This is a genomic window from Lutibacter sp. Hel_I_33_5 (assembly GCF_007827455.1).
Lineage (GTDB): Bacteria > Bacteroidota > Bacteroidia > Flavobacteriales > Flavobacteriaceae > Polaribacter.
On record NZ_VISM01000001.1, the window covers coordinates 1,138,186 to 1,253,528 of the forward strand.

108 protein-coding genes, 3 tRNA genes and 1 pseudogene (2 of these 112 only partly in view) are annotated in these 115,343 nt (G+C 30.0%); 63 read left to right on the forward strand and 49 right to left on the reverse strand.

The features are described 5' to 3' along the window. The 3 genes from OD91_RS04920 to OD91_RS04925 all read left to right on the forward strand — a co-directional run. Positions 1 to 363: the 3' portion of a flavodoxin family protein gene (locus OD91_RS04920; protein WP_144895275.1), read on the forward strand. It extends 138 nt beyond the left edge of the window; 363 of the gene's 501 nt are visible here — the last part of the coding sequence; the start codon falls outside the window, past its left edge; its stop codon occupies positions 361 to 363. A gap of 70 nt (positions 364 to 433) precedes the next feature. Continuing rightward, positions 434 to 592: a hypothetical protein gene (locus tag OD91_RS13475; RefSeq protein WP_186434407.1), complete on the forward strand. Its 159-nt coding sequence runs from the start codon at positions 434 to 436 to the stop codon at positions 590 to 592. Beyond that, entirely contained in the window at positions 592 to 1,056 is a 465-nt protein-coding gene (locus OD91_RS04925) for a DUF6428 family protein (protein ID WP_144895276.1), read from the forward strand. The genes OD91_RS13475 and OD91_RS04925 overlap by 1 nt, the downstream gene beginning before the upstream one ends. A gap of 3 nt (positions 1,057 to 1,059) precedes the next feature. Here OD91_RS04925 and OD91_RS04930 read toward each other — a convergent pair. The 3 genes and pseudogenes from OD91_RS04930 to OD91_RS04940 form a co-directional block, all read right to left on the reverse strand. Then, a pseudogene (locus OD91_RS04930) lies at positions 1,060 to 2,224 on the reverse strand (sigma-54-dependent transcriptional regulator). A gap of 79 nt (positions 2,225 to 2,303) precedes the next feature. Then, on the reverse strand, positions 2,304 to 3,626 hold the full coding sequence (locus OD91_RS04935) for an ABC transporter permease (protein ID WP_144895277.1): 1,323 nt from the start codon (positions 3,624 to 3,626) through the stop codon (positions 2,304 to 2,306). Positions 3,627 to 3,629: 3 nt separating this feature from the next. Further along, positions 3,630 to 4,559: an ABC transporter ATP-binding protein gene (locus OD91_RS04940; protein WP_144895278.1), complete on the reverse strand. Its 930-nt coding sequence runs from the start codon at positions 4,557 to 4,559 to the stop codon at positions 3,630 to 3,632. A 184-nt stretch (positions 4,560 to 4,743) separates the two neighbouring features. Here OD91_RS04940 and OD91_RS04945 point away from each other — a divergent pair, with 184 nt between their 5' ends. From OD91_RS04945 to OD91_RS04970, 6 genes are all read left to right on the forward strand, one after another. Beyond that, on the forward strand, positions 4,744 to 5,199 hold the full coding sequence (locus OD91_RS04945; protein WP_144895279.1) for a MarR family winged helix-turn-helix transcriptional regulator: 456 nt from the start codon (positions 4,744 to 4,746) through the stop codon (positions 5,197 to 5,199). Positions 5,200 to 5,213: 14 nt separating this feature from the next. Continuing rightward, complete coding sequence (locus tag OD91_RS04950) at positions 5,214 to 7,619, forward strand: 3-hydroxyacyl-CoA dehydrogenase/enoyl-CoA hydratase family protein (RefSeq protein WP_144895280.1); 2,406 nt, start codon at positions 5,214 to 5,216, stop codon at positions 7,617 to 7,619. A 92-nt stretch (positions 7,620 to 7,711) separates the two neighbouring features. Continuing rightward, positions 7,712 to 8,902, forward strand: a complete 1,191-nt coding sequence (locus tag OD91_RS04955) for an acetyl-CoA C-acyltransferase (protein WP_144895281.1) — start codon at positions 7,712 to 7,714, stop codon at positions 8,900 to 8,902. 25 nt (positions 8,903 to 8,927) lie between these two features. After that, a complete protein-coding gene (locus tag OD91_RS04960; RefSeq protein ID WP_144895282.1) occupies positions 8,928 to 10,724 on the forward strand; it encodes an acyl-CoA dehydrogenase family protein in 1,797 nt (598 codons plus the stop codon). A 173-nt stretch (positions 10,725 to 10,897) separates the two neighbouring features. Beyond that, on the forward strand, positions 10,898 to 11,344 hold the full coding sequence (locus OD91_RS04965) for a KTSC domain-containing protein (protein WP_144895283.1): 447 nt from the start codon (positions 10,898 to 10,900) through the stop codon (positions 11,342 to 11,344). A 150-nt stretch (positions 11,345 to 11,494) separates the two neighbouring features. Beyond that, positions 11,495 to 12,355 (forward strand): hypothetical protein, encoded by an 861-nt coding sequence (locus OD91_RS04970; RefSeq protein ID WP_144895284.1) that lies wholly within the window; start codon positions 11,495 to 11,497, stop codon positions 12,353 to 12,355. A 57-nt stretch (positions 12,356 to 12,412) separates the two neighbouring features. Here OD91_RS04970 and trxB read toward each other — a convergent pair whose 3' ends face one another. Continuing rightward, positions 12,413 to 13,360 (reverse strand): thioredoxin-disulfide reductase, encoded by a 948-nt coding sequence (gene trxB, locus OD91_RS04975; protein WP_144895285.1) that lies wholly within the window; start codon positions 13,358 to 13,360, stop codon positions 12,413 to 12,415. Positions 13,361 to 13,534: 174 nt separating this feature from the next. Here trxB and OD91_RS04980 point away from each other — a divergent pair. From OD91_RS04980 to scpA, 7 genes are all read left to right on the forward strand, one after another. Next, a tRNA-Pro gene (locus tag OD91_RS04980) sits at positions 13,535 to 13,609 on the forward strand. 122 nt (positions 13,610 to 13,731) lie between these two features. After that, a complete protein-coding gene (locus tag OD91_RS04985) occupies positions 13,732 to 13,956 on the forward strand; it encodes a hypothetical protein (protein ID WP_144895286.1) in 225 nt (74 codons plus the stop codon). A gap of 129 nt (positions 13,957 to 14,085) precedes the next feature. After that, positions 14,086 to 14,160: transfer RNA gene (locus tag OD91_RS04990), tRNA-Pro, on the forward strand. Positions 14,161 to 14,261: 101 nt separating this feature from the next. After that, the gene (udk, locus tag OD91_RS04995; protein WP_144895287.1) at positions 14,262 to 14,867 is read left to right on the forward strand and encodes a uridine kinase; all 606 of its coding nucleotides are present in this window, start codon (positions 14,262 to 14,264) and stop codon (positions 14,865 to 14,867) included. Positions 14,868 to 14,870: 3 nt separating this feature from the next. Further along, entirely contained in the window at positions 14,871 to 15,188 is a 318-nt protein-coding gene (locus OD91_RS05000) for a septum formation initiator family protein (RefSeq protein WP_144895288.1), read from the forward strand. Next, positions 15,188 to 16,555, forward strand: coding sequence for a methylmalonyl-CoA mutase subunit beta (locus tag OD91_RS05005; protein WP_144895289.1), 1,368 nt, complete (start codon positions 15,188 to 15,190; stop codon positions 16,553 to 16,555). The genes OD91_RS05000 and OD91_RS05005 overlap by 1 nt, the downstream gene beginning before the upstream one ends. A 311-nt stretch (positions 16,556 to 16,866) precedes the next feature. After that, positions 16,867 to 18,921, forward strand: a complete 2,055-nt coding sequence (scpA, locus tag OD91_RS05010) for a methylmalonyl-CoA mutase (RefSeq protein WP_144895290.1) — start codon at positions 16,867 to 16,869, stop codon at positions 18,919 to 18,921. Between the two features lie 108 nt (positions 18,922 to 19,029). Here the strand turns inward: scpA and OD91_RS05015 are convergent, their stop codons facing one another. Then, on the reverse strand, positions 19,030 to 21,798 hold the full coding sequence (locus OD91_RS05015; protein ID WP_144895291.1) for a pitrilysin family protein: 2,769 nt from the start codon (positions 21,796 to 21,798) through the stop codon (positions 19,030 to 19,032). Between the two features lie 123 nt (positions 21,799 to 21,921). On the opposite strand from OD91_RS05015, the gene OD91_RS05020 reads away from it, so the two are divergent. The 14 genes from OD91_RS05020 to OD91_RS05085 all read left to right on the forward strand — a co-directional run bounded on the left by OD91_RS05020 (position 21,922) and on the right by OD91_RS05085 (position 38,265). Continuing rightward, the gene (locus OD91_RS05020) at positions 21,922 to 23,358 is read left to right on the forward strand and encodes an amidohydrolase (protein WP_144895292.1); all 1,437 of its coding nucleotides are present in this window, start codon (positions 21,922 to 21,924) and stop codon (positions 23,356 to 23,358) included. Positions 23,359 to 23,461: 103 nt separating this feature from the next. Then, positions 23,462 to 26,593 carry a cytochrome c biogenesis protein CcsA gene (gene ccsA, locus OD91_RS05025; RefSeq protein WP_144895293.1) on the forward strand — a complete coding sequence of 1,044 codons (3,132 nt, stop codon included), beginning with the start codon at positions 23,462 to 23,464 and terminating at the stop codon, positions 26,591 to 26,593. A 70-nt stretch (positions 26,594 to 26,663) separates the two neighbouring features. After that, the gene (locus tag OD91_RS05030; protein ID WP_144895294.1) at positions 26,664 to 27,179 is read left to right on the forward strand and encodes a DUF2892 domain-containing protein; all 516 of its coding nucleotides are present in this window, start codon (positions 26,664 to 26,666) and stop codon (positions 27,177 to 27,179) included. A 230-nt stretch (positions 27,180 to 27,409) separates the two neighbouring features. Continuing rightward, positions 27,410 to 27,850, forward strand: a complete 441-nt coding sequence (locus tag OD91_RS05035; protein ID WP_144895295.1) for a DUF4870 domain-containing protein — start codon at positions 27,410 to 27,412, stop codon at positions 27,848 to 27,850. Positions 27,851 to 27,859: 9 nt separating this feature from the next. Further along, positions 27,860 to 28,201, forward strand: a complete 342-nt coding sequence (locus tag OD91_RS05040; protein WP_144895296.1) for a PadR family transcriptional regulator — start codon at positions 27,860 to 27,862, stop codon at positions 28,199 to 28,201. After that, a complete protein-coding gene (locus tag OD91_RS05045; protein ID WP_144895297.1) occupies positions 28,198 to 29,889 on the forward strand; it encodes a PspC domain-containing protein in 1,692 nt (563 codons plus the stop codon). The genes OD91_RS05040 and OD91_RS05045 overlap by 4 nt, the downstream gene beginning before the upstream one ends. Before the next feature lie 95 nt (positions 29,890 to 29,984). Further along, positions 29,985 to 30,710 carry a head GIN domain-containing protein gene (locus OD91_RS05050; RefSeq protein WP_144895298.1) on the forward strand — a complete coding sequence of 242 codons (726 nt, stop codon included), beginning with the start codon at positions 29,985 to 29,987 and terminating at the stop codon, positions 30,708 to 30,710. 37 nt (positions 30,711 to 30,747) lie between these two features. After that, complete coding sequence (locus OD91_RS05055) at positions 30,748 to 31,251, forward strand: nuclear transport factor 2 family protein (protein WP_186434408.1); 504 nt, start codon at positions 30,748 to 30,750, stop codon at positions 31,249 to 31,251. A gap of 253 nt (positions 31,252 to 31,504) precedes the next feature. Then, positions 31,505 to 32,170: a M15 family metallopeptidase gene (locus OD91_RS05060; RefSeq protein WP_144895299.1), complete on the forward strand. Its 666-nt coding sequence runs from the start codon at positions 31,505 to 31,507 to the stop codon at positions 32,168 to 32,170. Between the two features lie 68 nt (positions 32,171 to 32,238). Then, positions 32,239 to 32,898, forward strand: a complete 660-nt coding sequence (locus tag OD91_RS05065; RefSeq protein WP_144895300.1) for a hypothetical protein — start codon at positions 32,239 to 32,241, stop codon at positions 32,896 to 32,898. Between the two features lie 131 nt (positions 32,899 to 33,029). Next, positions 33,030 to 34,019, forward strand: coding sequence for a pyruvate dehydrogenase (acetyl-transferring) E1 component subunit alpha (gene pdhA / locus OD91_RS05070; RefSeq protein WP_144895301.1), 990 nt, complete (start codon positions 33,030 to 33,032; stop codon positions 34,017 to 34,019). Positions 34,020 to 34,021: 2 nt separating this feature from the next. Then, the gene (locus tag OD91_RS05075; protein WP_144895302.1) at positions 34,022 to 35,626 is read left to right on the forward strand and encodes a pyruvate dehydrogenase complex dihydrolipoamide acetyltransferase; all 1,605 of its coding nucleotides are present in this window, start codon (positions 34,022 to 34,024) and stop codon (positions 35,624 to 35,626) included. A 65-nt stretch (positions 35,627 to 35,691) separates the two neighbouring features. After that, entirely contained in the window at positions 35,692 to 36,378 is a 687-nt protein-coding gene (locus tag OD91_RS05080; RefSeq protein WP_144895303.1) for a GNAT family N-acetyltransferase, read from the forward strand. Positions 36,379 to 36,576: 198 nt separating this feature from the next. Beyond that, complete coding sequence (locus tag OD91_RS05085; RefSeq protein WP_144895304.1) at positions 36,577 to 38,265, forward strand: T9SS type A sorting domain-containing protein; 1,689 nt, start codon at positions 36,577 to 36,579, stop codon at positions 38,263 to 38,265. A gap of 96 nt (positions 38,266 to 38,361) precedes the next feature. On the opposite strand, the gene OD91_RS05090 is transcribed toward OD91_RS05085, so the two are convergent. The 9 genes from OD91_RS05090 to hemA form a co-directional block, all read right to left on the reverse strand. Next, positions 38,362 to 39,702 carry a dihydrolipoamide acetyltransferase family protein gene (locus tag OD91_RS05090; protein ID WP_144895305.1) on the reverse strand — a complete coding sequence of 447 codons (1,341 nt, stop codon included), beginning with the start codon at positions 39,700 to 39,702 and terminating at the stop codon, positions 38,362 to 38,364. A gap of 241 nt (positions 39,703 to 39,943) precedes the next feature. Beyond that, the gene (locus OD91_RS05095; protein ID WP_144895306.1) at positions 39,944 to 42,142 is read right to left on the reverse strand and encodes a carboxypeptidase-like regulatory domain-containing protein; all 2,199 of its coding nucleotides are present in this window, start codon (positions 42,140 to 42,142) and stop codon (positions 39,944 to 39,946) included. A 41-nt stretch (positions 42,143 to 42,183) separates the two neighbouring features. After that, positions 42,184 to 43,086, reverse strand: coding sequence for an oxygen-dependent coproporphyrinogen oxidase (gene hemF / locus OD91_RS05100; RefSeq protein WP_144895307.1), 903 nt, complete (start codon positions 43,084 to 43,086; stop codon positions 42,184 to 42,186). Then, on the reverse strand, positions 43,067 to 43,822 hold the full coding sequence (locus OD91_RS05105; RefSeq protein WP_144895308.1) for an EI24 domain-containing protein: 756 nt from the start codon (positions 43,820 to 43,822) through the stop codon (positions 43,067 to 43,069). The genes hemF and OD91_RS05105 overlap by 20 nt, the downstream gene beginning before the upstream one ends. A 62-nt stretch (positions 43,823 to 43,884) precedes the next feature. Next, positions 43,885 to 44,916: a uroporphyrinogen decarboxylase gene (hemE, locus tag OD91_RS05110; protein ID WP_144895309.1), complete on the reverse strand. Its 1,032-nt coding sequence runs from the start codon at positions 44,914 to 44,916 to the stop codon at positions 43,885 to 43,887. A gap of 94 nt (positions 44,917 to 45,010) precedes the next feature. Next, the gene (gene hemL, locus OD91_RS05115; RefSeq protein WP_144895310.1) at positions 45,011 to 46,300 is read right to left on the reverse strand and encodes a glutamate-1-semialdehyde 2,1-aminomutase; all 1,290 of its coding nucleotides are present in this window, start codon (positions 46,298 to 46,300) and stop codon (positions 45,011 to 45,013) included. 58 nt (positions 46,301 to 46,358) lie between these two features. Further along, positions 46,359 to 47,324, reverse strand: coding sequence for a porphobilinogen synthase (hemB, locus tag OD91_RS05120; protein WP_144895311.1), 966 nt, complete (start codon positions 47,322 to 47,324; stop codon positions 46,359 to 46,361). 7 nt (positions 47,325 to 47,331) lie between these two features. Beyond that, positions 47,332 to 48,924, reverse strand: a complete 1,593-nt coding sequence (gene hemC / locus OD91_RS05125) for a hydroxymethylbilane synthase (RefSeq protein WP_144895312.1) — start codon at positions 48,922 to 48,924, stop codon at positions 47,332 to 47,334. 10 nt (positions 48,925 to 48,934) lie between these two features. Next, positions 48,935 to 50,170, reverse strand: coding sequence for a glutamyl-tRNA reductase (hemA, locus tag OD91_RS05130; protein ID WP_144895313.1), 1,236 nt, complete (start codon positions 50,168 to 50,170; stop codon positions 48,935 to 48,937). Between the two features lie 192 nt (positions 50,171 to 50,362). Between hemA and OD91_RS05135 the strand changes: the two genes are divergently transcribed. From OD91_RS05135 to OD91_RS05155, 5 genes are all read left to right on the forward strand, one after another. Further along, positions 50,363 to 51,247, forward strand: a complete 885-nt coding sequence (locus tag OD91_RS05135; protein WP_144895314.1) for a helix-turn-helix transcriptional regulator — start codon at positions 50,363 to 50,365, stop codon at positions 51,245 to 51,247. Positions 51,248 to 51,401: 154 nt separating this feature from the next. Further along, positions 51,402 to 51,914, forward strand: coding sequence for a TrmH family RNA methyltransferase (locus OD91_RS05140; protein ID WP_144895315.1), 513 nt, complete (start codon positions 51,402 to 51,404; stop codon positions 51,912 to 51,914). A 67-nt stretch (positions 51,915 to 51,981) separates the two neighbouring features. After that, entirely contained in the window at positions 51,982 to 53,031 is a 1,050-nt protein-coding gene (hemH, locus tag OD91_RS05145) for a ferrochelatase (protein WP_144895316.1), read from the forward strand. A 43-nt stretch (positions 53,032 to 53,074) separates the two neighbouring features. Beyond that, positions 53,075 to 53,665, forward strand: a complete 591-nt coding sequence (locus OD91_RS05150) for a CopD family protein (protein WP_144895317.1) — start codon at positions 53,075 to 53,077, stop codon at positions 53,663 to 53,665. Positions 53,666 to 53,673: 8 nt separating this feature from the next. After that, positions 53,674 to 54,894 (forward strand): TCR/Tet family MFS transporter, encoded by a 1,221-nt coding sequence (locus tag OD91_RS05155; RefSeq protein ID WP_144895318.1) that lies wholly within the window; start codon positions 53,674 to 53,676, stop codon positions 54,892 to 54,894. Between the two features lie 8 nt (positions 54,895 to 54,902). Here OD91_RS05155 and recR read toward each other — a convergent pair whose 3' ends face one another. Then, a complete protein-coding gene (gene recR, locus OD91_RS05160; RefSeq protein ID WP_144895319.1) occupies positions 54,903 to 55,520 on the reverse strand; it encodes a recombination mediator RecR in 618 nt (205 codons plus the stop codon). Positions 55,521 to 55,622: 102 nt separating this feature from the next. Here recR and OD91_RS05165 point away from each other — a divergent pair, with 102 nt between their 5' ends. From OD91_RS05165 to OD91_RS05190, 6 genes are all read left to right on the forward strand, one after another. Further along, positions 55,623 to 57,056: a sodium:solute symporter gene (locus tag OD91_RS05165; protein ID WP_144895320.1), complete on the forward strand. Its 1,434-nt coding sequence runs from the start codon at positions 55,623 to 55,625 to the stop codon at positions 57,054 to 57,056. Positions 57,057 to 57,169: 113 nt separating this feature from the next. Continuing rightward, complete coding sequence (locus OD91_RS05170) at positions 57,170 to 57,832, forward strand: hypothetical protein (protein ID WP_144895321.1); 663 nt, start codon at positions 57,170 to 57,172, stop codon at positions 57,830 to 57,832. Between the two features lie 18 nt (positions 57,833 to 57,850). Next, entirely contained in the window at positions 57,851 to 58,558 is a 708-nt protein-coding gene (locus OD91_RS05175) for a hypothetical protein (protein ID WP_144895322.1), read from the forward strand. Between the two features lie 46 nt (positions 58,559 to 58,604). Further along, positions 58,605 to 59,030 carry a hypothetical protein gene (locus OD91_RS05180; RefSeq protein ID WP_144895323.1) on the forward strand — a complete coding sequence of 142 codons (426 nt, stop codon included), beginning with the start codon at positions 58,605 to 58,607 and terminating at the stop codon, positions 59,028 to 59,030. A 20-nt stretch (positions 59,031 to 59,050) separates the two neighbouring features. Continuing rightward, complete coding sequence (locus OD91_RS05185) at positions 59,051 to 59,587, forward strand: DUF4252 domain-containing protein (protein WP_144895324.1); 537 nt, start codon at positions 59,051 to 59,053, stop codon at positions 59,585 to 59,587. 2 nt (positions 59,588 to 59,589) lie between these two features. After that, positions 59,590 to 60,204, forward strand: a complete 615-nt coding sequence (locus tag OD91_RS05190; RefSeq protein ID WP_144895325.1) for a DUF1684 domain-containing protein — start codon at positions 59,590 to 59,592, stop codon at positions 60,202 to 60,204. Here OD91_RS05190 and OD91_RS05195 read toward each other — a convergent pair. From OD91_RS05195 to OD91_RS05210, 4 genes are all read right to left on the reverse strand, one after another. Further along, the gene (locus OD91_RS05195) at positions 60,191 to 60,895 is read right to left on the reverse strand and encodes a crotonase/enoyl-CoA hydratase family protein (RefSeq protein WP_144895326.1); all 705 of its coding nucleotides are present in this window, start codon (positions 60,893 to 60,895) and stop codon (positions 60,191 to 60,193) included. The two genes, OD91_RS05190 and OD91_RS05195, sit on opposite strands and share 14 nt — an antisense overlap. A gap of 69 nt (positions 60,896 to 60,964) precedes the next feature. Beyond that, a complete protein-coding gene (gene crcB, locus OD91_RS05200; RefSeq protein WP_144895327.1) occupies positions 60,965 to 61,336 on the reverse strand; it encodes a fluoride efflux transporter CrcB in 372 nt (123 codons plus the stop codon). Next, positions 61,336 to 62,298 (reverse strand): BT_3928 family protein, encoded by a 963-nt coding sequence (locus OD91_RS05205; protein WP_144895328.1) that lies wholly within the window; start codon positions 62,296 to 62,298, stop codon positions 61,336 to 61,338. Before OD91_RS05205 ends, crcB begins: the two co-directional genes overlap by 1 nt. 162 nt (positions 62,299 to 62,460) lie before the next feature. Further along, positions 62,461 to 62,994: a DUF1599 domain-containing protein gene (locus OD91_RS05210; protein ID WP_144895329.1), complete on the reverse strand. Its 534-nt coding sequence runs from the start codon at positions 62,992 to 62,994 to the stop codon at positions 62,461 to 62,463. Between the two features lie 84 nt (positions 62,995 to 63,078). Between OD91_RS05210 and OD91_RS05215 the strand changes: the two genes are divergently transcribed. The 3 genes from OD91_RS05215 to cdaA are packed head-to-tail and all read left to right on the forward strand — an operon-like array spanning position 63,079 to position 65,295. After that, positions 63,079 to 63,660: a TIGR00730 family Rossman fold protein gene (locus OD91_RS05215; RefSeq protein WP_144895330.1), complete on the forward strand. Its 582-nt coding sequence runs from the start codon at positions 63,079 to 63,081 to the stop codon at positions 63,658 to 63,660. Then, positions 63,660 to 64,481 (forward strand): dihydropteroate synthase, encoded by an 822-nt coding sequence (gene folP, locus OD91_RS05220; RefSeq protein WP_144895331.1) that lies wholly within the window; start codon positions 63,660 to 63,662, stop codon positions 64,479 to 64,481. The genes OD91_RS05215 and folP overlap by 1 nt, the downstream gene beginning before the upstream one ends. 34 nt (positions 64,482 to 64,515) lie before the next feature. Next, positions 64,516 to 65,295, forward strand: a complete 780-nt coding sequence (gene cdaA / locus OD91_RS05225) for a diadenylate cyclase CdaA (RefSeq protein ID WP_144895332.1) — start codon at positions 64,516 to 64,518, stop codon at positions 65,293 to 65,295. A gap of 49 nt (positions 65,296 to 65,344) precedes the next feature. On the opposite strand, the gene OD91_RS05230 is transcribed toward cdaA, so the two are convergent. The 3 genes from OD91_RS05230 to truA all read right to left on the reverse strand — a co-directional run bounded on the left by OD91_RS05230 (position 65,345) and on the right by truA (position 68,358). Further along, positions 65,345 to 65,779, reverse strand: coding sequence for a hypothetical protein (locus OD91_RS05230; protein ID WP_144895333.1), 435 nt, complete (start codon positions 65,777 to 65,779; stop codon positions 65,345 to 65,347). Between the two features lie 66 nt (positions 65,780 to 65,845). Next, entirely contained in the window at positions 65,846 to 67,615 is a 1,770-nt protein-coding gene (locus tag OD91_RS05235) for an ABC transporter ATP-binding protein (RefSeq protein ID WP_144895334.1), read from the reverse strand. A gap of 2 nt (positions 67,616 to 67,617) precedes the next feature. Next, positions 67,618 to 68,358, reverse strand: coding sequence for a tRNA pseudouridine(38-40) synthase TruA (gene truA / locus OD91_RS05240; protein WP_144895335.1), 741 nt, complete (start codon positions 68,356 to 68,358; stop codon positions 67,618 to 67,620). Positions 68,359 to 68,422: 64 nt separating this feature from the next. Between truA and OD91_RS05245 the strand changes: the two genes are divergently transcribed. Further along, the gene (locus OD91_RS05245) at positions 68,423 to 68,920 is read left to right on the forward strand and encodes a metallophosphoesterase (RefSeq protein ID WP_144895336.1); all 498 of its coding nucleotides are present in this window, start codon (positions 68,423 to 68,425) and stop codon (positions 68,918 to 68,920) included. Here the strand turns inward: OD91_RS05245 and OD91_RS05250 are convergent. The 4 genes from OD91_RS05250 to OD91_RS05265 all read right to left on the reverse strand — a co-directional run bounded on the left by OD91_RS05250 (position 68,907) and on the right by OD91_RS05265 (position 72,995). Further along, positions 68,907 to 70,664 carry an ATP-binding protein gene (locus OD91_RS05250; RefSeq protein WP_144895337.1) on the reverse strand — a complete coding sequence of 586 codons (1,758 nt, stop codon included), beginning with the start codon at positions 70,662 to 70,664 and terminating at the stop codon, positions 68,907 to 68,909. The genes OD91_RS05245 and OD91_RS05250 overlap by 14 nt on opposite strands. Positions 70,665 to 70,760: 96 nt before the next feature. Continuing rightward, the gene (locus tag OD91_RS05255; protein WP_144895338.1) at positions 70,761 to 71,447 is read right to left on the reverse strand and encodes a hypothetical protein; all 687 of its coding nucleotides are present in this window, start codon (positions 71,445 to 71,447) and stop codon (positions 70,761 to 70,763) included. A gap of 175 nt (positions 71,448 to 71,622) precedes the next feature. Next, positions 71,623 to 72,285, reverse strand: a complete 663-nt coding sequence (locus OD91_RS05260; protein WP_144895339.1) for a response regulator transcription factor — start codon at positions 72,283 to 72,285, stop codon at positions 71,623 to 71,625. A gap of 278 nt (positions 72,286 to 72,563) precedes the next feature. Beyond that, positions 72,564 to 72,995: a DUF4293 domain-containing protein gene (locus tag OD91_RS05265; protein ID WP_144895340.1), complete on the reverse strand. Its 432-nt coding sequence runs from the start codon at positions 72,993 to 72,995 to the stop codon at positions 72,564 to 72,566. 204 nt (positions 72,996 to 73,199) lie between these two features. Here OD91_RS05265 and rho point away from each other — a divergent pair, with 204 nt between their 5' ends. Beyond that, the gene (gene rho, locus OD91_RS05270) at positions 73,200 to 74,807 is read left to right on the forward strand and encodes a transcription termination factor Rho (RefSeq protein ID WP_144895341.1); all 1,608 of its coding nucleotides are present in this window, start codon (positions 73,200 to 73,202) and stop codon (positions 74,805 to 74,807) included. A 76-nt stretch (positions 74,808 to 74,883) separates the two neighbouring features. On the opposite strand, the gene OD91_RS05275 is transcribed toward rho, so the two are convergent. The 6 genes from OD91_RS05275 to OD91_RS05305 form a co-directional block, all read right to left on the reverse strand. Beyond that, positions 74,884 to 77,022 carry a peptidylprolyl isomerase gene (locus OD91_RS05275; RefSeq protein ID WP_144895342.1) on the reverse strand — a complete coding sequence of 713 codons (2,139 nt, stop codon included), beginning with the start codon at positions 77,020 to 77,022 and terminating at the stop codon, positions 74,884 to 74,886. 85 nt (positions 77,023 to 77,107) lie between these two features. Beyond that, positions 77,108 to 78,373: a hemolysin family protein gene (locus tag OD91_RS05280; RefSeq protein ID WP_144895343.1), complete on the reverse strand. Its 1,266-nt coding sequence runs from the start codon at positions 78,371 to 78,373 to the stop codon at positions 77,108 to 77,110. A gap of 211 nt (positions 78,374 to 78,584) precedes the next feature. Continuing rightward, complete coding sequence (lptC, locus tag OD91_RS05290) at positions 78,585 to 79,151, reverse strand: LPS export ABC transporter periplasmic protein LptC (protein WP_144895345.1); 567 nt, start codon at positions 79,149 to 79,151, stop codon at positions 78,585 to 78,587. Between the two features lie 2 nt (positions 79,152 to 79,153). Further along, positions 79,154 to 80,509, reverse strand: coding sequence for a hypothetical protein (locus OD91_RS05295; protein WP_255513185.1), 1,356 nt, complete (start codon positions 80,507 to 80,509; stop codon positions 79,154 to 79,156). Between the two features lie 14 nt (positions 80,510 to 80,523). Continuing rightward, entirely contained in the window at positions 80,524 to 81,825 is a 1,302-nt protein-coding gene (locus OD91_RS05300; protein ID WP_144895346.1) for a hypothetical protein, read from the reverse strand. After that, positions 81,822 to 82,550, reverse strand: a complete 729-nt coding sequence (locus tag OD91_RS05305) for a type III pantothenate kinase (protein WP_144895347.1) — start codon at positions 82,548 to 82,550, stop codon at positions 81,822 to 81,824. The genes OD91_RS05300 and OD91_RS05305 overlap by 4 nt, the downstream gene beginning before the upstream one ends. Positions 82,551 to 82,648: 98 nt before the next feature. Between OD91_RS05305 and OD91_RS05310 the strand changes: the two genes are divergently transcribed. Continuing rightward, positions 82,649 to 82,721 (forward strand) — tRNA-Phe (locus OD91_RS05310). Between the two features lie 37 nt (positions 82,722 to 82,758). Here OD91_RS05310 and OD91_RS05315 read toward each other — a convergent pair. Genes OD91_RS05315 through OD91_RS05345 form a run of 7 tightly spaced genes read right to left on the reverse strand, consistent with a single transcriptional unit; the run spans position 82,759 to position 88,940 of the window. Continuing rightward, a complete protein-coding gene (locus tag OD91_RS05315; protein WP_144895348.1) occupies positions 82,759 to 83,589 on the reverse strand; it encodes a pseudouridine synthase in 831 nt (276 codons plus the stop codon). A gap of 47 nt (positions 83,590 to 83,636) precedes the next feature. Next, positions 83,637 to 84,554 (reverse strand): geranylgeranylglycerol-phosphate geranylgeranyltransferase, encoded by a 918-nt coding sequence (locus OD91_RS05320; RefSeq protein WP_144895349.1) that lies wholly within the window; start codon positions 84,552 to 84,554, stop codon positions 83,637 to 83,639. Between the two features lie 10 nt (positions 84,555 to 84,564). After that, positions 84,565 to 85,491: a mevalonate kinase gene (locus OD91_RS05325; RefSeq protein ID WP_144895350.1), complete on the reverse strand. Its 927-nt coding sequence runs from the start codon at positions 85,489 to 85,491 to the stop codon at positions 84,565 to 84,567. Between the two features lie 60 nt (positions 85,492 to 85,551). Next, positions 85,552 to 86,043: a toxin-antitoxin system YwqK family antitoxin gene (locus OD91_RS05330; protein ID WP_144895351.1), complete on the reverse strand. Its 492-nt coding sequence runs from the start codon at positions 86,041 to 86,043 to the stop codon at positions 85,552 to 85,554. 19 nt (positions 86,044 to 86,062) lie between these two features. Beyond that, the gene (locus OD91_RS05335) at positions 86,063 to 87,157 is read right to left on the reverse strand and encodes a diphosphomevalonate/mevalonate 3,5-bisphosphate decarboxylase family protein (protein ID WP_144895352.1); all 1,095 of its coding nucleotides are present in this window, start codon (positions 87,155 to 87,157) and stop codon (positions 86,063 to 86,065) included. Between the two features lie 33 nt (positions 87,158 to 87,190). Continuing rightward, positions 87,191 to 87,901, reverse strand: coding sequence for a LytTR family DNA-binding domain-containing protein (locus OD91_RS05340; RefSeq protein ID WP_144895353.1), 711 nt, complete (start codon positions 87,899 to 87,901; stop codon positions 87,191 to 87,193). Continuing rightward, complete coding sequence (locus OD91_RS05345) at positions 87,894 to 88,940, reverse strand: sensor histidine kinase (RefSeq protein WP_144895354.1); 1,047 nt, start codon at positions 88,938 to 88,940, stop codon at positions 87,894 to 87,896. The genes OD91_RS05340 and OD91_RS05345 overlap by 8 nt, the downstream gene beginning before the upstream one ends. Before the next feature lie 211 nt (positions 88,941 to 89,151). Between OD91_RS05345 and OD91_RS05350 the strand changes: the two genes are divergently transcribed. The 7 genes from OD91_RS05350 (at position 89,152) to OD91_RS05375 (ending at position 93,500) form a co-directional block, all read left to right on the forward strand. Next, the gene (locus OD91_RS05350; protein ID WP_144895355.1) at positions 89,152 to 89,508 is read left to right on the forward strand and encodes a hypothetical protein; all 357 of its coding nucleotides are present in this window, start codon (positions 89,152 to 89,154) and stop codon (positions 89,506 to 89,508) included. A 40-nt stretch (positions 89,509 to 89,548) separates the two neighbouring features. Next, positions 89,549 to 90,871 (forward strand): serine hydrolase, encoded by a 1,323-nt coding sequence (locus OD91_RS05355; protein WP_144895356.1) that lies wholly within the window; start codon positions 89,549 to 89,551, stop codon positions 90,869 to 90,871. Positions 90,872 to 90,984: 113 nt separating this feature from the next. Beyond that, a complete protein-coding gene (locus OD91_RS05360; RefSeq protein ID WP_255513186.1) occupies positions 90,985 to 91,263 on the forward strand; it encodes a hypothetical protein in 279 nt (92 codons plus the stop codon). 72 nt (positions 91,264 to 91,335) lie between these two features. After that, positions 91,336 to 91,491 carry a hypothetical protein gene (locus OD91_RS13480; protein WP_186434409.1) on the forward strand — a complete coding sequence of 52 codons (156 nt, stop codon included), beginning with the start codon at positions 91,336 to 91,338 and terminating at the stop codon, positions 91,489 to 91,491. Between the two features lie 39 nt (positions 91,492 to 91,530). Beyond that, the gene (locus tag OD91_RS05365) at positions 91,531 to 92,004 is read left to right on the forward strand and encodes a hypothetical protein (protein WP_144895357.1); all 474 of its coding nucleotides are present in this window, start codon (positions 91,531 to 91,533) and stop codon (positions 92,002 to 92,004) included. Positions 92,005 to 92,125: 121 nt separating this feature from the next. Then, complete coding sequence (locus OD91_RS05370; protein ID WP_144895358.1) at positions 92,126 to 92,635, forward strand: hypothetical protein; 510 nt, start codon at positions 92,126 to 92,128, stop codon at positions 92,633 to 92,635. A 274-nt stretch (positions 92,636 to 92,909) separates the two neighbouring features. Beyond that, on the forward strand, positions 92,910 to 93,500 hold the full coding sequence (locus tag OD91_RS05375; protein WP_144895359.1) for a hypothetical protein: 591 nt from the start codon (positions 92,910 to 92,912) through the stop codon (positions 93,498 to 93,500). 18 nt (positions 93,501 to 93,518) lie between these two features. Here the strand turns inward: OD91_RS05375 and OD91_RS05380 are convergent, their stop codons facing one another. From OD91_RS05380 to OD91_RS05390, 3 genes are all read right to left on the reverse strand, one after another. Further along, complete coding sequence (locus tag OD91_RS05380) at positions 93,519 to 94,730, reverse strand: NAD(P)/FAD-dependent oxidoreductase (RefSeq protein WP_144895360.1); 1,212 nt, start codon at positions 94,728 to 94,730, stop codon at positions 93,519 to 93,521. Positions 94,731 to 94,816: 86 nt separating this feature from the next. After that, the gene (locus OD91_RS05385; protein WP_144895361.1) at positions 94,817 to 95,758 is read right to left on the reverse strand and encodes a GYDIA family GHMP kinase; all 942 of its coding nucleotides are present in this window, start codon (positions 95,756 to 95,758) and stop codon (positions 94,817 to 94,819) included. Positions 95,759 to 95,880: 122 nt separating this feature from the next. Beyond that, positions 95,881 to 97,641, reverse strand: a complete 1,761-nt coding sequence (locus OD91_RS05390) for a hydroxymethylglutaryl-CoA reductase, degradative (RefSeq protein ID WP_255513188.1) — start codon at positions 97,639 to 97,641, stop codon at positions 95,881 to 95,883. Between the two features lie 115 nt (positions 97,642 to 97,756). Between OD91_RS05390 and OD91_RS05395 the strand changes: the two genes are divergently transcribed. The 4 genes from OD91_RS05395 to OD91_RS05410 all read left to right on the forward strand — a co-directional run bounded on the left by OD91_RS05395 (position 97,757) and on the right by OD91_RS05410 (position 103,844). After that, positions 97,757 to 99,940: a S9 family peptidase gene (locus OD91_RS05395; RefSeq protein ID WP_144895363.1), complete on the forward strand. Its 2,184-nt coding sequence runs from the start codon at positions 97,757 to 97,759 to the stop codon at positions 99,938 to 99,940. 14 nt (positions 99,941 to 99,954) lie between these two features. Continuing rightward, complete coding sequence (locus tag OD91_RS05400; protein WP_144895364.1) at positions 99,955 to 101,385, forward strand: peptide MFS transporter; 1,431 nt, start codon at positions 99,955 to 99,957, stop codon at positions 101,383 to 101,385. Positions 101,386 to 101,457: 72 nt separating this feature from the next. After that, positions 101,458 to 103,239: a peptide MFS transporter gene (locus OD91_RS05405; RefSeq protein ID WP_144895365.1), complete on the forward strand. Its 1,782-nt coding sequence runs from the start codon at positions 101,458 to 101,460 to the stop codon at positions 103,237 to 103,239. Positions 103,240 to 103,328: 89 nt separating this feature from the next. Continuing rightward, entirely contained in the window at positions 103,329 to 103,844 is a 516-nt protein-coding gene (locus OD91_RS05410; RefSeq protein ID WP_144895366.1) for a DUF255 domain-containing protein, read from the forward strand. Between the two features lie 271 nt (positions 103,845 to 104,115). On the opposite strand, the gene OD91_RS05415 is transcribed toward OD91_RS05410, so the two are convergent. Genes OD91_RS05415 through surE form a run of 6 tightly spaced genes read right to left on the reverse strand, consistent with a single transcriptional unit; the run spans position 104,116 to position 109,638 of the window. Beyond that, positions 104,116 to 106,143, reverse strand: a complete 2,028-nt coding sequence (locus OD91_RS05415; protein ID WP_144895367.1) for a ComEC/Rec2 family competence protein — start codon at positions 106,141 to 106,143, stop codon at positions 104,116 to 104,118. 55 nt (positions 106,144 to 106,198) lie between these two features. Continuing rightward, the gene (locus OD91_RS05420) at positions 106,199 to 106,972 is read right to left on the reverse strand and encodes a LuxR C-terminal-related transcriptional regulator (RefSeq protein WP_144895368.1); all 774 of its coding nucleotides are present in this window, start codon (positions 106,970 to 106,972) and stop codon (positions 106,199 to 106,201) included. 28 nt (positions 106,973 to 107,000) lie between these two features. Then, positions 107,001 to 107,480: a C40 family peptidase gene (locus OD91_RS05425; protein WP_144895369.1), complete on the reverse strand. Its 480-nt coding sequence runs from the start codon at positions 107,478 to 107,480 to the stop codon at positions 107,001 to 107,003. Continuing rightward, positions 107,473 to 108,588, reverse strand: coding sequence for a lipid-A-disaccharide synthase (gene lpxB / locus OD91_RS05430; protein WP_144895370.1), 1,116 nt, complete (start codon positions 108,586 to 108,588; stop codon positions 107,473 to 107,475). Before lpxB ends, OD91_RS05425 begins: the two co-directional genes overlap by 8 nt. Positions 108,589 to 108,592: 4 nt before the next feature. Beyond that, positions 108,593 to 108,880 (reverse strand): hypothetical protein, encoded by a 288-nt coding sequence (locus OD91_RS05435; RefSeq protein WP_144895371.1) that lies wholly within the window; start codon positions 108,878 to 108,880, stop codon positions 108,593 to 108,595. Continuing rightward, the gene (gene surE, locus OD91_RS05440) at positions 108,868 to 109,638 is read right to left on the reverse strand and encodes a 5'/3'-nucleotidase SurE (protein WP_144895372.1); all 771 of its coding nucleotides are present in this window, start codon (positions 109,636 to 109,638) and stop codon (positions 108,868 to 108,870) included. Before surE ends, OD91_RS05435 begins: the two co-directional genes overlap by 13 nt. A 121-nt stretch (positions 109,639 to 109,759) precedes the next feature. Here surE and OD91_RS05445 point away from each other — a divergent pair, with 121 nt between their 5' ends. From OD91_RS05445 to OD91_RS05465, 5 genes are all read left to right on the forward strand, one after another. Then, positions 109,760 to 110,278 carry a hypothetical protein gene (locus OD91_RS05445; RefSeq protein WP_144895373.1) on the forward strand — a complete coding sequence of 173 codons (519 nt, stop codon included), beginning with the start codon at positions 109,760 to 109,762 and terminating at the stop codon, positions 110,276 to 110,278. A 69-nt stretch (positions 110,279 to 110,347) separates the two neighbouring features. Continuing rightward, entirely contained in the window at positions 110,348 to 112,474 is a 2,127-nt protein-coding gene (locus OD91_RS05450; protein WP_144895374.1) for a carboxy terminal-processing peptidase, read from the forward strand. 71 nt (positions 112,475 to 112,545) lie between these two features. Beyond that, positions 112,546 to 113,622, forward strand: coding sequence for an ABC transporter permease (locus OD91_RS05455; protein ID WP_144895375.1), 1,077 nt, complete (start codon positions 112,546 to 112,548; stop codon positions 113,620 to 113,622). A 3-nt stretch (positions 113,623 to 113,625) separates the two neighbouring features. Next, entirely contained in the window at positions 113,626 to 114,069 is a 444-nt protein-coding gene (locus OD91_RS05460) for a thioesterase family protein (protein WP_144895376.1), read from the forward strand. Between the two features lie 81 nt (positions 114,070 to 114,150). After that, a complete protein-coding gene (locus OD91_RS05465) occupies positions 114,151 to 114,576 on the forward strand; it encodes a hypothetical protein (RefSeq protein ID WP_144895377.1) in 426 nt (141 codons plus the stop codon). 53 nt (positions 114,577 to 114,629) lie between these two features. Here the strand turns inward: OD91_RS05465 and OD91_RS05470 are convergent, their stop codons facing one another. Next, positions 114,630 to 115,343: the 3' portion of a formylglycine-generating enzyme family protein gene (locus OD91_RS05470; protein ID WP_144895378.1), read on the reverse strand. The gene runs 372 nt beyond the window's last position; the window shows 714 of its 1,086 coding nt (coding positions 373–1,086); its start codon lies beyond the right edge, outside the window — the gene reads right to left on this strand; its stop codon occupies positions 114,630 to 114,632.

The window sequence follows — 115,343 nt, forward strand, 5'->3', positions numbered from 1 at the left end:
TCAAATTCAGATGATGACTTTTTACCGCTAATTGAAGAAATCATTAATAAGTATGACACTATTATTCTAGCAACACCTGTTTACTGGTATAGCATGAGTGGAATTTTAAAAAACTTTTTAGATCGTTTTTCTGACTTATTAGATTACAAAAAAGAACTAGGTAGAAAATTACGAGGTAAAAACTTAGCAATGATTAGCAATTCTGGAGATAACGATTTAAAAAATGGTTTTACAATGCCATTTATTGAAAGTGCAAATTATTTAGGCATGAATTATCTAGGCGATACACACGCTTGGTTTATAAATGATGAAATTGCTTCAGATGCAAAAAAATTGATGGATGATTTTATGAAGAAATTTTAGTTTGCTACTCAGAGAAATAATATCGAACTTCGTAAACTGAATTAATTAGGAATTAAATTCGTTTTTTTTCATGCCTAAAAAAGGAAAAGCAAAAAACACTATTAACAAAGCAAAACACACTAAGTTAATGCAACAAAAAATTAACAAGGTAAAATTAGAAAAACAACGAAATAAAGAACGCTTAAAAGCAATTATTAAAAAAGTAAACGACACTAAAAAGGAACAATAATGAAACTATCAGAAATAAAAGAATTTTTACAAAATTTAGAAACTATTGCTTTTGAATTACCTGATGGAAGTTTAGCCCCGTCTCATTTCCATGTAACAGAAGTTGGTAAAATAACGAAGAATTTTATTGATTGTGGTGGTACCGTAAGAAATGAAGAAGTGATTAATTTTCAGCTTTGGAATAAAGATGATTATAATCACAGACTACATCCAGAAAAGTTAATCCATATTATAGAATTATCTGAAAAGGTTTTACAACTCGAAGATTTAGAAATTGAAGTTGAATACCAGGGAGATACTATTGGTAAATATGGCTTAGATTTTAATGGTAAAAACTTTATTTTAGTAAATAAAGCAACTGCTTGTTTAGCAGAAGAATTATGCGTTATTCCAGAAAAAAAGAAAATTCAATTATCGGCTATCAGTGCAAGTCCTTCTTGCGATCCTAAAAGTGGTTGTTGTTAATAATTACTTACTAGCAAATAATTTTATATCATTTTCTGACACTTCTTTTTCTCCTAAAATAATTAGTCGTTCTACAACATTACGCAGCTCTCTAATATTACCAGTCCAATCATAATCTTGCAATAACTTTACTGCATTTTTAGAGAATAATTTTGTTGGAGTTCCTTGTTCTTGAGAAATTTTATTTGCAAAAAACTCTATTAATAAAGGAATATCATCACGTCGTTCATTAAGAGCAGGAACTTTAATTAAAATTACTGCCAATCTATGATATAAATCTTCTCTAAATCTTCCTTCAGCAATTTCCTTTTTTAAATCTTTATTAGTGGCAGCAACAACACGAACATTTACTTTAATGTCTTTATCTGAACCAACTCTTTGAATTTTATTCTCTTGTAATGCACGTAATACTTTTGCCTGTGCAGATAAACTCATATCTCCTATTTCATCTAAGAAAATGGTTCCGCCATTTGCTGCTTCAAATTTCCCAGCTCTGTCTTTAATTTGCACCTGTAAAACTTCCTTTTACATGTCCAAATAACTCGCTTTCTATTAATTCAGAAGGAATTGCAGCACAATTAACTTCAATCATAGAGCCTTTAGAACGCTCAGATTTTTCATGTAACCAATGCGCTACTAATTCTTTTCCTGTTCCGTTTGGACCCGTAATTAAAACCCTAGCATCTGTAGCCGCAACTTTTTCAATGATTTCTTTGATGTGAGAAATTTCTTTACTCTTACCAATCATTTCATAGTTCTTGCTAACTTTCTTTTTAAGGCGTTTGTTTTCTACAACCAACTCCTTTCTATCTAATGCATTTCTTACAGTATTTAATAAACGGTTTAAATCTGGCGGTTTCGATATATAATCAAAAGCTCCTAAACGCATTGTATTCACGGCTGTATCTAAATCACCATGACCAGAAATCATTACCATTGGCACTTCTGGTTTTATTTTTTTTGCTTTTTCTAACACCTCTACACCATCCATTTTTGGCATTTTAATATCACATAATACCAAATCGTAATCCTTGTCTTTTATCATTTCAATACCAGCCAAACCATCTTCTGCTTCTTCTACCTGATAGCTATCATTTTCTTCTGAAATAATCTTTTTTAAGACTCTTCTAATCGCTGCTTCGTCTTCAATTATTAGTATTTTACTCATATTTTAATTCTAAAGTTAAAAGTCTAAAAAATAAATTTTTATAGACTTTGGATTTTTTGCCTTTCGACTTTAATCCAAATTATCCATTATAACGCATCCATTTCCATAGATCTTTATAGGTTGGTTTTTTACCGTACATTAATATTCCTACTCGGTAAATTTTTGCTGCCATCCAAACCATAAACACAAATGTAACCAATAATAATGCCATAGATATTGAAAGTTCTACCCAAGAAACGCCAAATGGAACACGCATTAACATTACAATCGGACTTGTAAACGGAATATAAGAAAATATGGTTGAAATTGGTCCATGTGGATCATTAATAACCGTTGCAAAACCAACATAAACACCTAAAATTAAAGGCAACATTATTGGCATCATAAATTGTTGTGTATCTGTTTCATTATCAACCGCTGCTCCTACTGCTGCAAAAAGTGAGCTGTACAACATATAACCGCCTAAAAAGTAAAAAATGAATAATAAAAACATTTTCAATAACGGCAATCTAAACACTTCTTGTAAAATCATTTCTCCTTTTCCTACTGCCGCCTCTTGTATTGCTGCAGCTTGTTCTGGAGAAACTTTTGCCGATTGCATTTCCATCATATTTACACCAAAAATTGAAGATGCAATTAAACTAAATATGAAGAATAAGATTCCCCAAATAAAGAATTGTAATAAACCCGCCGAAGCATTTCCAATAATTTTACCTAACATTAATTGAAAGGGTTTTACTGATGAAACTATGACTTCAATAATTCTACTCGTTTTTTCTTCAATTACACTTCGCATTACTGATGTCCCGTAAATCATAACAAACATCATTAAAAGATATCCAGAAATTGCACCAACACCAATCTTTAATCCGTTAATTAGTTTCGATGATTTTTCTCCTGAAAAATTAAACATTTTAATATCTGAAGAAATTTTTGATGCTTTTATTTTAGCTAAATCAATACCGAAATTATTTAATTTTTCATTCCGAAGTGTTTTTTCAATTTTACCTTCTAAGCTCCCTATAACAATCATGCTTGGTGTATCTTTTGAGTAAAACTCAATAGATTTTGCTAAGGTTTCTAAACTATCTATTTTAGGTATATATAAGGCTCCGTAATAATTACCTTCCTCAACTTTCTTCTTAGTTTCTTCAATTCCTAACGCTGTATAATCCTGATAATTTATCGTTTTAGAATCTTTAAAAACATCTTTAGAAAACAATCCAGAATTATCAACATATACTATTTTCTTAACCTTTTCATCATTCTTTTTCATTAAGAAAAAAACCAAGAAACCCATACCAATCATAATCAACGGACTTAAAAAAGTCATGATGATAAATGATTTATTTCTAACCTTTGCAATAAACTCGCGTTGGATAATTAATTTTAACTTACTCATCTCTTAACTGTTTTTATTTACTGCCTGAATAAAAATATCGTTTGCACTTGGCACAATTTCTACAAAATGTTTTACCTCTCCATTATTATTTAAAAACGATAACAAATCATTTGAAGAATCACCTTCATTTAATTTCACATTCAACGTAAGACCGTCACTCAGTAATTTAAAATCTGCCTTAGAAGTTGTAAACTTTTCTTTTAACTTACTTTCAACTTCTTTAGGATTTGTAGTATTTAATCCAACTTGAAAGGTATTCGTTCTAAACGCCCTTTTTATATCATCTAATTTACCGTCTAAAATTTTATTAGATTTATTGATAAGTGCAATTTCATCACACATTTCTTCTACAGATTCCATTCTATGGGTAGAAAAAATTATAGTTGCTCCTTCATCACGCAATTGCAAAATTTCTTTAGCAATTAACTGTGCATTTATGGGATCGAAACCAGAAAAAGGCTCATCAAAAATTAATAATTTAGGTTGATGCAACACTGTTACAATGAATTGCACTTTCTGCGCCATTCCTTTAGAAAGTTCTTCAATTTTCTTTCCCCACCATGCGGTTATATCAAATTTTTCGAACCAATATTTCAATCTCTTTTTAGCTTCCGATTTTGACAATCCTTTTAATTGAGCTAAATATAATGCCTGCTCACCAACTTTCATCGATTTGTACAAACCGCGTTCTTCGGGTAAATACCCAATAGTTTCTACATGATGTGGAGCTAAAGGCTCACCATCTAAAACTATAGAACCACTATCTGGCAAGGTAATCTGATTTATAATTCTAATCAACGATGTTTTTCCAGCTCCATTTGGCCCTAATAATCCAAAAACACTTCCTTTCGGAATATTTATAGACACATTATTTAATGCTGTAAAATCACCGTACCGTTTTACTACATTATTAATTTCTAATAAATTACTCATTAATTTTTTGATTGATTAATTACTGATTAAAAAACCTGCAAAACAAACTTACATATTTTTCAACTGATTAGTAGTTGATTCTATAGGAATGTTACAGCTTATTTTATCAAAATTTACTATGCATGCATAATTTTTTTTACAATTTACTATGCATGCATAGTATTTTTTTATATCTTTGACATTCATGGAGAAAAATAAATCTATAGATCATCAATTAAGAGCTACTTGGCAAGCTGTTGCAAAAATGTATAATGAGCAGGCAGCTAAACATGACAGTACAATGGCAACTGCTTTTGTTATGTTAAATATTGATTTAGAGAACGGTACTCCTTCAACTGCATTAGGACCATTAATGGGAATGGAACCTACTAGTCTTTCTAGAATTTTAAAAAACATGGAAGATAAAGGAGCAATTTGTAGAGAGAAAAACCCGAAAGATGGTAGAGGTGTCATTATAAAACTTACAGAATACGGTAAAGAAATGCGTGAAGTTTCTAAAGGACACGTTATCCAATTTAATGATAAAATAAGAGAACATGTAAATGAGGAAGAACTCAATATATTTTTTAAAGTAACCTCAACAATTAATAAATTAATTACAGATAAAGAAATTTACGATAGTGTAAATGAAGCTGTTTAATCAAATAGAAACAAATGACTAGAAGAATTAAAAAAGTTGCAATTATTGGTTCCGGAATTATGGGAAGCGGAATTGCATGTCATTTTGCTAATATTGGCGTAGACGTTTTATTATTGGACATTGTACCAAGAGAATTAAACGATAAAGAAAAAGCAAAAGGATTAACGCTAGAAGATAAAGTTGTAAGAAATCGTTTAGTAAATGATGCTTTAACCGCTTCATTAAAATCTAAACCTTCACCAATTTACAATCAAAAATTTGCAAGTAGAATTACAACAGGTAATTTAGATGATGATATTGCAAAAGTTTCTGATGTAGATTGGATTATGGAAGTTGTTGTTGAACGTCTAGATATAAAGAAAATAGTTTTTGAAAAACTAGAAAAACACAGAACTCCGGGCACAATTATTTCTTCAAACACTTCTGGTATTCCTATCAAGTTTATGAATGAAGGGAGAAGTGAAGATTTTCAGCAACATTTTGCGGTAACTCACTTTTTTAATCCACCTAGATATTTAAAATTATTTGAAGTTGTTCCTGGACCAGATTGTAAACAAGAAGTTACTGATTTCTTAATGGAATACGGTTCTAAATTTTTAGGAAAAACTTCAGTTTTAGCAAAAGATACACCAGCTTTTATTGGTAATAGAATTGGAATTTTCGGGATTCAATCTTTATTTCATCAAGTAAAAGAATTAGGATTAACTATAGAAGAAGTTGATAAATTAACAGGTCCAGTAATTGGACGTCCAAAATCTGCAACCTTTAGAACGGTTGACGTAGTTGGTTTAGACACTTTAGTACATGTTGCAAATGGTATTTATGAGAATTGTCCAGATGATGAAGCTCATGAGCTATTTAAACTTCCAGAATTCATCAATACAATGATGGAAAACAAATGGTTAGGAAGTAAAACAAAACAAGGTTTTTATAAAAAAACTGTAAATGCAGAAGGTAAAAAAGAAATATTATCATTAGACCTAAATACCTTAGAATATAGATCAAAAAAACGAGCGAAATTTGCAACTTTAGAATTAACAAAAACAATTGACAAACCTATTGACAGGTTTAAAGTATTGGTTAATGGTAAAGACAAAGCAGGGGAATTTTACAGGAAAAACTTCTCAGCAATGTTTACGTATGTAGCAAACAGAATTCCAGAAATTTCAGACGAATTATACAAAGTAGATGATGCAATGAAAGCAGGTTTCGGTTGGGAAAATGGTCCTTTCGAAATTTGGGATGCTGTCGGTATAGAAAAAGGTATTCAATTAATGAAAGCAGAAGGTAAAGAACCTGCTGCTTGGGTAACTGAAATGGTTGCAAAAGGAGAAACCTCTTTTTATACCATTAAAGAGGGTGCTACTTATTTTTATGATATTAATGAGAAGAAACAAGTTAAAAAACCTGGTCAAGATGCATTTATCATCTTAGACAATATTAGAAAATCTAATGAAGTTTTCAAAAACTCTGGGGTAGTTATTGAAGATTTAGGAGACGGAATATTAAACTGTGAATTTCAATCTAAAATGAATACCATTGGTGGTGATGTTTTAGTTGGAGTTAATAAAGCAATTGATATTGCAGAAAAAGATTTCCAAGGATTAATAATTGGTAACCAAGCAGCAAATTTCTCTGTAGGTGCTAATATTGGAATGATCTTTATGATGGCTGCAGAGCAAGAATATGACGAATTAAATGCAGCTATTAAATATTTTCAAGATTCTATGATGCGTATGCGTTATTCATCAATCCCAACAATTTCTGCTCCACATGGAATGGCTTTAGGCGGTGGTTGTGAAATCTCTTTACACGCTGATAAAATCGTTGCAGCTGCAGAAACCTATATGGGGTTAGTAGAGTTTGGTGTTGGTGTAATTCCTGGCGGTGGTGGTTCTAAAGAAATGGCATTAAGAGCATCCGACTTATTCAATAAAGGCGATGTTCAATTAAACGTTTTACAAGAACATTTCTTAACCATTGGGATGGCAAAAGTATCAACATCGGCTTACGAAGCATTTGACCTTAATTTAATGCAAAAAGGAAAAGATGTTGTTGTTGTAAATAAAGAACGTCAAATTGCAATTGCTAAAAAACATGCATTGCTAATGGCAGAATCTGGATATACTCAGCCTGCAAAACGTAAAGATGTTTTAGTATTAGGAAAACAAGCATTAGGAATGTTCTTAGTTGGAACAGACTCTATGAATGCTAGTAAATATATTTCAGAACACGATCAGAAAATTGCAAACAAATTAGCCTATGTAATGGCAGGTGGAGATTTATCTGAACCTACCAGAGTATCAGAGCAATATTTATTAGATATTGAACGTGAAGCATTCTTAAGTTTATGTACAGAACGTAAAACTTTAGAAAGAATTCAGCACATGTTAAAAACTGGAAAACCATTACGCAATTAAAATTGTGAGTGATTAGTTGTAAGTTTTTAGTGATTTGTAAAACACTAAAAAAGTACTAACAACTAAAAACTAAGCACTAAAAACTAGATATTATGAAAACAGCATATATAGTAAAAGGATACAGAACAGCAGTTGGTAAAGCACCAAAAGGATTGTTCAGATTTAAAAGAGCTGATGAATTGGCAGCAGAAACCATCGAGTATATGATGAAGGAATTGCCAGATTTTGACAAAAAACGTATCGACGATGTTATCGTTGGTAATGCAATGCCTGAAGGATCACAAGGTTTAAACATGGCGCGATTAATTTCTTTAATGGGATTAAAAATTGAAGATGTACCAGGTGTAACTGTAAATCGCTTTTGTTCTTCAGGATTAGAAACTATTGGTATGGCAGTTGCAAAAATTCAGTCAGGAATGGCAGAATGCATTATTGCTGGAGGAGCAGAAAGTATGAGTTCTGTACCAATGACTGGTTTTAAACCCGAATTAAATTATGATGTAGTAAATTCTGGTCATGAAGATTATTATTGGGGTATGGGAAATACTGCAGAAGCAGTTGCAAATGAATTTAATATCTCCAGAGAAGATCAAGATGAATTTGCACTAAACTCGCATTTAAAAGCTTTAAAAGCACAATCAGAAGATCGTTTTCAGTCTCAAATTGCTCCAATAGAAGTTGAGCAAACCTATATTGGTGCGAACGGAAAAAAAGCAACAAAAAAATATACAGTAAATAAAGATGAAGGACCAAGAAAAGGTTCTAACATAGCTGGTTTAGCAAGATTGCGCCCAGTATTTGCAGCAAACGGAAGTGTTACCGCTGGTAACTCTTCACAAATGAGTGATGGTGCAGCTTTTGTTATGGTAATGAGTGAAGACATGGTTAAAGAATTAAACCTCGAGCCAATCGCAAGAATGGCAAGTTATGCTGCTGCTGGTGTTCCACCTAGAATTATGGGAATTGGCCCAGTAGCTGCTATCCCTAAAGCATTAAAACAAGCTGGTTTACAACAAAACGATATTGGCTTAATAGAATTAAATGAAGCATTTGCTTCACAATCTTTAGCAGTAATTAGAGAATTAGGCTTAAATCCAGACATTATTAATGTTAATGGAGGAGCAATTGCTTTAGGACATCCATTAGGATGTACAGGAGGAAAATTATCTGTTCAATTATTTGATGAAATGCGTAAACGTGACATGAAAAACAAATATGGAATGGTAACTATGTGTGTTGGTACAGGACAAGGTGCAGCAGGTATATTTGAATTTTTAAATTAAGAAAAAGGTATAAAAATATAATACAATGAGCGAATTATTAAGAGGTGGTCAATTTTTAGTGAAAGAAACTAAATGCGAAGATGTTTTTACTCCAGAAGATTTTTCTGAAGAACAAAATATGATGAAAGAAGCAGTAATGGAGTTTAACGACCGTGAGATTATTGCACACAGAGAACGTTTTGAAGCTAAAGATTATGCACTTACAGAGGAAGTAATGAAAAAGGCTGGAGAACTTGGTTTCTTAGGCGTTGCAGTTCCGGAAGCTTATAACGGACTTGGAATGGGATTTGTTTCAACTTTACTTACCTGTGATTATATTTCTAGTGGTACAGGTTCTTTTAGTACTGCTTTTGGAGCTCATACTGGTATTGGTACAATGCCAATTACTTTATATGGTAATGAAGAACAAAAACAAAAATATGTTCCAAAATTAGCAACTGGTGAATGGATGGGCGCATATTGTTTAACTGAACCTGGTGCAGGATCTGATGCAAATTCTGGTAAAACTACTGCCGAATTATCTTCAGATGGAAAAACATATAAAATTAACGGACAAAAAATGTGGATTTCAAATGCAGGTTTTTGTAACATAATGATTGTTTTTGCTCGTATTGAAGATGATAAAAATATTACTGGTTTTATTGTTGAATATGATAAAGCAAACCCTAACGGAGTCACTTTAGGTGAAGAAGAACATAAATTAGGAATTAGAGCATCTTCTACTAGGCAAGTATTTTTTAATGATACTGTTGTGCCTGTAGAAAACATGTTATCAACTCGTGGAAATGGGTTTAAAATTGCCATGAACGCGTTAAATGTTGGACGAATAAAATTAGCAGGAGCATGTTTAGATTCTCAAAGAAGAATTCTTACATATGCAGTAAAATACGCAAACGAGCGTAAACAATTTAAAACACCAATATCTGATTTTGGAGCTATTAAAGTGAAGTTAGCCGAGATGACAACTAATGCCTATGTTGGTGAATCTGCAACCTATAGGGCTGCAAAAAACATTGAAGATAGAATTGCAATTAGAGAAGCAGATGGAAACTCTCATCAAGAAGCAGAATTGAAAGGTGTAGAAGAGTATGCAATCGAATGTTCAATTTTAAAAGTGGCTGTTTCTGAAGATGTACAAGCTTGTGCTGATGAAGGAATTCAAATTTTTGGAGGAATGGGATTCTCGGAAGAAACTCCTATGGAATCAGCATGGAGAGATGCAAGAATTGCAAGAATTTATGAAGGAACTAATGAAATTAACAGAATGCTTTCTGTAGGTATGTTGGTAAAGAAAGCCATGAAGGGTCATGTAGATTTATTAGGACCTGCTACGGCAGTTGCCAATGAATTATTAGGAATTCCTTCTTTTGATACGCCTGATTATTCAGAATTATTTTCTGAAGAAAAGCAAATTATTAATAAATTAAAGAAAACTTTTTTAATGGTTGCTGGCGCTGCCGTTCAAAAATATGGACCAGATTTAGAAGATCATCAACAATTATTAATTGCCGCTTCAGATATATTAATAGAGATTTATATGGCTGAATCTGCAATTTTACGTACAGAGAAAAATGCAAAACGTTTTGGCGAAGAAGCTCAATCTGTACAAATTGCAATGTCTAAATTATATCTATATCACGCAGTTGATATTATTGAAGAAAAAGGAAAAGAAAGTATCATTTCTTTTGCTGAAGGTGATGAACAAAGAATGATGTTAATGGGCTTAAAGCGTTTTACAAAATATGCTAATTATCCAGATATTGTAGATTTACGTAACGAAATAGCAGAAAAAGTAAAGGCAGAAAATAAGTACTGTTTTTAAAAATATTTAAAACTTCTTTAACTTTAGTAGGTTTTAGAATTTAGTTGTTTGTTTAACCATCTCTTTCTTAGAGGTGGTTTTTTAGTTTAATTAAACTAATATTATTAATAAGAAAAACACACTCCAATTCATTTAATATCAATACTTTTGCACGCAATTTTAAAATCATTTATATGAAACGTATTAAAGAATACAAAAAACTTTTTAATGTAGAAGGAGCTATTAATTTGAAAGAATTAAAGAAGACATATAGAGGATTGGTAAAAGAATGGCATCCAGATAAATTTACAGAAGAAGATAAAAAAGAAGAGGCAGAAATTGTAAGTACTAAAATTATTGATGGATATCACTTTTTAGTGAGTATTGCTCCAGAAACAAAAGCTGCAAATTTAGAAGCTTATAAAAAAACAATTACCGAATTTCAAGTAGCAGATTGGCATCATAAAAGTATGTTAATGGAAGTTACATTTACAGATGGAAATACATATGAATACTTTGGTGTTAGCAAAATCCTTTTTGGGAAATTTGTAAACGCTCGCTCAATGAATAATTTTGGGAAAAGAAATATTTTTAATTCTTTTATCTACAGAAAATCAATGAAGGCATCGGTTGTAGCTTAATAAGATATCATTGTTGAAGGCAGTAATCAAAAATTAATTATTTGTTTAAAACTACTTCTTATTCTAAGTAGTTTTTCTATCTACAAAATACCTAATTATAGGTATATTAAGTTGTCATTAGCTTTGTAATTTTATTTAAAAATATAAGTTATGGCACTAACACTAAAACAATTTAAATCTGAACAAATACAAATTTCAGAAACAAGGTTAACCCAAGAATCTTTTCCTAATTATTTAAAAATAGTTTCAGAAGGAGATTCTTGGTTTGATTATACTATTGTAAAAGATACCATCGATTACTTAATAAAGATGGGTTATGCAATTAGAAATCATGCAAAAGGAGGTGATACCTTAGAGAACATGTTATATGGTTCTAAATTTAAAATTAGAAATAATAATGTCATTAACCAAGGATCAAGATCTTTAGAGCAAACATTAAATTCTATAAACGAGCTAAACTCTAGATTTTTTCTTTTTAGTGGTGGCGGGAATGATATTGTGGGTGGAGAAATTATTGGATATTTAAATCATAAAGGTTCTAATCCAAGTTCATTAGTAAATGATTATATTTTTAATGAAAAATTAAAAAGAATGAAAAATTCTCTTAAGTATTTAATTTCAAAAGTATCTGATTCAAATCCTGAATGTGAAATTTTAATGCATGGTTATGATTTTCCAAAAATAAATGGTAAAGGCTATAGATTTGCTTGGATAAATATTGTTGGACCGTGGATTCTTCCTGCAATGGGACAAAAGGGTATTACATTAAAATCTGAACAAAAAAGTGTAATTAAACATTTTATTGATGGATTTAACAATATGCTTATCGAATTAGATAATGAATATCCTAAATTTCATCACATTGAACTTAGAAATATATTTAAAAATGATAATGAATGGCACAATGAAATTCATTTGAAAAATTCTGGATATAGAACTATAGCAAAGAAATATCATGAAAAAATAACTGAACTTTTAGGCTATAATCCTTTAGAACAAATAAATATGTAAATAAAAAAGAGATTACATTTCTGTAATCTCTTTTTTATATTATTTTTTTTTAGAAAACTATTCTAAAGCGCCTAGATAACGTTCTGCATCTAAGGCAGCCATACAACCAGTTCCTGCAGCAGTAACAGCTTGTCTATACTCTTTATCTTGAATATCTCCAGCAGCAAAAACACCAGGTAAATTTGTTTTTGTTGACTTTCCTTTTGTTATTAAATACCCAACATCATCCATATCTAAAATTCCTTTAAACAAATCTGAATTTGGTTTATGACCAATTGCAATAAATACACCAGTTACAGCAATATCTTGCTTTTCTTTTGTTTGATTATTGACTATTCTTACCCCATCAACAACATTATCACCAATTACCTCATCTAATTCTGTATTATATAATACCTCAATATTTTCAGTTTTATTAACACGATGTTGCATTGCTTTAGAAGCTCTCATGTAATCTTTTCTTACCAAAACAGTTACTTTATTACAGATATTTGCAAGATACGTTGCCTCTTCCGCAGCAGTATCACCAGCTCCAACAACAATAACATCTTGTCCTTTATAAAAGAAACCATCACAAGTTGCACATGCAGAAACACCTCCGCCAATTAAACGTTGCTCACTTTCTAAGCCTAAATATTTTGCAGTAGCTCCAGTACAAATAATTATAGTTTCCGCCTCAATTTCTTTAGTTTCATCAACTACAACTTTATGAATCCCTCCTACTTTATCACTCAAATCTACTTTTGTAACCATTCCAAAACGAACTTCGGTTCCAAAACGCTCCGCTTGTTTTTGTAAATCGGTCATCATAGCTGTACCATCCGTTCCATTTGGATAACCAGGATAATTATCAACTTCTGTTGTAGTTGTTAATTGACCTCCCATTTGCATACCTGTATACATTATTGGCTTCATATCTGCTCTAGCTGCATAAATAGCTGCGGTATAACCTGCTGGTCCAGAACCAATAATTAAACACTTAATTTTTTCTATATTTTCTGACATTGTTTCTTATAAAATGTATTAATCTAGTCTTTTAAAAACGATTACAAATGTAATTTTTTTTGACTTCTGATTAATTTATTGTGAATATCTTTTGACAATTAGACGATAAAGAAAAATAATCCTATCAAAAGGTACTATTTAATTTAAAAGATAATATATTTGCAGCGATATTTTCGGGGTGTAGCGTAGCCCGGTCATCGCGCCTCGTTTGGGACGAGGAGGTCGCAGGTTCGAATCCTGCCACCCCGACTTATTTTACCGAATATATCCACCGTTATTTTAACAAAAATTTCTGTTTAATTTAAAAGAATTAATTTTTTTTTTAACTTTTACGTTGTATATTACCCGCAATATTATATTAATAGAATTATATGGATTTAATTGAGAAGGCGCTAGAATTTGAAAACAGAAAATTTAAGTTTCCCACAACCAGTGATAGGATCTTAGCCGCTAGAGAAGCGAAAGAACTTATCCTTAGTTTAAATGAAGTTTACAAAGAAAATAAGAGCAGCGAAATCATGGATGTTATGAAACGCTTAACTGTTATTAAACAACGAATTGAAAAACGTTTAAAAGGGAAACCATTAACTTCCTAATATTTTAGCATACGAAATTTATCAATTTTGATAAAACAATGAAAGCCTACAAAATTTTGTAGGCTTTTTTAGTGACCAAATTTGTTTGTTAAATTGTTATACTAAACATATATTTGTTTTCATAAAATACGGGATGTAGCTTAGTCCGGTTAAAGTGCTGGTCTGGGGGACCAGAGATCGGAGGTTCGAATCCTCTCATCCCGACTTTTAAAATTTATCTTTTTTAAAAAAATTAACCTCACGAATTCTCTAAATATTTAGTAAATTCGTTTCTAAATTACAAATAATTTAATCTTCAATATAGTATGCTAATCATAGGTATTACTGGTGGAACTGGAAGCGGAAAAACTACTGTAGTAAATAAAATCGCAGCGCAGTTCCCAAAAGATGAGGTTTGTGTTATTTCACAAGATTCTTACTATAAAGCTACAGATGATTTATCATATGAAGAAAGAGTGAAAATTAATTTTGACCATCCAAATTCAATAGATTTTGATTTATTAATTGATCATTTAAATCAACTTAAAAAAGGAGAAACTATCAATCAACCAGTATATTCTTTTGTTACTCACAATAGAACAAAAGACACTATAAAAACACATCCTAGAAAAGTTGTAATTATTGAAGGGATACTAATTTTAAATAGTGAAGATTTACGCGATTTATGTGATATTAAAATCTTTGTTCATGCAGATGCAGACGAGCGTTTGATAAGAAGAATTAGAAGAGATATTAATGAAAGAGCTAGAGATATAGATGAAGTTTTAAGTAGATATCAAGATACTTTAAAACCAATGCATGATCAATATATTGAACCTACAAAAAACTTTGCAGATATCATTATACCTAATAATCAACATAATAATGTAGCGATAGATATTGTAAGATCAGTAATAAATGAACGTTTGTAATTTATGAACTTATCAAAATTCACATCCAATCCTATATTAAAAATCTTAACCAATAAATACGTATTAATTTTAGCCGTTTTTATTGTTTGGATGACATTTTTTGATGAAAATTCTTTTTTCACACATAATAAATACAACAAAGAAATAGAAGATTTACAAAAGACCGTTAATTTTTATAAATCAGAAATAAAAGAAGATAAAGAAACCATAAAAAAGTTAAAAGACTCTTTGCAATTAGAACGCTACGCAAGAGAAAAATACTACATGAAAAAGGAGAATGAAGATATTTATTTAATAGAATTTGATACCATAAAAAAATAATGAGTTCTTTTTTGTTTGATGAATTTGACCCTGTTTCACCAGCAGCTTGGAAACAAAAGATTCAAGTTGATTTAAAAGGTGAAGATTATAATGATTCTTTGTTATGGAAAACTCCTGAAGGAATTATAGTAAAACCTTTTTACACAAAAGAAGACAGAAAAAATCATCAAATAAACTTACCAAAAAAAGGGTTTGCAATTTGTCAATCTATTTTTGTAGATAAAGAAACAATTGCGAATACTATTGCAGTCAATTCAATAAAAAAAGGCGCAACATCAATAGAATTTACCGCAAAAAAAGAGTTTGACTTTAACCTTCTTCTAAAAGACATTAACCTAGAAGAAGTTGTAATTTACTTTAACTTTCAGTTTTTATCTGTTGATTTTATTAAAAACATATCGAAACAAATTAATCAAAAAAATACATTTTTTAATATTGATATTATTGGCAATCTTGCCAAAACCGGAAATTGGTTTACAAATTTAAAAGAAGATTTTTCATCAATAGAAAAAACATTAAACCTTACTACTAATAGTATTTCCGTAAACGCAAGTTTATACCAAAATGCAGGTGCAAATATTGCGCAGGAATTAGCTTATACATTAGCACATGCAAATGAATATTTAGAGTATTTCGGCGAAAATGTTATTGATAAAGTCCATTTTAATTTTAGTGTTGGTAGTAATTACTTTTTTGAAATCGCAAAACTTAGAGCATTTAGAATTCTTTGGAATACACTTATAAATCAAAATTATAGTGTAAATAAAGAAGCTCATATTTTCACAAAACCTAGTTTACGAAATAAAACATTATATGATTACAATGTAAATATGTTACGAACCACTTCTGAATGTATGAGTGCAGTATTAGGAGGCTCAAATACTGTTTGTAATGTTTCTTACGACACAATTTATCATAAATCTAATGAGTTTGGTGAACGTATTTCTAGAAATCAATTATTAATCTTACAACAAGAAAGTGAGCTAAGCGAATCACAAAATTATGCCGATGGTTCTTATTATATAGAAGCAATAACACAACAATTAGCAGATAAAGCGTTACAAATATTTAAGCAAATTGAAAAATCTGGCGGATTCTTAAAATTATTAAAAAAAAGAATCATCCAAAATAAAATTTTAGAATCCGCAAATAAAGAACAAGAATTATTTAATTCAAAAAACTTATATTTGTTAGGTACAAATATTTTATTAGACAAAAAAAACAGAATGTCAGATAGTTTAGATATCTATCCATTCCTTAAGCTCAATAGAAAGAAAACTTTGATTTCCCCAATTTTAACAAAACGCCTTTCAGAAGAATCTGAACAAATTAGGTTAAAAAACGAAAAATATGGGGACAAAAACTGAGCTAATTACTTCTAATAAAAACAGACAAGAAGAATTAAAATCAGCAATTCAGAAAAGAAAAAAAAGAGCCACAAAATATTTAACTGGTTTTATCTTACTTTCTTTAATTTTTATTGTCTTTATGGAAAGTAGGGTGTATTCCTATTTTGGCAATTCTATTAACTTTATTTTAGTAGTCCTAAGTTTTACAATTATAATATGTTTGACATATTTAATAAGAATTTACCTCTTAATTGATAAAAAAAATAAAGAAATCAAAGAAATAAATAATAAACTATACCAACTAATGCGATTGGAAACTACCTCCGAAAATGAGTAGAAAATCAGTACAAGACTTACAATTAAAAAAAACTTTAAACACACCTGATAAAGTTTTTAAACATGAAGATTTTATTGCCGGAATTGCTCCAAATTTACGAGGACCTTATTCAACCATGTATGTTAGAAAACCTTGGACAGTTAGACAATATGCTGGATTTTCTACTGCAGAAGAAAGTAATGCTTTTTATAGAAGAAATTTAGATGCTGGACAAAAAGGATTATCTGTTGCATTTGATTTAGCAACTCATAGAGGCTATGATTCTAATCATGAACGTGTACAAGGCGATGTTGGAAAGGCTGGTGTTGCCATAGATTCTGTGGAAGACATGAAGATTTTATTTAATAAAATTCCATTAGATAAAATGTCAGTTTCTATGACTATGAACGGAGCTGTTTTACCAATTTTAGCATTTTATATAGTTGCTGCGGAAGAACAAGGAGTTTCGCAAGAATTATTATCAGGTACAATACAAAATGATATTCTTAAGGAGTTTATGGTACGAAACACCTATATATATCCGCCAAAACCATCTATGAAAATTATTGCTGATATTTTTAAATATACCAGCAAAAATATGCTAAAATATAATTCAATTTCTATTTCTGGATATCACATGCAAGAAGCTGGTGCTACTCCAGAAATTGAATTAGCCTATACGCTTGCAGACGGGTTAGAATACATAAAAAAAGGTATAGAGGCTGGATTAGATATCGATACTTTTGCGCCAAGATTATCATTTTTTTGGGCAATAGGAATGAATCATTTTACAGAAATTGCAAAACTAAGAGCGGCAAGAATGTTATGGGCAAAAATTGTAAAACAATTCAATCCAAAAAACTCAAAATCTTTAGTTTTAAGAACACACTGTCAAACAAGTGGTTGGTCTTTAACAGCTCAAGATCCATTTAACAACGTAGCAAGAACCACTATAGAAGCAATGGCTGCAGCTTTTGGAGGCACACAAAGTTTACATACCAATGCGTTGGATGAGGCAATTGCTTTACCTACTGATTTCTCTGCAAGGATTGCAAGAAATACGCAAATATATTTACAAAAAGAAACACATATTACTAAAACGGTAGATCCTTGGGCAGGTAGTTATCATCTAGAACAATTAACTAAAGATATTGCAGATAAAGCTTGGGAATTAATTAATGAAGTTTCTGAATTGGGAGGAATGACAAAAGCCATTGAAAAAGGAATTCCGAAAATGCGAATTGAAGAAGCTGCTGCAAAAAAACAAGCTAAAATTGATAGCGGACAAGATGTTATTGTTGGTGTTAATAAATATCAGTTAAAAGAAGAAGAACCTTTACATATTTTAGAAGTTGATAATGAAGCTGTAAGACAATCTCAAATAGAACGATTGAAGAGCTTAAAAGCTAAAAGAAATAATACAGAAGTTGAAAAATCATTGAATGATTTAATTCAATGTGCAAAATCTAATGAGGGAAATTTATTAGATTTGACTATTAAAGCTGCAAGAAATAGAGCTACTTTGGGGGAAATTTCTGATGCTTTAGAAACAGTTTTCGGAAGACATAAAGCAGTACATAAAACAATTTCTGGTGTGTATAGTAAAGAAATAAAAGACGATAAATTATTTAAAAAAGCTTCAGAATTAGCAGATAAATTTGCTGAATCTGAAGGTAGAAGACCTCGAATAATGATTGCAAAATTAGGGCAAGATGGTCATGATAGAGGAGCAAAAGTAGTTGCTACTGGATATGCCGATTTAGGTTTTGATGTAGATATTGGTTCGTTATTCCAAACACCAAAAGAGGCTACAAAACAAGCTGTAGAAAACGATGTACACATTCTCGGAATTTCTTCATTAGCTGCTGGACATAAAACATTGGTTCCTCAAGTAATCGAAGAACTAATAAAGTATGGTAGAGAAGATATTATGGTTATTGTAGGTGGTGTAATTCCAGCGCAAGATTATCAATTCTTATTTGATGCTGGTGCCGTAGGTGTTTTTGGTCCAGGAACAAAAATAGCACAAGCTGCCATAGATTTACTTACTATTTTAATTGACGAATAAAACCTAGATATTACTTCGAGCGGAGTCGAGATATCTTAAGGTTTTTAAAAAATAAAAAAGAGCGATTTTAAAAAAATCGCTCTTTAAATATTCAGTAAAAAAAGGAGGTTAGTTTTTAACCTCTTCTTTTTTCTTCTTTATATCATTCTTAAAGTCCCCTGCATTTACTACAGACCAGTTATTAAATGTTTTAAAATATTTTTTAATTGCATTATTAACGTCTTCAACGGTTAAAGTATTCATTTTCTTTTCTAAGTTTTTCTGAAAATTAATATCTCTTTTATAATAAATATTGTTATTTATTAAACTCGAGATTTCATTATCCTTAGCTCTAGAAACTGTTTGACCTTGAATCCAACCTTTTACAGCGTTTTTCAATTCTTCTTCTGTAATACCATCTTTAATAAAACGTGCTATTTCTTCTTTAAATCCAAGTTGAACCTTCGCTGCATTTTGTGGCGCATAAATTGCATACACAAACATTGATGAGTTTTTATCATCTTTTTGTGCATCTACATTTACACCACCTCCAGCACCATAACTTACCCCATCTTTTTGTCGTAATCTAGCAGCAATTCTTGAATTTAAAAATCCGCCACCAAAAACAGAACCTGCAACAACTAAAGCAGCATGATCGTTATCATATTGGCTAGACTCAAAAGTTAATCTACCTACTGTAAATGCATTTTTCTTATCTGGTGTATTTAAGCTTTCATTTGTTGCTTTATTCGTTTTAAACTTATTACTTACATTAGTAAACGGTAAATTAGATTTAAAATCTCCAAACTCAGTATCAAAATAGTTTTTCAATTTTTGCTCATCAATATTACCTATTGAAACTAAAGTAGCGCTATTAGAAATACCATAAAATTCTTTATAATATGCTTTCATTTTATCAACAGACACATCATTAATAGCTGCTATCTCTTCCGCAATACTCATACTATATAAAGGATGCCCTTTTTTATAACGTTGATTAATTAATCCTAATTTTCTAGAAGCTAAAAATGTAGGTTCAGTTTTATTACGCTCTAAATTAGCTAAATCTTGTGTTTTTAATTTATCTAATTCGGCCTGATTAAAAACAGGGTTTTTAATTATATCTGTCATTAAATCTAACGTTGCTTGTAGGTTATCTTGCGTTGTATTAATATTAACATATGTTCTACCATTTGCTCCTCTAAAACTAACAGAAGATTTTAACTCACTTAACTTATCTTCAATATCTTGTCTAGACTTTGTTTTAGTTCCTTTATTAAGCATTCTAGCTGTATAACTAGCAATCTTACCTTTATTCATTAAATCATTTACAGTTCCGTTTCTAAAAGCAAAAGAAAGAATGACTGTTTTACCTCTATTATCTTTTTTAATAAATCCGTAATCAATATTACTTTTAGGCAAAGTACCTGCATCTAACCTGCTTTGAATATTATCATATGAAACATCAAAAGCTTCTCCAGCTCCAAACCCTTTCTTTCCTTTGTAACTCTTAACTAATTCTGCAACACCTTCTGTATGCGGTACTCCAACTCTAACTGGTTTTTTTGTTGGTACAAAATTACCAACTGATCTATTTGTAGGAATAAAATACTTTTTTACAGCCGCATTAACTTTATCTAAAGTCATAGCCTCTACTCTATCTCTATGAATGTAAGATAATCTCCAATCTCCAGCACCTATAAATTCACTCATATAAGTTCCTAAATAAGAAGAGTTTCTACTAATTTGATCTATTTGTTTTAAAATATTTGCTTTAGCTCTTTTTAATTCCGCTGCAGTAATAGGATTCTTAGATGCATCATCTAAAACTTTTAACATAGCACTTTCTGCTTCAGGTAAAGATTTATCTGAAGGAACATCTACATTAAAATACATAAATGATGGCTCTTTAGTAAAAGGTGAAAAAGACCAAAGACTAGATGCTTTCTTTTTATCAATTAATGCTTTGTATATTCTTCCAGACGGTTGATCAGTTAATATATTTTCTGCAATTGCTAAAGCTGCATAATCTTCATGAGATCCAGCAGGTGTATGATACATAGCCGCTAAAACTTGTAAATCTCCAACTCTACTTAATGTTACTCTTTTTTCTCCATCTTGAGCAGGTTCTATTGTTGGAACATCTCTTAATGGTGTTGATGGATTCTTAATACCTCCATATTTCTTCACGATTAAAGCTAAGGTTTTTTCTGTATTAAATTTACCTGTAACCATTAAAACTGCATTATCTGGACGATAATATTTTTTATAAAAAGCTTTTAAATTTTGAATTGGTACTCGCTCTATATCAGAACGGTTTCCAATGGTAGACTGTCCATAATTATGCCACACAAATGCTGTACTAATTAATGTTTTCATTAATACGCTTGTTGGCGAATTTTCACCAGATTCAAACTCGTTACGTACCACAGAAAACTCAGACTTTAAATCTTTTTCTGCGATGTAAGAGTTTACCATTCTATCTGCCTCTAAATCTAATGCCCAATCAAGATTTTCATCTGTAGCATTAAACGTTTCAAAATAATTGGTTCTATCATACCAAGTAGTTCCGTTTGGTCTAGCTCCATGTGTAGTTAACTCTTTTGGAATATCTGGATGATTAGGTGTTCCTTTAAATACTAGATGTTCTAATAAATGCGCCATCCCTTTTTCTCCATAACCTTCATGCCTAGAACCTACTAAGTAGGTAATATTCACGGTAATTGTTTGCGAAGAATTGTCTGGAAATAATAATACTTTAAGACCATTGTCTAATTTGTATTCTGTAATACCTTCTACACTTGCTGTTTTTTTAATTTGAGCATTTGTAAAAGAAGCTGCTAAAAACAACCCAGTACAAATTAATATTGTTTTAGTAAGTTGATTAAGTTTTCTCATTTGAATGATTTTTTTTTAATTTTCACCAAATATAATTAATTACACAAAACAATTTCACAACAAACAATACTTCTAATTGTTAAATATTTAATAATTCCTTATTTTTGAGAAAATCAACTTTTCATGAAAAAACAAATACTCATCTTAGTAGCCCTATTTTTATCGGTACAATTTCTACAAGCACAAAAATTAACTAAAAACAAAAAATCACTTATAAAATCTATAGAAAAGCATCAAAATGCTTTAATAGAAATAAGTGATAACATTTGGCAATTAGCAGAAACTGCGTTTGAAGAAACGCAATCTGCAAAAATATTAGCAGATTATGCAGAAAAAAACGGTTTTACTGTTGAAAGAGGTATTGCAGAAATGCCTACTGCTTTTGTTGCTTCCTACGGTAGTGGAAAACCCGTTATTAGTGTTTTAGGTGAATTTGATGCCTTGCCAGGTATTTCACAAAAAGCAAGCCCAACAAAAGATCCTTTAGTAGAAAAAGGAAATGGTCATGGATGTGGACATAATTTATTCGGAGCAGGAAGTCTTGGAGCAGCAATTGCCATTAAAGAACTTATTGAACAAGGAAAAATAAAAGGTACAGTGAAGTTTTTTGGCACACCTTCTGAAGAAAAATTCTTTGGCAAAATTTGGATGGTAAGAGCTGGTTTATGGGATGATGTTGATGTAAATATTAGCTGGCACCCTTCTGCTTCTATTAAAGCGGATGTACAAAGTTCTTTAGCATTGGTAGATTTTAAAATAGAATTCTTTGGACAAGCTGCACATGCTTCTGCAGATCCTTGGAATGGTAGATCTGCATCTGATGCATTAGAATTATATACTGCAGGAATCAACTATTACAGAGAACATGTAAAACCAACAGTAAGAATGCATTACCACATTCAGGATGGCGGACAAGTTGTTAATGTGGTTCCAGATTATTCAAGACTATGGATGCGTGTTAGAGATACAAAGCGCTCTGGAATGATGCCTGTTTATAAACGTGCCATGGAAATGGCAAAAGGAGCTGCAATATTGGCTAATGTTGATTATAAAGTGTCTTTAATTTCTGGAATTTATGAAGTTTTAGTGAACAGAGCTGGTGGAGAAATTATGCAAAAAAACTTAGAATTATTAGGCCCAATAAAATACACAGAATCAGAAACCGCTTTCGGAAAAAAGATACAAGAAGTTACTGGCAAAGAGCAAGTAGGAATGGATAGTGCTATTAATCCTTTAGAAAAAACAAAAGAACATCCAGGCGGAGGTTCTACAGATGTTGGAGATGTAAGTTGGAATGTTGCTAATATAAATTTAGGAGTAACAACCGCACCAAAAGATACACCTTGGCATTCATGGGCTGTTGTAGCCTGTGGAGGAATGAGTATAGGACACAAAGGATTAATTTATGCATCTAAAGCAATGTCTATGACCATGCTTGATTTATTTGAAAACCCAACTTTAGTTACTAAAGTAAAAGATGAATACAAATTAAGAAAAGGTGATGCAGTTTACAAAGCAATTGTTCCAGATGGACCACCACCGATTCCAAAAACTAAATAAACAATTTAAGCTGAGAAAATTCTCAGCTTTTTTATGGATAAAACTAAACCATATTTAAGTTATTTATCCGTAAATTTGCATGACTTTAACAGACCAAATTGAGATGAAAAATATCTTCAACATCCTCTACTCTACACGTTTAATGGCAGTATTATTTATACTATTTGCTACCGCCATGGGAGTAGCTACTTTTATAGAAAACGATTACGGAACACAAACCTCTAAAGCATTAGTATACAATACTTGGTGGTTTGAAGCTATTATGGTATTTTTTGTTATTAATTTCTTTGGTAATATTTTTAGATATCGATTGTACAAAAAAGAAAAATGGGCGGTTTTAATGTTTCACATTTCCTTTCTTTTTATTTTAATTGGAGCTGGTATCACACGTTATGTAGGATATGAAGGAATTATGATGATTAATGAAGGTGAATCTACTAATACTTTTTTATCAGAGACTACGTATCTTAATGCTATAGTAGACGACAACAATGAACAAAAAACTACGCATGACAAAATGCTACTTTCAGCTTGGGGTGAAAACTCATGGTCTACTGAAAATAATTTTCGAGGAAAAAAATATTCAATAAAACTTGTTGATTATATTCCTTGGGCGAAGAAAGAATTGGTTGAAGATGAAAACGGAATAGAGCATTTGCATTTTGTAGAAAGTTCTAGCGGAAGTAGACACGATCATTATATCAAAAAAGGAACAGTTCAGAACATCCATAATCTTTTAATTGGTTTTGGTGTAAAAGACAACAATGCATCCATCAACTTTTTTTATGAAGATGATAACCTAAAAATGCAATCTAAGGCTGATGGAGATTGGTTTAGAATGGCAGATCAAAAACGTGGTAAAATTGTTAAAGACTCTGCTCAATATTTTCAACTATTAACACTACATACTATAAACGGACTTCAATTTGTTGTTCCTAAACCAGCAATTAAAGGCGAAGTAAAAACCGTAAGCGGTGATAAAGATCCTGAAAAATCTGATGTCGTAGTTTTTGATATTAAAACTGATAAAGAAACTAAACGTGTTGAACTTGCTGGCGGACAATATAATGTAGAAAATTCAAAAGAAGTAACTGTTGACGGACTTAACTTTAGATTATTATATGGTTCTAAGATTTTAGAAACTCCATTTAATGTTAAATTGAATGATTTTCAGCTAGAAAAATATCCGGGTTCAGAAAATGCAGCTTCCTATGCTAGTGAAGTTACAGTTATAGATACAAAAGAAACTTTTGATTATAGGATATATATGAATCATATTTTAGATCATAATGGTTATAAATTTTTTCAGTCTAGTTATGACTTAACAGGTAAAGTTGAACAAACACATCTATCTGTAAATCATGATTTTTGGGGAACTTTGGTCACATATATTGGTTACTCATTATTATATACTGGCTTAATTTGCATGCTATTTGCTAAAAACACGCATTTTGATGATTTAAAACGTCATCTTAAAAAAATCAGAGCTAAGAAACAGACATTATCATTAATCTTTGGATTCTTATTTATAAGTTTTGGAACGGCACAACATCAACAAAATCATACAAAACAAAGAATTAGTGATGTTAAAATTGATTCAATTTTAAAAGCAAACTTGGTCGCTGTTTCTCATGCTGAAGAATTTAACAGGTTGGTTATACAAGATGCTGGTGGTCGTATGAAACCAGCACATACTTTTGCTTCTGAATTAGTTAGAAAAGTTGCTTATACAGATACATTTAAAGATATGACGCCAAGTCAGGTTTTACTTTCAATTATAGAAAGTCCAAGGCTCTGGTTTGATGTTCCTGTAGTATATTTAGAGGAAGGGAACACAAAAATTAGAGAAATTTTAGGTGTTGCAAAAGACGCTACACATGCTAGATTATCAGACTTTTACACAAACACTGGTGTTTCTAAAGTAGATTCTCATATTGTAGAAGCACAGAAGAAAAATGTACAAAATAAGTTTGAGAAGGATGTCATAAAAATTAGTAGAAGAACTTGGTTATTATCCAGAGCGCTTAGTGGTAATGTTCTTAGAATATATCCAATACCTAATGATGAAAATAACACATGGGTATCTCAACCTGAAACCTCTCAAGCACCATTTAAAGGTGTTGACTCTGTTTTTGTAAGACAATCTTTACCTGTTTACATTCAACTTTTACAAACTTCAAAAAAATCTGGTGATTATACTGAAGCTAATAATGTTTTAAAAGGGATTAAAAAGTTTCAACAAAAATTCGGAAAAGAAGTAATTCCTACAAAAAAGAAAATTGATTTAGAGATCACATATAATAAAGTTAGCATTTTTGAACAACTTTCTAAACTTTACGGCTTTGTAAGTTTATTTTTAATTGTATTTGTAATTCTTCAAATTTTTAATGATAAAAAATGGATTAATACTATTGTAAAAGTATTAATTGGAGTAACCATCCTTCTATTTATCACACATCTTCTAGGGTTAATAGCACGTTGGTATATTAGTGGTCATGCTCCTTGGAGTAATGCATATGAATCTATTATTTATGTTGCTTGGGCAACCATGTTGTTTGGATTATTTTTAGGTAGAAAATCGGCATTAACAATTGCAGCTACTACTTTTTTAACGGCGATAATTTTAGCTTTTGCTCATCAAAACTGGCTCGATCCAGAAATTGCAAACTTACAACCTGTATTAAATTCTTGGTGGGTTTTAGTACATGTATCAATTATTGTTGCGAGTTACGGTCCCTTTTCTTTAGGGATGATATTAGGTATTGTTTCACTAAGTTTAATGGTTTTTACAACGACAAAGAATAGAGAAAAAATGTACCTCAACATAAAAGAATTAACCATTATTAATGAAATGGCTGTAACGGTTGGTTTGGTGATGCTTACGATTGGAAATTTTTTAGGCGGTATGTGGGCTAATGAAAGTTGGGGTCGTTATTGGGGTTGGGATCCAAAAGAAACTTGGGCATTAATTTCTATTATGATTTATGCGTTTGTTTTACACATGCGATTAATTCCAGGATTACGTGGAAGATTTACATTTAACCTTTGGTCTATAATTGCCTATGCATCTATTATGATGACATATTTCGGTGTAAATTTTTACTTATCTGGATTGCATTCTTATGCTAGTGGAGATCGTGTAGTTACACCTACTACAGTATTTTATTCAGTAGGTTTTGTTATTGTTTTGGGGTCTTTAGCTTGGTTTAAATACAAGAAATATTATAAGAAGTAATTTACAGAATGATTCAGAATTTTGAATAGAAAAATGTACTTTTGTCTCTCAATTTTATTAAGAAAAAAACATGTTTCATAAAAATATAAAATTAGTATTAGCTGCTTTAATCACTGCGTGGGCAGTGTATGAATTTTCCCAAGGTCATATAGGTAATGGAATTGCAATTCTTTTATTGGCTGGGATTTTTGTTCTACTATACTTTAAAAACGAATTTATCTTATTAGCTTTCTTACAATTAAGAAAACAAAATTTTGCAGGTACACAAAAATGGCTTAGCTATATTAAAAACCCTTCTGCTGCTTTAATACAAAAACAAGAAGGATATTATAATTACTTACATGGTATTATTTTATCTCAAACTAATATTACTCAAGCTGAAAAATATTTACGCAAAGCTGTAAAATTAGGCTTAGCTATGAATCATGATTTAGCTATGGCTAAATTACAATTAGCTGGTATTGCCATGACAAAACGTAGAAAACGTGAAGCAACTAATTTAATGGCTGAAGCTAAAAAATTAGACAAACATGGTATGCTAAAAGAGCAAATGCAGATGATGAAACAGCAAATGAAAAAGATTTAATCTCAATAAATCTTTTTCCATAAAATTTAAAACCTACTTTTAATTAAGTAGGTTTTTTTTATGGAATTTCATTTTAAAATATTGATTAACAAGAACATACATCAAACTCTCTATTATATTAACGTCAAAATAAAATGTTAAAAAAATGTTAATTATAGTACTATGCATTGCATAATACCTTTTTAAAGATATATATTTGCATAAGAAAGTATTATACAAATCATTTTACTATGTCAAGAAATAACGAAAATACCAACGCATTCTTAATACACATATCTGCATTTGCAGGTTTAATGTTTCCTTTTGGAAATATAATTACACCATTAATTGCATGGCAAACTTTAAAAGATAGAAGTCAATATTTAGATGAACAAGGTAAAGAAGCGGTTAACTTTAATATCAGTTATACATTATATGTATTTATTTTAACCATCAGTTTTATACCCTTTGCAATTGGTTCAATTTTTAATAATAATCACAATGTTTTTAACAGGCACAATTTTAACTTTGACTTTGATTTAGATATTGGCAATGCATTTGGATTTATAGGTATTGGTTCTTTAGCAGGAATCATTTATATCATAGGAATTGCATTGGTAATTATTGCATCATTAAAGGCAAACAAGGGAGAAAATTACAAGTATCCGTTTACTATAAAATTTATAAAATAACACCACAGAATGAAGATAGAAAACACAAAAGCACAAATGCGTAAAGGTGTTTTGGAGTATTGCATCTTATCCATTTTACAACATGGAGATGCGTACACTTCAGAAATACTAAACACATTAAAAATTGCAGAAATGATTGTGGTTGAAGGCACGATTTATCCATTATTAACTCGCCTAAAAAACGCAGGTTTATTAAGCTATCGATGGGAAGAATCAACCTCTGGACCACCAAGAAAATATTACGTTTTAACAGAAAACGGCGGCATGTTTTTAAAAGAATTAGACAAAACATGGAGTAATTTAGTAAATGCAGTAAACCAAGTAACAAGTACAAAATCAACTAAAAAATGAATAAGACAATCAATATAAATTTAGGCGGCTTCTTTTTTCATATAGATGAAGTAGCCTATAAGAAACTAAGAAGGTATTTAGATACTATTTCTAAATCTTTAAGTGATGATCCACAGGGTAAAAATGAAATCATTGCAGATATAGAAGCTCGTATTTCTGAACTTTTATCAGAAAAAATAACAGATGCAAGACAAGTTGTAAATGAAGGTGATATTGAAGAGATCATCAAAATAATGGGACAACCAGAAGATTATGCAGATGTGGACGAAAGTTATTCTGAATCTAGCTATTCTTACCAAAGAAATAACGCTAATTCTAAAAAACTTTATAGAGATAGTGACGATAAATTTTTAGGAGGAGTTTGTTCTGGAATTGGACACTATTTTAATGTAGATGTTATCTGGATTAGACTTGCTTTTATCATCTTATTATTTAGTGGATTCTCTCCATTAATCTACATTATTCTTTGGGTTTTATTGCCAGAAGCAAGAACGACAGCTGAAAAATTACAAATGGAAGGCGAAGATGTAAATATTGATAATATTGAAAAAAAAATTAGAAAAGAGTTTACCAATATATCAGAAAATGTAAAAGAAACAGCTAATAGAGCATCAGACATGATAAAAGATGGTGCTAATGAAATTAGCGAAAAAGTAAATTCATCTTTTAGAGGAAAAAAAAATAACGGTTTTCAGGATTTTCTTGATGCTCTAGGTAAGATTATTCTAGCATTTTTTAAAGTGATAGGGAAATTTATCGGAGTGCTTTTAATCATTGTTGCCGCTTCAGTAATCATCTCATTAATTATTGGTGGTTTTTCTGTTGGGAGTATAGAGATTTTAAATATTGATAGCGATTTTATACAGTATCCTCCATTCTTTTATGATGCAACACTACCTAGATGGTTATTAACTTTAAGTGGTGTGGCTTTAGTAGGAATTCCGTTTTTAATTTTATTCATTTTAGGATTAAGAATTCTATCAAGCAGCGTCAGAAAATTAAATAAAGCTACCTCATTAACTTTGTTAGGAATCTGGATTTTAGCTTTGTTAGCTATTGTTTTTACAGGTATTGAGTTCGGATCTTCATATGCTAATAGTGGAAAAAGTAATGTTAAAGAGAGAATCAATTTATCAGAAAATGATACGCTTAAAATAAAAATGATTAATGATGATAATATCTATTATACTCATAATCTAAGAAGGAGTTCTAGAAAACATGAAACTGAAATAAATGATGTAAAAAAAGTATACTCTAACTACGTTTTTGTCGATGTAGAAAAAAGTAATTCAGAAGAAGCCTATATAGTAGTTTCGAAAGAATCTGAAGGTAGAAATAAATTTAAAGCAAAGGGTAATGCTAAAGATATTGAGTATAAATACACAATAGACGGCAATGAAATTTCTTTAGATGCTTATTATTTATCAAGCTATAAAAATTTATGGAGAGATGAAGAAGTAAGAGTAACTATTCATCTACCAAAAAATACAAATATCTATTTTGACAATACCACTAAGAACTTTTTATATCGCATAAAAAACACCTCAGATTTATACGTAAACGACATGGTTAAACACAATTTCCTAATGACAGAAAATGGATTAGACTGTACAGATTGTGAGGAAGAAAAAGTAATTGAAGAAGAACTAAAAGAAGAGAAAAAAGTTTCAATAGAATCCGAATTCTAACAGTTCGGTTAAAAAAATCAACAATTCGGTAACTATAATTTAAAAAATTGCGTCTATATAGTAACCTTTGATGAATCAATTAAAAAACCAATATTATGAAAACAACAATTTCAAAAATCGCAGTACTACTTTTTTTAGCAACATTAACTACCTCTTGTTTTGTAGATGGTTTTAATAAAATTAATGGAGACAGAAATGTAATTACAGAAGAAAGAAGCGTAACAGAAAGCTTCACTAAAGTTAGAACAAGTAGTGGTATAGACGTTTATATTACACAAGGTGATAAAGAAGAAATTACAATTGAAGCTGATGAAAACTTACATAGACATATTAAAACAGAGATTGAAAACGGAACGTTAAAAATCTATTCTAAGAGAAATATTTGGAGAGCAAAAGCTAGAAAAGTTCATGTAACAGTTAAAACGATAGAAGGTATAACTGCTACGAGCGGAAGTGATGTATATTCTGAAAACACCTTAAAGTCAGATACTTTTAAAGCATCAACCAGTAGTGGAGCAGATATGAAACTTAGCATTGACGCAAACTCAGTTACCTCAAAATCTACAAGTGGATCTGATTTAAAATTATTAGGTAAAGCAGAAGAATATTCAGCAAGTGCTTCTAGTGGAAGCTCTACAAATTCATTTGGTCTACATAGTAAAAATGTTACTGTGAGAGTTTCTAGCGGTGCAGATATAAATGTATATGCATCAAATAGTATAGATGCTAAAGCAAGTAGCGGAGGAGATATAGATTATAAAGGAAATCCTGAAAAAGTAAATAAAAGAAAATCATCTGGCGGAAGTATTTCGTCATATTAAATTTAATAACCAAAAATCAACAACTAACCAACACGCTATGAAAGAATTTTTAACAATATTTAAAGATAATATTGCCATTCAATTTATCTTATATGTCTTAGCATTTTTTATTACCTGGTTTTCTAATGCTCAAACGAATGAGATTCAAAAATACAAACCCGTTAATCTAAAATTGTATAATGAAATTATAAAAATGGATAGTGTTTATTTTTCAGCTTATAATAAATGTGACATGAAAACTCAGGCTGATATATATGAGAAAAATATAGAATTTTTTCATGATAAAGGCGGCTTAGAAACCAATAAAGATAAACTTGTACAATCTATAAAAGATAATATCTGTAATAAAGTAACTAGAACATTAATAGAAGGTAGTGTAGAAGTATATCCAATACATAATTATGGAGCTGTACAAATTGGATATCATAAGTTTTTCAACAAGCTAGAACCTAATCAAAAATCTATTCCTAGTAAGTTTATTGTTATGTGGAAAAATATAAAAAACAGTTGGAAAATAACAAAAGTTATTAGCCTTCATTAAATAAAAGTTGTAATCCCAACTTAAAAACATTAGATAGCAGTTAAATAGCTAACTTAACGCTACTAATACTTGGTTTTATTAGTTTACTTGGTAAGAGTCTGTTTCTAAAAGAAATAGCTCTTACCTTTTTTTTATACTGAACTTGTTTCAGTATCTCATAATTCATTCCCTTGCTCCCGATAAATAAACTCGTTTTGATATCTCACATCTACTCTACCCTTTTTTTGTTATTTTGCAGTACAAATATTTAAAGATGAAAAATATACTATTCTTTTTTTTGTTGATTACACTTACGCTAAGTTCACAAGAACTTCCTAAAGGATTTGTGTATTTATATGATATTGATAATTCTATTCAAACTGAATTACGATATCTTTCATCGAATAATTTTATAGGAAAGCCAATTGATGGTTATAATAAAGATTGTTTAATTGTAAGCAAATCAACAGCTTTATCGTTAAAAAAAATTCAAGAAAAATTACATAAAGAAGGATTAAGTCTAAAAATTTTTGATGCCTATAGACCACAAATGGCTGTCAATCATTTTGTCCGCTGGGCAAGAGTAATAAATGATACTGTTATGAAACATAAATTCTACCCTAATGTAGCAAAATCTAAATTATTTAAACTAGGTTACATATCCTCTAAATCTGGACATAGTAGGGGAAGTACAGTTGATTTAACCATCATAAATACTAAAACTGGAAAAGAATTAGATATGGGAAGTATCTATGATTTCTTCGGACATCAATCGCACCCGTTTTATAAAAAACTAACAGAGAATCAACAAAAAAACAGAATGCTATTACGCAAAATAATGCTTGATCATAATTTTAGACCTTATGATAGCGAATGGTGGCATTTTACATTAAGAAACGAACCGTTTCCAAAAACTTATTTTAATTTCCCTGTAGATTAGTAAGATTTAACAAATAACTAAGACAAAAATTACAAATCGGCACTATCTTTGATTCGTTATATTTTTAGATGAAAAAACTATATTCTCTTACTACAATTTTAATACTTTTTATAAGTCTACAAGGTTTTGCACAGTTGGATAATTCAACAACAAAGAAGAAAAAAAACACTTCTTTAAATTTATTTTCAACACCTACCAAATTAGAAAAACCAAAAAGCGTAACTAACACAAGTTCTGGTTTTAAATCTGCTTATCAAAAAGAACAAGAACGCTTAAAAACTGAGCGAAAAGAATTTGCTTTAAAATATAAAGGCATTATTACACCTGCCGTATTAAGAAGGATTTCAGCACAAAAAAATTATGAAAAAAACAATCTAAATATCCCTATGATTGATAAAGATTTAGGGGTTTTCAGAACTAAAACAAAGTATTTGTATTTTGCTGGTATAGATTATGGTATAATAGATGGTGATATTATTAGTGTATATAAAAATGGGGTAGCTGTACTTGAAAATTATAAGTTAAATGAATTTGCTAAAAAATACGCTATTCCTATTGAATTAGGTTTTAATAAAGTAGAAATAATAGCAATTAATCAAGGTGAACTTGGAGCTAATACTGGTGCTTTCAGTGTTTTAGATGGAAAAGACAGAGTTGTAATCTCAGATTATTGGGCTTTAGCAAAAGGTGCAAAAGTTATTGCTTTAGTCATTAGAGAAGAAGAATAAAATTTCCTTCGAAAACGTTTGAGTTAGAAACTAAATAATCCTCTTTTTTATTCTCCAGAAAACAGTTATTTTTGTGCTTGGATTCTATATTATAGAATATATTTGCAAAAACAAAACAACAAGATTCACAAATGGAAAAAATTACCAAGCAAACCTATTTAGATTGGTACAAAAACATGCTTTTTTGGAGAAAGTTCGAAGACAAATTAGCAGCTGTTTACATTCAACAAAAAGTTAGAGGTTTCCTACATTTATACAACGGTCAAGAAGCTGTTTTAGCTGGTGCGTTACATGCCATGGATTTAACCAAAGACAAAATGATAACTGCATATCGTAATCACGTTCAGCCAATTGGTATGGGAGAAGATCCAAAACGTGTGATGGCAGAATTATACGGAAAGGTTACTGGAACATCTCAAGGAATGGGTGGTTCTATGCATATTTTTTCTAAAGAACATCGTTTTTATGGAGGTCATGGAATTGTTGGAGGTCAGATTCCTTTAGGAGCTGGACTTGCTTTTGGAGATAAATACAAAGGTAATGATGCTGCAACTTTATGTTATTTTGGTGATGGAGCAGCTAGACAAGGTTCTTTGCATGAAACTTTTAACATGGCAATGAACTGGAAATTACCAGTTATTTTTATTTGTGAAAATAATGGGTATGCCATGGGAACTTCTGTAGAACGTACGGCAAACCATGAAGATATTTGGAAACTTGGTTTAGGATATGAAATGCCATGTGGCCCTGTTGATGGAATGAATCCAATAAAGGTTGCAGAAGCAGTTGATGAAGCAATCCAAAGAGCAAGACGTGGTGATGGACCAACATTCTTAGAAATGAAAACCTATCGTTATAGAGGTCATTCTATGTCAGATGCACAACACTACAGAACAAAAGCAGAAGTAGAAGAATACAAGAAAATAGATCCTATCACTCAAGTTTTAGACATAATTAAAGAAAATAATTATGCATCAACTGATGAAATTGAATCAATCAATAAAGGTGTAAAAGATTTAGTAAAAGAATGTGAGCAATTTGCAGAAGATTCTCCATACCCTGAATTAAATCAATTACATGACATGGTATACGAACAAGAAGATTATCCTTTTATAAGTTAGATATGGCAATAATTGTAAACATGCCTAGATTAAGCGATACCATGGAAGAAGGTGTTGTGGCAAAATGGTTAAAACAAGTTGGAGATAAAATTGAGGAAGGCGATATTTTAGCTGAAATTGAAACGGATAAAGCAACAATGGAGTTCGAATCGTTTAACGAAGGAACTTTATTACATATTGGTGTTCAAGAAGGAGAAACTTCTCCAGTAGATACATTATTAGCTATTATTGGTGAGGATGGTGAAGATATTTCTGAACTATTAAATGGAGCTGTAACAACTTCTGAAGCTTCTGTAGAAGATGTTATCCCGAGCGCAGTCGAGGAATCTCAAGAAACAAACGAATCTCAAGAAATACCTGAAGGTGTAATAGTTGTTACCATGCCACGTTTAAGTGACACCATGGAAGAAGGAACTGTAGCTTCTTGGTTAAAAAATGTTGGAGATACTGTTGAAGAAGGCGAAATTTTAGCAGAGATAGAAACAGATAAAGCAACTATGGAATTCGAATCGTTTAATGCTGGAACTTTATTGTTTGTAGGATTAAATGAAGGTGAAACTGCAAAAGTAGATTCTCTATTAGCTATTATAGGCCCTGCTGGAACTGATGTTTCAGATATTGCTAAAAACTTTACAACAAAAAGTTCTGATGTAAAAGCTGAAGCTAAAGAAACACCAAAAGTTGAAGCTGTTATCACTTCAAGCGAAGCTGAGAAGTCTCAACCTAAAATTCAAACTAATACTGCAAACGGAAGACTATTCATTTCTCCTTTAGCGAAGAAAATGGCTGAAGAAAAAGGAATAAATATTTCCCACATAACTGGCTCTGGAGAAAACGGAAGAGTTATTAAAAGAGATATCGAGAATTATGTACCTGCTGCAAGTAATCAATCTGCAACTGCTGTAAAATTTGTAGCTACAGGTCAAGAAGATTTTGACGAGAAACCAAACTCTCAAATGCGTAAAGCAATTGCTAAGAGTTTAACGAAGTCTAAATTCTCTGCTCCACATTATTATTTAAATGTAGAGTTTGATATGGAAAATGCCATAGCATTTAGAGCGCAATTCAATTCAATTCCTGACACAAAAATATCTTATAATGACATGATTGTTAAAGCATGTGCTTTAGCATTACGTCAACATCCACAAGTTAATTCTCAGTGGTTTGATGATAAAATGAAATTGAACAATCACGTACATATTGGTGTTGCTGTAGCTGTAGAAGACGGATTAGTTGTTCCTGTTGTAAAATTTGCAAACGAACAAAGTTTACCACAAATTGGTGCTGCTGTTAGAGAATATGCAGGAAAATCTAGAAGTAAAAAATTAACGCCAGATGAAATGTCGGGTAGTACATTTACTATTTCTAATTTAGGGATGTTTGGTATCGAAAGTTTTACTTCCATTATCAATCAACCAAATTCAGCAATTTTATCTGTTGGAGCTATTGTACAAAAACCAGTGGTAAAAAATGGTGAATTAGCTGTAGGAAACACAATGAAATTAACCTTAGCATGCGATCACAGAACTGTTGATGGCGCTACAGGTTCTTTATTTTTACAAACATTAAAAGGATTCATTGAGAATCCAGTTACAATGCTAGTTTAATAAAACAAACATATTTATTTAAAAAGCTCGCATTTATTGCGAGTTTTTTTTATCTTAAATTTTGAATGAAGAATTTAGAAGACATATTAAAAAATCCTGTTTGGTTTTCGTTAAAAGAAACTCATAAAAAATTTGCAATTGAGTTTGACGGTGTTCAATTTTATCAACCAGATGTTTGTTCATTTGGAGCTTTTTACGATGCTTCTAAAACTAAAAAAGCATTAAACTCTTATGCGAAAATTGCAGATAGCTTTTTTCTCGTTACAGAAGATCTTACACCAATCATAGATACTGATTTTATTGAATTAGAGAAAAAAATTAATGGTTGTCAAATGGTTTTAGACACATTAATTGATGTCGAGATAACAGAAAAAATTGTACCACTCACTGAAAAATATATCAACCAAATTTACGAATTAGTTTGGTTAGTAATGCCAGGGTATTATCAAAAAAGAGGTTTTGAAATGGGGAAATTTTACGGCATTTTTAAAGACAATAAATTAGTTTCCATTTCAGGTCAACGTATGCAAACTAATGACTTCATTGAAGTTAGCTCTGTTGTTACGCATCCTGAATATACAAGACAAGGATTTGCTAAACAACTAGTTGTACATACAACTAAAGAAATTTTAAAAGAAAATAAACTACCCATTTTACACACAAACAAAGGAAACCCAGCTATTGGACTTTATGAAAAATTAGGCTATAAAGTAACTAGAGATATGAATTGGTGGTATTATCGAAAAAAATAAAATTTCAACAAAATTATCAAGCTTTTATTATTTATATTTTTCTATCTTTAAAAATTAATTCTCATTAATCAGTTCATTTTGAACAAACTGTACTTTGAATAGAAATTATATAATAGCCCTCTTTTTAGAATAAAAAACCCCCCTCATCTTACATAGAAAAGTCATTATTTAGCTATAAATAATTTAAAAAACTAACCTATGTTAAAGACTAAAAAAAAACTTAAAACAATTGCCCGAATAAAATTTCTATTTATAATTTTCTTAACAACAATTGTTCAAGAAAGTCAAAGTCAGCCAAAAGCTAAAGATTCTAACCTAACAATTACTAAATACATTAGTGTTAAAAACGCAGCTTCAAGTATCGGTTATGATCCAATTTCAAAATCTATTTTTTACACAACAGTTTCTGGAAATGTATATCGCGTTATAGAAGGTACACCTAATAGTGACATACTAATGTTTGATGTTACAGACCATAAAATTAAGCACCTCCAAGGAATGCATTTTTCTGACAATTCGTTATTTCTAGTTGGTAATGATTGGACAGATGGAACTCAAGGAATTGGATTAATAAAAAAAGGGACCCTTCAAGGAAATGATGGAAGTAGAAATTGGTCTACTGTCATAGAAACAGCTTTATATCCTGCAACTAAAGCAGCATTTGATCATGGATTTAGCGGTATTACTATTGATCGTGAAAAAAAATATCTTTATTTAAGTAGTGGTTCTAGAACTGACCATGGAGAACTTCAAGAAGTTAATGGGTTATTTAAAGGAATTAGGGAAGTTCCGTTAACCTCGGCAATATTTAGATTTCCTATAGATTCCGAAAACTTAATGATACCTAACAATTTAGCAATAATAAACACTAATGGGTGGTTATTTGCAGATGGAACAAGAAATAGTTTTGGACTTGCTTTTAACAGTAAAGGAGATTTATTTGGAGTTGACAATAGTGGTGATCGTGATGATCATGAAGAGTTGAATCATATTCAAAAAGATCATCATTATGGGTTTCCATGGAAGATGGGAACAAATGATAATCCACAACAATTTCCTGGGTATGATCCTGATAAGGATTTATTAGTAAATAAAAATTCTAAAGCATATAAACGTGGATTATACTATGATGATAATACTTTTCCAAAACCTCCGGCAAATGTTACTTTTACAGATCCAATTGAAAATATGGGGCCTGATGCAAATTATTATCGTGATCCTTCGGATGGAAAAGTTTATAAGAGCAAGGATGGAGAATCTTTAGGGACATTTACAATGCACCGCTCACCACTTGGATTGGTTTTTGACCAAGGTAATATATTAAAAACTCCATATACAGGAAGTGGATTTACACTTTCATTTACCCAAGGAAAAGGTGATGAGAATGGATATCTTTCAAATTCTATTTGGAGATTACCAGTTGTTCCTATTGATGGAAGTCAAGATTTAATTCATCTTGACATCATTTATGATCAAAATAACAAACCAATAAAAGTTAAATCTACAGTTATTGCAGATGGTTTTAACTTCCCTGTAGGTTCTGTTCTTGTTGATAATAATTTATATGTGCTTGAATATGGAACAAGAGGTAATCGATTTATATGGAAAATAGAATTACCTAAATCAAATACAACTAGTGTTAAAGATGATAGTAGAAACAACTTAACTCATATTCTTTACCCTAATCCTGTAAATCAAAAAATCAGCATCAAAAAAAGTAATTCAAAAATTAATTACATAAAAATATTAGATATTACAGGGAAACTTGTTACTAAGGTGAACTCAGTTTCTAATGATATTGATGTATCAAAATTATCGAAAGGAATATACTTTATGCAAATATTTACAGAAAAATCAATACTTACAAGAAGGTTTGTTAAAAATTAATTTTTATTAAAATAAAGACATACTACTCAACCTTGCATAAAACATAAGACGCTTGAAGTTTTTCAAGCGTCTTATATTTTATATAATATTTTGGTTTTAAAAATCTTGGTTTACATCCCAAGCTTCTAGAGTTTCTTTTAGTGTTTTAATAAACATGCCACCTAAAGCACCATTTACGACTCTGTGATCATAAGAATGTGATACAAACATCTTTTGTCTAATTCCTATAAAATCGCCTTCAGAAGTTTCTATAACCGCTGGTACTTTTCTAATAGCTCCTAACGCTAAAATTGCTACTTGTGGTTGATTAATAATTGGTGTCCCCATCACAGAACCAAAACTACCAACATTGGTCACCGTATAAGTTCCATCTTGAATCTCATCTGGTTTCAACTGATTATTTCTAGCTCTATTGGCTAAATCGTTAATAGATTTAGTCATACCCACTAAATTCAATTGGTCAGCATTTTTTATTACAGGCACAATTAAATTTCCATCAGGTAAAGCTGCTGCCATCCCTAAATTAATATTTTTCTTCTTAATGATTGAATCACCATCAATAGCAATATTAATCATTGGAAACTTCTTTATGGTAGAAGCAACCGCTTGCATTAATATTGGTGTAAAGGTTAGCTTCTCTCCTTCTCTAGCAAAATATGCGTCTTTTACTTTCTCTCTCCATTTTACAATGTTTGTAACATCAATTTCTATAAAAGACTGTACATGTGCAGAAGTTTGTATAGAGTTTACCATATGTTTAGCAATGAGTTTACCCATTCTAGACATTTCAATGATTTCATCTTCACCATTTACAGAAATTGGTGTAGCTTTCGTTATTGCTGTATTAGTTTGATTAGGTTGAGATGGTTTAACTTCGCTCAACTTAACATTAGGAGTATTTACTGGAGTCTTATCTTTATTTTCTAAATAAGCTAATATATCATTCTTGGTAACTCTACCTTCTTTTCCAGAACCAGCAATAGCATCTAATTCTTCCATAGAAACATTCTCTTTTTGAGCAATATTCCTTACTAAAGGCGAAAAGAATTTCCCACTTTCGGAGTTCTTGCTAATTGGAGATATAGTTTCTTTTACAGTTTCAATAGTATCTTCTAATTCTTCTATTGAAGACTTCTCGACTGTGCTCGAATTGACATTCTGTTTTTCAATTTCTTCTTTTTCCTTAACATCTTCTCCCTCAGTTTCTATCACAGCAATAGTATCTCCTACTTGCACTACAGAATCTTTATCAAAAAACACTTCAATAAGCTTCCCTTCTACCTCACTTGGTACTTCAGAATCTACTTTATCTGTTGCAATTTCTACAACTGGCTCATCTAATTCTATAGTATCACCAACTTCTTTTAACCAAGATGTTATCGTTGCTTCTGCAACACTTTCACCCATTTTCGGTAATTTTAGTTCGAATTTTGCCATCAATATTTTCTTTAATCGAGTGCGAAAATACAAAATATTGATGATTTTTTATGATAAAAAATGATGAAATTTATAAAAAAAATATTCAACATTTTATTTTATTCTTAAAATATAAATAAAATAACATTATAAAATTACATATTACCTATAAAAAATAGCTATTTAATAAGAATAATTAAAATTAATTGATTAAGCAATTTAACATCAAAAACAATTTTATTTTATTGAGTATTCTGTAAATTTATTTAATATCAAGCGTTAGTATATTAAGTTTTTTATTTAAATCTACTAAAGAAATTATCTTTTCTTCTTTAGTTTGATTTGCTTTTCCAAAATTATGATATACTGTAATTCTAAAATAAGTGGGTACATTATTATTTCCTGTTAATTTTCCTAGATAAGAAATGTTAAAAATCCACTTACCTATATCTTTAGATGTTATAAAAAACTCTTCTAAACCATACCCATGATTCTTTTCATTTTCAAGCCGTATTTTTTCGTCTTTTTCGGTATGCAACCAATTAAAATATCTTTTTTGCGGATTCACAATTTGCAAATCAAATTCAGCATCAAATTCATTCCACTCAAAAACAATTCTGGTTTTATAGGTAATATTATCTTTAAAAAAAGGTCTAACTAGATTAAGCTGAATACTATCTTTATTTAATGCAACTAGGTTTTTGTATTCATAATTTATCGATTTTAAAAGTCCAGAAAAGTCACTCGCTTTTTTATACAAGTTTCTATCGATATTATTATAAACATTCTGAGCTTCTTTAAATTGCCCATTCCTTTTATAAGCAATCGCTAAGTTTCTATATAATTGCGTTACTTTTGGGTTATACTCTACCAATCTTTTATATAAAACTATTGCTTCACTATATAGATGATTTTCTTCATATTTATAAACCAATGCTAATAAAGTTGAAAAATCATTTTTAGAAACCAATTCTAATACGTTTGATAAAATTCTTTTTAATAAATATTCATTACCCCAATTTTTGAAATATGTTGCTACATTAAAAAAGAAATCTACATTCGTTTTATTTAATTTACGTTGATCTAAATAAATATTAAAAGCCTCATCAATATTTTTTGCCTTAATCAATTTAGACATATAAGGAAGATTGTTAGATATCGCTACAACATCTTCATTATAAGTTGGTGTTGTCCCTAACTTAATTTTCTTTTTAGAGTTAACTCCATTATCTGGAGAACCCGTTTTTGTTGTTATTAATAAAACACCATTTACTCCAAGAGTACCATATTTATTTGTTGCAGCTAATCCTTTTAAATAAGTAATACTTTTTACATTATCAGGATTAATATGTGTTGTTTTATCTACAAACTGAGTTTTAGATATAATTCCTTTAGAACCATTACCAGAATTTCCAATTCCTGAATCGGTTTCAGAAATTATAATTCCGTCCATCACTATTAACCCATATTGATTCCCTAAAATGGACATATTATTACCTCTTCCTAAAAACTGACTTAAATCCACATCATCAGTTGCTGTGTTATTCTGTATTTTTAAACCAGAAAATTTACCTTTTACAGCTCGTTTTACATCTGTATCTAAATGAGAAATATCCTCCTCTCCAATAGACTGTGTAGAATATCCAATTTTATCTTTATTCTCTAACCTATTCCCTGTATTCACCATTTCTTTTCGTTCAGACACAACAGTAACCTCATCTAAAACCCCTCTTCCATCTGTTAATAACACATTCTTAGTCTTTGATTTTAAAGCTTTAACTCTTAATGTATTTTTCCCTATATATCTAAATTCAACTATGTCACCTTTTGTAATTGTAATCTCATATTCTCCTTTTTCATTTGTTACAGTATTCACTCTTTCTTGTTTAGAAATAACAGTAACATTTGATAACGGACCAGAAATATCTTCAACAACACCTTTTAATGAAACCCTATTACTTACTTCAACTATTTGTTCATTGCTCAAATCAATAAACTGACCATTTGAAAGTTTTGCTATTTTTTTTAATTTAGAATTTTCCGCTTTTCCTGTGCTAGAAATTATTTGAACAGGATTTGAAAAAAAGGCTGGAAAATCATCGATAGATTCATTTCCATCTGTAAAAAATAATATCTCATCACCTTTTACATTTAATAAATTGTTGAATGAAGAAACTCCATCATAAATTGAATTAAAAAGTTCATTTTTTAATCGTTCCCATTTACCCTCTTTAATATCAAAAGATTCATTTAAAATCACTTCATTACTAAACTTTATTAATTGTACTGATGTATTCGGGTTTTTGGAAAAATATGTATTTAAAAAATGTATCTCTTTAGATATATTTTTATCAATCATACTATAAGAAGTATCCCAAATAAGAGTTGTTTTCTTTTTAGTCTGTGAAGTAACAGAAAAAGAAACAACAAAAAAACTGATAACAAACATGCATTTTTTCATAGAAAATAATTTTTATTCTACTAAAAATACAAAAAAAAACATTAAACCCAGTCAATCGGATTTCTTAATAACTCCAACAACTTAACTTCTTCAGAATTTTCTTCAGGTTGATGATTATAAACCCACTGAACTTTTGGTGGTAAACTCATTAAAATACTTTCTATACGTCCGTTTGTTTTTAAGCCAAAAAGCGTACCTCTATCGTGTACTAAATTAAATTCCACATAACGTCCACGTCTAATTTCTTGCCAATCTTTTTGTTCTTGATTATATGTATATTCTTTTCTTTTTTCTACAATAGGCACATAACTTTCTAAAAAGCTATTCCCAACTTCAGTGACAAAATTAAAACGATCTTGCATAGAAAAGCCATCAGTTTCTTTTAAATAATCAAAGAATAAACCTCCAATTCCGCGAGCTTCGTTTCTGTGAGTATTCCAGAAATAGTTGTCGCAAGTTTCTTTGAATTTTTTGTAAAAACCGTCATTATAACGATCGCAAGCTGATTTACATACTGTATGAAAATGAGTTGCATCTTCTTCAAAAAGGTAATACGGAGTTAAATCTTGTCCACCACCAAACCATTGTGTTACAATATTTCCTTTATCATCATACATTTCAAAATAACGCCAATTTGCATGTACAGTTGGTACAAATGGATTGTTTGGATGTAAGACTAAACTCAATCCACAAGCAAAAAAGTTACCTTCTTCTACTTTAAACTGTTTTCTTAATGCTTCTGGTAATTCTCCAAAAACTTTAGAAATATTTACACCACCTTTTTCGAATACTGCTCCGTTTTCTATAACTCTTGTTCTTCCGCCACCACCTTCTTTTCTTTGCCAAAGATCTTCTTTAAATGTAGCTTTACCATCTATTTCTTCAATTTTAGAAGTAATAACATTTTGTAAATTTTCTATATATTTATAAAACTGATCTTTCATTTTCTAGATTTAATAACGCTACCGTTTTTACAGATGCTGCTGTTACAGATAAAGGTAAAACAATGATAATTCCTAAAACAGGAATTAATAAACACAGCATAAAAACAATACCATTTCCGATAGAAATGCCTTTATGTCTGCCAACAAAATTGATACTTTCCTTATAATTTAAGTGTCTTTCTAACGTATAATCCATATTCCCAAAACCTGCATAATAAGATTGTAGTAAAAACAATAAAATAGTAGAAAATATATTTACTAATGGAATAAATTTAAGTAATAAAATAGGAATAGTAATCAGTAATTCTTTTCCTAAATTTCTAAAATTAATTCGAATTCCTCTTATTAATTGTTCTTGAAAACTTGTTTTTCTATGTTGATGTGATAACTTTCCATTTATTGCAATCTCTATTTTTTCTGAAACAGGACTCATAAATGGCGCTGATAATGCTAAAACTATATGTTTATAAAGTATTAATCCAATAACTAAAACAAAAACAGCTCCTATAAAAGAAGTAATAGTTGTAATAGTTTGCTTTCCCCAATCCCAAATCCAAATTTTTGCTAAAAACCGACCAATATCATCAGATAAACCATACGCCGTAAAACCAATGACTGTTGCAGTTACAATGCTTATTAGAATTGGAATTGCAAAATATTTCCATAGCTTTAGTTTAGAAATTAAACTAAAAGCACCTGCGTAGGCTTGCACTCCTAAAAATATATTTTTAATCATTTTCCTATCCTTACTCCTTTCCAAAGGAAAGGAAATTCAAGTTTTTCTTCCCTTTAGAAAGATTAAGATGGGCTTTTATATTCTTTTACAGCATCTATAAATGCTTTCGCATTATCTAACGGAATGTTTGGTAAAATACCGTGACCTAGATTTACAATGTATTTGTCTTTACCGAATTCGTTAATCATTTGATGCACCATTTTTTTGATTTCTGCCGGTGGCGATAACAAACGTGATGGATCAAAATTACCTTGTAATGTAATATTCCCGCCAGATAAATAACGAGCATTTCTAGCCGAACACGTCCAATCTACACCTAACGCAGCAGCGCCAGATTTAGACATCTCATTTAAAGCAAACCAACATCCTTTACCAAATGCAATAACTGGAGCATCGTCTTTTAAAGCATCAATTATTTGCTGAATATATTGCCATGAAAACTCTTGATAATCTACTGGAGATAACATTCCGCCCCAAGAATCAAAAACCTGAACAGCATTAACACCCGCAATAACTTTTGCTTTTAAATAAGCAATAGTTGTATCTGTAATTTTCTGTAATAATTGATGTGCAGCAATCGGATTTGTAAAACAAAATTCTTTTGCTTTGTCAAAGTTTTTAGAGCCTTGACCCTGCACCATATAACATAAAATTGTCCATGGTGAACCCGCAAAACCGATTAACGGAATTTCGTTATTTAATTTTTCTTTGGTAGCTTTTATTGCTTGATACACATAATCTAATTCCACATTTACATCAGGAACAATTACATTATCTACATCTTTTTGAGTTCTGATTGGATTTGGTAAGTAAGGTCCAAAATTTGGTTTCATTTGCACCTCAACATTCATTGCTTGTGGAATCACCAAAATATCACAGAATAAAATTGCAGCATCCATTCCGTATCTTCTAATTGGCTGTACTGTAATTTCTGAGGCTAATTCTGGAGTTCTACAACGTGTAAAGAAATCGTACTTTTTTCTGATTTCTATAAACTCTGGTAAATACCTTCCTGCTTGACGCATCATCCACACTGGTGGACGGTCTACAGTTTCTCCCTTTAATGCTCTTAAAAATAAATCGTTTTTTATCATTGCTTTCTTACGTCATTGCGAATGTAATGAAGCAATCTATTTTTTGGTAAAAAGATTACTTCGTCATTCTTCCTCGTAATGACATTTTTTTATTTTATAATTTTGAAACAGCTAACATTCCTGCATCAATAGCTTTACTAATTTTCTCTAAATCTTTATCTTTTAATGTTGATGATAAAAACCACGCCTCAAACTGACTTGGCGGTAAAAACACACCATTTTTTATCATTTCCCAGAAGAAAGTTGCAAATTTATTTGTATCGCAGGTTTGAGCGTCTTCAAAATTTATCACTTCTTTATTCGTGAAAAACGGATTAATCATAGAACCAAATCTATTTACCTTAATTTCTACACCATATTTTTTAGCTGATTCTAATAAAAACACTTCTAAAATTGAAGCTGTCTCATTAAATTGATCATAAGGATTTTGCTTCTTCAACTCTGTTAAAGTTGCAATTCCACCAGCCATCGCAATTGGATTTCCAGATAATGTTCCTGCTTGGTACATTCCGCCTAAAGGCGCAACCATTTCCATAATTTCATTTCTTGCTCCGTAAGCTCCAACTGGAAAACCTCCACCAATCACTTTTCCTAAACAAGTAATATCTGCTTCTACATCAAATAATTCTTGAGCTCCACCAAATTTAGAACGGAAACCAGTCATTACTTCATCAACAATTAATAACGCATTTTTAGATGCAAGATATGTTTTTAACTCTTTTAAGAAATTATCTTTAGGAGTAACAACACCCATATTTCCTGCAACTGGCTCAATAATTACCCCGGCAATATCATCATGTTTTTCAAAATGTGCTTTTACACTTTCTAAATTATTGTATTCAGCAATTAACGTATTTTTCACAGCACCTTCAGGCACTCCTTTAGAACCTGGCAAACTTAAAGTTGCCAACCCAGAACCAGCAGCAACTAATAATGCATCTTGATGCCCATGATAACAACCCGAAAACTTAATGATTTTATCTTTTCCTGTATAGGCTCTTGCTAAACGAATTCCGCTTAAAACAGCTTCAGTACCCGAATTTACAAAACGAACTTTATCCATTCCTGGGAAAGCTTCACATACAATTTTTGCTAATTTGATTTCGTTTTCTGTGGATGCTCCAAATGAATATCCATTCTTTAACGATTTTGTAATTGCTTTTTGTACTTTTTTATGACGATGTCCTAAAATCATTGGGCCATAAGACAATACTAAATCTACATATTCATTATTATCAACATCTACAATTTTAGATCCTTTTGCCTTTTTGATAAACAACGGATTTCCACCAACGGAAGAAAAAGCTCTCACAGGAGAGTTTACTGCTCCAACTAAGTTTACTAATCCTTTTTTATATAATTTTTGTGATTTTTTAAACATAATGTGTAATTGTGTATTTGTTTAATCGTGTAATTGTTAAATAGTTACACAATTAAACACTTTAACGTTTTAACAAAACTCTTGCAGCTTCCTTAGCAAAATAAGTAATAATAATATCTGCTCCAGCTCTTTTCATTGAGAGCAAACTCTCCATCATTACTTTTTCACCATCAATCCAACCTTTTTCTGCTGCGGCTTTAACCATGGCATATTCTCCACTTACATTATAACATGCAATTGGACGATCAAAATTATTTTTTAAATCTCTAATAATATCTAAATAAGACAAGGCAGGTTTTACCATTAAAATATCAGCTCCTTCTTGGTCATCAAAAGTTGCTTCTCGCATTCCTTCATCTCTATTTGCAGGATCCATTTGATAGGTTCTTCTGTCTCCAAATGTAGGAGCAGAATCTGCAGCATCTCTAAAAGGTCCGTAAAAAGCTGAAGCGTATTTTACAGAATAAGCCATAATTGGCAAGTTTACAAAACCTGTATTATCAAGTGATTGACGAATCATATCTATCGTTCCATCCATCATTCCTGATGGTGCAACCATATCAACTCCAGCTTTTGCATGCGATACAACCTGTTTTGCAATATTTACTAATGTTGCATCATTATCAACATCATTATCATGAATAATTCCACAATGACCATGTGAAGTATATTCGCAAAAACAAACATCAGTAATTACATATAAACTTGGATAATTTTTCTTGATAAAACGAATTGCTTGTTGCTTAATTCCATTATCATTCCAAGTTTCTGTTCCTTCATCATCTTTCTTTGCTGGAATCCCGAATAATAAAACAGCTGGAATATTTAACGCAACAACTTCATCTAATTCTGTAGAAATTTTATCCAAAGAAAAACGCTTGATTCCAGGCATAGAAACAATTTCTGTTTCTATATTTTCTCCTTCTTCAATAAACAACGGATATACAAAATCGTCTACAGAAAGTTTAGTTTCTCTAACTAACCTTCTTATTCCTTCTGATTTACGTAATCTTCTTGTTCTAAACATCGTTAAATTATTCTTTTACAAAATGATTATTCACCATTTCTAAAACACTATCTACACTAGGTAAATTAGCAACTTCTACATTTTTAAAATGTTTTCTAGCTTCTACTGCTGTCGTTTCACCGATACAGAAAGCTATTTTATCAGCTTCGTTTTCTTCTAAATAACTTGTAATTCCTGAAGGACTATAAAATAACACACCATTAACAGCAGCATCTATTTTAGTAGAACTCACCATATTTTTATAAGCTTCAATTTCGTTTACCACTATCTCTTTAGCTTGTAAATATGCTGGAAGCACATCTAATCTCACATCACTACAAAAATAACTAACTTCCTTAACATCAGTTTCTTTTGATATATATTCCGCTAATTTTAAGCCGTTTTTAGCTACATGAGTTACAGAACCAATTCTATTTTCAATTAATTTTTTAGTTCTTCTACCAACGCAAAAAATATTTTTGAATTTTATTTCATCCTTAGTAAAAGAATTTAATATTGCTTCTACTCCATTCTGACTTGTAATCACCACATTTTCATGCTCAGTTTTCATCACCTTTGTTGAAATTCTATTAAATCTAATTTTAATAAAATCGCTATCTTCAATTTTAATCGTTCTATCTAATATTTCCTTTTGACTTTCAGATAACTTTTTAGTTGAATACACTAAAAAGCCTGTCGTTGCTTCAACATCAATATCGTCAATCATTAATTGTTTTCCGCCACGATTTATCACATAATCTGCACAATCTTTTGCTAAATATCTATGTCTACCAACTTTTGCTGTTTTGGTAACAGTAATTTTCTTTTTTCCGTCTTTACTTAATAAAATCCCTTTAAAATTAATTTCTTCAGTTTTTTCATCAATATAAGCCAAAGCCCCAATTGGCGCTGTACATCCACCTTCTAAAAGGTTTAAAAATGTACGTTCTACCCCCACACAAACTTGTGTTTCATAGTGATTTAATTGTTCGCAAGCATCTTTCACATAATCATCTTCATCTAAAGCAGCAATCATAATTGTACCTTGTGCTGGCGCTGGAATCATCCAAGAAAGATTAACCGCTCCTGCTGGTCTTTGTCCGATACGTTCTAATCCTGCAGCTGCAAAAACAGCTCCGTCCCAATCATTCGTATCTAACTTTTCTAAACGCGAATTTACATTTCCACGTAAATCAACTACCGTATGGGTTGGATATCTATTTAACCACATAGCTTTTCTCCGCAAACTTCCTGTAGCAATTGTTGCTTCTTTTTGTGCAAAAAACTCTTCAGTATCTTTTAATACAAGAATATCATTATAATTTGCACGTTTTAAAACCGCAGCTTGTATAATACCTTCTGGTAAAACCGTTGGTACATCTTTTAAAGAATGAACCGCAATATCAATATCTTTATTAAGTAAAGCAATATCAAGATTTTTAGTGAAAATTCCTGTAATCCCCATTTCGTATAATGGCTTGTCTAACACTAAATCTCCAGTAGATTTTATAGGAACTATTTCTGATTCGTACCCTAATACCTCCAATTCTTTGCGCACTTTATTGGCTTGCCATAAAGCTAATTGGCTATCGCGAGTTCCTATTTTTATTATTTTGCTCATTGATTTTTTGTTAGGCTTTAAACACCTTTTCTATCACTTGAATACTTTGATTAACTGTAGTTTCTTCTTCTTTTAAATGTTTCACAAACTGTGTTGTGATTTTTTGAATCATTCTAGAAGTTATAATTTCAGCTTGATCTTCATCAAAGTTTTTGATTTTCTTTTTCTGAAAAGCAATTTCATCTTTTTTGATAGATTCTAAAGATTCTTTTAAGGTAGTAATTGCGGGTGTAAATCTTCTATGATTTAACCAATCTCTAAATTCGTTTTTATAAATATTAATGATCTTTTCTGCAGTCGGAATTTCTTGTTGTCTTACCGCTAAAGTTTCGTCTGTAATTTTTGATAATTCATCAACATTTACCAATGTAATTCCATCAAAACCTGACACCTCTTTATCAACATTTTCTGGCACTGATAAATCTAAAACAAGTAATTCTTTATTTGAAGAAATATGATCTTTAGTAATTGTTGGATTCTCTGCACCTGTAGAAACAATTAACACATCTGCTTTTTCTACTTCTTCTGTAAGATTATCAATCGTACTAATTCTTAACGATTTAAAATCTTTACCGAATTCTTCTGCCTTATTTTGTGTTCTATTGATTAAACAAACCGAAGTATTATTTGTGTATTCTGCTAAGTTTTTACAGGTATGTTTCCCCATTTTACCCAAACCGAATACTAAAATATTCTTACTATTATAATCTGGTAAATTTTTGATAATATATTGAACTGCCGCATAAGAAACAGATGTTGTACCTGAACTTAATTTAGTTTCGTTTTTAACTTTTTTGCTAGCTTGCATCACGTTATTTAACAAACGTTCTACATATGCATTGGTTGTCTTATATTTTTTTGCCAACTTATAAGATTGCCTTAATTGACCAACAATTTCATAATCTCCTAAAATCTGGCTTTCTAATCCTGTTCCAATTCTAAACAAATGATGAATGGCTTCTTGATTTTTATACAGATTAGAAATCCGAGCAAACTCTTCTACAGTTCCTTCAGAAAACTGACACAACAATTGAATTAATTGATACGGGTGCTCTGCAAAACCATTGATTTCTGTTCTATTACAAGTTGATAAAACAAAAACGCCTTGAAACCCTTTTTGCTTAGCATCTTGAATCAATAAAGCCTGATTCTCTTTTGATAGCGAGAATTTTCCACGCGTTTGTGCATCAGCTTTCTTATAGCTAACGCCAATATTGTAAAAATATGTTTGCTTCTCTTCTATCATGAAATATAAAAACAGGTCAAAAGTAAAAACTTCTAATTGATAAAAATGTCGCTAGAAGTACTTTTTATAACGCTATACATCCTTTTAGCTAAAAAGGGGTGTTTACACCTGTTTTACTGCATTAATAACATATCGACCGACATTTATACAGAACCATTCTAAATAAAAAAATAACTATTTTAGCGTTTAATTATGATAAAAAACATCGGTAAAAGTACTTTTGAAGAAATAAATCTTGAAGAAGGTTTTTATTTACTTCATTTCCAGAACCAAAGTAATGAAAATCAAAATTTTAACAGAAATATTGATAGTACTTTTATACAAATACATTTTTGTGTAAAAGGGGATGCAAAATTTTTGTTTAACAATAGTTCTTATACTTTTGATGTTCTTGATAATAGATCTATTCTATTATACAATCCACAGAGAGAATTACCCATCAATTTAGATATTAGGCCAAAAACAACATTGGTTTCTTTATTGATTTCAATAGAAAAATTTCATTCATTATTTTCTAAAGAAGCAGGTTACATTCCTTTTTTAAGTGATGAAAATAGCAATAAAAAATATTATGATGACACTGAAATTAAACCAACAGTAGCTATAGTTTTACAACAAATTATCAACTCGAATATCAATAGCTCAATTAGAGATTTATACATCAAAGGAAAAATTTATGAATTACTAAGTTTACATTTTCAAAAAGATGAAACTGCCGATGGTGAATATTGTCCGTTTTTAGTTGATGAACAAAACGTAATTAAAATCAGAAAAGCTAAAGATATTATTATTGCAAGAATGTCTGAACCACCGAGTTTACAAGAATTAGCAAACGAAATCGGTTTAAACATTAAAAAATTAAAAGAAGGGTTTAAACAAATTTATGGTGATACCGTCTATAGTTTTTTGTTTGATTATAAAATGGAGCATTCTAGACGATTATTAGAAAGTAATCAATACAACGTAAATGAAGTCGGATTAAAAGTTGGATATAGCACTGCAAGTCATTTTATCGCTGCTTTTAAAAAGAAATTTGGCACAACGCCTAAGAAATATGTGATGAGTTTGAATCAGTAATCAGTAATCAGTAATCAGTAATCAGTAATCAGTAATCAGTAATCAGTAATCAGTAATCAGTAATCAGTAATCAGTAATCAGTAATCAAAATTAAAAAATTCCACAATTCTAACTTTTTAACTTTTTAACTTTTTAACTTTTGGCTAATAAAAGAATGAAACAACTAACACATTACGATATCAACAACAAGCAACAACAATTTCCGATTACTATTGTTTGTGATGCAATCAGAACACCAGAAAATATTGGTATGTGTTTTAGGATTTCTGAAAGTTTTGGTGTGGAGAAAATTTATTTTCATGAAACATCACCAAATACTGAAAATAGAATTGTAAAGAAAACAGCAAGAAGTACTGTAGAGCAAATTAAGTATGATTTTTATACTAATTTTGAAGTGATTATCAATCAATTAAAAAAAGAAGGGAACACAATTATTGGTATAGAAATCACTGATAAAAGTATCAATATTCAAGATTTTGATTTTAAAAATCATGAGAAAATCGTATTACTTTTAGGGAGTGAACGAAATGGAATTGAGAACATCAACTTATTAGATTATAGTATCGAAATACCGATGTATGGAAGAAATTCTTCTATGAATGTTATTCATAGTTTAGCAATTTCCTTATATGAAGTTACGAATCAGTTAGTAAATTATAAAGATTAACAGCAAATAAATAATCAAAAGTTTTCTTTTTTCAACTTTGAAATTTTAAGACTTTGAAACTTTAAATATGAAAGGAGTTTTATTAGTAAACTTAGGATCACCAGATAGTACAGATCCAAAAGATGTAAAAAAATATTTAGGCGAATTTTTAATGGACGAACGCGTTATTGACGTTCCTTATTGGTTTCGTTCTTTTTTAGTAAAAGGAATCATATTAAATACAAGACCAAAAAAATCGGCAGCAGCCTATCAAAAAATTTGGTGGAAAGATGGTTCTCCGTTAATTGTTTTATCAGAAAGATTACAAGAAAAAGTACAAGCTAAAACTGATATTCCGGTTGGATTAGCAATGCGTTACGGAAGTATGTCGTTAAAAAAAGGAATGCAAGAGTTGTATGATAAAGGTGTAAGAGATTTACAACTTATCCCTTTATATCCGCAATTTGCAATGGCTACAACGGAAACGATTGTTGTTTTAGCGGAGGAATTACAAAAAGAGTTTTTTCCTGACATGAAAATCACTGATGTTCCTGCTTTTTATAAAAAACCAGAATACATCAAAGCTTTATCTAACAGTATAAAAGAATATTTAGCTGATAAAGATTATGATCATGTTTTGTTTTCCTATCATGGAGTTCCAGAACGTCATATAAGAAAATCAGATATTACTAAATCTCATTGCAAACCAGAAATTGCTGGCGAAGCAAGTTGCTGCAACACACCTTCTAAAGCACATGAGTTTTGTTACAAACATCAGTGCTTTGAAACTACAAAAAATGTGATTGCAGAATTGGGTTGGGATAAAGAAAAAGTTTCTACATCGTTTCAATCTCGCTTAGGAGTTGACCCTTGGCTACAACCTTATACGGATAGAACTATTGTAAAAAAAGCCGAAAAAGAAGGCATTAAAAAACTTGCCATCGTTACACCCGCTTTTGTTTCTGATTGTTTAGAAACTTTAGAAGAAATTGCCATGGAAGGAAAACATGAATTTTTAGAAGCTGGCGGCGAAGAGTTTTATACAGTTCCTTGTATCAATGATAATAATGAATGGGTAAATGTTTTAACTGGATGGATTAATGAGTTTAACAATGAACAATTATCTGTAAACAATTAACAATAACTGATAACTGATAACTGATAACTGATAACTGAATATTATGGATTTTTTATACGTAAAGTCACTACACATCATTTTTGTAATTACTTGGTTTGCTGGGTTATTTTATATTGTTCGTTTGTTTATTTATCATGTAGAAGCAGAAAAAAAAGAACAACCTGCAAAAGACATTTTGCAAACTCAATATAAATTGATGAGTAAACGCTTGTGGTATATTATTACGTGGCCTTCTGCAATTTTAGCAAGTATTTTTGCTTTTTGGATGCTCTATAAAAATCCTGTTTTTTTAGAAATGCCTTGGATGCATGTTAAGCTTGCCTTTGTTTTAGCTTTATATTTTTACCATTATTCTTGTCACAGAATATTTAGCCAGCTACAAAAAGATATTGTAAAATATTCTGCTTTAAAACTGAGAATGTTTAATGAAATTGCAACTATTATTTTATTTGCTATTGTATTTTTAGTTACGTTACAAAGTGCCATAAATTGGATTTGGGGTGTTGTAGGAATCATCATTTTTGGAATTATCATGATGTTAAGTATCAAACTATATAAAAGAATTAGAGAACAAAAAAGTTGGGACAAACATGAAAAAGAATTATTAAAAGAAGATAAAAAGAATAAAAACTAACACCTTTAATGAGCAAAAACAAAAAGCAAGCGGCATTAGGTTTTATCTTTATTACCATGCTAATTGATGTGATTGGCTGGGGAATTATTATTCCCGTTATTCCAGCATTAATAGAACAATTAATTGATGGTGACATCAGCGAAGCTGCTAAAATTGGTGGTTGGTTAACGTTTGCGTATGCTATTACTCAATTTATATTTGCACCTTTAATTGGTAATCTTAGCGACAAGTTTGGGAGAAGACCAATTATCTTAATTTCACTCTTTGCTTTTACATTAGATTATATTTTATTAGCATTTGCACCCACAATTACTTGGTTATTTATCGGTAGAGTAATTGCTGGAATTACTGGCGCAAGTATTACTACTGCATCCGCATATATTGCAGATATTAGTACTCCAGAAAATAGAGCTAAAAACTTTGGAATGATTGGCGCTGCATTTGGTTTAGGCTTTATTATTGGACCAGTTATTGGCGGATTACTTGGTCAATATGGAGCTAGAGTTCCGTTTTATGCAACTGCCATTTTATGTTTCATCAACTTTTTATATGGTTATTTTATTTTACCAGAATCTTTATCAAAAGAAAACAGAAGGGCTTTTGATATTAAAAGAGCAAATCCGATTGGAAGTTTTTTACGCTTAAAAAAACATCCTAAATTAATAGGTTTAGTAATCGCTATGTTTATTTTATATACGGCATCACATGCTGTACATAGTAATTGGAGTTATTTTACCATGTATCAATTTAATTGGGATGAAAAAATGGTTGGATTATCGTTGGGGATGATTGGATTAATGGTTGCTTTAGTGCAAGGTGTTTTAATACGTTGGGTAAACCCTAAGTTAGGAAACGAAAAAAGTATTTACTCAGGTTTCTTTTTATATAGTTTAGGAATGTTCTTATTTGCTTTTGCTACAGAAAGCTGGATGATGTTTGCTTTTTTAATTCCGTACTGTTTAGGTGGAATTGCTGGTCCTGCATTGCAAGCAGTAATTTCGAATCAACTTCCTGCAAATGAACAAGGCGAAATTCAAGGTACCTTAGCCAGTTTAATGAGCGCTTCAGCAATTGTTGGCCCACCTTTAATGACAGGAATATTCTATTACTTCACTCATAATGAGGCTCCTTTTAAATTTGGTGGCGCACCTTTCTTATTGGGTGGGATTTTAATGTTGATTAGTGCGATTATTGCTTATTATTCAATTAGGAAATCCTCAACCAAATAATATATTAGCTAAGCCTTCAAACTATTTTCAAAAGGAATTCTATTAACGATTGATCTACCTAAAGTAACTTCATCAGCATATTCTAATTCATCACCCACAGAAATTCCACGGGCAATAGTTGATGTAGTAATATCAAATTGCTCTATTTGTTTATAGATATAAAAGTTGGTAGTATCACCCTCCATTGTTGAACTTAAAGCAAAAATGAGTTCTTTAATTTCTCCGTTTGAAACTTTATTTACTAAAGACTCTATTTCTAAATTTTGTGGACCAATTCCTTCGATTGGTGAAATTTTACCTCCTAAAACATGGTACAATCCTTTAAATTGTAGCGTACTTTCAATAGCCATTACATCACGGATATCCTCCACTACACAAACAATTTCTGGGTTTCTTTTCGGGCTATTACAAATATCACACAGAACAGTATCAGAAATATTATGACATTTCTCACATGACTTTACATCATTTCTTAAATGCAACAATGCTTCCGATAAATAACCTGTATTTTCTTTCGGTTGTTTTAGCAAATGCAGCACTAAACGCAGGGCAGTTCGTTTTCCAATTCCAGGTAAACGAGACACTTCATTTACTGCGTTTTCTAATAATCTAGATGAGAAATCCATGAATGTAAAATTACTAATTATGAATTACGATTTATTAATTTTCAATTAAAATTTTAAAAAACTTATATTCGTAATTCATAATTCCAAATTAGTAATTCACCCATGCAACCACTTCATGTTTTATTTTTAATCATTGGCTATTTCGCAGTGTTGATATTCATTTCTTACATCACTGGAAAATCTGCTAATAACGAAACTTTCTTTAAAGCAAACAACTCGTCGCCTTGGTATTTAGTGGCTTTCGGAATGATTGGCGCATCACTTTCTGGTGTCACATTTATTTCTGTTCCTGGTTGGGTAGAAGCACAAAGTATGAGTTATATGCAAATGGTTTTGGGGTATATTGTTGGATATGCAATTATCGGCTTGGTGCTACTCCCACTCTATTACAGATTGAATTTAACTTCTATTTACACCTATTTACAAGACCGTTTTGGAAATTATTCTTATAAAACTGGCGCCTCATTTTTCTTATTATCAAGAACAATTGGTGCTGCTTTTCGATTATTTTTAGTCGCAAACGTCTTACAATTATTATTGTTTGACGCGTATGGAATTCCGTTTTGGGCAACCGTTACGATTACTATTTTACTGATTTGGCTATATACTTTTAAAGGAGGAATAAAAACGATTGTTTGGACAGACACCTTACAAACCTTATTTATGTTAATCGCCGTAGGAGTTTGTATTTATACTATTTCTGGCGAATTACAAATCAGTAATTTATTTTCTTATGTAGCCGATAGCGAATTATCTAAAACCTTCTTTTTTGATGACTGGAAAACTGGAAATTACTTTTGGAAACGATTTTTTGCTGGTGCTTTTATAGCAGTAGTTATGACAGGCTTAGATCAAGATATGATGCAAAAAAACTTGACATGCAGAAATTTAAAAGATGCGCAAAAAAACATGTTTTGGTTTACTATCGTTTTGGTAGTTGTTAACTTTTTCTTCTTAGCACTAGGTATTTTATTAACCGATTACGCTCAAAAAAACGGAATCGATGCTCATAAAGATTTATTATTTCCAACCATTGCTGGTAAAGGGTATTTAGGATTATCTGCTGCTTTATTCTTTTTATTAGGATTGATTGCTGCTGCGTATTCTAGTGCAGATTCTGCTTTAACGTCTCTTACCACTTCTTTTAGTATTGATATTTTAGAAATTGATAAAAAAGAAGACAAAGCACAACAAGAAAAGTCAAGAAAAAAGATTCATGTATTATTTTCTTTTGTTTTAATAGCTACTATTTTAATATTTAAATACTTTATTGCTGATGAAAGTGTGATAGCAAAAATCTTCACATTTGCAGGATACACTTATGGTCCTTTATTAGGCTTATATGCTTTTGGATTGTTTACAAAACTAAACGTAAAAGACAAACTGGTTCCTTTAATATGTATCCTTTCTCCTTTTATTTCATTCGGAATAAATGAATTCACTAAAGCATCTTTTGGGTTTGATTTTGAATTTTTCATTCTAGTATTGAATGGCTTACTTACTTTTATTGGATTATATTTGATTAAAAAGAAATAATAGATAAACTTAATCTTGGCATAAAACTTCAATAATAAAGTTATGTGATAGCTTTAAAAAAATGGCATAATTCTTGCAGATATTTTAAGAAATAATTAACAAAAGCAAAAACTATGAAAAGAAATGTCACTTACCTTGTTATTTTATCAATCATGATTTCTTCATGTTCTGCTAAAAAAGAAATTGCTCAAAATTTTAATGAAAATTTTCACATAAGTCAATTTATTTCTAAAATTGATGGAGAAAAACAAATACTAAATGAATTAGTTTTTGGAACAAATTACATTAAAAAACCTACAGATATACAAAAAGCACTCTATGATAAATTCGGCAAATGGAATACCAAAACTTATATAAAAAACACTAATGAACCAATATTAATTTGGGAAAACATCTCTTTATTTGACCATCTAGATAGTAAATTTACTATAGCATCTTATGGAGGAATAAGTTTAAATAAAAAAGTGGCTTCAGTTATCATTTTAAATAAAAACAGAGCAGATATCTTATCTGAAAAATCACCGATTAGAAACCAAGTAGCTTATGAGTTTTCTAAGCTGCTAAGAAATAAAAAATCGAGTAATGAATTTTTAAATATTTACTTAAGTGAGTTTCACCCTAATATAAAAGATAAATCAATCTATGTTTACGGAACTAATTATAAGAGATTTGATTATATAAACGCTAGAAAAGGAAATTTTGACTTACCTGCTAAAACTATAGTTTACACATATGACAACTACGGATTTAACATTAATGAAAATACAAACTATTAATAATTTTAATTAATCATTATGAAAAAAAAGATCTCTTACCTTGTTATTTTATCAATCATGATTTCTTCATGTTCTGCTAAAAAAGAAATTGCACAAAATGTAAACGAAAACTTCTATATAAATCAGTTTACATCTAAAACTGAAGGAGGAAAACAAATACTAAATGAATTAGTTTTCGGAACAAATTACATCAAAGAACCTACTGATATACAAAAAGTACTTTATGATAAGTTTGGTAAATGGAATACCAAAACTTATATAAAAAACACTAATGAACCAATATTAATTTGGGAAAACATCTCTTTATTTGACCATATAGATAGTAAATTTACAATAGCATCTTTTGGAGGAATGAGTTTAAATAAAAAAATTGCTTCTGTAATTGTTTTAAATAAAAATGGAGCAGATATCTTATCAGAAAAATCTCCAATTAAAAACCATATTGCGTATGAATTTTCAAAGTTACTTAGAAATAAAAAAACTTCTAATAAGTTTATTAAAGAATATATAAATGAATTCCACCCATATTTAAAAGACAAAAGTAAATATGCAGGTGGATTGCTTAAAATGTATGTTCATCCTAATGGTAATAAAATTTCAACAATTTCTGACAACTATCTTCAAGTAAATTATTCTACATGGCCACAAATAACTTACAACAAAGGAGGTAAGGCAACTGTACATTCCTTACTAGCAGGAAATTTAGGTGGTTTTTTGGGGAATTAATTAAACTTTATACATTTCTATTTAACAGACAAGTATATAAATCAGTATGAAAAAAAGAATTATTTTAATACTACTACTTACATCAACCACTACGTTTAGCCAATTAAAAATTACAGGGTATTTTGATGCCAAAATTGGATTAAATTATGCTTTTACAGATAATTTTCAAGTTGAACTAAGTGCTAACGATAATTTAAACAGTGAATTTGGTGTAAATTTAAGCATACTCTATAAAATCATCAACAAAGAAGATTATAATCTTAATTTTGGAGCTGGAATAACAACGTTTCCGTTTCATTCGAAATTCCTTCCTTTTTACGAGAGTGCTTTTTTACCTTTACAAATAGAAATCACACCTTTTAAAGAATTACGAAATTTTGGATTAGTTGTAGAAACTGCCTATCATTTTTCTGAACTAAATGGTAAATCTGGAATTCGTAATTCAGTTGGTATTCGATATATTTTTGATTAAATTTATCGGAAATCTAAATCATGTACAAAAAATCATTTATTATAATCGCTTGCTGTGTTTTATTTTCTTGCGGAAGCGGACGAAGTTTTCAATCTTTTTTTAATCAACATAAAAATGATATTGGCGTAACCGCTTTTCAGGTTCCAAATTTTATGCGCGCCTTAGTGAGAACTATCTCTCCAGAAATTAATACGCTTTTTGGAAATGTAAGAGATTTTAAATTCATCACTTTTAATGATATTTCAAAAATGAAACAAACTGAATTAATTACAGAAATAAATGCAGTTACAGCAAATAAATTTACTGATGTCTTAAGAAAAAATACCTTAGAAAAAACCAAAATAGTTTCTGTAAAAGAAGATGGTGATGTTGTAACCCAAGCCATCATTTTTAATTCAACCTTAGAAAAAACGACTGCTTTCTATTTAAAAGGAAGGTTTGACCCTAATCGTATTAAATCATTATCAGAAACCAATCAATTTGAAAATTTATCAAATAAGCTCATTCAGAATTATCAATCTACACCTTTAATACCTGGATTTAATCCAAATAATTAATCATGAAAAAGATATATTTATTATGCTTCTTAACTGTATGCATTTCTTGTAATTCTCAAGACAAAAGAGCTTTGGTCGGAGAAACCGAATATCAACAGAAAGAAAATAGTAGGTTTAAAGATGCTTCGAAATCACCTTTAGATAAGAAAGATTTAAAAAACTTTAAAGGTTTAGAATTCTTTCCAATAGATTCAACCTTTATTGTAAATGCTACCTTTACTAAAATTGTTGATGCTCCTATTTTTGAAATGGCTACTACTACTGATAGAAAACCATTATATAAAAAATATGGGGTATTAAATTTTATAATTAATGGAAAAGAATTACAACTTACCATTTATCAAAGTCAAAGTAATTTAGCCAGTGAAGAATATGAAGATTATTTGTTTTTACCTTTTACGGATGACACTTCAGGAGAAGATTCTTATGGTGGTGGACGTTATATGGATGTAATGATTTCTGATATTAATAAAGACGGTACTGTTGCCTTAAACTTTAACAACACATACAATCCTTATTGTGCTTATAGCGATCGTTACTCTTGTCCGTTAACGCCAAGAAAAAATCATTTAGACATTGAGATTAACGCAGGAATTAAGGTTTTTAAGAAGCATTAATAGAAATATTACCAGCGCTATCTAATTCAATTGCTTTTTCTAAAGCATCTAAATGTGGTTTTCTAACTTTTAATTTTGTTTCTGCATGTGCTTTTCTGTTTAACTTAGCAGACATTTCTGCTACTTTAATTGCAGTGGGTAACAAATGGTTTTCTGGTACAATAATATCAAAGAAACCTGCTTTTATCGCATCCTTAGGGTTAAAGATTTCAGCATTATTCACACACCTGTTTAAATACACTTCTGATAATCGAGATTTAGCAATAGCAATTCCAGCATGATGCATCGTCATTCCAATCATCACTTCATTTAAACCGATTTTAAACTCACCTTCTACCCCTATTCTATAATCTGAAGACAGTAATAAAAAAGCACCTTTAGCAATTGCATGACCAGAGCATGCTATGATAATTGGTTTTGGAAAAGACAACATTCTCAATGAAAGTAGAGAACCTTTTGTGACTAATTCTTTTGCAGATTCAGGCGATTTTGTCATCACTTTCAAATCAAATCCAGCAGAAAAAATCCTAGGTTGCCCAGTTAAAATCACAACTTTATTATCTTCTTCAGCTTTGTCAAAACTAGTATTTAATCCCTCAATAACTTCATGAGAAATAGCGTTTGCTTTTCCGTTATTAATGGTAATTATTGCATAATTTTCTTCTGACTGATATTTTACTGCTTCGTTCATTATGTTATCTTAATTATGTGTTCTCTATAAAAATTTATTCATCCTTCATAAATTCACTCGAAATGACGTTTATATAAATTTAACCAAATACATTCCTGTAAAAACTGCTAAAAATCCTACTGCAAAACTTGCAATGGTATAGATTGCAAATGTTGCGAAATCTCCTGTCTTTAATAACTGATGATTCTCATAAGCAAAGGTTGAAAATGTAGTAAAACCTCCACAAAAACCTGTTGCTAGCAGCAAGGTTGATCCTTGAGAAAGTGTTTCATTTTTTGCTGCCATTCCTAAGATAATCCCTATTAATAAACTTCCTAGAATATTTACTGTAAATGTTCCGTAAGGAAAACCTCCATTAGCATTGGTTAACCATTTTCCGACTAGAAAACGAAGTGCACTTCCAAATCCACCTCCAACAAAAACTAATAATAGTTGTTTCATTAATACGTTATTTTATCAGCATCAATCCAATTGTATTTTTGTGTAACAGTTCCTTTATTCAAAATCATAATTCCTGGATTTCCTCTAATCATTGTTTTTAAAGTGGTTTCATCACAGAAAAGGAATTCAAAAGATAAGTTATGTTTTTCTTGTGCAAGTAACAAATCGTCCGAAAAAGAAGCGGAAACACCATAAACAGTATATCCTTTCTGTTTGGCTTTATTAGCAACCTCATTGATTTTAGGAAATCCTTCAACATCAGATTTTCCTAGATTATATACAATTATTAACATCACTTTTTCTTTTGCTAATAATTCTGGAGCTAAATCGTTTTGAGAATCTTCTAAAGAAAAATCATGTACAGGCGGAATTTTACCATCGTTCTTATACTCCATTCCTTCATTAATATTTTTACCAACAGCATACGCTCTAAAATCTATTATAGGTAGATGAGTTAGTACATGATACGTAATGTATAAGGAAACAAACAGTGAAAGATACGTTATAATAGTTGCAAAACTCTTTGAGAAAATTGGTTTAATATCTGAAATTCTAAAGGTTAAAAAGACTATTAAAATTGTTAAAATAACATCTTTATAAAAGGATTCCCAAGGTGATAATTTTATTGCATCACCAAAGCAGCCACAATCTGTAACTTTATTATAATAAGCAGAATACCAAGTTAGAAATAAGAAAACAATGATTAAAATTAGTAAGCTCCAAACTGTTAATTTGGATCTCCAACCAACCAAAATTGCAAATCCTAACACAATTTCTGCTACAATTAAAAGAATAGCAAATGGCAAAGCATAGGGTATTAAAAACTCTATATCTAAAACTGTTTCAGAAAAATATTCTTGAAATTTGTATTGAGAACCTATAGGATCAACCAATTTTACAAAACCAGAAAAAATGAATAAGCCACCTACTATAATTCTTGCGATTTGAACTAGTATTTTCATTTATATTTATTTATTAATATTATTAAAATGTCTAAAAAAAGAACAGCTATAGATATCAAAAAAATAGTAATAGCTAAAGAATAATTATCAAAAAATGCAAAGAACACTCCACAAAGTATTGCTATAAAACAAATTGCATAAAAAATAATTTTATTCATTCTGTTAATCTAAATGAATCATAGCAAAAACAGCATAATTAATCATATCTTGGTAATTAGCATCAATTCCTTCAGAAACTATAGTTTTCCCCTTATTATCTTCTATTTGCTTTACACGCAATAGTTTTTGAATAATTAAATCTGTTAAACTAGAAACACGCATATCTCTCCATGCTTCACCATAATCATGATTCTTATTTAACATTAATTCTTTGGTAATCTTACTATGCTTGTCGTATAATTTTGTTGCCTCTTCTGTAGATAAATCAGGGTTTTCTACAACACCTAATTCTAACTGAATTAACGCCATAATAGAATAATTTATAATACCGATAAATTCAGACTTTTCTCCTTCATCAACTTTTCTAACTTCATTTTCTTGCAATTGACGGATTCTTTGTGCTTTAATAAATATCTGATCGGTTAAAGATGGTAAGCGTAAAATTCGCCAAGCAGAACCATAATCAGACATTTTTTTTATAAATAAACTCCTACATGCTTTTATTACAGCATCGTATTGTTCTTTTGTTTTTTGCATTTTTTAGTAAAAAGTATTTGTGTAAAAATAGTAAAACTTCAACGCATTTCATTTATTTTTACTGTGAATTTATCAATCCTTCTAATGAAAAAAATAGTTGTTTTTTGTGGATCTAGCTTAGGGTTTAATCCTATCTATAAAAATGCTGCAATAACATTAGGAAATCACTTTGCAAAAAACAATATCGCTTTAGTTTATGGCGGTGGTAAAATTGGAATGATGGGCACTTTAGCGGATACAATTCTTGCTCAAAATGGAGATGTCATTGGTGTAATTCCGAAGCTTTTGGAAAAGGAAGAAGTTATTCATACTGGTGTTGAAGAAATGGTTGTGTGCAAAAACATGAGTGAACGCAAAGTGATTATGAGTAAATTAGTGGATGGATACATTACACTTCCTGGTGGTTTTGGAACTTTAGATGAACTTTTTGAAGCCTTAACATTAGGACAATTACACATTGAACAAAAACCGATTGGACTTCTAAATATTAATGATTTTTTTGACGCTACTTTACAACAATTAGATAAAATGGTTGAAGAAGGGTATTTAAAACAAAAAAACAGAGAAATGCTTTTAGTAGATTCAACTGTAGATGGATTAATGCTAAAAATGAACACTTATAAAGCACCTAAAATCACTTCAATAATTAACAAAGTTGTTAGCTAATGACCATAAATTGTAACGGAAAATTTATTGATCTATCTTTTCCTAAAGTAATGGGGATTCTAAATATTACTCCCGACTCTTTTTTTGATGGCGGTAGTTATAAGAACAATAAAGACATCCTTAAACAAACTGAAAAGATGTTAACCGAAGGTGCAACATTTATAGATGTTGGCGCATACTCTTCTAGACCAGGAGCTACACATATTTCTGAAGATGAAGAGCTAAAAAGAATTGTTCCGATTATTGAATTACTGATTAAAAGTTTTCCAGACATTATTATTTCTGTGGATACCTTTAGAAGTAACGTTGCTAAAGAAACTATAAATATAGGCGCAGCAATTATCAATGATATTTCTGGCGGAAAAATGGATAACAACATGTTTACAACTGTTGCAGAATTACAAGTTCCGTATATTTTAATGCATATGTTGGGTACACCACAAAACATGCAAAGAAACCCTGAATACAAAAATGCAACTACAGAACTTATTTCTTTTTTTACTGAACAACTCTATAAACTTCGTCAATTAAAATTGAATGATGTTATTATTGATGTTGGTTTTGGTTTTGGAAAAACCATAGAACATAATTTTGAATTGCTTAAAAACTTAGCACTCTTCAAAAATTTAGATGCACCCATTTTAGCAGGAATATCTAGAAAATCTATGCTGTATAAAACCTTAGATATTTCTGCACAAGAAGCTCTTAACGCGACTACTTCTGCCAATACTATTGCATTATTAAGTGGCGCTAACATATTACGTGTTCATGACGTGAAAGAAGCTATGGAAGCAATTAAAATTGTTGAGCAGCTAAAATAATATTTAGTATTTTTACGCAAACATCAAACTTTTAATGTTAGACTTTATAGAATTTTCTTTTTTGGATGTACTAGATATTTTATTAGTAGCCATTCTACTCTATTATATTTATAAGCTTTTAAAAGGTACCGTTGCCATTAATATTTTTATTGGAATAGCACTTATTTTTATTATCTGGAAAACAACACAGGTACTTAAAATGGAAATGCTAAGCGGAATATTAGGTTACCTACTTTCTGGAGGTGTAATTGCTTTAATTATTGTATTCCAACAAGAAATTAGGAAATTCTTATTAATGATTGGTACCACAAATTTTTCTACTAAAAGAAATTTTTTAAAACAGCTAAAATTCTTAAAATCAGAAATTAGTTCAGAAATCGATAGTGATACAATAGTAGATTCTTGTAGAAAACTGTCTAAATCAAAAACTGGTGCTTTAGTTGTTATTGAACGTACAAATAGTTTAGATTTTTTAATTAATACTGGTGATAAAATGAATGCGTTGGTAAACGATGCAATCTTACAAAGTATCTTTTTTAAAAATAGCCCGTTACACGATGGAGCCACTATTATTAGAGATAATTATGTGGTAGCAACACGAGTTGTTTTACCGATTTCTGACAGCACAAAAATTCCTGCAAGATTTGGATTAAGACATAGAGCTGCAATTGGTGTAACTGAAAAAACAGATGCTGTTTGTTTACTAGTGTCAGAAGAAACAGGAGAAATATCGTATATAAAAGATGGAGAGTTTGAATTATATGCAGATTATAACGAACTCAGCGAAAAACTTAGAAGTGATTTATCTTCATAAAAAATGCGCTCATAGAGCGCATTTTTTTATCATTTTAAAAGACTTCAACTTATTTAGCTGGTGCCATTTTAGATTGAATAGCACTCATAACTCCTTTAAATTTAGATGCATCATCAGCACTTAAAGAACCTAATAAATCTTTTCCTTTAGCTGCTAATTGAATTCCTTTTTTAGCTAAAGAAGCATTTTTAAGTACATCGCCTTTTGCAGCAATATAATCATTAGCATACGAAGCATAATTCTGTAAATGCTTAGTTACCTCAGCATTTTCGAAATTAGGAATTGATACACCTGCTAAAGCAGACTCAACTTTCTCTACAACCGTTTTAGCAGCTTCCTTAACTTCTGTAACAGCTTCTTTGGTTACTTCTTTCGCTTCAGTTACAACTTCTGTCGCTGCTTCCTTAGCTTCTTTTTTCTCACTTTTACAACCAGTAACTAATAACGCTCCAACTGCAAACACAGATAAAATTAATTTTTTCATTTTTTTGATTTTTATGTTATATGATTTACACAAAGTTAACGGAATAATGGTGACTTACCAAATTAACTACGAAGCTATTTCTAAACTAAACTGCTTGTCGTACAGGTTTTTATAATATCCATCAACTTTTTCTAGTAGTTCTTGATGACTTCCTTCTTCCACAATCAATCCATCATCCATCACAATAATCTTATCTGCTTTTTTTATTGTAGCTAATCTATGTGCGATAACAATAGAAGTTCTCCCTTTAGTAATTGTATCTGTTGCATATTGAATCATTTGTTCTGCATGAGAATCTACAGACGATGTGGCTTCATCTAAAATTAAAATACTTGGTTTACTTACATACGCTCTTAAAAAAGCAATTAATTGCCTTTGACCCGAAGATAACATTGCTCCACGTTCTTTCACATTATAGTGATAGTTCTTTGGTAGCGACATTATAAAATCGTGAATACCAATTTTCTTTGCGGCGTCTTGTACTTCCTCTAAAGTTATAGTTGGATTTTTTAAAGTGATATTATTTAGGATTGAATCTGAAAACAAAAATACATCTTGCAAAACAATAGCAATTTGCTCTCTTAAAGATGCAAGTTCATAATCTTCTACTTTAGTTCCATCAACAGAAATAGTTCCACTATCAATTTCATAAAAACGATTTATTAGATTAATAATAGTCGATTTTCCTGCCCCAGTAGCTCCAACAATGGCAACAGTTTGTCCTTTTTTAACTTCTAAAGAAATCCCTTTTAAAACCTCTTCATTTTTTATATAACTAAAACGCACATCTTTAAAACTGATATCTCCTTGTAAATTTTGCGCAATAACAGTTCCTTTATTTTCAATATTACTCTCTGTATCAATCACTTTAAAAACGCGTTCACCGGCAACGATACCCATTTGTAATTGATTAAATTTATCGGCAATTTGACGCAAAGGTCTAAACAACATTTGAGACATTCTTACAAAAGCAATAATTCCTCCAACTGTTGCTGCTTCTCCGGCAATAACCTGTAAACCACCATACCAAACAATTAAACCGATGGCTATTGATGATAAAATTTCTGCAATAGGAAAGAAAAAAGAGTAATACCAAATAGTTTTTATATAGGCTTTTTTATGCTTGTTATTGATTTCTTTAAAATTCTGATATTCAATTTTTTCTCTATTAAATAACTGAACTATTTTCATACCAGTAACACGTTCTTGCACAAATCCATTTAAGTTAGCAACCTCATCTCTAACTTGTTGAAATGTTCCTTTTATGGCAACTTGAAAAATTTTGGTTGCGTAAATTAAAATAGGTAGAACGGTAAGCGCAATTAAGGTAAGTTTCCAGTTCATAAAGAACATCACACAAATTACTACTAACATTTTTAAAATATCACTTACAATATTAAAAACACCATTCGTAAAAAATGCTGAAATAGTTTCTAAATCAGAAACTACTCTAGTTACTAATTTACCTACCGAAGTAGTATCGAAATACCCCATTTTAAAATGTAATATTTTCCTAAATGTTTTTGCTCTAATATCTCTAACAATATGTTGTCCAACCCAACTAGAATAATATGTAAACAACAGTTGAAAAACAAATTCTGTTAATGTAAGCGCAAACAAAATTTTCATATAATACATCAGTGTATTAACGTCTTTTGTATCTACAAAACTATTGATGGTTTTTGACAGTATATAGGGATTTATTGCAGAAACTAAGGATAATAAAATAGCAGAAGATGATGCCACAAAAAAGATCAATCGATATCTTTTTGCAAAACTCATTAGTCTTGAAAAAATCTTTACATCAAATGCCTTACCTGTTATTTTTTTGCTCATTATTATTCCTTAATGTAATCGTATGAAACCTTTGCTAAAAATAATCCTTTTGCAGGAACTGACAATCCAGCGTTAGATCTATTTTTACTTTCAATTATTTTCCTAAATTCCTCTACTGTTGTTTTTCCTAAACCTACATCTACTAAAGTCCCTACAATTGCTCTAACCATATTTCTTAAAAATCGATTTGCAGAAATATAAAACCTCAAATCTTTTCCATCTAATTTCCAAACTGCATTTGTAACTGTACAATTGTATGTATAGACTTCTGTTTTAACTTTAGAAAAACACTGAAAATCTTCGTATTCTAATAAAAGTGAAGCCGCTTTATTCATCAGCTCAATATTTAATAGCTGTGAATGTATTTGCCATGAAAAGTCTAAGTTAAACGGACTCCTACCCAACCAAATTTTATACTCATAGCTTCGTTGTGTAGCGTCAAATCTAGCATGTGCATCATCAGTAACTAAAAACACTTTAGAAACTACAATATCTTCTGGCAACATTGAATTTAACTTAAAACTAAAATTATCTTCAATTTTAGTTTCTACATCAAAATGTGCAAAAAGTTGTTTTGCATGTACACCAGCATCTGTTCTTCCTGCACCAACGACATCAATTTCTGTTCTTAAAATAGTACTTAATACTGTATTTAATTTTTCTTGTACAGAAGTTGCATCTGGTTGTTTTTGCCAACCGTGATAATTTTTTCCGTGATAAGAAAATTCTATAAAATACCTCAAAAAAAGTGCGCTTTAGTAAACAGTAAAATTACGGATTTTATTTTGTTATTAGTACTTTCGTTCTGTGAAGAAAATCTTATTACTTTCCGATACTCATAGTTTTATTGATGATCAAATTTTAAAGTTTGTAAAACAAGCTGATGAAGTTTGGCATGCTGGCGATATTGGAGATTTAAAGGTAACCGATACTATTAAAAAACTAAAACCCCTACGTGCCGTTTATGGAAATATTGACGGAGCAGACGCTCGTTCAGAATTTCCTTTGGATAATAAATTTGACCTTGAATGTGTTTCTGTTTGGATAACACATATCGGTGGCTATCCAAATAAATACAATCCTAGAGTTAGAGAAGCATTACAAAAAGAATCTCCCAAACTCTTTATTTGTGGGCATTCTCATATTTTAAAAGTTCAGTTTGATAAAAAACTAAATTTATTACATATAAATCCTGGTGCAGCTGGTAATCATGGATTTCATAAAGTAAGAACCATGGTTCGTTTCACTATAGATAAGGGTGAAATAAAAAACTTGGAAGTTATAGAACTAGCTACAAGAGGTTAATAGGTTCTCTTTCAATTATTGGTACATCTATAGTTACTTTAGTACCATTTTTATTATTTGAATCTATAAAGAATTCACCCTTCATTACTTGCACCCGTGCATCGACTTGGTTAATACCTAAACCATTTTTTTTAATAATATTTTTCTTATTAAAACCAATACCATTATCTGTAACATCTATAAATAACCGATTGTCCCTTTCTTCTAAATGAATTGTTGCTTTGGTAGCTTTACTATGCTTTAAGATATTATTGAACAGTTCTTGTATAATGTTATAGGTTTTAATTTCAAAACCTTCATTATATCGTTGTATATTTTTAATAGAAGTTTTAAAAGTAATTTCAGAATTAGAGTATTTATCGGCAATATCATTTACAGCATAACGCAAACCAAATTTCAATAAAATTGACGAAACCAATGTATGTGATAAATCTCTAATTTTTTTAGAAGCCTCTGAAATAATAACTTGTGTTTTATCTATCTCTTCCGGAGTTTGTCCGTTAAAGTGTTTTTTGGTAGCTTGTAAATGCATACTTGCAGAAGATAACAATGCACTTACATTATCATGTAAGGTTTCAGAAATCAATTTACGTTCTTCAGATTTACCATCTAGTGTAGCATTCAACACTCGAATTTGAGAATCTGAACGCAATTTTTCTATTTTTCTTTTCTGTATTAACTCTTTTTGAGCCAATTCTAAGCCTAGATTCTTTTGTTTAAGCTTATAGGTTTTAAGGAAATATAATAAAGTAAGGATTAATAATGTTGCTATTGCTCCAACAACCCAAAAAGTTTGTTGTGCTTTAAGGCGCTTAGTTTCTTCTTGTTGTACTCCAAGCAATTTCCCTATTTCAAAATTCTTTTCGGCACTAATTTTTTCTACAAATTTCCTCAGTTCATTTTCTCCAAGTTTATCACTAATATCATATGATTTTTGCTGATATTCATATGCTTTAAAATCTTCTAACTTATACATTGCATATGCCAAATTAAAATACAAATCTGCTTTATATCTGTCTATTTTTAAGCCTTTAACATTTTCAATAAATTTTAAAGCTTTCAAAGTAGTTTGCTTTGATCTTTTTAAATCTTTTTTAAATAAATATATGTTTGCTAAATTTCCATAGGCGCCTGCTAAATCATAAAAATTATTTGTGAAATTTTTTTCAATATCTATTGAAATATTAGCATAATTTTCAGCTTTTACAAAAAGACTATCGTGTAAATGTAAATTCGACAAATTGCTATATGCTTTAGATTTTAACTTTAGAACAGTATTTTTTAATGAACCCGAGTTTATAACTCTATTATAATAATGAACTGCACTATCTTTAAAAAAAGTGATACTATCATTATTTTCAAGCAACCTATGATAAGCAACTCCTATTTTAAAGTTGTTTTCTACAATTTTAAAATTATCATGCAAACTTGTTATACCTTCTTTTAAACTAACATTATTTTCATCAATAGAAAACAGCATTAAACTTTTCTTAAAATACTTTACAGCTTTTTTATATGATTTTGTTTGATACCATATTTTAGCTAACAAATAATTTGCTGAAGCATATATATTTTTTTCTTGTTTATCCTTAGCATCATGTAAAACTTCTGTTGCTATTTCTATTGACTTTTCATATTTTTTTTCATTAAATAAGCTATCAGCCTTTTCATATTTTTTTATTAAAACACTATCAATATTTTGTCCATACATGTAAACAACTAAAGAAGTTTTGTTGATTAACAAAACTTCTTTAGTTGTTTTAGAATTAACTTTTACACAAAAAATTATTGTATAAAAAAATATTATTATTTTTATTATGCTCTTCAAATACTTTATAAGTTAATCTCTTATTATAGCTCTCGGAACTCTAGATGTTGTACTTGAAGCAATTCTTGACGAACTACTTCCATAGTGATTAACAAAAGTGATCAACAAATCTTCTCCATCTTCTTTAACAAAATTCTCTGAAAAATTCTTTCCATTTCCTTTTCCTTTACGCAAATGTATTTCATATTCATTTGTATCAGCGTTATAAATGGTATTTACATCAATTTTCTCTTTAACTTTAAAATCTAAAGTATATACATTATCTGCATTACCTTCTATACTATATTCTTTTAAATATTTATTGCCATTATCAACTCTTGCGTTTGTAGCCAATTTAATATTATCATCTATAATAGTGAAATTATGAGCTCTTTTATTGGTTCTTGTATCAACAAAACCTATTTTTAATCCTTCACCATCTAACTCTACGTTTCTGTTATAAGATGTTTTAGTTGTATTCTTAGTCGAATATAAGTAAATTTCGTTAGTTTTTGTATCTGTATTCTTAACTAATTCTGCTCTTGTATTATTAGAAACACCGTAATCTATAGAGTATGCACCTGATGCATCTCTTTTTACTCTAAATGATTTAAGTGAATTTTCTTCTGCTGTTAGATCTTCAGTTAACGTTTCAGTAGTACATGATGTGAATCCTACAACTAGTAGTATAGCTAGTACTTTAATTTTTAAAAATTTCATGAGTTTAGTTTTGTAAGGGATTATTGAGGGATTTGTTTTTGAATTTTTATTATAAAAATAAAGCAAGCTTTCAATGTATGCATAAAATATATAGATTGTGGGGCAAATATCTCTTTTAAAGTGATTTAAATAGGGGCAAATTAAAATCTTTTTAGAGTACTTATTAGGGGGTAGTCTATATAATTTTATGTTTAACCGCATACATTGCTAAGCCTACTGAATTTTTTACATTTAATTTTTTTAATAATTTTTGTCTATGTGTTTTAACTGTATTTTCACTTACATTAATTTTTTTAGCAATTTCAGATGTATTCAATTCTTTTGCTATTAACCGAAGTACTTCTACTTCTCTATCTGTTAACTCTTCTGAAATAAAAAAGCCCTTTGGGAAATCTCCCTCTACAGCTTCTTCACCTGTAAAAACCTTAAATAAGTTTTCTTTTATATCGTCACTAAAGTAAGTACCTCCATTTGCAACTTTCAAAATGGCATTTACAATGTGCTCTCCAGCATTGTTTTTAGAAATATATCCTTTTGCTCCAATTTCCATAATTTCTTTAACAAAATTTGGGTCATCAAAACTAGATAGGATAATTGTTTTTTGCTCTATTCCTTTTTCTTTAAAATATCGCAAAACTTCAATTCCTCCAACTTCTGGCATGCTTATGTCTAATATTAAAACATCAGCAGAATTTTTCTCTAACCATTTAATTACTTTCGTACCGGTCTGAGAATATCCTTTTACCTCAATGCTACTTTCCGTATTTATTACTGCAATGACTCCTTCGATTACTATCTTATGATCATCTGCAATGTGAACTTGAACTTTTCTCTTCATCTTTCTTAACGTTACAAATATATGGTCACTTTATAAATCTCACAATCACCCTTTATGATGAAATTGCCCTCATTATAAATGATGAGGGAGGCCTCATCATTTATAATGAGAGCAATATATTAAAAATTTGATAGTCAACAAGTTAATTGTTTTTATTTTTAAAAAAAACTACTGTTTTATAAAAATATTTAATTTGGTTAAAATTCTTAAAAATGTCTAAAATTAAAAAAACCGAGAAATTTTCCCGGTTTTTTCTACACTAAATATACTAGTTAGGTTTATCGTAATCTATCTACAGATTTTACAAGATCTTCATCCTTCTTAATTGCTTTATTTGCTAAAACTAAAAGCAAAACCACAACAAGCGGTAAAAACATCCCAATACCCTTCTTAGAAACAGCAGCTTCTCCAGATAATGTTAGTGATACATATACTAATATTCCTAATAAAAAAAAGTTAATCAAAATAACAATGCGTCCTAATACAAATTGTAATTGCCTATTCTTAAACAGAAAAATAGTACAAAAACTAATGATTGCTGATACTATAAAAAGAACAGGGATTATTTTTTTTAATAATTCTGACTCATTAAACAAATCTATAGCAAAAACATTAGTTGTTAAAGACGACCATAAGTTACACACAAAAATCAACCCACCAGCTACTGCGGATGCTAGTATTAAATAGATTGATTGTATTCTTTGTATCATACTTATATAATAGGTGAGCAAAAGTAAACTTTTCTTTTTTAAAAGAAAAGTTTGTAAATCAAAATAATTATATATATTTGTTACTATTAAGCAACTACGCCCAATATTATTGTAGAACGTTTTACAATATTTAAATCATAAAAATTTATCAAAAACCATTAATCAATAATTCTACGATTAATATTATAACTTAATATAAAATACATGTTCGAAATCTCGGATCTTAAGGCTAAAACTTTAGCTGATTTACAAGAAATAGCCAAAAAAGTAGGCCTTACCAAAACCAGTCAATTAAAAAAATTAGATTTGGTTTATAAAATACTAGATATTCAGGCTGCTAATCCAACAACTAGTGAGCCTAAGAAAACTGAAAAGCCAAAAAGAAAACGAGTGGCTAAAAAACCTACTGGTGAAAATGTTACTACCAACAAACCAGTAGAAAGTAAAAAACAACCTGTTGTTGAAAAAGTTGAAACTACTAAAGTTAAAACACCTAAAGCAGAAGCTACAAAAGAGGTTTCAAAACCTAAAGAAAGTGTATCAGAAAAAAAAGCTGAAGTTCCTGTAAAAAATAATCCTCAACAAAATAAAGGTAATAACAAGAACAACAATCAATCTAAAAATAATCACCAAAGAAATAATAACAACAATAGAAATCCAAAAAACGGAAATCGATATAGAGATCCTGATTTTGAATTTGATGGAATTATAGAAAGTGAAGGTGTTTTAGAAATGATGCCAGACGGTTATGGTTTTTTACGTTCATCGGATTACAACTATTTATCATCTCCAGATGATATTTATGTATCGCAATCTCAAATTAAATTATTTGGTTTAAAAACTGGTGATACAGTTAAAGGAAATGTGAGACCTCCTAAAGAAGGTGAAAAATACTTTCCTTTAATTAGAGTTTCAAAAATTAACGGACTAAATCCTAATATTGTTAGAGATAGAGTTTCTTTTGAGCATTTAACGCCGTTATTTCCTCAAGAAAAATTCAATTTAGCAGAAAAAGGAAGTTCACTTTCTACACGAATTATCGATTTGTTTTCTCCTTTAGGAAAAGGACAACGTGGTATGATTGTAGCACAACCTAAAACTGGTAAAACAATGTTATTAAAGGATGTTGCCAATGCAATTGCATCGAATCATCCAGAAGTATATCAAATTGTTTTATTAATTGATGAACGTCCAGAAGAAGTTACAGATATGCAGCGTAGTGTACGTGGTGAAGTAGTTGCTTCTACTTTTGACGAACCTGCGGATAAACATGTACGTGTTGCCAACATTGTTTTAGAAAAAGCAAAACGTTTGGTTGAATGTGGTCATGATGTTGTAATTCTTTTAGATTCTATTACACGTTTAGCTAGAGCCTATAATACTGTCGCTCCTGCTTCTGGAAAAATTCTTTCTGGTGGTATAGATGCAAATGCTTTACATAAACCAAAACGTTTCTTTGGTGCTGCACGTAACATAGAAAATGGTGGTTCTTTAACGATTATTGCTACCGCACTTACAGAAACTGGTTCTAAAATGGATGAAGTAATCTTTGAAGAATTTAAAGGTACTGGTAATATGGAACTACAATTAGATAGAAATATTTCTAATAGAAGAATCTATCCAGCAATTGATTTAATTAAATCTTCTACTAGACGTGACGATTTATTATTAGATGCTAAAACTGTACAAAGAATGTGGGTATTACGTAAATACTTAGCAGATATGAACCCTATTGAAGCAATGGAATTTATTAACGAACGTATTAAGTTCTCTAAAAATAACGATGAGTTTTTAATCTCTATGAACGGATAAAAATCAATTCTTAATTCAAACTAAAAAAGGCACTCAATTTGAGTGCCTTTTTTAATATATTAATATTTTTTATTAATTAAATTCCGTAGAAATTAGATCTTTCATCTTTAATTTCTGTAGCTTTTTTAACAGCTTCATACATGCTAAATGTCTTATTCCTTAGTTGCTCAGACATTCTTTTTCTTTCAGCATCATAATTAGGTAATAAGGTAGGTAATTCTTTAGTGTTTACTACAAAAGCAAATACTCCTTTTGTTCCTTCAATTTTATTATATAATTGATTTTCTTTAGCGTTAATCATTGCTCCAACAACTTTTGGCGAAGCACCTACACCAGTTAATGTTGGCGTTTTTAATGTAATACCAGACGCTTGTCTAACAGAAGTGTTATTAGCCTTACTTAATTCAGCTAAATTACCTCCAACCATTTTTTCCATAATGATTTGTGCTTTCTTTTCGTTTAACAGAATTGGTTTTACTCTTCCGTTTGCTTTTTCTGGAGACAACAACCCTTTTTCTAAATTCTTAGTAAGGATAGCTACAACATGCTTACCTTCTAAATCAAACCTTTTATAAGAACCTATTTTTGTATCTCTATTAAATGCCCAAGAAACAATTTGACGTTGATTTCCTAAACCAGGAACATTTTCATCTAACACTTTTAAACCAATAGCAGGTTTTGGTGAATAATTTTTCTCCTTAGAAATAGTTAAGTAATTTTTCACATCTTTAGAAATTGCTTGTGCGTAATTTTCCGATTCTTGAAAAACTGCGTTTTCTGTAGCCTCTGATGCTATTATTTTTCTACCAAATGTTGATAGCTTTACAGCATTTTGATAATTCTTTTGATCTTCAATTTTAATTACATGAAATCCAAATGCTGTTTTAGCAATACCAATAGTTCCTTTTTTGTTTTGGAAAGCAAAGTCTCTAAACTCAGGTACCATTCTAGAGTAATTAAACCAATCTAATTCACCACCTTTATCTGCATTCGATTTATCTGCAGAAAGCTCTTTTGCTAAAGCAGTAAACTTTCTACTATTTCTTTTTAAAACACTAACTAAACTATCAGCAGTTTTTTTAGCTTGTTCTTCTGTTTGTTTTGTTTCTGCTGTTGCAGATCTAGAGCCAATAAATGGAATTAATATATGACTTGCTTTTACAGAGTCTGGCATGCTTACAACTTCTGTTATTTTAGAAATCTTAAAAAAACCAGCATCTTTATAAGGCCCAAAAACATCTCCTAATTTACCATTAGAAACTCCTTCAGCAATTTCGCTAGAAAGTTGATTCTTAAATTTAAAGTTAGTATCTAAATTAACGTCAGAAGGGTTTTCTGATAAAAACTCAGCTACATTATCCGTATTTCTAAATCCTTTTACTATAACCTGACCTTTAGTAACAGTACTAAATTCTTCTTTATCTTCTAATAATTTAGCAACCTCTGCTTTAATTGTTTCTTCATCTGCTGCTGTTGGAGAAATATCAAATTGCATATAAGCAAGATCTCTTGTAGCTTCAGTTTTAAATTCGTTTTGATGACTATTTATATATCCTTTAATCTCACTATCAGAAACTGTTACTAAGCTATCTGCAATAGAAGTATAAGGTACATACACATATTGTGCACTCAACTTTGTGTTTTCACTTACATACTTAGTTTCTCCTTCTTTTAAAGAAGCTCCTAGACCAGCAGAAACAAGGTTATTATAAATAGTTATCTTAGAATTATCTCTAAGTTGATTCATATACTTTGTCCAGGCAGTAAAAAGTTGTGGATTGTTTGTTTCAGCATCTTTTAAGAATTGCTTAAACTTATCTGCATCAAAAATTCCAGCTTCATTTTGATATTCAGGATTGTTTTTGATATTAGGAATATTAACCATTTGTCTCCAAACATCTTCTTCACCAACACTAACACCAGCATCTTCTAAAAGATTTTTGTAAATTTTCTTCTTTACCAATTCATCCCAAACATTTTTAGCTGCTTGCATTTCAGAACCTCTATTTCCAGTTCTTGTTTTATAGTCTTCTATTTCTTGCGCAAACTCCTGTCTAGTAATGGTTTCTCCATCTACTTCACCTATTTCGTTTACTTTACTTGAGTTAAAAAAATCTCCTATCGTAGAAGGGTCTAAAACAAATGCAAAAAGTGCTAAACCAATTACAAGTATTAAGAACATTGAACGTTCTCTAATTTTAGATAAAATTGCCATAGTTTGTTTAATTTATTTACAGTTGGCGAAGATACAATTTGGCTTTTAATAATGCAACATAAATAAGTAACGATATTGTGTTGCTCTAGCCCTCTATTGGCAACACTTTTAAATAAAGTGTATCTATTTTAGACGAACTGACCTTTAAGATTTTAATTACAAAATTCTCTATAGTAATTTCTTGGTCTTGCTCTGGAATATTTTCTGTTTGATGAATGATAAATCCTCCTAAAGTTTCATAGGCTTCCTCTTTCGGAATATTTAAATCATATTCTTCATTTAAATAATCCACTTCTAATCGTGCAGAAAAATGATATTCTGTTTCATTAATTTTTTCTTCCAGAAAGTCTTGAGTATCATGTTCATCTTCTATTTCTCCAAATAATTCTTCCACAACATCTTCAACTGTAATGATTCCTGAAGTTCCACCATATTCATCAATAACAACAGCAATACTTTTTCGCTTTTTTATCAAACTATTTAAAACATCATTAATCATCATAGATTCTGGAACGATTTCTACAGGCAATAAAATTGACTTAATCGTTTTTGGTTTTTTAAACAGTTCAAATGCATTTACATAACCAATAATTTCGTCTAACGAATTTTTATAAACCAAAATTTTAGAATACCCAGTCTCTATAAAGAGTTGTTTTAAATTTGTTACTGTTTCATGAACTTCAACAGCCATAATCTCAGTTCTTGGAACCATAACCTCTCTAGCTTTCACATTTTGAAACTCTAAAGCATTTTGAAAAATTTGAATTTCTGAATCTACTTCTTCATCTTCATTACCCGTTTCTAATTGCTCAGAAATATAATTCCCCAATTCCTCTTTACTAAATTCTGTCTGCTCCTTATCTGCATCTGTTTTAAAGAAAATCTTTAAACAAAAATCAGATATTAATGTTATAAATTCAGAAATAAAATGAAACAATATATAAAAGAAATAAGCTGGTAACGCAAATATTTTTATAACTTGATTTGCATAGACTCTAAAAATTGCTTTAGGTAAAAACTCTGCAGTAATTAATATTATTAACGTAGAAATTAATGTTTGAAATAATAAAATTGTAAACTCATTAAAGCTACTTAATGGTAAAAACTTAACAAGTAACTTCCCCATAAAATAACTATAAATCACCAAAGAAATATTATTACCCACTAACATTGTGGTTATAAATTTGGATGACTTTTGTGTAATTTTAGAAAGAACTTTAGAAAGAAATCCTTTCTTTTTTTTCTCTAATTCTAAATGAAGTTTATTGGCAGATACAAATGCAATCTCCATCCCCGAAAAGAATGCAGATAAGATAATCGATATGATTATGACAATGATTTGTATTTCCATTAGCTACAGAGAAACTATTTGTTTGAGCTGTTTCTCTTTTCTACTTTTTTTCTAAAATGTCTTTTAAATAGAAATACTAAGGTAATAATAATTGCGAAAACTAAAAATAAGTACGCTCTTTCCCTATCTGAATTCCAACGTAAAAACACTTCTATTAAGCAAATAATTGCTACTATTAAGTATCCGTACTGAAAAAATTTCCAAAGTTTGTTCATTGTTCTGTTGTTTCTAAGTTTCCTGAAATATTTTTAGACACCCATTTACTTAAATCTTCTTTAGACTCAAAACCAACACCTCTAATGGTATCATTTTGTTTCATAAAAGTAAACGGTTTCTCCGAAACAAAATATTGGGTATTTTGATCCCAAAACATTTGTTCTGTTTCTAATCTTGAGTTTTCTGTATGATTTAGTACAACTACATTTCCTTTAATTTCTGAAATGGCTGTTTTAGAATATGACAACGCATAATCACCTAAAATAGTTACAGAATCTTTTCCATCATTTTCAAAATTGATGATTTTTAAACCTTTTGGAAACTCGTTATATGGATGTTTATCCCTGTTACTAAAATCATGTAAAAGAGGTGTGATTAATTTTGATGTTACTTTACCGGAGTCCTTATAAACATGAAAAGCATTTTTTGCCACACCGATAGGTAAATTTTTGTCCGCTAGAAAATCTCTAACTTCTTTATTGGTATTTGTACAAGAAAAAAACATTGCTATTGAACAAACAATAGCAATGCTTTTAAATAATATCTTGATATGTTTTACCATTCTTAGTTATTTGGTACTCTAGCAGATTCTCCAATCCAACAACCAATTCTATGAGAACTTCCTGGAGCTATACCTTCTGTAAAAATCAATTTTTTAGAAGGTGCTTGTTTCATATAACTTCTTGCATACCTATTTGCTTTTGCAGAAATACTTGGATCTATAGCTGCTGCTCTTCTCGCTTTGTTAGCCGCTGCAACATATACCATTCTTTTAGCAAATTCATTTTTACCACAAGAGTTTGCACTAGAAGCATACATCCCCGCAATAAATAAATATGCTTTTCCTAGGTTAGGATTAAATTGTAATGCTTCCATTGCCAATCTTCTTGCCTGTCCTTTTCTACCTTTATCTTTTGCATTCTGAGCAAATTTCAACTTAAATTTAGCTTTCTTAAAAGGATCAGTTTCTAAGTCAAATGCTTTTTGACGCATTGCATCAGCTTCTGATGATTGTCCGTTTTTATCTAAAACTCCAGCTAAGAAACTATATGCATCCGCAGATGGAGAAGCTTCGGCATATGCCTGTGCTAACTCTGCATATAATGGATCTGATTGACATCCTTTATTGTGCATTCTAGATACTGCTCTTTTCAACCATTGTCCATTCCCTTTATTAGCATCTAAGTCTCTTCTATATAATGGAACTAATCTTTCACAAGTAGCAATTTCAGATAAAATTCTATCAAACTGCCCTTCAACTGTACCCAAAGCTTTAGAATTTACACTATAAATTCTTTTCTTTCTTTTTTCTGATTTAGATAACGTTTTAGTAGAATCTAATAATGGTACTAACTTTTTAGTATAGTCATCTAATTTTTCCTGAACAGACTCCATTACATCATCATATGTATCAAATACCTTCTGAGGATTTGTATCTTTATTTCTATCAGTTATTCCTTGAAAATATTTGTAAATATTTTTTACACCCATTTTAGTTGGGTCAATTTCATATGCTTTTTGCAATAAGTTAAAAACTTCATCTTTTGAAGCTAATTTATTAGCATCTAAAAAAGTAGCATAATCACTGTGTACTTTTGCAGGATTCTTTTTTGGAAACCATTTTAATCTTTGATCGTAAATTCTTTTTACAAATTTAAAAGCTTCATCTTTATTGGATGCGTTTTTAAATCTAGCTTTAGCTATTTTATCTCCTTTTTGATAAACACTTACATAATTGCTTGCACAATTATCTAAAAGGTAAATAAGGTTAACATAGGCATCATCATATTTCTTTGAACCATAATCCCCATTAAAAAGGTTAGCCTTTAAAGCACACTGTTGATCTGCCTGTGCATTTGTTTTTGTTGTTGTAGCTACTAATAATATAGCTGCTAATAAAAACGTAACTTTTTTCATCATTTATCTGTTTTTTATTAATCAATCTTTCTTTTCTGGAACCAAGCTTGACCTGAAAAGGCATTTAAGGATAAACTTAACCTAAAATTGAAATAACTTTCTTTAATTAAATTATTGTTAGTAGTTCCTTTCTGCCCATATTCAAAACCAATATTCAAATTAGACAACTTGTTTCCCAGTGGTAGACCTAATCCAAAAGACATGCCAAAGTCGTTTATGGTCTCAAAATTATTTCCTGTCCCAGTACCATCTATCTGTAAACCAGTCTTTTCAAAACGTAATCCTGTTCTATAAGTAACTCTTTTCCAATAGCCGTTAATTGCATTTACTCTAGGAATATAAAAACCACCTAAAGAAAACCTAGTTGAATTTTCATATGAAAATGAATTTGTAGTGTTATTTAAAAAACCAGCAAATTGCAATGCATCTCTAGATTTATATTCCAATCCTGCATACCATTTATTTTCTACACCAATTCCACCTCCTATAGTTGTTTCAAGAGGTAATTTATAAAACCCAGAAATTGTTCCTGAAGAAATTGTATCTCTTGGAATTTCTGCACCAGTTACACCAAGTGTTAGTGAATATAAATTTTCTTCACCATTTGCTGAAATGTCTGTTCCTAATTTATAGGAAGCTCCAAATCCTAAATCAACTTTATTTTTTAATTTCTTTTTGTACAAAGCACCTAATTTCACAGAACCTCCTCTAGTAATAATATCTTCACTGTGTTTGGAAGCCAAGGTTACATTTATTCTTCTGTTAAGCACACTATTTTCGAGCCTCCCAAAAGAATAATCGGCTTCAATCCCTAAAGAGAAATCTTTAAAAACTTTGATTCCAAAACTTCCATACAATCTATTGACACCCCCATTTCCAGAAAATCTGGTTATTTCTATGGCATCTCCATTTGCATCTGTAATTTGGTTCGTTAACGAATAACCAACAGATGATATTGGTTGTAAACCAACTACAAATCCTGCTTTCTGACCAATTGGAAATCCAAAACTAATATAATTTAAACTTGTTGAGTTTGATGTTTGTGCACCAGAAGCATCTTCTATTGTTAATCTATTATTTAAGATTCCAAAAGAATAAGTAGTTAATCTTAAATGCGCATTGGCTGCTGGATTTGTAAAGTTTAAATAGTATCCACTTGCAAAAGCAACCCCTATACCTCCCATGGAAGCCTGCTCAACAGTTTTGGGACTAAACTCTTGTCCTATTCCGAAAAAAGAATATGGTGACGAATTTGTTCTTTGTGCTGTTAGTAATGTTGCGGTTAGTAGTAAAAATATCAGTAAAACCCTTCTAATCATTCCTCTTTATTATATATCAATAATGTATTTAAACCCTCTAGTAGAAAATTTTGATTGGCAAATATGCTACTTTTTAATTGTTTAGCCAAGAAATTTGTATCTCCACCTGTTAAAACTACTGTTAAATCTGTATATTTTTCTTTATACTGAGAAATTACACCTTCAATTTCTTTTATAACCCCATTTACAATACCAGAATTCATACTTTCATTCGTAGAATTTCCAATGAAGTTATCAGGTATCTTTTTTTCAATTAATGGTAATTTTCCAGTAAAATTATGCAATGCTTTATACCTCATTTCTACACCTGGTGAAATTGCCCCGCCTAAATATTCTTTTTTATTATTTACAAAATCAAACGTGATACAAGTTCCAGCATCAATAACCAGCACATTTTTATTCCTATATTTATGTATTACTCCAGATGCTAATGCTATTCTATCAACTCCTAAAGTTTGTGGAGTTTTGTATAAATTTTTAAAAGGTACTTTAGTTTTTGACGAAACTAGCAAGGTATCTGCTAAAATCGATATCCTTTTTAACTTATAATCACTAATTTTTGCAACCGAAGACACTATAATTGAAGTAATATTTCTTTTTTTTACAATTTTTTTTATTTCAGAAACAATTCTTGATGTATCCAAAATAAAAAGCTCCACTAAAGTATCTTGCTTAAAGACAGCTGCTTTAACTCTAGTATTTCCTACATCAATAATTAAATTCATTAAATTGTTTTAATCTGATTTCAAAAATACAATAGATTTTTTAATTTTTATTTGGCACATGTAAAAAACCCGTTTATATTTGCATCCGCTAAAGCGATGGTACCTTAGCTCAGTTGGTAGAGCAAAGGACTGAAAATCCTTGTGTCCCTGGTTCGATTCCTGGAGGTACCACAAAAAATCCCAAGCAATTTGCTTGGGATTTTTGTTTTTACAAATTCTGTAAATTAATGGTTTCTTGAGATGTTAACTCTCGCCATCTACCTCTTGGTAAATTCTTCTTGGTTAACTCTGCAAAAACAACTCTATCTAGTTTTACTACTTTATATCCAATATGCTCAAATATTTTACGAACGATTCTATTTCTTCCTGAATGTATTTCTATCCCAACTTCTGTTTTCTTTTCACCTTCTACATAAGAAACTGCATCAATAAATACTTTTTTACCTCCAATAACTACATCACCTCTTAATTTATCTAAATCTTTCATATCAAGTTTTCTATCTAAAGATGCGTGATATAATTTACGAATAACATGTTTTGGATGTGTTAATTTTTTAGCTAATTCACCATCATTAGTAAATAACAGCAAACCTGTTGTCATTCTATCTAATCTCCCTACAGGATAAATACGCTCAGAAGTTGCATTAGCCACTAAATCCATTACTGTTTTCCTACCTCGTTCATCATCCATGGTAGTAATATAATTTTTAGGTTTGTTTAATAAAACGTAACGCTTTTTTTCGATAGAAAGTAAAGTTCCATCAAAGCGAACTTCATCGCCAGGCTGAACTTTATAACCCATTTCTGTAACTAATTTCCCGTTTACAGCAACACTTCCATGCTCAATATATGTATCAGCTTCACGCCTAGAGCAAACTCCTGAATTAGCAATGTATTTATTTAAACGAATTCCTGAAGTATCGCTTTTTGGAGCCCCAGATTGTTTTTTCTTAAAAGGTTTTTGAAATCTTTTTTTATTCTGAGGAGTGCTGTTTTTGCCAGCTTGTCGTCCTCTCGACGAGTTTTTATTTGAATCCATTTTTTGATTTTAAAATGCCCGCAAATTTACAGTTAAATATTTGATTTCTAGTTTAATTTATCAATCACTTTTTCTACAATTAAACTTGTATCGATAAAAAGTAATGATAAAACACCAATAACTAAAAGAAACTTTAGAACATTATGTAGAAAACCGTATTGTTTCCTTTTAGTAGAAACCCATAAATAGATTCCCACAAAAATCAATATCAATAGAGCAAAATAGAAATAATATTTCATCAAACTTATAGCTGGATAACTAAATAATATTACAATAGGAATTACCGTTAAAAACAATAAGAATATTGAAACTTGTTTTGTTCTTTTTTCTCCGTACGCTACTGGAAAGGTTTTATAATTATTTATTATAGCTCCTTTTATATTTTCTAATTCTTTAATTAATTCACGCACCATAATCACTAAAAAAAGAAAAATTGCGTGCACAAATATGATTTTAGAAAAGTTTTTAAAGTAAATAAAAACTGCAAAAAATGGTAACATCATTAAAATTGTTGCTGAAAAAATTCCTGTAAAAGGGAATCGTTTCAATTTATGGGAGTAGAACCAAATTCCGAATATATATATTGAGAAAAACAAAGCAACACGCCAAGAAACTAAAAATCCAATACTAACACCTACAATATTTAAAAAGAAATAAATAGACAGTTTTGTTGATTGTTTTATATAACTATCTATCCCCGTTTTTAAAGGCCTATTAATAGTATCTGCTTTAGAATCGTAAAAATTATTGATAATATAACCAGCAGCAACCACAAAAACTGAGGCTAAAACAATATAAAATAAATGACTATCTAAAATTACAGCTCTGGGTGATTTTTTGGGAGAGAAAATAAATATAGCTGCTAAGTATTGAGCAGCAACCAATACCAAAATATTGTACCCTCTTATAACCGATAAAAAACTGAATAGTTTATATAATAATACAATTGGTTTAGTAGTAGCCATAGTAGTAGCACTAAAATCTATACACCAACTCTAATTTGTAGTCTTTTAAACTTTCTTGGGCTTTTTGATAGTCTTGGGCAAATCCTAAAATATAACCACCACCACCTGATCCGCAAAGTTTTAAGTAATAATCGTTTGTTGCAATTCCTTTTTCCCAAACTTTATGAAAAGCTGTTGGAATCATCGGTTTAAAATTAGTTAAAACTACTTTAGAAAGGTTTTTAACATTCCCGAATAACGATTTAATGTTTCCATGTAAAAAATCATCGATACAAGCATCTGTATGTTTAACAAATTCTTCATTCAACATTTTTTTGAACCCTTCATTTTTCATCTTATTCATAAAGATGTTAACCATAGGTTCTGTTTCACCAACTTGCTCTGAATCTAATAAGAAGACTGCTCCTTTCCCTTCTTTTTGTGAAGGAATTCCAGCAGGCTCAATATTTTCTTTAGAGTTGATTAAAATTGGTAAACTTAAATATGAGTTTAATGGATCTAAACCAGAACTTTTTCCGTGAAAGAATGATTCCATTAAAGAAAATATAGCTTTTAACTTTAATAATTTATCGCGAGTTAAATTTTCTAAAACAGTAATTTTATCGCTTGCATATCGATCATAAATTGATGCCACTAAAGCACCAGAACTTCCAACACCATAACCTTGTGGAATAGAAGAATCGAAATACATCCCGTTATCAATATCTGCCTTTAATGTTTCTAAGTCAAAAGAAACTAAATCAGTATCTATGTCAACTAAGTAGTTATATAAAGCCAGTAAGTTTTTATTTGATTGTAAATATTCTTCTGATGAATTTTCAGAAGTTTTTAAAGCTCCTTTATAAGAGTTAAAAGGTATTGCTAGTCCTTTAGAATCCTTAATAATGCCATATTCTCCAAAGAGCAATATTTTAGCATAAAATAATGGTCCTTTCATCAACTTTTTGATTTTTCTTTAGTACAAAAATACAATTTATAGCGCATACTATTCAGATTCCTATTCATTTTTATAAAAAGTTTTCCAAACACCAACTTTTTCGCCATCCTTATATTTTCCTTTAATTTTAATTTTTCCGCTTTTATAAAACTCTTTCCAAATTCCTGCGCGCATGCCTTTATTATATTTCCCTTGCTCCTTTACTTCGCCACTTTCATAATAGACTTCACGCTTTCCATGTAACCTTCCTTTTTCGTAACGGACCTTTTGGTACGGGTTTCCATTCGTATGAAAATACATCACTACACCCTCATATTCTTCTTTCAAAGGAGTATTAACAGAACTAAAACCTTCCATTTGTTTTACACCGTTTTTGTAAAAATCTACAATCCAAAATCCATTTCCTTTCTTAGCTGGAATTGGTCTATAATATGTTGCTTTTTGTTTGGATGTAATATTCCAATTGCTATCAAACCAAACGGTTTCTTGAGCGTTTATTGAGGAAGTTAAAAACCCAACAAACATTATAATAACTAATGTTGAAGTTTTCATTTTTTGTTGATTTAAGATTCTAAAGCTTTTTTGCTCCCAACCCTGTGTTATCACAAATATACTGATTTTTTTGGCAATGCTTAGAAAGCACTCTTTCTATAAAGGTTTCGACAGCTTTTTTCTCATCTAAAGGATACAATACATGCACATTTGCACCAGCATCTAATGTAAAACATATATTACTTTTATGTTCTTCTCTATATTGCCAAATTTTATTAATAATTTCCAAAGTATTCGGTTTCATTAAAATAAAATACGGGTTACTTGCCAACATCATTGCATGCAGTGTTAAAGCTTCACTTTCTACAAGATTTATAAATTCTTTTATCTCGCCGTTTTGTAGAATTTCTGATAGTTTCTCTAAATTCTCATTCGCTTGTTTAAATCGATTTTCTGCATAAGGGTGATTATGCATTAACTGATGTCCAACGGTTGAAGAAACTTGCTTCTCCCCTTTATCAACTAATAAAATAGTGTCTTGATAATTTTCAAAAATTGAATGTACTTTATGTGGAAATTTAACACCAAATAAATCCGAGCTTCCTTCTATTGCTGGGTGATTTCCCCAAACAACTAATGGCCCTTCTACACTTCTACTAGCACTACCTGAACCTAGTCTCGCTAAAAATGATGCTTTTTTATTGATAAACTCAGCTGTTAATTCAGAATTTAATTCCTTTTCCAAACTCAATAAACACATAGCTATTGCAGATAATCCGCTTGCAGAAGAAGCAATTCCACTACTATGCGGAAAAGAATTTTCTGACTCAATAGTCATTCTGTATTCAAAAATATACGGACAATACGCTTTTATTCGTTCAAAAAACTGTGCGATTTTAGGTTTAAACTCTTCTTTCTTTTTTCCTTCAAAAAACAATTCGAATTGAGGTGTAAATCTTTCGACTTCACTCAAAATGACATTCTTTTCAAACTGAATACTTGTTATCGTATGACAATTGTTTAATGTAAAACTAATAGATGCGTTTTTTGGAATTTGAGGATCGCTTTTCCCCCAATATTTAACCAATGCAATATTACTTGGAGTTTGCCAAGTAACTTTAAAATTATCAATAGATTTTGAAAATGAATTCGGAATAAATTGTGCTGTATTCAACGTATAAATTTTGGGGTAAAGATAAAATTTACACTACACTTTTGCTAATTTTTGTAAAACCGTTTCTTTATAACTTCTACTTATTGGTATTGCTTTTTTTCCAACTTCAATAAATTCGTTTGTGTAAGAGGTGATTTCTTGTAATGAAACAATATAGGATCGATGAATTCTTAAGAACTCTTTTGCCGGTAATTTTTCATCAATATTTGTTATGGTTTCTCTTGTAACAATTGAAGTATCATTTGTAATAACCTTAACATAATCGCCTAGACTTTCTATATATTTAATTTGATTAAAATTGATTTTCACCATCTTTCTCTCTGATCTTACAAACATAAAATCCGAAGAAGTTTCTTGCTCATTTTTTTCAACTTTTACAATTTGATGTGTATCAAAAACTTTCTGAACCGCTTCTAAAAATCGATCGAAAGCAATCGGTTTTAATAAATAATCAACTACATTTAAGTTAAATCCATCTACAGCATAATCTCTATAGGCAGTTGTAAAAATTATCTTCGCCTTTTTATTAATAATTTTAGCCAAACTTAGCCCTGTGATTTCTGGCATATTAATATCTAAGAAAAATAAATCTACTTCTTGATTCTGCATAAAAATCATTGCTTCAGAAGCATTTTTACAACTTTTTATCAACTCTAAATTTGGTGTTTTTTCTATATATGACGTAATGATTTCTCTTGCCATTGGCTCATCATCTACAATAACACAACGTACTTTTTTAGACATCTCTTAATGGAATTTTTAAATCAACGTTATATACATTTTCTGAAGATGTAATTCCAAGTTCAAAATTATCTCTATATAACATTTTCAATCTTTTTTTAATATTTTCTAAACCAATCCCTTTTTTAGAATTTACATCTCTTTTTGCTGAATTTTCTATTGCAAACATCAAATGATTATTGGTAGTTTTAAGAATAATATTCACTTTTAAAACATCATCAATTTGTATACCATGTTTAAATGCATTCTCCACAAAAGGCAATAATAACATAGGCGCTATTTGAACTTCATCTGCAAGTAATTCTTTTGAAAAATGAACTTCTAAACTTTCTTGAAAGCGCATTTTTTCTAGTGCAATATAATCTTCTATATGCTTAATTTCATCACTTAACAATACCTGAGGTTTATCAACTTGATATAAAATATAATCTAACAAATTAGACAATTTTAAAATCATATCTGGTGCTTGGTCAGATTTTTTTAAGGCAAAACCATATAATGTATTTAAGGTATTAAAGAGAAAATGTGGGTGAATTTGCATCTTTAAAAATTTAAGCTCCTGCTCCTTTAATTGAAGCTGAGTTTGTAGAAACTTATTTTTTAAATCTTCATTTTTAATGCTAGACAGATAACTATACATCACCAAACTTAATGCTGTTGCTATCAAAACCACAAAATAGATTCCTAAAATTATTAAAGGTAATGATTTGGTGAGCGCTTCATTATTTACATCAACTAAATAAGAAGAAAAAAACAATCCATAAAAAACAGAAATAATAATTCCTGAAAAGGAAATGATAAACGTATAAAAACTATAGAGCGCAAATAGCGTATATTTTTTTTTGAGTAAATAATTAGGAATTAAATACAAAACCACAAAATAGCTTACTAAAATAGTAATTGGCATTAAATACCCCGAAAAACTATTTACATAATTAATATTTGTGCTTCCATAGCCTAAAAAATAGGTGTAAAAAAAGTAAACACCAATCCAAAAGAGTATGTTTAGTGTGATATAAAAAAAATACTTCGCTATTTTCATACCCTTGCAATATCTACTTTTTTAGAGAAAACTCATCTTTTTTGCGATAAAATTCACGAAATTGGTGTTCAATAACCGATTTAACAATTTTTACTAAAACTTGTGTTATTTTGGTTGAATAGCTAACTTTTTCTTAATAACATCGATTAAAAAAAATAACAGCTTAGAATAAAAATATATTTGAAGCATAATAACTTTAAAACATAAAATTATGAAACTAATATTTGCTAATTTATTAAACGACGGAGGACCAACATTTATGTATCCAACATTATTAATGCTTATTATTTGTATTGCTTTAATAGTTAAAGCCTTTTTAAAAGGTGATGCAACTGGTAAAACAGTATCATTGATAAAACATATTAGTCTTTTTGTATTGGTTTGGGGATTTCTAGGTTTATTTATTGGATTAATTGGTGCTTTTGATTCTATACAAATGGCAAATGAAATTAGCTCTGGTGTCTTAGCTGGAGGTTTAAAAATTGGTTTATTATCGCCATCTTTTGGAATGTTAACTTTTTTAGTCGCTAGACTTGGAATTATTGGATTGATTTTTAAGGAAAAATAAACCTACACTTTCTGATTAATTCACTTATAAAATTTTTATTATGAAAAAATGCACTCTTATTTTTTTAACCCTTCTATGCTCTTTATTTTCTGAAGCTCAAATTGCAAACAAAGAAAACTTAGATCAATTATTCGATACTTTTGAAAAGGAAAATAAAGCTATGGGAACTGTTTCTATTTTAAAAAACGGTCTAGAAACATATCAAAAATCTTTTGGCCTTTCAAACATTAAATTAGACAAGAAAGCTAACGAATATACTAAATACAGAATTGGTTCAATTACAAAAACGTTTACCGCAACTATTATTTTACAATTAGTAGAAGAAGGAAAGTTAAGTCTATTAAGTTTGGTCAGTGATTATTTTCCTCAGATACCAAATTCAAATAAAATTACAATAAAAAACTTATTATATCACAGAAGTGGGCTATATAATATTACTAAAGAAAAAGGGTTTCATGTTTGGATTAGCAAATCTAGAAATAGAAAAGAAATGCTGGCTAAAATAACTAACCATAAAGTAGATTTTCAACCTAATGAAAAAACAGCTTACTCTAACACCAATTATATCTTACTTTCATTCATCGCTGAAAAAATTGACAAAAGAAAATTTTCTAAAATATTACAAAGAAGAATTATAAAACCTCTAAATTTAAAAAGAACCATATTTGGAAAAAAAATTAAAATTAAAAAGAATGAAGCCTTCTCTTATTATTGGGAAAATACTAAATGGAACCCAATAACTTTAGAAACAAACTTAAAAGGGCCAATGGGAGCTGGAGCAATTGTTTCAACAGCAAAAGAAATAAATGTTTTTTACAGTAATTTATTTTCTGGAAAACTAATTTCTGAAAATTCATTGCAAAAAATGACAACTCCAATAAATGGTATGGGAATGGGACTTTCTGTTATGAAATACAAAGGTTTATTAATTTATGGACATGATGGTGGAATAGATGGTTTTAGGTCAATGGCAGCTTTTATACCAAAAAAGAAACTTTCTATTGCTTTTACACTTAATGCTTCTAATATTTCAACAAGCGGTACTCTAATTGAAATTATTGATACTTACTTTAAAAACGACCCTACCGTAAAAGACATTCCTTTAATTGATTTAAAAACGGAAGATTTAGACAAGTATTTAGGCATTTATAGTGGAAGTTCTTTTCCTTTAAAAGTAACAATCACAAAAAAAGAAAATGTCCTATATGCTCAAGCAACTGGGCAACCCATATTTAAATTGAATGCTTCAAAGAAAAATGTCTTTAACTATGACCCTTTAGGAATTAAATTCACGTTTACCCCAAAGAACAATTCTGTAACTGTAAAATTTCAAGGAAATAATCATCTCTTAACAAAAGAATAATTACAATAAATCTAAGTGTAAAACTCTAACTTTATGATCTTAAGAATGCTCATAAAAATAAGGTAATAGTTTTTTTAGTTAGTTTAATTCAAATACTCATTTCTATTTAAGGAATGAGTATTTTTGTATTTAGAAAAAACAACAAGCGTATTATTACTGTGAATAGAAAAATAAAATTGATTTGGGATTTTAGAGGCGAAGATGCATTAGAAATGGCAAAACATCATTGTTTGCATTTAAAAGAGTTTGCGCTAGCAGATTCTTTATCTTTCCATGAAATAGACTTTAAAGAACTAGATAATTTTTATGCCTTAGCTTTTATTATTGTTGATGAAAAAGACATGAAAATCTATAGAGATTCTCTAAAACCACATAGAGGGGAAATTGCTTAATTAATATTAGTTATCTCCATTTAAATTCGGAATGATTATTGATAAATTCTTCTAATAATTAAATCTTTAAAAATGAAGAATCCGCAATTTCATTATTTGTTAGCATTAATCTTCTTAACAATTGGATGCTCAACATCAAAAAAAACACTGGTTACTACTGCTGATCATCAAAAAAATAAAGAGGTATTAATATATGTTAAAACAGAAACATATGATGATAACATCTAAGAACAATTAATAGATGATCAATTTAGAGAACTTGAAGACTTGACATTACCTAATGTAATAACACATTACAAGAAAAAAGATACTTTAGAGTATGATTGCGAAATAGAAATAGTTTTCGATAAGTTAGTTATTAAAGATAGAAAATATAAAAAAAATAAGCATTTTTCAAAAAACGTTTCATTGCAACAAGCTCAATCTGACGATGGTCCCATAAATCACACAACAAGAGTTTACGGATTTGTTTTTCAAAACATAAAAGAAAGAAAATTACGTTGGGGTATAAAAATGAAAGTTAATGCTAACTCCAATAAATGTAAACTAACAAATAACGTTTTTAAAGGAAAACTTATCTCAAAATCAATAAACAATACAGTAAGTGGAGATGAATCTGCTATATCAAGAAAATATAAAGAACTTCATGGAAAACCTTTATTAAGAGAAAAAGAGATGGTAGAAAAGGTTGTTAAACAGGTGTATAAAAAAATTAAATTTCAGTTTAAAAAACATTCATAATTTTCTTACACTTACTAAATCCAAATAGACGGAAAATAGTCAATTAATTTAGCTAACTTCGTTTTTGTGTGATATAACGAATCAAAACTCGATTATATCGGTAACTATTATTACAACAAGTATGAAAAAACTGATAATAATATACTTTTTGATTTTTAATTCATTTTGTTCATATTCTCAAACAAATGAAAAAATTGAACATTTATTAGATGAAATATTATTAATTGATGGAAATTATAATAATATAATTGAATCTAAACAGGCTAATGAACTAATTTCTTATGGAGAAAAAATCTTACCTAAATTGACTTTTTTCTTTACATCTCTTGAAATTTCAAAATTGAGTTATAAATGCTACAATTATAATTTTACAAAAGGAGAAATCAGCATAATGATAGCTGAAAGAATTGAGCCAATTCCTAATTTTAAGATAAAATATCCTGTTGAAAATTATTTATGGGCAGGATGTAAAGGATTCCCTAAATGGGTTAACTATAATATACAAAAAATAAGGGTTGGAGGACTAGAACAATTTAAACTTATATACACTAAATGGTTGAACAGTTCAAAAAGAAAAAGGATTAATAGAAAGAACAAAAGGAAACTTAAAAAGATGAAGAAGCACCTTTAGGTATGACCGTATAAAATTAATTGCTAGTTATAGTCAATTTACGAAAGTCCTAACAGACTTTCTATCTGTGATTTATTTGCAAACTTTAGTGCTTAAACGACACAACTGAAACATACACAAAAACGAAAACAAACCTCAATCCTCACTCAAAGCTTTCGCACAAATAAAACCACCAGTCCAAGCATTTTGGAAGTTTAAATTTTTAGTAACAGAATCAATATATAAAACTTCCCAAACAAAAAAGATTTATATATTTTTACTGAAAATTATTAAGATGATAAAATTTAAAAAAATAATTTACTTTACCCTTATAGCTTTTAGCTATACTTCGTTCGCTCAATTTAGTGAACCTTACAGGCCGTCAAAAGCAGTTCTCGTATCTGGTGACACTTTATTAGGAATGGGTAAAATAAAAAATAAGTCATATAAATATAAACCTCATTTAAAAGCAAAACCTAAACAAATTGACTTTTCTAAAATTGATTTTGTTCAAATTAGACATTCCAAAGACAACATTAAAACATATAAATTTTTATTATTAGAAGGAAAAGAAAAGTATAGAACTGTTCGACCTTCTATTTCTGGAAGTAGAGTAGAATTATTTTTTAATTCTTACAACTTAAGTTCAACTGGAGCTGGAGGAATTAGCGTTAATCAAACTATAACAAAATATTATATTAGAAAAACTGGAGAAGAAAAAATAAAATATCTCGGTAAATATGATCTTTTCGGAAAAATGAGAGAAAATGTTATTAAATATTTTCATGATTGCCCTGATTTAATTGAAAAAATAAAAAATAAAACTTTTAGAATGAGAGATGGTTTAGAAGATGTAATTACATTTTATAATGAAAATTGTAATTAGAAAAAAGTTGAAAAAACCTCAATCTTCACTCAAAGCTTTTGAACAAATAAAACCACCAGTCCAAGCATTTTGGAAGTTAAATCCACCAGTGACGGCATCAATATTTAATACTTCTCCAACAAAAAAGAGGTTATTATGTTTTCTGCTTTCAAAACGTTTAAAATTTATTTCTTTTAAATCTACACCCCCAGCTGTAACAAATTCTTCTTTAAATGTAGTTCTTCCATTGGCATTATAAACACCTTTTGTTAATTGGTTTGCTAAATTTTCTAATTGCTTATTATTTAAATCTGCCCAGTTCTGGTTTTGTATAATTTGGGAAGCAATTACAAAACGCTCCCATAAACGTTTAGAAATTTCAGTAAATGGAGATTTTAAAATGACGGTTTTTCTCGGTTCTTTCTTTTTTAAATTCAATAGAACGTTTAGAATTTTATCGGTAGGTCTTGACAACCAATTTACCTCAACATTGTATTGATATTTTTTATCAGCTAAAATACGCGCACCAAAAGCAGAGAGTTTTAAAATCGCAGGACCGCTCATTCCCCAATGCGTTATCAATAAAGGTCCAGAAGCTTCTAATTTTGTTCCAGTAATCGTTACGGTAGCATTTGGCACAGAAACCCCTAACAAATCTACCAAACGTTTATCGTTGATATTAAATGTAAATAAAGACGGAACAGGTTCTATTATAGTATGATCTAAGGTTTTACACAATTCCCAAACTTTTTTACTAGAACCAGCAGCAATCACTACTTTATCTGCAATAAATTTATGCTCTTTTGTGTTAACAAGCCACTGGTTTTCTTGTTGATAAACTGAATTTACTCCACAGTTTTTCAACACTTTAATACCTAGTTTATCAACAGCATTCTCAAAACAATCTATAATAGCTTGACTAGTATTTGCTTCTGGAAAAACACGATTATCACCTTCAATTTTTAAAGGCACGCCTTTATTTTCAAACCATTCAAAAGTATCGCCAGTCATAAACTGATGAAATGGTCCCAATAACTCTTTTTCTCCTCTCGGATAAAATTTTACTAATTCTTTTGGCTCAAAACATGCATGAGTAACATTACAACGTCCACCTCCAGAAATCTTTACTTTCTGCAAAACGTCATTCCCTTTTTCTAGAATGGTTATATCTAAATTTGGATTATTCTCTTTTGCGTTTATGGCTGTAAAATATCCTGCAGCTCCACCTCCGATAATGATAATTTTATTCATATTATTTCAAGACCTCTCGACTGCGCTCGAGGTGACATTTAGAAAGTTATTTATCAGGTCGAGCGCAGTCGAGACCTAATTTAATATTATAAAATCATTTCTGAATACTTAAGAATTGTTTCAAACCCTTTATTTTTAAAATAATCTGGTGTGTCATTATTTCCTGTAGCCAATACAAAATCGCCGCCCCAAGCACCTAAACTTTTTACAGCACCAAAATAATCTGGAAACAAGTTTTCTTTTATTGGCTTCAATTTAATTATTGAACTTATAATACGTTCATGCTCAATAATTATTTTATCTAAATCTTTAACTGAAAAAGCTTTCACAAATTCATCCGATAAATTTGAAATTTGTTGAATGTCACTTTGAGCGGAATCGAAAGGTCTTTTCTTTATATAATCTCTATATCTCTTTATACCTTCCTTACTATCTTGCTTTTTATTTAAGTGAACAAAAAACAATTCATCAGAAAAATCTGGATAAAATTCAACTTGATTTACAATCGGTTTTCCGTCATTTAATTGATAAAAAATTGGCGAATCATTTTGTGCACAAGCGATATCATATCCACTACCTTTAAAGGAATTCCATAACAATTTAAAAGCATCCACTTTTGCCCAAGAGGCAATATTATTAATTAATGTTGAAGAACTCCCTAATCCCCAATTTTGAGGAAATGTTAGATTTGTTTTTACAACAAAACCATTTTCTGTTTGTAAAAAATCTGGATTCAACTTTTTAGCTTCTTGTAAAATTTCTAGCAAGGTTTCTGCGATAAATTCAGCGTTTCCTTCTTTTTCAGAATTAAAAGTACAGTTAGCCAATCGTAATTTGGGTAAATCAAAAACAGCTTCAAACCAACATTCACCAGTATTAGTAAAACTTCCCCAAATCAATTGTGATTCCTTTATCGGCTCAACAACTAAATCTTGTCCAAATTTTGTTGGAACAGCAAGTGATTTTGCACCGTCTAAAATTAGGTATTCGCCTGTTAATAAAAGTTTTCCGTTACTATAATGATTCATTAAATCTGTCTGGTCGAGCGCAGTCGAGACCTTTTTTGCAATAATATTTATAACCTCTCGACTGCGCTCGAGGAGACATCTTTATTTCTAAATCCCTGACTTTTCAGGAATGACAACTTATATCAAACTAAGTTGAATTGTTTAAAATGATGTGTGAAATGTTTTACATGAAATTTACACCAATACTCATAATTTAAATCTCCAAAAAACGGATGAACAATACTATCATCATTATTTTTTTTGTAATAATCTTGAAAAGCAGCGATCTGATTATATAATTCATTTTTTGCTTCTTCCAAAGAATCAAAAATCATTTTATTAGGTTCTTCCGATAAAAATGGCGCTTTAAAACCAACTTGCAATTCGTTATTGGTATTTAAAAAAGGTTTTCTTCTAGCTGATTTATCATCAGAAACAAAAATATTAACTTCTTTACTTCCGTTAGAAATTTGTAAAATTAAACTCACATGCTCAATCATTTGTTGTGCATTCATTTTACCAAAACTAGGTTTTGTAGTAACCGTTAATTTTGACAAATAACCTTCAACTTCTTTTTTATCTAAAAAATTAACCCAATTGATTGTTGGTTTTCTAAGCGAATTTAATTTATCAATTACTGCACTATGAGATGCTGTTTTATTTTCAAAATAAGCAGCAACTTGTTCTTTTTCTTGATTGGTTGCATTTTGTTGATTTAAGATATTCATCAAATGCATCTTCATATGTCCATGCTGAATTCCTTTGGTTGTTAAAGCTCTTAAGGCAGCAAAATTTTGTGCTAATCCAGCAGTTGCCATAATTTGCATCAATTCTCTTGCTGAAGGTTTTTGCAGCATTTCCAAAGATAATTTTGCCATAGGATGCAAAGCGGTTAATCCACCAACGGTACCTAATGCTAACGGAATCTCTATCCAAAACCTAAAAACACCATCTTTAATTTCACAATGTGTTAGACTTCTATACTGTCCATCTTTTGACGCATACGCATGTGCTCCAGCTTCAACAGCTCTAAAATCATTCCCAGTAGCTAACACAACGGAATCTATGCCATTCATAATCCCTTTATTATGCGTAACCGCTCGATAAGGTTCTATTTGTGCAATTTTTACTGCTTGATAAAATTTTTCTGCAAACTTCTGTGGGTTCTCTCCACCTAGTTCTTCTATCTTACAACGTACCTCAGCACGCACTACACATTCAGGAACATAATTAGACAAAATACTCATAACAATCTCTATTTCATCATTTCTAAATTTAGCAGCCATCGCTTCTAAACACGAATTAATAAAGTTTGCTCCCATTGAATCTTTCGTTTCAAAAGTTACATGTAATTGATAGTAATTATCTAGTTTTTCTGTCTTATCAACTAACTGAATATCTAAAATTCCGCCACCACGCTTTTCCATATTTTTGGTGATGGAAGCTGTAGCAGCATACAATTCAGTTTTATTTTGATTAAAATAATGTTCTAATTCTTTTTTATCTCCAGCGTACATAAAATGTACTTGACCAATTTTAGTGGTTGAAATAACCTCAGCTTTAAATCCGCCACGAGAACTCCAATATTTAGCCACTAAAGAAGCTGCCGCAACTACAGAACTTTCTTCTACAACCATTGGAATCACATAATCGAGTCCATTTATTATAAAATTTGGTGCTATTCCGTAAGGCAAATAAAAATTGGTAACCGTATTTTCTATAAAATCATCATGAAGCTGCTGCAATTTAGAATCTTGATTCCAATACTGCTTAAGCGTTTTTATAATTTCTGGTTGCTGATTAAAATAATTCTTTGCCAACCATTCTATTTTTTCTTCTTTTGAAAGTTTAGAAAACCCAGAAATAATTTTAGACATTCTTTTGTCAATTTTAAAGTTGAGCAAAGATAAATGAAACCTATTAAAATAAACCTACGATTTAGGATTTCTAATTTTTTAAGGTGTTTTTTGCCGATTTTTCCGTAAACTTGGCAAGCTTTTATTAAAACCGCAAAAATACATGAAGAAATTATTCATATTGTTTCTTGGGATCTCAACTTTTGTGAATGCACAGAAAAAAGATATCACCCTAGAAGACATCTGGAAAAAAGGAACATTTAGAGCAGAATACATGAACTCTCTAAATTCTATGAACGGCGATTATTATTCGCTTTTAAACTACGCAAACGGAAGCTCTTCCGTAGACAAATACAGTTACAAAACCTTAGAAAAAGTCAACACAATTGTTGATAGTAAAGATTTTGAAGATATTAAATACTTTGAATCCTATACATTTAATAATGATGAAACAAAATTGATTTTAGGTGTCGATTTTAAGCCTATTTTTCGTCATTCTTTTTTAGGAACTTTTTACACCTATGACATTGCAACTAAATCTACACAATTAATTGGTAAAGATATTCAGAGACCTACTTTTTCACCAGACAGTAAAAAAGTAGCTTTTGCAAAAGACAATAATTTATTTGTTACAGACTTTACTACAAATACAACCTATCAAATTACAAAAGACGGTAAGAAAAACGAAATCATTAACGGTATTACAGATTGGGTTTACGAAGAAGAGTTTGCTTTTGTAAGAGCTTTTGAATGGAGTAAAGACAGTAAACACATTGCTTTTTTACGTTTTGATGAAAGTAAAGTAAAAACCTTTTCTATGGATGTTTACGGGACAGGAAAATATCCAACTCAAGAAGTATTTAAATATCCAAAAGCAGGTGAAGATAATGCAATTGTAACCTTGCATATGTTTACGTTAAGTAATAAAAATACTAGAAAAGTTGATGTTGGTGAGTATGAATATATCCCGAGAATTAATTGGACAAAAGACAACCATACACTTTCTGTAAGAACTTTAAATCGTCATCAAAATGATTTAAAATTATTCTTTGTGGATTCAAATTCTTTAGAAAAAACATTGATTTTAAATGAAACCGATAAAGCTTATGTTGATGTTACTGATGATTTAACTTTTTTAAATGATAATAGTTTTATTTGGACAAGCGAGAAAGATGGTTACAATCATATTTATCATTATAATAAAAGTGGAAAACTAATCAATCAAATCACTAAAGGAAATTGGGAAGTAACTTCTTACTATGGTTTTGATGCTAATAAAAAAACAATTTATTATCAATCTGTAGAAAATGGTTCTATAAACAGAGGCGTTTACAGTATTTCTTTAAAAGGAAAAAAGAAAAAATTATTAAGTAATGCTTCCGGAAACAATAGAGCATCCTTTAGTAAAAACAGACACTTTTTTATCAATACATTTTCAGATGCAAACACACCTCCAGTGTATACCTTAAGAAATAACAAAGGAAATATCTTAAAAACGATAAAAGATAATGCTAATTTAAAAGAGCTTATTTCTAACTATAACTTAAGTAAAAAAGAATTTTCTACTATAAAAATTAATGGGTACGATTTAAATATGTACACCATAAAACCTTCAAATTTTGATTCTTCAAAAAAATATCCTGTTTTAATGTATCAGTATTCTGGACCAGGATCACAAAGTGTATCTAACAGATGGAATGGGTCGAATGATTATTGGCATCAAATGTTAGCACAAAACGGGTATATTATTGTTTGTGTTGATGGACGTGGAACAGGTTTAAAAGGAAGAGACTTTAAGAAACTTACCTATATGAATTTGGTGAAATTAGAAACCGAAGATCAAATAGCTGTAGCTAAAGAGTTTGCAAAAAAACCATATGTAGATGCTGATAAAATTGGTATTTGGGGTTGGTCTTTTGGAGGTCACATGAGCACAAATTCACTTTTAAAAGGGAACGATGTTTTTTCTGCTGCAATTGCAGTTGCTCCAGTTACTACATGGCGTTTTTATGATACAATTTATACAGAACGTTATATGCGAACGCCAGAAGAAAATCCTGCTGGATATGACGACAACTCACCTATTAATTATCCAGAATTATTAAAAGGAAACTATATGTTAATTCATGGTACTGGTGATGATAATGTACACGCACAAAATGCTATGAGAATGGCTGAAGCATTAATACAAGCTAATAAACAATTTGAATGGGGAATGTATCCAGATAAAAATCATGGAATTTATGGCGGAAATACAAGACTTCATTTGTACAATAAAATGACTAATTTTATTTACAAAAACTTAGGGAAAAAGGATAAAAAACAAGTACATAAAATTAAAGGATAAAAACTATATAAAACATGAGTGACTTAGTAAAACAACCACACGAAAAAGAATTATTTGGACATCCAGTTGGATTGTACGTTTTATTCTTTGTAGAGATGTGGGAACGATTTTCTTATTATGGAATGAGAGCACTACTTACATTATTTTTAGTAGCTCCAATTATTACAGGTGACCCACAATCAGGGTATGGTTGGTCCAATTCTGAAACAATTGCATTCTATGGAACTTATACAATGTTTGTTTACTTAACCTCTATACCTGGTGGATGGATTGCCGATAAATTTATTGGTCAAAAGAAAGCTGTTATGTTAGGTGGGTTACTCTTATGTTTAGGTCATGGTATTTTAGCAATAGATGCTCAGTGGGCATTTTTTACAGGATTAATATTAATTGTAATTGGAGTTGGTTTTTTAAAGCCAAATATATCTTCAATGGTTGGTGGATTATATAATAAAGGTGATGATAGAAGAGATCGTGGTTTTTATATTTTTTATATTGGAATTAATTTAGGTGCATTCTTAGGTGCATTAATAGTAGGTGCTGTTGCTGCAAAATATGGATGGCATTATGGTTTTGGTTTAGCTGGAATAGGAATGGCATTAGGTCAAATTGTATATTTATATGGTCAAAAATATTTAAAAGGTATTGGAGAATTTTCAGGAGGAGACAAAGCCACAACTGAGGAAAAAGAAGCTAGAAAAAGACCACTAACTAAAATTGAAAAAGATAGAATGTTAGTTATGTTTTTATCTTTTTTAATCATTGTTGTTTTTTGGGGAGCTTTTGAACAGGCTGGAGGATTAATGAGTATTTACACTGATCAAAAGACAGATAGAATGTTATCTTTTTCTTTGCCATTGATTGGTAACGAAGTACCAGCAGCAGTTTTTCAATCTATTAATGCATTTTTCATTATTACTTTAGGTACTCTTGTAGGTAGTTTTTGGCATAAATGGGGCAAAAAAGGGAAAGAATCATCTTCATTATTTAAAATGGCAATTGGAGTAATAATTATGGGATTTGGATTCTTTTTCATGAGTAAGGCATCTACTGAAGTTGTTATGGATGGAGAAAGAATTGCAGAAAAATCTGCAATGGTTTGGTTAGTTTTAGCTTATTTATTTCACACCATTGGAGAATTATGTGCTTCTCCAGTAGCATTATCTTTTATTACAAAATTAGCACCTTTAAAATATGCTTCATTTATGATGGGAGCTTATTTTGCTGCTACCGGATTTGGGAATAAACTGGCAGGATTAGTTGGGGGTATATCTGAAAATGCTGGAGAATTTCAAGTTTTTACAGGAATTGCAATTTTTTGTTCAGTTTTTGCATTATTAGTTATTGCTATTTTAAAACCTTTAAAACGTTTAACCCATGGTGCTGAAGACATAAAAGGTTCAAAGCATGAAGAAGCTGAAGGATTCGAATTAGCTGACAATTAAAATTATTAAAAACCTCATAATTCATTTATTTATGAGGTTTTATATTTCTATAAAAATTCTAACACATAAAATATGAATACAGATATTGAAAACCTTTTTAAAGACAAAGTTTTAGGACATCCAGCTGGATTGTTTGTTTTATTCTTTACAGAAATGTGGGAACGTTTTTCGTATTACGGAATGCGAGCATTATTAGTTTTATTTTTTACAGCTTCTTTACTGGACGATGGTTGGGGCTGGCCAAGAGAATGGGCATTTGCAATTTTTGGAACCTATACTTCTTTAGTTTATCTATCTACCATGGTTGGAGGATATTTTGCTGATAATGTTATTGGTATAAGAAAAGCTGTTGTAATAGGTGCATTATTAATGACTTTGGGACATGCATGTATGGCTGTAGAAACTTCTTTCTTTATTTATATGGGATTAGGTCTTTTAGTTATTGGTAGTGGTTTTTTTAAACCTAACATGACTTCTATTATTTCTGAAATGTATAAAGGCAAAGAAGGTAAAAAAGATGGTGCTTATACTATATTTTATATGGGTGTAAATGCAGGAGCTTTTTTAGGAATTCTTCTATGCGGTTATTTAGGCGAGAAAATTGGATGGTCGTATGGTTTTGGTGTTGCTGGTATTTTTATGTTGTTTGGATTATTACAATTTTGGTTAGCCCAAGGTATTTTTGGAAGTATCGGTGATGGTCCTAAAAACAAAAATGAAGACGTTTTAGACGTAGTACTTGGAACTGAAGATTCTGTAACAGAATTTGATGAGGTAGAAACAAAAAGAAATCCATTTGATGGTTTTCAAAAAACCTTAATTGCTATTTCTTCTATTTTAGGTTTATTATGGATTTTTAACGATCCTATTTCGAAAATATCTGAAGGGAAATACAATATTTTCCCATTCGAATTTGCAGGTTATACAGGTTCAACAATTGCAATAATAACTGCTTTTTTAATTTTTATTCTTTTATTAGTTATTAGAATACCAAAATATACACCAGTTTTAAGAGACAGGATGTTAGCTGTAATGTTTTTTGCTTTTGTAACTATTTTCTTTTGGGCTATTTTTGAACAATCTCCAAGTTCATTAACCATTTTTGCAAGGGATTACACCGATAGAGTATTAGAAGGAAGTGCTGGTCTCATATTTAAGATAGTTAACTCTTTAATGACAATAGTTCCTTTAGGAATTATTACTTGGGTTTTATATTTGTTATTCCAAAAAACATTTGAAAAATACAAATGGTCAAATATATTTCTGACTATTAGTTTTATCATCATTTGGTTTATTGCTATTTGGATGTTAAATGAAGAATTTCAAAAAGATACAACTGAAATTCCAGCATCTTGGTTCTCAATTTTAAACTCATTATATATTATCACTTTAGCACCTTTATTTTCTAAATGGTGGGAAAGTAAATACAATCCAAATGCAAATATGAAATGGGCAATTGGAATGGGATTATTAGGATTAGGTATGGCAGTAATTGCTGTTGGTGCTGGAGATATTGAACCTGGTGCAAAAACAGCATCAGTTAGTGTTATTTGGCTAATTTTAGTATATCTTTTCCATACTATGGGAGAACTTTGTGTATCACCCGTAGCGTTATCTTATGTATCAAAATTGGTACCAGGTAGAATGATCGCATTTATGTTTGGTATTTGGTATTTAGCTGTGGCAATTGGAATGAAATTAGCAGGTGTATTTGCAGAGTCATCAGAAGCAATTGCGCAAGAGAAAGGAATTAGTAGTTTCTTCTGGATACTAACTGGAGTCTCTTTTGGATTAGCAATTTTATCTGCTGTATTATATCCTGTGATTAAAAAATTAATGCACGGAGTTAAATAAATCTTATTATAAAAATTAAAATAAAAGCATCGAAAATTCGATGCTTTTATTTTTTGTAAATTTGGCATACAGTTTGCGACGTACTAAGTATGAAAAAATATATTTTACTTTTCCTTTTAATAAGTTTTGCTTTTAATAGTAATGCTCAAAAAGTTAATTGGGTTTCATTTGAACAAGCCATTGAAATTAATAAAACAGATCCAAAACCTTTTATCATTGATATCTATACCGATTGGTGTGGTTGGTGTAAAAAAATGGATAAAACTACTTACAGCAATAAAGTAATTATTGATTATATAAACACTCATTTTCATGCTGTAAAAATGGATGGAGAAGGAAAAGATGATATTTCTTTTAAGGGAAATACATTTAAATTTAAAAAACAAGGTAGAAATGGGTATCATGAATTAACTGCCACTTTAATGAATGGTAAATTGTCGTATCCATCAACCATTTTTTTTAACAAAAAGGAAGAACTACTCCAAAATGTTCCAGGCTACTTATCTAAAGAAAAGCTAGAAAAAATACTTGTCTTTTTTAATGATAAAGTTTACGAAACTTCCAATTGGAAAGATTTTGAAAAAAGTTTTAAAAGCAACCTATAATATCAAACTTTAAAACAATTCGTTTTAATTTTTTTCATTTCCTTTTTTCTTTTAAAGAAGAAAAATACTTCCAATATCATACACCTTATTTTTTGTAACAGAAAAGCATACTTTCATGTACAAAAAATTAAGACTTACAACATTATTTTTTTTTAAATTCAATATAATAGTTTCTTTACACGTATTATAATACAAGTAAAAATCAACATAGGAGTGGTTTGCTGGGATGGCGTAAAATCGCTCCATTTGTTGATGACAATACAATTATCATTCACTTATTTATACTAATTGCGCCTGTTGTTTTTGTGTTATGAAAAGATATATTTTCACTTAAAGAAGTCAATTTCCATCTTTTTACATAACTTTTATAATTAGACCCATCGGCAATAATTTGTTCTGGGTTTAATTGAGCAATCATTCTTTTTAAATTGATTTTAGGCGAATTTTGTAATATCACAATCGGTTTAATTAAACCCTTTATGTTGTATACACCTAAGCTATCAATCACTAAAATATGTTTCCCGTTCTGATTAAAAATTAATGGATATGTAGTGTGATATACCGTTTTTACGTGCTCACCAATTTTATAGGAAGTCAATAACTTTTGGTTTTGGATTTCTAAACTATCTAGGGTATGGTAAACCAATAACTGCTCTCCTACTCTTTTACCGATAATAGATTTTCTGTTTTTATGAAAAACAACAAACTGATTTCTTGAGTTTTTTATCGTTTTCTCAACTATTAAAACTGCAAAAAGTAATGCTATCGATATTGAAAACACAACAGTTCTTTTAAATGATTTTTTGCCTAAATAAGAAACGCCACTAATAATTAATACATACCAAGAAATCATTAAAAAAAATGACATAGAAATTTCTCTCCATAAAAACCCTTCTTGTTCTGCAATCCAACTAACAAATTGATTCATAATTGAGATAATACCGCTATAAAATTCAGCTATAAATTTTGGGAGAATTGATAACAGAGCTAGTATAATTACTAAAATTCCTCCGAATAAAATCAATCCTAGAAAAGGTATGATTACTATATTAGAAAGTATAAATAAGCTAGGAAACTGATGAAAATAATATAAACTTATGGGTAAAACTCCTACTTGTGCCGCGATAGAAACCGTAATTAACTGCCAAAGCTTATCTACTAACTTGAATTTTGGCATCCATAGAGTATACAATTTAGGTTGCAACCAAACAATTCCGAATACAGCTAAATAACTTAGTTGAAAACCAACATCAAATAAAAACATCGGTTTAATAAGTAGTAGAAAAAACATAGAGGTAATTAAAGAAAAATAGATGTTGTTTTTTCGGTTAGATAAACTACCAATTGCTATAAATGTAAACATAGTTACTGCTCTAACTACAGATGCAGATAAACTTGCTATAAATGCAAAAAACCAAAGTAGAATTACAATTAATAAAACTTTAATTTCTTTACCTTTTTTAAAGTATTCTACTGGTTTTAAAAGCCAAGAAAGCAATAGCAAAATAATTCCGATATGCAATCCAGAAACTGCTAGGATATGTATTGCACCTGCATCTGCATAATTGTTTATTAACTCTTTGGAGATATCTTGTCTTTGACCTAATAGTAAAGCGTTTATTACACCTAATTCGTCTCCTACAAAACCATCCTTATTTAAGGATACTTGTATTGTTTTCCTAATGTTTTCAGAAAATCCAAATAAAGAAACCTCATTATTTTCTACTATTTTTAGTGTATGATATTCAGTAAAAACTTGGTTATAGATTCCTTGTTTTACTAAATAATTTTTATAATTAAACTGATGAAAATTTAATGGTGGTAAAACTTCTTTTATAGTAGGGTTTGTATATATTTTATCATCAACCTTTAAAATGTTTTGAGCAGTGTCTTTTTTAACATTTAGTAATATTTTACCAATTGTTTTTGTTTCATTTATTTGAATGACCGTTGCCTGATATTTATCATAATAGATACCTGGTTTTAATACTTTTTGAATTTTTAAAATAGCTCTAAAATCTTGTTGTAGGTAATTTTTATAATGATCTCTATAGCTAGTTTCATTATTAATGTATGTTGTTGAAACTCCTATACAAAACCAAACAAGAAGCGTTGTTATTGAAAATAACACCTTCTTTTTTAGTTTTAAAAATAGCCAGAGAATTCCTAATAAAAAACCAAAGAGAATTCCTAGTTTTAAAAATCCGTAATGCCAAAATTTAGTGTAAAATTGAATGAGAATCCCAACAATTAACATCAACAGGAAATGTATGGGAATATATTTCGATAAAATTTTCATAGCAAGTTAAAGTTACTAAAAAACTTTAACTTAGAATTTTATTCAAAAAAACTATTTATAACAACTGATTTAACAAACTATAATTAACAAGTTCAACTACAGAACTTAAGTTTAATTTTCGTAAAATATTTTTTCTATGGGTACTAATTGTATGGTGACTTAAAAATAATTTATCTGCAATTTGTTTAGTAGTATTATTTAAAGCAATTAATCTAATCACATCTAATTCTCTATTGCTTAAAGAAATATTTAATAATTTTTGAGAGTAGTTTTTATAGTAAATAGTCTCATATTCATTCTTATCATTTAGTTTTTTTATAACTCCAATAATAGGTCTTGGTTCTCCATTTCCAACTATTGAGCAATGTGCAACCCCAATAATAGGTTTTCCAGTTTCATCAAAAAAAGTAGGGCTCTGGTGCTCATACAAATTCAGATATTCTCCTTGAGCATTTTTAACTCTAAAATTCCATGTATAAGTTAACTTTGATCTATCTTCTAATGGCACTTTGGTCATTGTAAAAAGCATTAAATCTTCTATCGCAGACATCCAAATTGGTAAATCTTCTGGATGATGATTAGAAAACCAATAAGAAGCTCCTATTGTTTCCATCTTTTCAATATCTAAGCCTAGAGCATATTCAAAATTTTTACTAACAAACTCATAGAGTTGAGTTGTAGTATTGGTTACTATAAAAAAAGATTGTATTGGCGGTAAATATTCATCAAGTTCTCTAAGTTTATTAATGTGTTTTTCTACAATCTCTCCTTGATATTCTTTTTGAGTTTTAAAAATTTCTTTAAATATATCTAATGTATTTTCACTCATTCTCAATCATTTCTTTAAAAAATTCAAATTACAATACTCTTCTTGCTTTTACAAAAGCTCTTTTCCAATATTTTTGTGATAACAAAGATTCTATAACACCTCTTGAAGAGGTAGAATGAATAAACTTAATAGCTCCATTTTTTACTGAAGTTATTAAACCAACATGGTTTATTCTATTATGTCTTTTACTCGTTTTAAAAAAAAGTAAATCACCTTTTTTCACTCTATTTAATGAAACAGCATGCCCTTTTTTCGCCATCATTCTAGAAACTCTAGGTAACTGAACATTTTCTTTTTTAAAGGAAACAAAAACTAAACCAGAGCAATCCATTCCTTTTCTTGTAACTCCGCCAAACTTGTATTTTGTTCCTTTATAATTTTTAGCGACTCTAATAATCTTATCAACCTTAGAATTGGATTTGTTAGTATTTGACACTACTTTTTTTGTTGATGAACAAGAAGTCATCAACAAAGAAAAAACACTGATAAAAAATAATAATTTACGCATTTTTCAAACCTTTAATAATTAACGAAGCTGTTTTATCTGAAGCTCCTCTCCCACCTAATTTTTGTTCTAAATCGTGATATTCTTCGAATAAAGTTTCTCTATGATTCTGATCAAGAATTTTAGTCAATTCTAACTTCAAGTTTTTTGCAGTAAAATCACCCTGAATTAATTCTTTTACTACTTCTTTATCCATAATTAAATTAACCAAAGAAATAAATTTTAAAGTAACAATTCGTTTTGCAATTTGATACGATATGGTGCTTCCTTTATAACAAACAACTTGCGGCACTTTAAACAAGGCTGTTTCTAAAGTTGCTGTTCCCGAAGTTACTAATGCAGCGTTAGAAATACTTAATAAATCGTATGTTTTATTATTGATGAATTTTACATCTGAATCTTTAATAAATTGCTTGTAAAATTCAAATGATTGACTTGGCGCTCCTGCAATTACAAATTGATAGTCCTTAAAATCATCAACCAAAGAAAGCATTACAGATAACATTTTTGTAATTTCTTGCTTTCTACTTCCTGGCAATAAAGCAATAATTGGTTTATCGCTTAAATGATGTTCTGCTCTAAATTGTTGTTCATCAACTTGTTTTCTATCAGCTATTTCATCTAATAAAGGATGTCCAACAAAAGTAACTTTATAATCATGCTTTTTGTAAAATTTTTCTTCAAAAGGAAGAATTACAAACATGGCATCTACATCTCTTTTTATCTTTTTAATTCGCTTAGATCTACTTGCCCAAACTTGTGGAGAAATATAATAATTGGTTTTAAATCCTTGCTCTTTTGCCCATTTAGCAATTCGTAAATTAAAGCCCGAATTATCAATAAAAACAATCACATCAGGATTAAATTTTGCAATATCTTTTTTACAGAAAGAAATAAATGAAAGTATTTTTCTAAGATTAGAAATCACCTCAGCAAACCCCATAAAAGCACGTTCTTTATAATGACTCACTAAAGTTCCGCCAACAGATTTCATTAAATCTCCTCCCCAAAATCGAATGTCTGCTTGTGTATCTTTTTTATACAAAGCTTTCATTAAATTAGAACCATGTAAATCTCCAGATGCTTCTCCAGCAATGATATAATACTTCATAGGGTTAGAAGAATTTCAATACAAAAGTAAGTAAAGCTATTAAAATCACTGTCATTAACACACCTCTAGCTCTATAATCTTGCTTTTTTTTGATATAAATAAAGAATACAAATAAATTGGGTAATGCAGCTAAGGTTAATACTTGTCCGTATAAATCACCTTGTTTTATTAAATCGATGGTTTCATAAAAACCGTAACGAGAAAAATATTGTAAATACAGAAATAATCCTGCACAGGTTGCAAATATGGAGACTAATACACCTATTAAAACGTCCTTTTTTATAGATCCCAAGAGTTTAATTTTTGAATTGCATGATGCGCCGTCATATCAAACTGAACAGGAACCACGGAAACATAACCATTTTCCAATGCCCAAACATCGGTATCTTGTCCTTTATCTTTGTTTACAAACTCACCAGACAACCAATAATATTCTTTACCAAACGGACTTTTACGTTTATCAAAATCTTCTTTCCAATAGCCATTTGCTTGTCTACAGATTTTAATTCCTTTTATTTCTTCTTCTTTTAAATCTGGAACATTTACATTTAAAACAATACCTTCTGGCAAACCATTCAATAACGTATTTAAGGTAATCTTTTTCACAAATTCTTCTGAAGGTTTAAAATCTGCGTGCCATTTAAAATCTAATAAAGAAAATCCAATTGCTGGAATTCCTTCAATACCTGCTTCTACTGCAGCACTCATTGTACCTGAATAAATAACGTTTATTGAAGAATTTGACCCATGATTAATTCCTGAAACACATAAATCTGGCTTTTTATTCAGAATTTCACTTACCGCCATTTTTACACAATCTGCTGGTGTACCCGAACAGGTATATTCTAATTGCGGCCCATCATCTATAGTAATTGGGTTACAATGTAACACATTATCAACTGTAATTGCATGTCCCATACCGCTTTGCGGACTATCTGGCGCAACAACCACAACTTCACCAATTTTATTCATAATTTTAATTAAAGCTCGTATTCCTGGAGCAGTAATTCCATCATCATTCGTCACTAAAATTAAAGGTCTTTCTTGCATTTTTATAGATATAAACTTTTAAACAAATGTACTAGAAAATCGCGGAAGTTTATTTTAACATTTTGTAAAGATTAATCTTAGCTCTTTTTGTGTAACATTGTATTAGTAAAACTAAATTACTATGGCTCGCGTAATTACAAATCTTTTAATCTTAGCAATGTTAACTTTAACATCTATTTTAAAAGCGCAGGACACTCAAAAAAAACCTTGTTCAGAAATTGAATACAGTCAGTTTAATTTTTGGATTGGAGAATGGAATGTGTATGATACAAAAGATAAATTAATAGGCACTAGTAAAGTTTTAAAACAACATAACGCATGTGCGTTACAAGAAAACTGGACTTCTGCTTCTAGCTCAAGTAAAGGAACTAGTTATAGTTTTTACAAAAAAGGAGATACGACTTGGAATCAAGTTTGGGTAGACAATTCTGGAGGTTCTTTATTTTTAAAAGGAGAATTTACAGGAAATCAAATGATTTTATCTAGCGAATTTAAAGAAGGAAAAAACGGTGAATTTTGCGATAGAATTACTTGGACAAAAAAGTCTGATGGATCAGTAACACAGGTTTGGGATCGGGTAGCTACAGACGGTTCTGTAATACAACAAGCCTTTAAAGGAATATATAAAAAGAAAGAATAATAATTTTTGGCATTATTTTAGTAGTTTAGTATTCAAATTAACAAAAAGAATAAACGACAACAGTTTTATATGAAATTCAATTTTAAAAATACACTTATATTAATCGCATTTCTAACGATAAGTGCCCCACTATTTGCAAATAACAATCCTAAAGATAATGATCCTGAAAAAGATAAAGTTTTAGTTTCGGTACTAAATTACATGCTTTCTCGCGGACATTTTGTGGAAAAAAATATTGATGATGATTTTTCTGAACTCGTTTTTGATAGTTTTATTGATGGTTTAGATCCAAGTAAAAGATACTTTACGCAAGAAGACATTCAAGTTTTCTCTCAATATAAATATCAAATAGATAATCAATTAAAAGAAAGTGATATCAGTTTTTACAAATTGGTGTATGGACGTTTTACTGAACAAATAAAAACAGCAAAAAAATATTATGGAGATATCCTTTCAGATTCTTTTAACTACAAAAAGAAAGAAGAAATAGATTTAGATTATTCTGAAATTCCTTTTGCTTTAAATGAGAATGAATTAATTGATTATTGGCGTAAACAATTAAAATTACAAACGCTTGGAAAAATTCAAGAACGAGAAGAACAAGAAGCTGAAAAACTAAAAAAGAATAAAAAGTTTAAGAAAACTTCATTCAGAAAAATTGAAGCTGAAGCTAGAAAAGAGGTACTGAAAAACATGGAGGATTTATACATGCGCATTGAAGAATTAGAACATTCTGATTGGTTTTCTACATTTTTAAATAGTGTAGTTTCAGGTTTTGATCCCCATACTTCATACATGTCTCCTAGAATTAAAACTAGATTCGACCAAGAAATGTCTGGTAAATTAGAAGGAATTGGAGCACGTTTACAGAAAAAAGGAATCTACACTCATATTATAGAATTAGTTTCTGGAGGCCCTGCGTGGAAACAAGGTGAGTTGGAAGCTGGAGATATTATCCTAAAAGTTGCTCAAGCAGAAAAAGAACCCTTAGATATTGTTGGTATGCGTTTAGACGATGCTATTAAATTTATTAAAGGGAAAAAGGGGACAGAAGTAAGATTAACCGTTAAGAAAAAGTTAGACGGTTCTACCAAGATAATTTCTATCATTAGAGATGTGGTAGAATTAGAAGAAACTTTTGTTAAATCTACAGTTATTGAAAAAAACGGAAAAAAATATGGTCTAATAAATTTACCAAAATTCTATATCGATTTTAAAGACAATAACTACCGTGATTCTGCAAAAGACATGGAAACAGAAATTGAACGATTGAAAAAAGAAGGTGTAGAAGGTTTGTTAGTCGATTTAAGAAATAATGGTGGTGGCTCGTTAAAAACAGCCATAGAAATCTCTGGATTATTTATAAAAGAAGGTCCAGTTGTACAAGTAAAATACAGAGGAGAAAAACCGGTTATAGAAAATGACAGAGATGATAAAATTCAATGGGAAGGTCCTTTAGTAGTGATGGTAAATGAATTTTCTGCCTCAGCTTCAGAAATTTTTGCTGCTGCTATGCAAGATTATAAAAGAGCGGTAATTATCGGGGGAAATCAAACCTACGGTAAAGGAACTGTTCAAAAAGTATTGTCAATTAATCAATTTTATCCAAAATACGATAAAGACTTAGGGTTCTTAAAAATGACTGTTCAAAAATTCTATAGAATTAATGGCGGATCAACTCAAAAAGAAGGCGTGTATTCAGATATTGCCGTACCAAGCAGATATAGTTATATGGAGTTTGGCGAGCGTGATATGGATGGAGCTTTGTCTTGGGATAAAGTTGCTCAAGCAGATTATACGCAGACGAATTCTTACAATAACTTTGCAGATGTAGTGTATAACAGTAAAGATAGAGTGAATAAAAGTAAAGATTTTCAATTAATAAATAACTATGCCAAATGGTTAAAAGAAAATCAAGATGACACAACTTATTCTTTAAATTATAAGGAGTTTGTAAAAGAAAATAAAGATCAAAAAACACATGCAAAAAAGTTTAAAGATGTTTTTAAATTTAGCTCTAAGCTAAAATTTAATTCACCTAAATACGAATTACCCTTATTTAAGCAAGATACTATTTTAAAAGATAAAAGAGTGGCTTGGCATAAAAACTTATCTAAAGATATTTATGTAAACGAAGCTTTAAATGTGCTAAGTGAGCTTAAAATGAAAAAAGAAGTTGCTTTAGTTAAAAACTAACACTTACTTTAATAAATAATATAAACCCGATAGCTTTGATAAGGCTATCGGGTTTTTTACATTTGTAAGAGATGGATACACCAAAATCTCTTTGGCAATTAGCTTTTCAGAAATTTAAAAAAAATAAGGTTGGGCTTTTTAGCTTGTGGTTTATTTTTATATGTGGTTTTGTCGCACTTTTTTGTTACCCATTAGCTCCAGATAGTACGAATAATGCAAACCAGATGCATTTGGAAATTCATTCTAAAAATCCAGGTTTTTCTACCTTAATGCTTACATTTCCTTCAAAAGAAAAAAAAGAACAATCTTGGTTTCAGTTTTTACTGAATGGAACTCAAAATTCTGAAACAGAACTTCCTATAAAATCATATAAGACAGTACAGAATCAACTAGAGGTAATTGCCTATTCAGACGGATTGGCAAAACAATATCCTTTATCAACTTTTAATAATACACCAGAGAAATATATAGAACAGAGAACCTTTTATTTTGGTACGGATAAATTTGGAAGAGACTTATTAAGCAGATTATTAATTGGCACAAGAATTTCATTTTTTATCGGTTTTATCGCTGTATTTATTTCACTTTTAATTGGTGTTTTTATAGGTGCTATTGCTGGTTATTTTGGCGGTAAAATTGATGCGTTCATCATGTGGGTCATCAACATAACTTGGTCAATTCCAACATTATTACTCGTTATTGCTATCATCTTAGCATTAGGAAAAGGCTTTTGGCAAGTATTTATTGCTGTAGGGTTAACTATGTGGGTTGAAGTAGCAAGAATTGTACGTGGACAAGTAATTACCACAAAACAACAACAATATGTAGAAGCTGCAAAAGCGTTGGGATTTTCAGATTTTAGAATCATTTTTAAACATATTTTACCTAATATTTTAGCACCCGTAATTGTAATTGCTGCAGCTAATTTTGCAGGTGCTATTTTAATTGAAAGTGGCTTAAGTTTTTTAGGAATCGGTGCACAACCACCAACCCCATCTTGGGGCGCTATGATAAAAAATCATTATAATTATATTATTGTTGGTAAGCCTTATTTAGCGATTATTCCAGGACTGGCAATTATGAGTTTGGTAATGGCTTTTATGATGATTGGTAACGCGCTTAGAGATGCGCTAGATGTAAAAAATTAACATATGGAATTTTCAGTAGAATTTAAAACTCGATGGGCAGATTTTGATGTAAATAAACATATGCGGCACACCGCTTATAATGATTATGCCGCTGAGACTAGAATCCGTTATTTTAAAACTTGCAATGTAACTCTAGATGACTTTACAGAACATAATGTTGGCCCCATACTTTTTGAGGAGAACACCTCATTTAGAAAAGAAATTCATTTAGGAGAAAATATTACCTGTACCATTAAACTTGTTGGTGTTTCTAAAAATGCAGAACGATGGAAAATTAGAAACGAAATTTTTAATGAAGCTGGTAAATTAGCTGCCGTTATAAATGTATTTGGTGCTTGGTTAGACTTAACAAAAAGAAAGTTAACGACACCTCCAGAAAAATTTAAAAACATATTTACAGACATGCCAAAAACTGATGATTACAAAGACATCATCATTAAAAAATAATTTGTAAAAGTTTTAATATGAATTAGTTATAAAAAAATTACTAACTTTAACGTAATTATTAACTAATTAAAACTTAACAACATGTTTTCAAAAAACAATTTAATTTCTACAGTAGTTGCTACACTTTGGGCTTTTTTTGGCGGCTATTTACTTTGGGATATCATTGGAGGATCTTTATTAGAAAGTCATAAAGTGACTGCCGGTTTAATGAGAAGTACGCCAGATTATTTTCATTTAATTCTTGGATGCTTTATTGTAGCATTAGTATTTAGTATCGTTTATTCTAAATGGACTCGCGGGCAACACAGTATATCTCAAGGTGCAGAATTTGGATTATGGATTAGTATCCTTTTTGGTTTGGGTAATGGATTAATCGACTATTCTACTGCAAATATTTTAGACATAACTGGCACTTTAATAAATGCTGTTTTATTCGTTGTATATTATGTAATTATGGGAATCATTGTAAGCTTAGTTTATAATAAACTTTCTGGTGCTAAGGAGTGATTTTATAAAATGTTTTAACAAGGAATAAGCTCTTCAAAAATTTGAAGAGTTTTTTATTTAGACGTTAACATGTCTGGAGTTGCAACTGTTCTAAAACCCATATGGTCTGATGCTGAATCTGCAACAACTCCCATCTTTGCTGATATTCTAAAACTTGAACAATAAGATGCATGACATAAAAAAGAACCACCTTTCATGATATATTCAACTTGATAAGGATTATTTGGATTGTAATATTTATTCGCTCCTTTTGGATTTAACAAAGGCTTTGCAATATCTATTTCTTTATAATAATTAACATTAAACAAATCGCTTGTTACTTCCCAAACATTTCCTGCAATATCATACAAGCCAATACTGTTGGGTGGGTAAGATTTTACCGGAGAGATAAACTCAAACCCATCGACACTTTCATTTTTTACTGGAAAAACACCTTGCCAAGTATTCGCATTAGCATCTAATTTCTCTGATTCATTTCCCCAGGTAAAAATAGCATTGTTATTAGAACCTTGCGCAGCAGACTCCCATTCTGCTTCAGTTGGCAAACGTCTATTTGCCCATTTACAATAAGCTAAAGCGTCTTCATAAGCAATATGCACAACAGGGAAATTATCTTTCCCAACAAGGTTAGAATTTGGTCCTTCTGGATGTTTCCAATTAGCGCCAATTTTCCATGTCCACCATTGAGAATAATTTTGCATGCTTACAACCGCATTTACATCTTTATTAAAAATCAAACTTCCTGGTTGTAAAATAGAATCGTGAGG

Excerpts from the sequence above, each read along its gene's own strand:
- OD91_RS13475 (WP_186434407.1), top strand. The coding sequence starts at position 434 with ATGCCTAAAAAAGGAAAAGCAAAAAACACTATTAACAAAGCAAAACAC.
- OD91_RS04925 (WP_144895276.1), top strand. The coding sequence starts at position 592 with ATGAAACTATCAGAAATAAAAGAATTTTTACAAAATTTAGAAACTATT.
- OD91_RS04935 (WP_144895277.1), bottom strand. The coding sequence starts at position 3,626 with ATGAGTAAGTTAAAATTAATTATCCAACGCGAGTTTATTGCAAAGGTT.
- OD91_RS04940 (WP_144895278.1), bottom strand. The coding sequence starts at position 4,559 with ATGAGTAATTTATTAGAAATTAATAATGTAGTAAAACGGTACGGTGAT.
- OD91_RS04945 (WP_144895279.1), top strand. The coding sequence starts at position 4,744 with ATGGAGAAAAATAAATCTATAGATCATCAATTAAGAGCTACTTGGCAA.
- OD91_RS04950 (WP_144895280.1), top strand. The coding sequence starts at position 5,214 with ATGACTAGAAGAATTAAAAAAGTTGCAATTATTGGTTCCGGAATTATG.
- OD91_RS04955 (WP_144895281.1), top strand. The coding sequence starts at position 7,712 with ATGAAAACAGCATATATAGTAAAAGGATACAGAACAGCAGTTGGTAAA.
- OD91_RS04960 (WP_144895282.1), top strand. The coding sequence starts at position 8,928 with ATGAGCGAATTATTAAGAGGTGGTCAATTTTTAGTGAAAGAAACTAAA.
- OD91_RS04965 (WP_144895283.1), top strand. The coding sequence starts at position 10,898 with ATGAAACGTATTAAAGAATACAAAAAACTTTTTAATGTAGAAGGAGCT.
- OD91_RS04970 (WP_144895284.1), top strand. The coding sequence starts at position 11,495 with ATGGCACTAACACTAAAACAATTTAAATCTGAACAAATACAAATTTCA.
- trxB (WP_144895285.1), bottom strand. The coding sequence starts at position 13,360 with ATGTCAGAAAATATAGAAAAAATTAAGTGTTTAATTATTGGTTCTGGA.
- OD91_RS04985 (WP_144895286.1), top strand. The coding sequence starts at position 13,732 with ATGGATTTAATTGAGAAGGCGCTAGAATTTGAAAACAGAAAATTTAAG.
- udk (WP_144895287.1), top strand. The coding sequence starts at position 14,262 with ATGCTAATCATAGGTATTACTGGTGGAACTGGAAGCGGAAAAACTACT.
- OD91_RS05000 (WP_144895288.1), top strand. The coding sequence starts at position 14,871 with ATGAACTTATCAAAATTCACATCCAATCCTATATTAAAAATCTTAACC.
- OD91_RS05005 (WP_144895289.1), top strand. The coding sequence starts at position 15,188 with ATGAGTTCTTTTTTGTTTGATGAATTTGACCCTGTTTCACCAGCAGCT.
- scpA (WP_144895290.1), top strand. The coding sequence starts at position 16,867 with ATGAGTAGAAAATCAGTACAAGACTTACAATTAAAAAAAACTTTAAAC.
- OD91_RS05015 (WP_144895291.1), bottom strand. The coding sequence starts at position 21,798 with ATGAGAAAACTTAATCAACTTACTAAAACAATATTAATTTGTACTGGG.
- OD91_RS05020 (WP_144895292.1), top strand. The coding sequence starts at position 21,922 with ATGAAAAAACAAATACTCATCTTAGTAGCCCTATTTTTATCGGTACAA.
- ccsA (WP_144895293.1), top strand. The coding sequence starts at position 23,462 with ATGAAAAATATCTTCAACATCCTCTACTCTACACGTTTAATGGCAGTA.
- OD91_RS05030 (WP_144895294.1), top strand. The coding sequence starts at position 26,664 with ATGTTTCATAAAAATATAAAATTAGTATTAGCTGCTTTAATCACTGCG.
- OD91_RS05035 (WP_144895295.1), top strand. The coding sequence starts at position 27,410 with ATGTCAAGAAATAACGAAAATACCAACGCATTCTTAATACACATATCT.
- OD91_RS05040 (WP_144895296.1), top strand. The coding sequence starts at position 27,860 with ATGAAGATAGAAAACACAAAAGCACAAATGCGTAAAGGTGTTTTGGAG.
- OD91_RS05045 (WP_144895297.1), top strand. The coding sequence starts at position 28,198 with ATGAATAAGACAATCAATATAAATTTAGGCGGCTTCTTTTTTCATATA.
- OD91_RS05050 (WP_144895298.1), top strand. The coding sequence starts at position 29,985 with ATGAAAACAACAATTTCAAAAATCGCAGTACTACTTTTTTTAGCAACA.
- OD91_RS05055 (WP_186434408.1), top strand. The coding sequence starts at position 30,748 with ATGAAAGAATTTTTAACAATATTTAAAGATAATATTGCCATTCAATTT.
- OD91_RS05060 (WP_144895299.1), top strand. The coding sequence starts at position 31,505 with ATGAAAAATATACTATTCTTTTTTTTGTTGATTACACTTACGCTAAGT.
- OD91_RS05065 (WP_144895300.1), top strand. The coding sequence starts at position 32,239 with ATGAAAAAACTATATTCTCTTACTACAATTTTAATACTTTTTATAAGT.
- pdhA (WP_144895301.1), top strand. The coding sequence starts at position 33,030 with ATGGAAAAAATTACCAAGCAAACCTATTTAGATTGGTACAAAAACATG.
- OD91_RS05075 (WP_144895302.1), top strand. The coding sequence starts at position 34,022 with ATGGCAATAATTGTAAACATGCCTAGATTAAGCGATACCATGGAAGAA.
- OD91_RS05080 (WP_144895303.1), top strand. The coding sequence starts at position 35,692 with ATGAAGAATTTAGAAGACATATTAAAAAATCCTGTTTGGTTTTCGTTA.
- OD91_RS05085 (WP_144895304.1), top strand. The coding sequence starts at position 36,577 with ATGTTAAAGACTAAAAAAAAACTTAAAACAATTGCCCGAATAAAATTT.
- OD91_RS05090 (WP_144895305.1), bottom strand. The coding sequence starts at position 39,702 with ATGGCAAAATTCGAACTAAAATTACCGAAAATGGGTGAAAGTGTTGCA.
- OD91_RS05095 (WP_144895306.1), bottom strand. The coding sequence starts at position 42,142 with ATGAAAAAATGCATGTTTGTTATCAGTTTTTTTGTTGTTTCTTTTTCT.
- hemF (WP_144895307.1), bottom strand. The coding sequence starts at position 43,086 with ATGAAAGATCAGTTTTATAAATATATAGAAAATTTACAAAATGTTATT.
- OD91_RS05105 (WP_144895308.1), bottom strand. The coding sequence starts at position 43,822 with ATGATTAAAAATATATTTTTAGGAGTGCAAGCCTACGCAGGTGCTTTT.
- hemE (WP_144895309.1), bottom strand. The coding sequence starts at position 44,916 with ATGATAAAAAACGATTTATTTTTAAGAGCATTAAAGGGAGAAACTGTA.
- hemB (WP_144895311.1), bottom strand. The coding sequence starts at position 47,324 with ATGTTTAGAACAAGAAGATTACGTAAATCAGAAGGAATAAGAAGGTTA.
- hemC (WP_144895312.1), bottom strand. The coding sequence starts at position 48,924 with ATGAGCAAAATAATAAAAATAGGAACTCGCGATAGCCAATTAGCTTTA.
- hemA (WP_144895313.1), bottom strand. The coding sequence starts at position 50,170 with ATGATAGAAGAGAAGCAAACATATTTTTACAATATTGGCGTTAGCTAT.
- OD91_RS05135 (WP_144895314.1), top strand. The coding sequence starts at position 50,363 with ATGATAAAAAACATCGGTAAAAGTACTTTTGAAGAAATAAATCTTGAA.
- OD91_RS05140 (WP_144895315.1), top strand. The coding sequence starts at position 51,402 with ATGAAACAACTAACACATTACGATATCAACAACAAGCAACAACAATTT.
- hemH (WP_144895316.1), top strand. The coding sequence starts at position 51,982 with ATGAAAGGAGTTTTATTAGTAAACTTAGGATCACCAGATAGTACAGAT.
- OD91_RS05150 (WP_144895317.1), top strand. The coding sequence starts at position 53,075 with ATGGATTTTTTATACGTAAAGTCACTACACATCATTTTTGTAATTACT.
- OD91_RS05155 (WP_144895318.1), top strand. The coding sequence starts at position 53,674 with ATGAGCAAAAACAAAAAGCAAGCGGCATTAGGTTTTATCTTTATTACC.
- recR (WP_144895319.1), bottom strand. The coding sequence starts at position 55,520 with ATGGATTTCTCATCTAGATTATTAGAAAACGCAGTAAATGAAGTGTCT.
- OD91_RS05165 (WP_144895320.1), top strand. The coding sequence starts at position 55,623 with ATGCAACCACTTCATGTTTTATTTTTAATCATTGGCTATTTCGCAGTG.
- OD91_RS05170 (WP_144895321.1), top strand. The coding sequence starts at position 57,170 with ATGAAAAGAAATGTCACTTACCTTGTTATTTTATCAATCATGATTTCT.
- OD91_RS05175 (WP_144895322.1), top strand. The coding sequence starts at position 57,851 with ATGAAAAAAAAGATCTCTTACCTTGTTATTTTATCAATCATGATTTCT.
- OD91_RS05180 (WP_144895323.1), top strand. The coding sequence starts at position 58,605 with ATGAAAAAAAGAATTATTTTAATACTACTACTTACATCAACCACTACG.
- OD91_RS05185 (WP_144895324.1), top strand. The coding sequence starts at position 59,051 with ATGTACAAAAAATCATTTATTATAATCGCTTGCTGTGTTTTATTTTCT.
- OD91_RS05190 (WP_144895325.1), top strand. The coding sequence starts at position 59,590 with ATGAAAAAGATATATTTATTATGCTTCTTAACTGTATGCATTTCTTGT.
- OD91_RS05195 (WP_144895326.1), bottom strand. The coding sequence starts at position 60,895 with ATGAACGAAGCAGTAAAATATCAGTCAGAAGAAAATTATGCAATAATT.
- crcB (WP_144895327.1), bottom strand. The coding sequence starts at position 61,336 with ATGAAACAACTATTATTAGTTTTTGTTGGAGGTGGATTTGGAAGTGCA.
- OD91_RS05205 (WP_144895328.1), bottom strand. The coding sequence starts at position 62,298 with ATGAAAATACTAGTTCAAATCGCAAGAATTATAGTAGGTGGCTTATTC.
- OD91_RS05210 (WP_144895329.1), bottom strand. The coding sequence starts at position 62,994 with ATGCAAAAAACAAAAGAACAATACGATGCTGTAATAAAAGCATGTAGG.
- OD91_RS05215 (WP_144895330.1), top strand. The coding sequence starts at position 63,079 with ATGAAAAAAATAGTTGTTTTTTGTGGATCTAGCTTAGGGTTTAATCCT.
- folP (WP_144895331.1), top strand. The coding sequence starts at position 63,660 with ATGACCATAAATTGTAACGGAAAATTTATTGATCTATCTTTTCCTAAA.
- cdaA (WP_144895332.1), top strand. The coding sequence starts at position 64,516 with ATGTTAGACTTTATAGAATTTTCTTTTTTGGATGTACTAGATATTTTA.
- OD91_RS05230 (WP_144895333.1), bottom strand. The coding sequence starts at position 65,779 with ATGAAAAAATTAATTTTATCTGTGTTTGCAGTTGGAGCGTTATTAGTT.
- OD91_RS05235 (WP_144895334.1), bottom strand. The coding sequence starts at position 67,615 with ATGAGCAAAAAAATAACAGGTAAGGCATTTGATGTAAAGATTTTTTCA.
- OD91_RS05255 (WP_144895338.1), bottom strand. The coding sequence starts at position 71,447 with ATGAAATTTTTAAAAATTAAAGTACTAGCTATACTACTAGTTGTAGGA.
- OD91_RS05260 (WP_144895339.1), bottom strand. The coding sequence starts at position 72,285 with ATGAAGAGAAAAGTTCAAGTTCACATTGCAGATGATCATAAGATAGTA.
- OD91_RS05265 (WP_144895340.1), bottom strand. The coding sequence starts at position 72,995 with ATGATACAAAGAATACAATCAATCTATTTAATACTAGCATCCGCAGTA.
- rho (WP_144895341.1), top strand. The coding sequence starts at position 73,200 with ATGTTCGAAATCTCGGATCTTAAGGCTAAAACTTTAGCTGATTTACAA.
- OD91_RS05275 (WP_144895342.1), bottom strand. The coding sequence starts at position 77,022 with ATGGCAATTTTATCTAAAATTAGAGAACGTTCAATGTTCTTAATACTT.
- OD91_RS05280 (WP_144895343.1), bottom strand. The coding sequence starts at position 78,373 with ATGGAAATACAAATCATTGTCATAATCATATCGATTATCTTATCTGCA.
- lptC (WP_144895345.1), bottom strand. The coding sequence starts at position 79,151 with ATGGTAAAACATATCAAGATATTATTTAAAAGCATTGCTATTGTTTGT.
- OD91_RS05295 (WP_255513185.1), bottom strand. The coding sequence starts at position 80,509 with ATGATGAAAAAAGTTACGTTTTTATTAGCAGCTATATTATTAGTAGCT.
- OD91_RS05300 (WP_144895346.1), bottom strand. The coding sequence starts at position 81,825 with ATGATTAGAAGGGTTTTACTGATATTTTTACTACTAACCGCAACATTA.
- OD91_RS05305 (WP_144895347.1), bottom strand. The coding sequence starts at position 82,550 with ATGAATTTAATTATTGATGTAGGAAATACTAGAGTTAAAGCAGCTGTC.
- OD91_RS05315 (WP_144895348.1), bottom strand. The coding sequence starts at position 83,589 with ATGGATTCAAATAAAAACTCGTCGAGAGGACGACAAGCTGGCAAAAAC.
- OD91_RS05320 (WP_144895349.1), bottom strand. The coding sequence starts at position 84,554 with ATGGCTACTACTAAACCAATTGTATTATTATATAAACTATTCAGTTTT.
- OD91_RS05325 (WP_144895350.1), bottom strand. The coding sequence starts at position 85,491 with ATGAAAGGACCATTATTTTATGCTAAAATATTGCTCTTTGGAGAATAT.
- OD91_RS05330 (WP_144895351.1), bottom strand. The coding sequence starts at position 86,043 with ATGAAAACTTCAACATTAGTTATTATAATGTTTGTTGGGTTTTTAACT.
- OD91_RS05340 (WP_144895353.1), bottom strand. The coding sequence starts at position 87,901 with ATGTCTAAAAAAGTACGTTGTGTTATTGTAGATGATGAGCCAATGGCA.
- OD91_RS05345 (WP_144895354.1), bottom strand. The coding sequence starts at position 88,940 with ATGAAAATAGCGAAGTATTTTTTTTATATCACACTAAACATACTCTTT.
- OD91_RS05350 (WP_144895355.1), top strand. The coding sequence starts at position 89,152 with ATGAAACTAATATTTGCTAATTTATTAAACGACGGAGGACCAACATTT.
- OD91_RS05355 (WP_144895356.1), top strand. The coding sequence starts at position 89,549 with ATGAAAAAATGCACTCTTATTTTTTTAACCCTTCTATGCTCTTTATTT.
- OD91_RS05360 (WP_255513186.1), top strand. The coding sequence starts at position 90,985 with ATGAGTATTTTTGTATTTAGAAAAAACAACAAGCGTATTATTACTGTG.
- OD91_RS13480 (WP_186434409.1), top strand. The coding sequence starts at position 91,336 with ATGAAGAATCCGCAATTTCATTATTTGTTAGCATTAATCTTCTTAACA.
- OD91_RS05370 (WP_144895358.1), top strand. The coding sequence starts at position 92,126 with ATGAAAAAACTGATAATAATATACTTTTTGATTTTTAATTCATTTTGT.
- OD91_RS05375 (WP_144895359.1), top strand. The coding sequence starts at position 92,910 with ATGATAAAATTTAAAAAAATAATTTACTTTACCCTTATAGCTTTTAGC.
- OD91_RS05380 (WP_144895360.1), bottom strand. The coding sequence starts at position 94,730 with ATGAATAAAATTATCATTATCGGAGGTGGAGCTGCAGGATATTTTACA.
- OD91_RS05385 (WP_144895361.1), bottom strand. The coding sequence starts at position 95,758 with ATGAATCATTATAGTAACGGAAAACTTTTATTAACAGGCGAATACCTA.
- OD91_RS05395 (WP_144895363.1), top strand. The coding sequence starts at position 97,757 with ATGAAGAAATTATTCATATTGTTTCTTGGGATCTCAACTTTTGTGAAT.
- OD91_RS05400 (WP_144895364.1), top strand. The coding sequence starts at position 99,955 with ATGAGTGACTTAGTAAAACAACCACACGAAAAAGAATTATTTGGACAT.
- OD91_RS05405 (WP_144895365.1), top strand. The coding sequence starts at position 101,458 with ATGAATACAGATATTGAAAACCTTTTTAAAGACAAAGTTTTAGGACAT.
- OD91_RS05410 (WP_144895366.1), top strand. The coding sequence starts at position 103,329 with ATGAAAAAATATATTTTACTTTTCCTTTTAATAAGTTTTGCTTTTAAT.
- OD91_RS05415 (WP_144895367.1), bottom strand. The coding sequence starts at position 106,143 with ATGAAAATTTTATCGAAATATATTCCCATACATTTCCTGTTGATGTTA.
- OD91_RS05420 (WP_144895368.1), bottom strand. The coding sequence starts at position 106,972 with ATGAGTGAAAATACATTAGATATATTTAAAGAAATTTTTAAAACTCAA.
- OD91_RS05425 (WP_144895369.1), bottom strand. The coding sequence starts at position 107,480 with ATGCGTAAATTATTATTTTTTATCAGTGTTTTTTCTTTGTTGATGACT.
- lpxB (WP_144895370.1), bottom strand. The coding sequence starts at position 108,588 with ATGAAGTATTATATCATTGCTGGAGAAGCATCTGGAGATTTACATGGT.
- surE (WP_144895372.1), bottom strand. The coding sequence starts at position 109,638 with ATGCAAGAAAGACCTTTAATTTTAGTGACGAATGATGATGGAATTACT.
- OD91_RS05445 (WP_144895373.1), top strand. The coding sequence starts at position 109,760 with ATGGCTCGCGTAATTACAAATCTTTTAATCTTAGCAATGTTAACTTTA.
- OD91_RS05450 (WP_144895374.1), top strand. The coding sequence starts at position 110,348 with ATGAAATTCAATTTTAAAAATACACTTATATTAATCGCATTTCTAACG.
- OD91_RS05455 (WP_144895375.1), top strand. The coding sequence starts at position 112,546 with ATGGATACACCAAAATCTCTTTGGCAATTAGCTTTTCAGAAATTTAAA.
- OD91_RS05460 (WP_144895376.1), top strand. The coding sequence starts at position 113,626 with ATGGAATTTTCAGTAGAATTTAAAACTCGATGGGCAGATTTTGATGTA.
- OD91_RS05465 (WP_144895377.1), top strand. The coding sequence starts at position 114,151 with ATGTTTTCAAAAAACAATTTAATTTCTACAGTAGTTGCTACACTTTGG.